General features: G+C 47.0%; 109 protein-coding genes and 1 riboswitch (2 of these 110 cut by a window edge). Of the genes, 58 read left to right on the top strand and 51 right to left on the bottom strand.

All coding sequences use genetic code 11. The features are described 5' to 3' along the window. From trxA to KFF03_RS05475, 3 genes are all read right to left on the bottom strand, one after another. Nucleotides 1-62: the 5' portion of a thioredoxin gene (gene trxA / locus KFF03_RS05485; protein WP_255859516.1), read on the bottom strand. 268 nt of this gene lie to the left of the window's left edge; 62 of the gene's 330 nt are visible here — the first part of the coding sequence; the start codon lies at nt 60-62; the stop codon falls past the left edge of the window. Between the two features lies 1 nt (nt 63). Next, on the bottom strand, nt 64-540 hold the full coding sequence (locus KFF03_RS05480) for an SHOCT domain-containing protein (protein WP_255859515.1): 477 nt from the start codon (nt 538-540) through the stop codon (nt 64-66). Nucleotides 541-626: 86 nt separating this feature from the next. Continuing rightward, nucleotides 627-887, bottom strand: coding sequence for a hypothetical protein (locus KFF03_RS05475; protein WP_255859514.1), 261 nt, complete (start codon nt 885-887; stop codon nt 627-629). A gap of 382 nt (nt 888-1,269) precedes the next feature. Here KFF03_RS05475 and KFF03_RS05470 point away from each other — a divergent pair, with 382 nt between their 5' ends. Next, nucleotides 1,270-2,376, top strand: a complete 1,107-nt coding sequence (locus KFF03_RS05470; RefSeq protein ID WP_255859513.1) for a hypothetical protein — start codon at nt 1,270-1,272, stop codon at nt 2,374-2,376. Between the two features lie 87 nt (nt 2,377-2,463). Here the strand turns inward: KFF03_RS05470 and purL are convergent, their stop codons facing one another. Next, nucleotides 2,464-6,351 (bottom strand): phosphoribosylformylglycinamidine synthase, encoded by a 3,888-nt coding sequence (gene purL, locus KFF03_RS05465; protein ID WP_255859512.1) that lies wholly within the window; start codon nt 6,349-6,351, stop codon nt 2,464-2,466. Between the two features lie 494 nt (nt 6,352-6,845). Here purL and mltF point away from each other — a divergent pair, with 494 nt between their 5' ends. Beyond that, on the top strand, nt 6,846-8,282 hold the full coding sequence (gene mltF, locus KFF03_RS05460) for a membrane-bound lytic murein transglycosylase MltF (RefSeq protein ID WP_255859511.1): 1,437 nt from the start codon (nt 6,846-6,848) through the stop codon (nt 8,280-8,282). Nucleotides 8,283-8,359: 77 nt separating this feature from the next. On the opposite strand, the gene KFF03_RS05455 is transcribed toward mltF, so the two are convergent. Continuing rightward, a complete protein-coding gene (locus KFF03_RS05455) occupies nt 8,360-9,334 on the bottom strand; it encodes an alpha/beta fold hydrolase (protein ID WP_255859510.1) in 975 nt (324 codons plus the stop codon). 61 nt (nt 9,335-9,395) lie between these two features. Next, the gene (gene tadA, locus KFF03_RS05450; RefSeq protein ID WP_255859509.1) at nt 9,396-9,926 is read right to left on the bottom strand and encodes a tRNA adenosine(34) deaminase TadA; all 531 of its coding nucleotides are present in this window, start codon (nt 9,924-9,926) and stop codon (nt 9,396-9,398) included. A gap of 139 nt (nt 9,927-10,065) precedes the next feature. On the opposite strand from tadA, the gene KFF03_RS05445 reads away from it, so the two are divergent. Further along, nucleotides 10,066-10,458, top strand: a complete 393-nt coding sequence (locus tag KFF03_RS05445) for a thioesterase family protein (RefSeq protein WP_255859508.1) — start codon at nt 10,066-10,068, stop codon at nt 10,456-10,458. Nucleotides 10,459-10,503: 45 nt separating this feature from the next. On the opposite strand, the gene KFF03_RS05440 is transcribed toward KFF03_RS05445, so the two are convergent. After that, the gene (locus KFF03_RS05440; protein ID WP_255859507.1) at nt 10,504-10,749 is read right to left on the bottom strand and encodes a hypothetical protein; all 246 of its coding nucleotides are present in this window, start codon (nt 10,747-10,749) and stop codon (nt 10,504-10,506) included. Between the two features lie 184 nt (nt 10,750-10,933). Here KFF03_RS05440 and KFF03_RS05435 point away from each other — a divergent pair, with 184 nt between their 5' ends. Next, nucleotides 10,934-11,482, top strand: a complete 549-nt coding sequence (locus KFF03_RS05435; RefSeq protein ID WP_255859506.1) for a TIGR00730 family Rossman fold protein — start codon at nt 10,934-10,936, stop codon at nt 11,480-11,482. A gap of 187 nt (nt 11,483-11,669) precedes the next feature. Here KFF03_RS05435 and KFF03_RS05430 read toward each other — a convergent pair whose 3' ends face one another. Beyond that, nucleotides 11,670-13,232 (bottom strand): cation:proton antiporter family protein, encoded by a 1,563-nt coding sequence (locus KFF03_RS05430; RefSeq protein ID WP_255859505.1) that lies wholly within the window; start codon nt 13,230-13,232, stop codon nt 11,670-11,672. 76 nt (nt 13,233-13,308) lie between these two features. Here KFF03_RS05430 and KFF03_RS05425 point away from each other — a divergent pair, with 76 nt between their 5' ends. Further along, nucleotides 13,309-13,920 (top strand): DUF924 family protein, encoded by a 612-nt coding sequence (locus KFF03_RS05425; protein WP_255859504.1) that lies wholly within the window; start codon nt 13,309-13,311, stop codon nt 13,918-13,920. A 67-nt stretch (nt 13,921-13,987) separates the two neighbouring features. On the opposite strand, the gene KFF03_RS05420 is transcribed toward KFF03_RS05425, so the two are convergent. Continuing rightward, a complete protein-coding gene (locus KFF03_RS05420; protein WP_255859503.1) occupies nt 13,988-16,108 on the bottom strand; it encodes a TonB-dependent siderophore receptor in 2,121 nt (706 codons plus the stop codon). Between the two features lie 150 nt (nt 16,109-16,258). Continuing rightward, the gene (locus tag KFF03_RS05415; RefSeq protein ID WP_255859502.1) at nt 16,259-17,272 is read right to left on the bottom strand and encodes an AraC family transcriptional regulator; all 1,014 of its coding nucleotides are present in this window, start codon (nt 17,270-17,272) and stop codon (nt 16,259-16,261) included. Nucleotides 17,273-17,371: 99 nt separating this feature from the next. Between KFF03_RS05415 and KFF03_RS05410 the strand changes: the two genes are divergently transcribed. The 4 genes from KFF03_RS05410 to KFF03_RS05395 are packed head-to-tail and all read left to right on the top strand — an operon-like array spanning nt 17,372 to nt 21,576. Further along, a complete protein-coding gene (locus KFF03_RS05410) occupies nt 17,372-19,534 on the top strand; it encodes a TonB-dependent receptor domain-containing protein (RefSeq protein ID WP_255859501.1) in 2,163 nt (720 codons plus the stop codon). A 22-nt stretch (nt 19,535-19,556) separates the two neighbouring features. Continuing rightward, nucleotides 19,557-20,195, top strand: a complete 639-nt coding sequence (locus tag KFF03_RS05405; protein WP_255859500.1) for a PepSY-associated TM helix domain-containing protein — start codon at nt 19,557-19,559, stop codon at nt 20,193-20,195. Between the two features lie 14 nt (nt 20,196-20,209). Then, the gene (locus KFF03_RS05400) at nt 20,210-20,713 is read left to right on the top strand and encodes a DUF2271 domain-containing protein (RefSeq protein WP_255859498.1); all 504 of its coding nucleotides are present in this window, start codon (nt 20,210-20,212) and stop codon (nt 20,711-20,713) included. A gap of 11 nt (nt 20,714-20,724) precedes the next feature. Continuing rightward, nucleotides 20,725-21,576: a DUF4198 domain-containing protein gene (locus KFF03_RS05395; protein ID WP_255859496.1), complete on the top strand. Its 852-nt coding sequence runs from the start codon at nt 20,725-20,727 to the stop codon at nt 21,574-21,576. A 109-nt stretch (nt 21,577-21,685) separates the two neighbouring features. Here the strand turns inward: KFF03_RS05395 and arsH are convergent, their stop codons facing one another. The 4 genes from arsH to KFF03_RS05375 all read right to left on the bottom strand — a co-directional run bounded on the left by arsH (nt 21,686) and on the right by KFF03_RS05375 (nt 24,675). Further along, the gene (arsH, locus tag KFF03_RS05390) at nt 21,686-22,411 is read right to left on the bottom strand and encodes an arsenical resistance protein ArsH (protein ID WP_255859494.1); all 726 of its coding nucleotides are present in this window, start codon (nt 22,409-22,411) and stop codon (nt 21,686-21,688) included. Between the two features lie 172 nt (nt 22,412-22,583). Then, nucleotides 22,584-23,603 (bottom strand): ACR3 family arsenite efflux transporter, encoded by a 1,020-nt coding sequence (gene arsB / locus KFF03_RS05385; protein WP_255859492.1) that lies wholly within the window; start codon nt 23,601-23,603, stop codon nt 22,584-22,586. A gap of 4 nt (nt 23,604-23,607) precedes the next feature. After that, nucleotides 23,608-24,099 carry an arsenate reductase ArsC gene (locus KFF03_RS05380; protein ID WP_255859490.1) on the bottom strand — a complete coding sequence of 164 codons (492 nt, stop codon included), beginning with the start codon at nt 24,097-24,099 and terminating at the stop codon, nt 23,608-23,610. Between the two features lie 231 nt (nt 24,100-24,330). Continuing rightward, nucleotides 24,331-24,675, bottom strand: coding sequence for a metalloregulator ArsR/SmtB family transcription factor (locus KFF03_RS05375; protein WP_255859488.1), 345 nt, complete (start codon nt 24,673-24,675; stop codon nt 24,331-24,333). Nucleotides 24,676-24,841: 166 nt separating this feature from the next. Between KFF03_RS05375 and KFF03_RS05370 the strand changes: the two genes are divergently transcribed. Beyond that, nucleotides 24,842-26,101, top strand: coding sequence for a trans-acting enoyl reductase family protein (locus KFF03_RS05370; RefSeq protein ID WP_255859486.1), 1,260 nt, complete (start codon nt 24,842-24,844; stop codon nt 26,099-26,101). Between the two features lie 42 nt (nt 26,102-26,143). On the opposite strand, the gene KFF03_RS05365 is transcribed toward KFF03_RS05370, so the two are convergent. After that, nucleotides 26,144-26,641 carry a hypothetical protein gene (locus KFF03_RS05365; protein ID WP_255859484.1) on the bottom strand — a complete coding sequence of 166 codons (498 nt, stop codon included), beginning with the start codon at nt 26,639-26,641 and terminating at the stop codon, nt 26,144-26,146. A gap of 364 nt (nt 26,642-27,005) precedes the next feature. Here KFF03_RS05365 and KFF03_RS05360 point away from each other — a divergent pair, with 364 nt between their 5' ends. The 3 genes from KFF03_RS05360 to KFF03_RS05350 all read left to right on the top strand — a co-directional run bounded on the left by KFF03_RS05360 (nt 27,006) and on the right by KFF03_RS05350 (nt 31,618). Next, a complete protein-coding gene (locus KFF03_RS05360) occupies nt 27,006-27,200 on the top strand; it encodes a hypothetical protein (RefSeq protein WP_255859482.1) in 195 nt (64 codons plus the stop codon). Nucleotides 27,201-27,294: 94 nt separating this feature from the next. Beyond that, entirely contained in the window at nt 27,295-30,756 is a 3,462-nt protein-coding gene (mfd, locus tag KFF03_RS05355) for a transcription-repair coupling factor (RefSeq protein ID WP_255859480.1), read from the top strand. Nucleotides 30,757-30,778: 22 nt separating this feature from the next. Further along, nucleotides 30,779-31,618: a CsiV family protein gene (locus tag KFF03_RS05350; RefSeq protein ID WP_255859478.1), complete on the top strand. Its 840-nt coding sequence runs from the start codon at nt 30,779-30,781 to the stop codon at nt 31,616-31,618. Between the two features lie 12 nt (nt 31,619-31,630). On the opposite strand, the gene KFF03_RS05345 is transcribed toward KFF03_RS05350, so the two are convergent. Further along, nucleotides 31,631-32,005, bottom strand: a complete 375-nt coding sequence (locus KFF03_RS05345; protein ID WP_255859477.1) for a putative zinc-binding protein — start codon at nt 32,003-32,005, stop codon at nt 31,631-31,633. Between the two features lie 202 nt (nt 32,006-32,207). On the opposite strand from KFF03_RS05345, the gene nrdG reads away from it, so the two are divergent. Together nrdG and nrdD are read left to right on the top strand one after the other, a co-directional pair. Next, the gene (nrdG, locus tag KFF03_RS05340) at nt 32,208-32,681 is read left to right on the top strand and encodes an anaerobic ribonucleoside-triphosphate reductase activating protein (protein WP_255859475.1); all 474 of its coding nucleotides are present in this window, start codon (nt 32,208-32,210) and stop codon (nt 32,679-32,681) included. Then, entirely contained in the window at nt 32,635-34,536 is a 1,902-nt protein-coding gene (gene nrdD / locus KFF03_RS05335; RefSeq protein ID WP_255859473.1) for an anaerobic ribonucleoside-triphosphate reductase, read from the top strand. The genes nrdG and nrdD overlap by 47 nt, the downstream gene beginning before the upstream one ends. A 25-nt stretch (nt 34,537-34,561) precedes the next feature. On the opposite strand, the gene KFF03_RS05330 is transcribed toward nrdD, so the two are convergent. Both KFF03_RS05330 and KFF03_RS05325 read right to left on the bottom strand, forming a co-directional pair. Next, complete coding sequence (locus tag KFF03_RS05330) at nt 34,562-36,307, bottom strand: bifunctional protein-serine/threonine kinase/phosphatase (RefSeq protein WP_255859471.1); 1,746 nt, start codon at nt 36,305-36,307, stop codon at nt 34,562-34,564. Between the two features lie 180 nt (nt 36,308-36,487). Then, nucleotides 36,488-37,963, bottom strand: coding sequence for a NarK family nitrate/nitrite MFS transporter (locus KFF03_RS05325; protein WP_255859469.1), 1,476 nt, complete (start codon nt 37,961-37,963; stop codon nt 36,488-36,490). A 246-nt stretch (nt 37,964-38,209) separates the two neighbouring features. Here KFF03_RS05325 and KFF03_RS05320 point away from each other — a divergent pair, with 246 nt between their 5' ends. From KFF03_RS05320 to moaB, 6 genes are all read left to right on the top strand, one after another. Next, nucleotides 38,210-39,505: a nitrate/nitrite transporter gene (locus KFF03_RS05320; protein ID WP_255859467.1), complete on the top strand. Its 1,296-nt coding sequence runs from the start codon at nt 38,210-38,212 to the stop codon at nt 39,503-39,505. A 37-nt stretch (nt 39,506-39,542) separates the two neighbouring features. After that, nucleotides 39,543-39,932, top strand: coding sequence for a ribonucleotide reductase subunit alpha (locus tag KFF03_RS05315; protein WP_255859465.1), 390 nt, complete (start codon nt 39,543-39,545; stop codon nt 39,930-39,932). A 246-nt stretch (nt 39,933-40,178) separates the two neighbouring features. Then, a complete protein-coding gene (locus tag KFF03_RS05310) occupies nt 40,179-41,348 on the top strand; it encodes a hypothetical protein (RefSeq protein WP_255859463.1) in 1,170 nt (389 codons plus the stop codon). A 261-nt stretch (nt 41,349-41,609) separates the two neighbouring features. Further along, a riboswitch (molybdenum cofactor riboswitch) is annotated at nt 41,610-41,747 on the top strand. Next, on the top strand, nt 41,736-42,779 hold the full coding sequence (gene moaA / locus KFF03_RS05305) for a GTP 3',8-cyclase MoaA (RefSeq protein ID WP_255859461.1): 1,044 nt from the start codon (nt 41,736-41,738) through the stop codon (nt 42,777-42,779). Its footprint overlaps the riboswitch before it by 12 nt. Before the next feature lie 2 nt (nt 42,780-42,781). Next, complete coding sequence (locus KFF03_RS05300; protein ID WP_255859460.1) at nt 42,782-43,483, top strand: molybdenum cofactor guanylyltransferase; 702 nt, start codon at nt 42,782-42,784, stop codon at nt 43,481-43,483. Nucleotides 43,484-43,501: 18 nt separating this feature from the next. Beyond that, entirely contained in the window at nt 43,502-44,047 is a 546-nt protein-coding gene (gene moaB / locus KFF03_RS05295) for a molybdenum cofactor biosynthesis protein B (RefSeq protein ID WP_255859458.1), read from the top strand. 64 nt (nt 44,048-44,111) lie between these two features. Here moaB and KFF03_RS05290 read toward each other — a convergent pair whose 3' ends face one another. The 4 genes from KFF03_RS05290 to narL all read right to left on the bottom strand — a co-directional run bounded on the left by KFF03_RS05290 (nt 44,112) and on the right by narL (nt 49,236). Further along, a complete protein-coding gene (locus tag KFF03_RS05290; RefSeq protein ID WP_255859456.1) occupies nt 44,112-45,728 on the bottom strand; it encodes a DUF4435 domain-containing protein in 1,617 nt (538 codons plus the stop codon). Nucleotides 45,729-46,262: 534 nt separating this feature from the next. After that, nucleotides 46,263-46,958: a hypothetical protein gene (locus KFF03_RS05285; RefSeq protein ID WP_255859454.1), complete on the bottom strand. Its 696-nt coding sequence runs from the start codon at nt 46,956-46,958 to the stop codon at nt 46,263-46,265. A 354-nt stretch (nt 46,959-47,312) separates the two neighbouring features. Next, nucleotides 47,313-48,557 carry a molybdopterin molybdotransferase MoeA gene (moeA, locus tag KFF03_RS05280; RefSeq protein ID WP_255859452.1) on the bottom strand — a complete coding sequence of 415 codons (1,245 nt, stop codon included), beginning with the start codon at nt 48,555-48,557 and terminating at the stop codon, nt 47,313-47,315. Between the two features lie 28 nt (nt 48,558-48,585). Continuing rightward, a complete protein-coding gene (narL, locus tag KFF03_RS05275) occupies nt 48,586-49,236 on the bottom strand; it encodes a two-component system response regulator NarL (protein ID WP_255859450.1) in 651 nt (216 codons plus the stop codon). 380 nt (nt 49,237-49,616) lie between these two features. Between narL and KFF03_RS05270 the strand changes: the two genes are divergently transcribed. Continuing rightward, complete coding sequence (locus KFF03_RS05270; protein ID WP_255859448.1) at nt 49,617-51,272, top strand: MFS transporter; 1,656 nt, start codon at nt 49,617-49,619, stop codon at nt 51,270-51,272. A 389-nt stretch (nt 51,273-51,661) separates the two neighbouring features. Here KFF03_RS05270 and KFF03_RS05265 read toward each other — a convergent pair whose 3' ends face one another. Next, nucleotides 51,662-52,147 carry a CBS domain-containing protein gene (locus KFF03_RS05265; protein WP_255859446.1) on the bottom strand — a complete coding sequence of 162 codons (486 nt, stop codon included), beginning with the start codon at nt 52,145-52,147 and terminating at the stop codon, nt 51,662-51,664. Nucleotides 52,148-52,240: 93 nt separating this feature from the next. Continuing rightward, entirely contained in the window at nt 52,241-54,091 is a 1,851-nt protein-coding gene (locus KFF03_RS05260) for a HAMP domain-containing protein (protein WP_255859445.1), read from the bottom strand. Between the two features lie 264 nt (nt 54,092-54,355). Here KFF03_RS05260 and KFF03_RS05255 point away from each other — a divergent pair, with 264 nt between their 5' ends. From KFF03_RS05255 to can, 6 genes are all read left to right on the top strand, one after another. Continuing rightward, a complete protein-coding gene (locus KFF03_RS05255) occupies nt 54,356-58,102 on the top strand; it encodes a nitrate reductase subunit alpha (protein WP_255859443.1) in 3,747 nt (1,248 codons plus the stop codon). 21 nt (nt 58,103-58,123) lie between these two features. Further along, complete coding sequence (gene narH / locus KFF03_RS05250; RefSeq protein ID WP_255859441.1) at nt 58,124-59,674, top strand: nitrate reductase subunit beta; 1,551 nt, start codon at nt 58,124-58,126, stop codon at nt 59,672-59,674. A 2-nt stretch (nt 59,675-59,676) separates the two neighbouring features. Beyond that, complete coding sequence (gene narJ, locus KFF03_RS05245; RefSeq protein ID WP_255859439.1) at nt 59,677-60,396, top strand: nitrate reductase molybdenum cofactor assembly chaperone; 720 nt, start codon at nt 59,677-59,679, stop codon at nt 60,394-60,396. Between the two features lie 11 nt (nt 60,397-60,407). Beyond that, nucleotides 60,408-61,100 (top strand): respiratory nitrate reductase subunit gamma, encoded by a 693-nt coding sequence (gene narI, locus KFF03_RS05240; RefSeq protein WP_255859437.1) that lies wholly within the window; start codon nt 60,408-60,410, stop codon nt 61,098-61,100. A 111-nt stretch (nt 61,101-61,211) separates the two neighbouring features. Continuing rightward, nucleotides 61,212-62,051, top strand: coding sequence for a peptidylprolyl isomerase (locus KFF03_RS05235; RefSeq protein ID WP_255859435.1), 840 nt, complete (start codon nt 61,212-61,214; stop codon nt 62,049-62,051). A gap of 60 nt (nt 62,052-62,111) precedes the next feature. Then, entirely contained in the window at nt 62,112-62,747 is a 636-nt protein-coding gene (can, locus tag KFF03_RS05230) for a carbonate dehydratase (protein WP_255859433.1), read from the top strand. Between the two features lie 56 nt (nt 62,748-62,803). Here can and KFF03_RS05225 read toward each other — a convergent pair whose 3' ends face one another. From KFF03_RS05225 to ectA, 3 genes are read right to left on the bottom strand one after another with little or no spacing between them, the layout of a single operon-like run. Continuing rightward, nucleotides 62,804-63,199 (bottom strand): ectoine synthase, encoded by a 396-nt coding sequence (locus KFF03_RS05225; protein ID WP_255859431.1) that lies wholly within the window; start codon nt 63,197-63,199, stop codon nt 62,804-62,806. Between the two features lie 33 nt (nt 63,200-63,232). After that, entirely contained in the window at nt 63,233-64,498 is a 1,266-nt protein-coding gene (ectB, locus tag KFF03_RS05220; protein ID WP_255859429.1) for a diaminobutyrate--2-oxoglutarate transaminase, read from the bottom strand. Between the two features lie 24 nt (nt 64,499-64,522). After that, nucleotides 64,523-65,050, bottom strand: a complete 528-nt coding sequence (ectA, locus tag KFF03_RS05215; protein ID WP_255859427.1) for a diaminobutyrate acetyltransferase — start codon at nt 65,048-65,050, stop codon at nt 64,523-64,525. Nucleotides 65,051-65,469: 419 nt separating this feature from the next. Between ectA and KFF03_RS05210 the strand changes: the two genes are divergently transcribed. Together KFF03_RS05210 and KFF03_RS05205 are read left to right on the top strand one after the other, a co-directional pair. Continuing rightward, nucleotides 65,470-66,591 (top strand): HlyD family secretion protein, encoded by a 1,122-nt coding sequence (locus KFF03_RS05210; RefSeq protein ID WP_255859425.1) that lies wholly within the window; start codon nt 65,470-65,472, stop codon nt 66,589-66,591. Nucleotides 66,592-66,600: 9 nt separating this feature from the next. Continuing rightward, complete coding sequence (locus KFF03_RS05205) at nt 66,601-67,641, top strand: FUSC family protein (protein WP_255859423.1); 1,041 nt, start codon at nt 66,601-66,603, stop codon at nt 67,639-67,641. A gap of 28 nt (nt 67,642-67,669) precedes the next feature. Here the strand turns inward: KFF03_RS05205 and KFF03_RS05200 are convergent, their stop codons facing one another. Beyond that, complete coding sequence (locus tag KFF03_RS05200) at nt 67,670-68,788, bottom strand: hypothetical protein (RefSeq protein ID WP_255859421.1); 1,119 nt, start codon at nt 68,786-68,788, stop codon at nt 67,670-67,672. 123 nt (nt 68,789-68,911) lie between these two features. Between KFF03_RS05200 and KFF03_RS05195 the strand changes: the two genes are divergently transcribed. From KFF03_RS05195 to KFF03_RS05185, 3 genes are all read left to right on the top strand, one after another. Then, nucleotides 68,912-69,385 carry an isoprenylcysteine carboxylmethyltransferase family protein gene (locus tag KFF03_RS05195; RefSeq protein WP_255859419.1) on the top strand — a complete coding sequence of 158 codons (474 nt, stop codon included), beginning with the start codon at nt 68,912-68,914 and terminating at the stop codon, nt 69,383-69,385. A gap of 307 nt (nt 69,386-69,692) precedes the next feature. Further along, nucleotides 69,693-71,870 carry an adenosylcobalamin-dependent ribonucleoside-diphosphate reductase gene (locus KFF03_RS05190; RefSeq protein ID WP_255859417.1) on the top strand — a complete coding sequence of 726 codons (2,178 nt, stop codon included), beginning with the start codon at nt 69,693-69,695 and terminating at the stop codon, nt 71,868-71,870. Nucleotides 71,871-71,895: 25 nt separating this feature from the next. Further along, the gene (locus KFF03_RS05185) at nt 71,896-72,384 is read left to right on the top strand and encodes a hypothetical protein (protein ID WP_255859415.1); all 489 of its coding nucleotides are present in this window, start codon (nt 71,896-71,898) and stop codon (nt 72,382-72,384) included. 71 nt (nt 72,385-72,455) lie between these two features. On the opposite strand, the gene KFF03_RS05180 is transcribed toward KFF03_RS05185, so the two are convergent. The 9 genes from KFF03_RS05180 to KFF03_RS05140 form a co-directional block, all read right to left on the bottom strand. After that, nucleotides 72,456-73,709 (bottom strand): hypothetical protein, encoded by a 1,254-nt coding sequence (locus tag KFF03_RS05180; RefSeq protein WP_255859413.1) that lies wholly within the window; start codon nt 73,707-73,709, stop codon nt 72,456-72,458. A gap of 76 nt (nt 73,710-73,785) precedes the next feature. Continuing rightward, nucleotides 73,786-74,607 (bottom strand): outer membrane lipoprotein-sorting protein, encoded by an 822-nt coding sequence (locus KFF03_RS05175; RefSeq protein WP_255859411.1) that lies wholly within the window; start codon nt 74,605-74,607, stop codon nt 73,786-73,788. A 25-nt stretch (nt 74,608-74,632) separates the two neighbouring features. Then, nucleotides 74,633-76,954: an RND family transporter gene (locus KFF03_RS05170; RefSeq protein ID WP_255859409.1), complete on the bottom strand. Its 2,322-nt coding sequence runs from the start codon at nt 76,952-76,954 to the stop codon at nt 74,633-74,635. Nucleotides 76,955-76,982: 28 nt separating this feature from the next. After that, nucleotides 76,983-77,702: a TetR/AcrR family transcriptional regulator gene (locus tag KFF03_RS05165; RefSeq protein ID WP_255859407.1), complete on the bottom strand. Its 720-nt coding sequence runs from the start codon at nt 77,700-77,702 to the stop codon at nt 76,983-76,985. Between the two features lie 124 nt (nt 77,703-77,826). After that, complete coding sequence (locus tag KFF03_RS05160) at nt 77,827-78,519, bottom strand: hypothetical protein (RefSeq protein WP_255859405.1); 693 nt, start codon at nt 78,517-78,519, stop codon at nt 77,827-77,829. A gap of 48 nt (nt 78,520-78,567) precedes the next feature. Next, the gene (locus KFF03_RS05155; protein ID WP_255859403.1) at nt 78,568-78,927 is read right to left on the bottom strand and encodes a hypothetical protein; all 360 of its coding nucleotides are present in this window, start codon (nt 78,925-78,927) and stop codon (nt 78,568-78,570) included. A gap of 167 nt (nt 78,928-79,094) precedes the next feature. Continuing rightward, nucleotides 79,095-79,766: an SDR family oxidoreductase gene (locus tag KFF03_RS05150; RefSeq protein WP_255859401.1), complete on the bottom strand. Its 672-nt coding sequence runs from the start codon at nt 79,764-79,766 to the stop codon at nt 79,095-79,097. Between the two features lie 79 nt (nt 79,767-79,845). Continuing rightward, nucleotides 79,846-81,075: an oxygenase MpaB family protein gene (locus KFF03_RS05145; protein WP_255859399.1), complete on the bottom strand. Its 1,230-nt coding sequence runs from the start codon at nt 81,073-81,075 to the stop codon at nt 79,846-79,848. Nucleotides 81,076-81,188: 113 nt separating this feature from the next. Continuing rightward, nucleotides 81,189-82,364, bottom strand: coding sequence for a fatty acid desaturase (locus KFF03_RS05140; protein ID WP_255859397.1), 1,176 nt, complete (start codon nt 82,362-82,364; stop codon nt 81,189-81,191). A gap of 316 nt (nt 82,365-82,680) precedes the next feature. On the opposite strand from KFF03_RS05140, the gene KFF03_RS05135 reads away from it, so the two are divergent. The 8 genes from KFF03_RS05135 to KFF03_RS05100 all read left to right on the top strand — a co-directional run bounded on the left by KFF03_RS05135 (nt 82,681) and on the right by KFF03_RS05100 (nt 86,856). Next, nucleotides 82,681-83,256 (top strand): YceI family protein, encoded by a 576-nt coding sequence (locus KFF03_RS05135; protein WP_255859395.1) that lies wholly within the window; start codon nt 82,681-82,683, stop codon nt 83,254-83,256. Nucleotides 83,257-83,518: 262 nt separating this feature from the next. Then, nucleotides 83,519-84,169 (top strand): hypothetical protein, encoded by a 651-nt coding sequence (locus KFF03_RS05130; protein ID WP_255859393.1) that lies wholly within the window; start codon nt 83,519-83,521, stop codon nt 84,167-84,169. Between the two features lie 108 nt (nt 84,170-84,277). Continuing rightward, entirely contained in the window at nt 84,278-84,628 is a 351-nt protein-coding gene (locus KFF03_RS05125) for a hypothetical protein (RefSeq protein ID WP_255859391.1), read from the top strand. After that, complete coding sequence (locus KFF03_RS05120) at nt 84,625-84,987, top strand: hypothetical protein (protein ID WP_255859389.1); 363 nt, start codon at nt 84,625-84,627, stop codon at nt 84,985-84,987. Before KFF03_RS05125 ends, KFF03_RS05120 begins: the two co-directional genes overlap by 4 nt. 60 nt (nt 84,988-85,047) lie before the next feature. Further along, nucleotides 85,048-85,302: a hypothetical protein gene (locus KFF03_RS05115; RefSeq protein WP_255859387.1), complete on the top strand. Its 255-nt coding sequence runs from the start codon at nt 85,048-85,050 to the stop codon at nt 85,300-85,302. Nucleotides 85,303-85,411: 109 nt separating this feature from the next. Then, nucleotides 85,412-85,819, top strand: coding sequence for a hypothetical protein (locus tag KFF03_RS05110; RefSeq protein ID WP_255859385.1), 408 nt, complete (start codon nt 85,412-85,414; stop codon nt 85,817-85,819). Nucleotides 85,820-85,925: 106 nt separating this feature from the next. Continuing rightward, nucleotides 85,926-86,429, top strand: a complete 504-nt coding sequence (locus KFF03_RS05105; RefSeq protein WP_255859383.1) for a hypothetical protein — start codon at nt 85,926-85,928, stop codon at nt 86,427-86,429. A gap of 67 nt (nt 86,430-86,496) precedes the next feature. Further along, nucleotides 86,497-86,856 (top strand): hypothetical protein, encoded by a 360-nt coding sequence (locus tag KFF03_RS05100; protein WP_255859381.1) that lies wholly within the window; start codon nt 86,497-86,499, stop codon nt 86,854-86,856. 67 nt (nt 86,857-86,923) lie between these two features. On the opposite strand, the gene KFF03_RS05095 is transcribed toward KFF03_RS05100, so the two are convergent. The 3 genes from KFF03_RS05095 to KFF03_RS05085 form a co-directional block, all read right to left on the bottom strand. Then, nucleotides 86,924-87,157 (bottom strand): CcdB family protein, encoded by a 234-nt coding sequence (locus KFF03_RS05095; RefSeq protein WP_255860844.1) that lies wholly within the window; start codon nt 87,155-87,157, stop codon nt 86,924-86,926. A gap of 82 nt (nt 87,158-87,239) precedes the next feature. Further along, nucleotides 87,240-87,485, bottom strand: coding sequence for a type II toxin-antitoxin system CcdA family antitoxin (locus KFF03_RS05090; RefSeq protein ID WP_255859379.1), 246 nt, complete (start codon nt 87,483-87,485; stop codon nt 87,240-87,242). A 94-nt stretch (nt 87,486-87,579) separates the two neighbouring features. Then, nucleotides 87,580-88,191, bottom strand: coding sequence for a flavin reductase family protein (locus tag KFF03_RS05085; protein WP_255859377.1), 612 nt, complete (start codon nt 88,189-88,191; stop codon nt 87,580-87,582). 336 nt (nt 88,192-88,527) lie between these two features. On the opposite strand from KFF03_RS05085, the gene KFF03_RS05080 reads away from it, so the two are divergent. The 6 genes from KFF03_RS05080 to KFF03_RS05055 all read left to right on the top strand — a co-directional run bounded on the left by KFF03_RS05080 (nt 88,528) and on the right by KFF03_RS05055 (nt 93,275). Then, the gene (locus KFF03_RS05080) at nt 88,528-89,874 is read left to right on the top strand and encodes an ammonium transporter (RefSeq protein ID WP_255859375.1); all 1,347 of its coding nucleotides are present in this window, start codon (nt 88,528-88,530) and stop codon (nt 89,872-89,874) included. A gap of 52 nt (nt 89,875-89,926) precedes the next feature. After that, nucleotides 89,927-90,097: a hypothetical protein gene (locus tag KFF03_RS05075; protein WP_255859373.1), complete on the top strand. Its 171-nt coding sequence runs from the start codon at nt 89,927-89,929 to the stop codon at nt 90,095-90,097. An 81-nt stretch (nt 90,098-90,178) separates the two neighbouring features. Beyond that, nucleotides 90,179-91,561, top strand: coding sequence for an ethanolamine ammonia-lyase subunit EutB (locus KFF03_RS05070; protein ID WP_255859371.1), 1,383 nt, complete (start codon nt 90,179-90,181; stop codon nt 91,559-91,561). Nucleotides 91,562-91,571: 10 nt separating this feature from the next. Further along, entirely contained in the window at nt 91,572-92,405 is an 834-nt protein-coding gene (eutC, locus tag KFF03_RS05065) for an ethanolamine ammonia-lyase subunit EutC (RefSeq protein ID WP_255859369.1), read from the top strand. A gap of 25 nt (nt 92,406-92,430) precedes the next feature. Beyond that, complete coding sequence (locus KFF03_RS05060; RefSeq protein ID WP_255859367.1) at nt 92,431-92,616, top strand: hypothetical protein; 186 nt, start codon at nt 92,431-92,433, stop codon at nt 92,614-92,616. 284 nt (nt 92,617-92,900) lie between these two features. Next, on the top strand, nt 92,901-93,275 hold the full coding sequence (locus KFF03_RS05055; protein WP_255859365.1) for a hypothetical protein: 375 nt from the start codon (nt 92,901-92,903) through the stop codon (nt 93,273-93,275). Between the two features lie 77 nt (nt 93,276-93,352). Here KFF03_RS05055 and KFF03_RS05050 read toward each other — a convergent pair whose 3' ends face one another. Next, nucleotides 93,353-94,411, bottom strand: a complete 1,059-nt coding sequence (locus tag KFF03_RS05050; protein WP_255859363.1) for an AraC family transcriptional regulator — start codon at nt 94,409-94,411, stop codon at nt 93,353-93,355. A 96-nt stretch (nt 94,412-94,507) separates the two neighbouring features. Between KFF03_RS05050 and KFF03_RS05045 the strand changes: the two genes are divergently transcribed. Beyond that, nucleotides 94,508-95,143 carry a hypothetical protein gene (locus KFF03_RS05045; protein WP_255859361.1) on the top strand — a complete coding sequence of 212 codons (636 nt, stop codon included), beginning with the start codon at nt 94,508-94,510 and terminating at the stop codon, nt 95,141-95,143. A gap of 74 nt (nt 95,144-95,217) precedes the next feature. Further along, a complete protein-coding gene (locus KFF03_RS05040; RefSeq protein WP_255859359.1) occupies nt 95,218-96,183 on the top strand; it encodes a bile acid:sodium symporter family protein in 966 nt (321 codons plus the stop codon). A 20-nt stretch (nt 96,184-96,203) separates the two neighbouring features. Here KFF03_RS05040 and KFF03_RS05035 read toward each other — a convergent pair whose 3' ends face one another. Beyond that, nucleotides 96,204-97,097, bottom strand: a complete 894-nt coding sequence (locus tag KFF03_RS05035; protein WP_255859357.1) for a class I SAM-dependent methyltransferase — start codon at nt 97,095-97,097, stop codon at nt 96,204-96,206. Between the two features lie 380 nt (nt 97,098-97,477). Here KFF03_RS05035 and KFF03_RS05030 point away from each other — a divergent pair, with 380 nt between their 5' ends. Together KFF03_RS05030 and KFF03_RS05025 are read left to right on the top strand one after the other, a co-directional pair. Continuing rightward, the gene (locus KFF03_RS05030; RefSeq protein WP_255859355.1) at nt 97,478-97,687 is read left to right on the top strand and encodes a cold-shock protein; all 210 of its coding nucleotides are present in this window, start codon (nt 97,478-97,480) and stop codon (nt 97,685-97,687) included. A gap of 185 nt (nt 97,688-97,872) precedes the next feature. Next, nucleotides 97,873-98,340, top strand: coding sequence for a DUF1289 domain-containing protein (locus KFF03_RS05025; RefSeq protein ID WP_370647452.1), 468 nt, complete (start codon nt 97,873-97,875; stop codon nt 98,338-98,340). Between the two features lie 71 nt (nt 98,341-98,411). Here KFF03_RS05025 and KFF03_RS05020 read toward each other — a convergent pair whose 3' ends face one another. Together KFF03_RS05020 and KFF03_RS05015 are read right to left on the bottom strand one after the other, a co-directional pair. Then, the gene (locus tag KFF03_RS05020; protein ID WP_255859351.1) at nt 98,412-99,209 is read right to left on the bottom strand and encodes a hydroxypyruvate isomerase family protein; all 798 of its coding nucleotides are present in this window, start codon (nt 99,207-99,209) and stop codon (nt 98,412-98,414) included. Further along, nucleotides 99,206-100,090 carry an NAD(P)-dependent oxidoreductase gene (locus tag KFF03_RS05015; protein WP_255859349.1) on the bottom strand — a complete coding sequence of 295 codons (885 nt, stop codon included), beginning with the start codon at nt 100,088-100,090 and terminating at the stop codon, nt 99,206-99,208. The genes KFF03_RS05020 and KFF03_RS05015 overlap by 4 nt, the downstream gene beginning before the upstream one ends. 161 nt (nt 100,091-100,251) lie before the next feature. Here KFF03_RS05015 and KFF03_RS05010 point away from each other — a divergent pair, with 161 nt between their 5' ends. Beyond that, entirely contained in the window at nt 100,252-101,079 is an 828-nt protein-coding gene (locus KFF03_RS05010) for an HDOD domain-containing protein (protein ID WP_255859347.1), read from the top strand. Nucleotides 101,080-101,158: 79 nt separating this feature from the next. Here KFF03_RS05010 and bfr (KFF03_RS05005) read toward each other — a convergent pair whose 3' ends face one another. The 6 genes from bfr (KFF03_RS05005) to KFF03_RS04980 all read right to left on the bottom strand — a co-directional run bounded on the left by bfr (KFF03_RS05005) (nt 101,159) and on the right by KFF03_RS04980 (nt 106,420). Then, nucleotides 101,159-101,626: a bacterioferritin gene (gene bfr / locus KFF03_RS05005; protein WP_255859345.1), complete on the bottom strand. Its 468-nt coding sequence runs from the start codon at nt 101,624-101,626 to the stop codon at nt 101,159-101,161. A gap of 20 nt (nt 101,627-101,646) precedes the next feature. Beyond that, nucleotides 101,647-102,111 (bottom strand): bacterioferritin, encoded by a 465-nt coding sequence (gene bfr, locus KFF03_RS05000; protein ID WP_255859343.1) that lies wholly within the window; start codon nt 102,109-102,111, stop codon nt 101,647-101,649. A gap of 243 nt (nt 102,112-102,354) precedes the next feature. Then, the gene (locus tag KFF03_RS04995; RefSeq protein ID WP_255859341.1) at nt 102,355-102,828 is read right to left on the bottom strand and encodes a DUF2947 domain-containing protein; all 474 of its coding nucleotides are present in this window, start codon (nt 102,826-102,828) and stop codon (nt 102,355-102,357) included. Nucleotides 102,829-102,918: 90 nt separating this feature from the next. Beyond that, a complete protein-coding gene (locus KFF03_RS04990) occupies nt 102,919-104,196 on the bottom strand; it encodes a sensor domain-containing diguanylate cyclase (RefSeq protein WP_255859339.1) in 1,278 nt (425 codons plus the stop codon). A 231-nt stretch (nt 104,197-104,427) separates the two neighbouring features. Next, a complete protein-coding gene (gene thrC / locus KFF03_RS04985; protein WP_255860842.1) occupies nt 104,428-105,831 on the bottom strand; it encodes a threonine synthase in 1,404 nt (467 codons plus the stop codon). Nucleotides 105,832-105,898: 67 nt separating this feature from the next. Then, nucleotides 105,899-106,420 (bottom strand): DUF3087 family protein, encoded by a 522-nt coding sequence (locus KFF03_RS04980; RefSeq protein ID WP_255859337.1) that lies wholly within the window; start codon nt 106,418-106,420, stop codon nt 105,899-105,901. 416 nt (nt 106,421-106,836) lie between these two features. Between KFF03_RS04980 and KFF03_RS04975 the strand changes: the two genes are divergently transcribed. The 4 genes from KFF03_RS04975 to KFF03_RS04960 are packed head-to-tail and all read left to right on the top strand — an operon-like array spanning nt 106,837 to nt 113,032. Beyond that, nucleotides 106,837-109,038, top strand: a complete 2,202-nt coding sequence (locus KFF03_RS04975; protein ID WP_255859335.1) for an ABC transporter substrate-binding protein — start codon at nt 106,837-106,839, stop codon at nt 109,036-109,038. A 3-nt stretch (nt 109,039-109,041) separates the two neighbouring features. Beyond that, nucleotides 109,042-110,013, top strand: coding sequence for an ABC transporter permease (locus KFF03_RS04970; protein WP_255859333.1), 972 nt, complete (start codon nt 109,042-109,044; stop codon nt 110,011-110,013). Then, entirely contained in the window at nt 110,010-111,434 is a 1,425-nt protein-coding gene (locus KFF03_RS04965; protein ID WP_255859332.1) for an ABC transporter permease, read from the top strand. The genes KFF03_RS04970 and KFF03_RS04965 overlap by 4 nt, the downstream gene beginning before the upstream one ends. A gap of 2 nt (nt 111,435-111,436) precedes the next feature. Next, the gene (locus tag KFF03_RS04960) at nt 111,437-113,032 is read left to right on the top strand and encodes an ABC transporter ATP-binding protein (RefSeq protein WP_255859330.1); all 1,596 of its coding nucleotides are present in this window, start codon (nt 111,437-111,439) and stop codon (nt 113,030-113,032) included. A gap of 72 nt (nt 113,033-113,104) precedes the next feature. Here KFF03_RS04960 and KFF03_RS04955 read toward each other — a convergent pair whose 3' ends face one another. Next, complete coding sequence (locus KFF03_RS04955; RefSeq protein WP_255859328.1) at nt 113,105-114,199, bottom strand: NAD(P)-dependent alcohol dehydrogenase; 1,095 nt, start codon at nt 114,197-114,199, stop codon at nt 113,105-113,107. Between the two features lie 316 nt (nt 114,200-114,515). Here KFF03_RS04955 and KFF03_RS04950 point away from each other — a divergent pair, with 316 nt between their 5' ends. Further along, nucleotides 114,516-115,136 carry a TetR/AcrR family transcriptional regulator gene (locus KFF03_RS04950; RefSeq protein WP_255859326.1) on the top strand — a complete coding sequence of 207 codons (621 nt, stop codon included), beginning with the start codon at nt 114,516-114,518 and terminating at the stop codon, nt 115,134-115,136. A gap of 25 nt (nt 115,137-115,161) precedes the next feature. Next, nucleotides 115,162-115,343: the 5' portion of an NADH:flavin oxidoreductase gene (locus KFF03_RS04945; protein WP_255859324.1), read on the top strand. The gene runs 934 nt beyond the window's last position; the window shows 182 of its 1,116 coding nt (coding positions 1-182); it begins with the start codon at nt 115,162-115,164; the stop codon falls past the right edge of the window.

Raw genomic sequence — 115,343 nt, 5'->3', positions numbered from 1 at the left:
TCAGCCTGACGGATAAAAGCAGCAAAGCTGTTTTCATCCAGAGCAGTGACGTTGTCCAACACCTTACAATTCGTCGAGAATCTGCTGGCGCTTCTGACCATACTCCTCCTGAGTAATCAGACCTTTCTTTTTTAACGAGTTTAAGCGTAATAAGCGTGATTCGATGGAATCTGTCTCTACTTGTGCTGCAGACTCCTGCACCGCTTCATCAACAACCTTCTGAACCGCTTGCTTAGCCAGGCCACAGTGGTAATACGTCGCCGTGATTCTGGTGGTTTTAACGGTTTTAGCACCGGTTAACGATGGCTGGCGATGACTGCTCTGCTCCATAGTCCCCATTAAAAAAGCATCAGCACCCTGTTCTTCTGCCTCTTCCTGATGCCATTCATCGCAGGCTTTTACCGGATCTTTACTGGTGGTTTTACAAACCTCCTCCTTGATCAACTGACAGTTGGCTTCTTCACCCGGTTGAAGAATTTTGATATCCGCCTGAGCGGCCAGAGGCAATAATAACGACGCAAAGATCAGTGGCTTAAACATGGGAGGCTTCCGAATAAAAAGTGCGGGTAAATTATCGGCTGTTTAGGTGAAATACAAGGTATGAAGGGGTGATCAGAGTGTTCCGGCTAAATGTTCTGTTTGCCATCCTGCTGCGCCTTCTTCCTGAAGTCTGCCAATATCGCGTCCTGCGATTTCTCTACCCAACCTTGCTCGGCTACCGATAACTCTGCTGCAATAAGCCGCTGTCGAACCTCTTCTACTTCGCGTGCCTTGCGGATCAGGTCATTAACCACTTCGCTGCGGCTGGAGAATTCTTTGCTGTCGATTTTGTCCTGAATCCAGCGTTCGTTGGGTTCAGAGAGGGATAAACTTGCTCGTGTTACCATGGCTTCACCGTTATCCGGGCTATCGCCCTTGTGATGTAGTATTGATGCGATATTGCATCACAAGCGCATCAGAAACAATACGAGCTGTGGAAAGGTCACTATGCAAGTTAGATAACCGCAGCGTCGCCAGACACTTACTTATCTGCAGTACCGATGCTAGAAGGCGCTTCGCTTGTCCGGCCTAAAGGCTATAAAAACTCGTAGGCTGGGGTGAGTGGAACGAACCCCAGGTTTACAGAGAATCACTACCTCGCCTTCTGCTAGCAGACCGACCTATATACCAAGACAATTTCACTGATAGCAACTCACTAAGCAGATAAGACCCCAATTGACAGAGAAGGCATTAAAAAATAAATTAAGTCCCTATACATGAGGGATCATAATGTCAGAACTAAATGCTGAAATAAAAGTATCTTTTCCTGGGAAGAAGTACTCAGAGGAAGCTTTCAAAACACTCGATCAATTAAAATCCGACTTAGAAAACTCAAAATTTTCCAGCAACAGCTTTACACACCATATTGATAATTTAGAGTTACTAGCTCATAGCTACTACCAAATAGAACACTTATCACTAGATAAAAACAGCATAATAATAGCACTCAGCGGAGAGATATCCGCTTCTTACGAAATATTAGAGAGCATATATAAATACTGTATCGATAATAAAGCTAGGAAGTTTATTTCATATTCACTTAACGACCAAGTAATGGAGTATGATTACCTATGCTATGTAAAGGGGTCTGAAGTTAGCTACTCAGAAGGGATCAATTCACTAATTGATGAGAAGTTGGAGAAAGCTAAAAATAAAGGCAATTTACTAAAGGTGCTAGAAACTCTTGCAACACAGGGAAAACTTAGGGAGGCCAAGTTTGAACTTGACGATATTATTGCTGATTACGTGAAAACATCCGATTTTAAAAGCTGGTATATCGGTATAAAAGAATTGAAATCTCAAAGAAATTCGTCTGGGGATACACTATTAACAGCAATGATAAAGTCTGGCAATGAAAAAGAATCAGTATGGTTGATAGACAATGCTATGCATTTAGACCCCTATATGTGTGATTTAGACGGAAATACACCTCTCGAATTAGCCATTAAAGAAAATCTACAGATGGTCATCGATTGCTATACACCAAGACATGAAAAAGCAATAAACATAGAAAAATCCAAACCAGAACACTTAGTCTATTTTGATAAAGACAAGTCAGAAAAAGAGTTCATTGAGTTACTATTTGATTTTTCAAAATCGAGCAAGCTAACACTATTTGCATCACCATTCACAAGTCACTATAGCCTATCAAACTCCCCCATATTCAACCCAGGAGTAAACCACTTCGACATATATAGAGCATACTATGACAAAGATAGAATTCTCTACAATGTCGGTCATTATCAAAAATGTAAACCTGAGCTCTGCCATACAAAAAAAGAGTTAACTTTTGAAGAGATGCTGAGATATCTCAAAGAATATGCTGACGCACAATAAATAATAAACCCGCTGCCCACCTTGCATCACACAAGACAAACAGCGGGTTTTCTTTTTTCGCCTAAACCAAAACTTTAATAAAAAGCCTTAGTTCTCCTCACACCAAACCCGCGCGTTACGGAACATCCGCATCCAGGCGCCGTCTTCATCCCAGTGATCCGGTGCCCAGCTGTTCTGCACAGCACGGAACACACGCTCTGGGTGTGGCATCATAATAGTCACGCGACCATCGTTCGCGGTCAGGCCAGTAATACCTTGTGGAGAGCCGTTCGGGTTCGCCGGGTATTGCTCGGTGGTTTCGCCGTAGTTATTCACATAACGCAGGGCAATCTGGCCCGCCAGCTCGTCGATATCCGCTTCGTCAGCAAATTCCGCACGGCCTTCACCGTGTGCCACTGCGATTGGCATTTGAGAACCAGCCATACCCGCCAGGAATACCGAATCAGATTCCTGAATTTCTACCATAGAAACACGTGCTTCAAACTGTTCGCTCATGTTGCGAACAAAGTGTGGCCAGTGTTCCGCACCCGGAATCAGTTCGTGCAGGTTCGATAACATCTGACAGCCGTTACACACGCCCAGTGCGAAGGTATCAGCACGCTCGAAGAATGCGGCAAACTGGCTACGCGCCTGTTCGTTAAACAGGATGGATTTCGCCCAACCTTCACCCGCACCTAATACGTCGCCGTAAGAGAAGCCGCCACAAGCCACTAAACCACGGAACTGATCCAGCGTTACCGCACCCGACAGTACGTCGCTCATATGCACGTCGATGGTGGTGAAGCCAGCACGATCAAAAGCGGCGGCCATTTCGATCTGGCCGTTCACACCCTGCTCACGCAGAATCGCGACTTTTGGTGCATTTTCAGAGCCAGCCGCAGGAAGGTCTGAAGTGATGTCTTCATTAATGTCGAAGCTCAGCTCAGCATTTAAGCCAGGATCTTCGGCATCCAGCAGGGTGTCAAATTCTTGCTGAGCGCAGTCTGCGTTATCACGCAGTGCCTGCATTTCGTAGCTGGTTTGCGACCAAGTGCGCTGCCAGTTCACACGAGATTCCGTCAGGAATTCTTCGTCCTGGAAGCTGAAGGTAATCTGATCGTCTTCGTTCAGCGTACCAATCACCTGAGTGCAATCACCCAGACCAGCGGCTTCAAACTGAGCCAGTACTTCTTCCAGGTCGTCACGACGAACCTGAATCACACCACCCAGTTCTTCAGCGAACAGCGCAGCGGCCAATTCGTCTTCAGATTCGGCCAGCAGGTCCATTTTTACGTCCATACCGACGTGACCCGCAAAGGCCATTTCGGTCAGAGTGGCGAATAAACCACCGTCGGAACGGTCGTGGTAAGCCAGCAGTTTGTTGTCAGCGTTTAAGCCCTGCATCACTGCGAAGAAGGCTTTCAGATCTTCAGCATCATCCAGGTCAGCCGGTACGCTACCCACTTCCCCGTAAACCTGTGCCAGACAGGAAGCACCCAGACGGTTCTGGCCGCGACCCAGGTCAATCAGTAATAAATCGGTCTCGCCTTGGTCAGCACGCAGTTGAGGCGTCAGTACTTTGCGCGCGTCGGTCACGGGTGCAAAGCCGGTGATAATCAGCGACATTGGCGCGGTAACGGCTTTATCCTCTTCACCGTCTTGCCAACGAGTCTTCATCGACATGGAGTCTTTACCCACAGGGATGGTTACCTGCAGTTCTGGGCACAGCTCCATACCTACCGCTTTTACTGTTTCGTATAACTTCTGATCTTCACCGTCGTGGCCTGCCGCACACATCCAGTTAGCCGACATTTTCACATCAGCCAGCTTAGCAATTGGCGCAGCGGCTAAGTTAGTAATCGCTTCGGCTACCGCTAAACGACCGGACGCTGGGCTATCCAGCAGAGCCACTGGAGTACGCTCACCCATCGCCATCGCTTCGCCAGCGTAGTTATCGTAAGAAGACGTGGTTACCGCAACGTCAGCCACCGGCACCTGCCAAGGGCCAACAAACTGATCACGTGCCACGGTACCGGTAATGGAACGGTCACCAATGGTGATCAGGAAGCTCTTGGAGGCAACAGTAGGTAATTTCAGAACACGCTCTGCCGCTTCGGCCAGCTTGATGCCAGCGCTTTCGAAGTTCTCTGCCTTCACTTCGCGAGACTTCACATCACGGTGCATACGCGGTGGTTTGCCCAGCAGAACCTGTAATGGCAGGTCGACTGGCTTGTTATCGAAGTGGCTATCGGTAACGGTCAGGTGTTCTTCTTCGGTGGCGTAACCTACAACTGCGTATGGGCAGCGCTCACGCTCACAGATGGCATCGAACGTATCCATATCTTCTTCAGCAACCGCCATGACATAGCGTTCCTGAGATTCATTCGACCAGATCGCCAGCGGGCTCATGCCCGGCTCATCGTTGGGTACGTTACGCAGTTCGAAGTTACCACCACGACCACCGTCGCCAACCAGCTCAGGGAAGGCGTTGGATAAACCACCCGCGCCCACATCGTGAATAAAGGCAATTGGGTTTTCATCACCCAACTGCCAGCAGCGGTCGATCACTTCCTGACAACGACGTTCCATTTCCGGGTTTTCACGCTGAACGGACGCGAAATCTAAGTCGGCATTCGATTGACCGGAAGACATAGAAGATGCCGCACCGCCACCCAGGCCGATTTGCATCGCCGGGCCACCCAGAGCAATCAGGCGAGCGCCAACCGGGATATCACCTTTTTGTACGTGTTCGTCACGGATGTTGCCATAACCACCAGCAATCATAATGGGCTTGTGGTAACCACGCACTTCGCCGTCGTGTTGCAACTCGAAGGTACGGAAGTAACCGTTCAACGCCGGACGACCAAATTCGTTGTTAAAAGCCGCACCTCCGATAGGCCCTTCCAGCATAATATCCAGCGCCGATACGATGCGATCTGGCTTGCCATACTGGCTTTCCCATGGCTGTTCGAAGCCCGGGATTTTTAAGTCGGATACGGTAAAGCCCGTTAAGCCCGCTTTTGGCTTGGAACCACGACCGGTTGCCCCTTCGTCACGGATCTCACCACCAGAACCGGTCGCCGCACCGGAATGAGGGGCAATCGCGGTTGGGTGGTTGTGGGTTTCGACCTTCATCAGGATATGCATATCTTCTTCGTGATATGCGTAGCCTTTGTTTTCAGGGTTCGGGAAGAAACGACCGGCCTTGTGACCAGTGATCACAGAGGCGTTGTCTTTATAAGCCGACAGAATGTTCTCGTTGTAACACTCATAAGTGTTCTTAATCATCTGGAACAGCGACTTGTCCTGATCTTCGCCATCGATGGTCCAGCTGGCGTTAAAGATCTTGTGACGACAGTGCTCAGAGTTCGCCTGGGCGAACATCATCAGTTCCACATCGGTCGGGTTACGGTCGAGAATTTTGTAGTTATCAACCAGGTAATCGATTTCGTCTTCGGCCAGAGCCAAGCCCAGACTCTTATCCGCGGCGACCAGTGCATCGCGACCACCGGCAAGAATATCAACGGTATCCAGTGGTGCCGGTTCTGCGTGGGAGAACAGATTTTCTGCATCGCCGCTATCAGCCAGTACGGTTTCAACCATACGGTCGTGCAAAGCAGCTGCGATGGCTTCACGATCTGCAGCACTTGCGCCTTCTACGTAATAAACGATGCCACGCTCTAAGCGCAGTACTTTATTTAGGCCACAGTTGTGGGCGATATCCGATGCTTTAGAAGACCACGGCGAAATGGTGCCGAAACGTGGTACCACCAGAAACTCTTCGCCACTGCCTTCCTTTACGTCAGCTTTAGGGCCGTATTTCAGCAAGCGGGCCAGAACCTGTAATTCATTGCCATCCAGCTCAGCGCTGGTATCAGCAAAATGCACAAATTCGGCATAAACAGAAGTAACAGCCGGTACAACCGATTGCAGTTTTGACAGGACTTTATTCTGACGGAATTCAGAAAGCGCTGGCGCGCCACGCAGCTCTAGCATTGCGAGGTAACTCCACGAAGAGTGAGGCAAAAACGAAGCGCGAATAATACCGGAGAGGTCTTTGTGGCACCAGATCTGAACCCCGCTTTACCTCAGTAAAAACGAGGGTTTTCCGCCCTTTTGCGACAAGCCCGATCAGAATCGTTCAAAGCACAACCAAAGCTGACCAAGGCGACAATCTTTCAGGTAGTCCCCCAGGTGAGAATATCCGCTTGTGCGATAGGCAACATCGGCCTTAAAAACATATTTTTAATACTAAAGGGGCAATCAGAAGTTCTTTTGTTCCATTTAAGTCAACAAAAGCAGGATGATTTTCCCATTCTTACAAAAACCAATGAATTTCAATGACTTGCGTCACACTCCTTACGTGAACGTACAACCATTTTGCAATATTACACAGTTCATCGGTTGTTTTTTAAGCAACCAACGAGATAGAATGACCCATAAATTCGCAAAACGCACTAATTTAGTGCATTTTTAAAGGTTAAATCGGAATGCCTGGCTCTTTTGGTCTTGTCATAAAGCTCCTGCTCTCTGTTATGTGTGTTTTAGCACTGACGGGCAGCGTGCGTCCGTCAAACCTGCAGGAAACTCTCATGCGTGGCGATATCACCATGGTGAGTCGCAACAGCCCAACCACCTATTATGAAGACAGAAGTGGCGTTACTGGTTATGAGTACGAGCTGGCGAAAAGTTTTGCTGATTATCTGGGTGTGGAATTAAAGGTTGTACTGGCCGATTCTACGGCTGACATTTTTCCAATGCTGGATAAAGGCCAGGCAGCCTTTGCCGCAGCAGGTTTAACCGTAACCTCTGAACGCCAGCGCCGTGCGCATTTTGCTCCTCCTTATCTCACCAGCAGCGGTCAGATCATTTACCGCCGTGGCGGCCTGAAACCCAAAGCCATCGCTGATTTGAGCCAAGGCCAGCTGGTTGTTGCCGCTCAATCCAGTCATTCTCAGCGCTTACGTGCATTACAGGCCAATGAGTTACCAGAACTGACCTGGAGCGAAGGCACGGATTTAGAAGTCAGCGATCTGCTGCAAATGGTGGCAACCGGTAATATTGATTTTACTGTGGTGGACTCAAATGAGTTCCGCATGTTGCAGGCCTACTTCCCTAATCTGGCCATTGCTTTTGATATCACCGAAAAACAGAACGTGGCCTGGGCTTTTGAACATTCCCGGGATAATAGCCTGCACCTGGCTGCAGAAGAGTTTTTTAACCTGCCGCAAACTCAGGCCAAACTATTACGCCTTTCTGAGCGTTTTTATGGTCACCTGGATCAGCTGAACTACGTTGGCGCTAAACGTTTCCTGCGCCAGACGGAAAAGAAACTGGATCGTTACAAAAAAGAATTTATCGAAGCTGGAGAACAGCACCAGTTTGACTGGCGTTTGTTGGCAGCCATGGGGTACCAGGAAAGCCACTGGAACCCACGCGCTAAAAGCTTTACTGGCGTTCGCGGTTTAATGATGCTGACGCGTAACACCGCTAAAGAATTAGGCATTGAGAATCGTCTGGACCCAAAACAAAGCATTGAAGGCGGTAGCCGTTACCTGGCCAAATTACGTAAGCGTTTAGGTAGCGAAGTTCAGGAGCCAGATCGTACCTGGATGGCGATGGCTGCTTACAACGTAGGCTATGGTCACCTGAGAGATGCCCGTAAACTGACCCAGAAAATGGGCGGCGACCCGAATTTATGGCATGACGTAATGGAAACATTACCGTTATTGAGCCTGAAACGTTATTACCGTGAAACCACCCATGGTTATGCGCGCGGGCAGGAGCCCGTGGACTATGTGCAGAACATCCGCCGTTATTACGATGTTCTGGTGTGGCAAGATGAACAGCACCCTGTTTTCCCGCAGGAAGAAGAATCTTTGATGGTATCTTCTTCAGCCGTAACGGTGATTCCTCCACTCCTTTAATTAAGATGAAGTGGGTTTCGGGCTCTGAGTAAGCACTCAGAGCCCTTTTTTATTGCTGGTATTCAAACCTGTTCGTATTACTCAGCACCGGCCAGGTGGACGGATCGACTTTCTACTTCACCGATAAATTCCAATACCACTTCAGCACTTTCCTGTGGAATTTCTAACATTGGCGCATGACCAACTTCCGGGAAGATCACACTGCGACTATCCGGCAGATATTGTTCAAAAACTTCCACACTGCTGACATCCAACACCCGGTCTTCTTCACCCCAGACAATCAGCACAGGCTCTTTAATTTGTTGCAGCATTTTCAGGTTGTCATCACTGTGCTTGGCTTCTTCTGCAACAGCCTGGATATCGGCAAAAATTTTGTGATTAATGTCATTACGCAATTGCGCACGACGGGATAACACGTTGGTTGCCGGCCAAGGTAAAAACGGCTGTTGTTCCATGGCAAATTCACTCAGGTGAATAAAATCTTCTTTGCTGTTCACAATCAGTGGGTTTTTACCGCCATTATCAATAATGGTCTGAAATTCCGATTTATTCGGTGGTAAAACACCGGCGGCATCAACCAGCGTAATGGAACGAACCCGGTCAGGACGAGCATAGCTATACATCAGTGCAATTCCACCGCCCATGGAGTTACCCACGATATGCAGATTGTTCAGCGACAACGCTTCAACAAACTCGTTCAGCCAAACGGCTTGTTGAGCAAAGTCGTAGGTATAACCCGGGTTAAAACTGGTTTCACCATGGCCGGGAAGGTCTGGCGCAATCACACGGTAATCATCAAAAAGGCGAGCAAATCGTAACCAGTTATCTTTATCCACAGCAAAGCCATGTAATAACAACACAACCGGCTTTTGCTTGGTTTCAGAATCCAGATAAACCCAATCATGATCAGCAACACTCAGAGTTTTCAGTGTCAGATCAGACATGGATCGTTCAGCTTTCAGGCCAAAATTAAATAAAGAATCCTGGGTGCTGGCACAACCTGTTAAACACAATAAAGCCAGGATCAACGGCAAACGGAGCAGTTTGAGCATGGTGAGTAACCTTAAAAGAATCATTGTTATTATTTGGCGCCACACTCAGGTGCATTAGGTATTACTCTCTGGCAGGCGCAGTCTTTTGTTTCAGGCGTTTTTTGGCCGCACGACGCTGGGCAAAAAACTCCGACATAATAGCCGAACATTCCTGCGCCAGTACACCGCCAGATCTCTCAATCGTATGGTTAAAAAATGGCTGATCTAATAACTCGATAGCGCTTTCAACGGCACCCGCTTTGGGTTCTGTCGTGCCATACACCAACCGCTGAATACGGCTGTGAACCAACAACCCGGAGCACATCGTGCATGGCTCCACCGTAACGTATAAGGTTGCGCCGGTTAAACGGTAATTACCGATATTTCGGGCCGCATCCCGTAACGCCACCATTTCCGCATGGGCACTGGGGTCAAGAGAGGTGATGGGTTGATTAAAACCACAGCCAATAATTTTACCATCAAGTACAACAACAGCACCGACCGGTACCTCCCCGGCTTCAAACGCCAACTGCGCTTGCTCCAGCGCGGCTTGCATAAAGGCCTGATCTTCAGATTTTGTCGTTGGCTTTAGCGGTTCGTTTTTTTCAGACAAGGAATTATCTTCCGGTTATTACGATACGATCATAATAAACCAGGTAATAACGAACCAACATCCACTATTGGCCATTAGTCCCCTCTGAGCCAGAGCCATTCGTTGCTAAGATGCGCCCTCGATTTTGAGGACAAAGATTATGTGGACATTAACTGTACAGCCACGCTTCAACGAAACTGACGCGCTGGGCCATATCAATAACACCACACTACCGATCTGGTTTGAGCAGGCACGTACACCAATTTTCCGTTATTTTACGCCAGACCTGGACCCAGCCAACTGGCATCTGATTATTGCAAAAATTGATGTCGAGTTTCTGGCTGAGTTGTATCTGCAACATGAGGTTGAGATTCGTACCTATTTCAGCAAGATCGGTAATTCTTCAATGACCATTGTGCATGAAGCCTGGCAGCAGGGAAAAATGTGCGCCAAAGGGCACGCCATCCTGGTGCATTTCGATCATGAGAATAAAGGCTCGAAGCCTATTCCCGATAATATCCGGGCTGAATTATTGCCACACTTGGTGGAATAAAATGAGGGCTCCCCGCAAACAATAGCGGGGAGTCGTTATCGCATCTCAGTGCTCCAGAATATCCCGCTTAAAATCCCCTTTAAAATGCGGAATTTCATGTAAATCCCGCTCACCTTCCATACTGAAATACATGGCGCTGTCTTCCGGCGGGAATATTTTCACATTACTCTGGCTACTGATCGCACGATCGCCGTGCATCATATCTTTCAGCATTAAATAAATTTCTTCGTAGCTGTCACCTTTCAGCTCGACTTCTACTTCGGTCATAAAACGAAATGACATTTTAGCCATGATCGAACTCCTCAACGGCATACCGTTTTTCAGTCAGGATTTAACGCCCCGTTTTTCGATGCTAGAGCAGCACGTATATAACTGCCGCTAAAATCGTTGTTTTAGCATGACTCAAACTAATAACTTCGCCATAAATACTCAGCTGATATAAGCTGAGCCAAAAAGTGCGAGAGAGATGACAGCAATGACACAAAAGACCCCAAAGCGAGTCGCTATTTATTGTGGCGCTAAACACGGCAATAACCCGGCTTTTGAGGAAGGCGCTAAAGCACTGGCCAGCTGGTTGGCGCAACAAGGCATTGCGGTAGTTTATGGCGGCGGTCGTAATGGCCTGATGGGCGTGATTGCCGATGCCGCGCTGGAAGCCGGTGGCGAAGTGATTGGTGTGATGCCCGATAATATGTACATCCGCGAGACTGCACATCAAGGCCTGACTCGTCTGGAGCACGCCGACAGCATGCACGACCGCAAAGCGCGTATGGCAGATCTGGCCGATGCTTTTATTGCCCTGCCGGGCGGCATTGGCACACTGGATGAGTTAATTGAAATCTGGTGCTGGTCGGGGATTGGTGATCACGATAAGCCGGTGATCTGCTTTGATATCAATGAGTTCTGGCAGCCGTTTTTTGATCTATTACAGCATGTGCAGGAAACGGGGTTTTCACATCACCAGAAGCCGATGTTGCGGGTGAAAAATACCGATGAGTTGGCAGCCTTGTTTGCTTTGAAATAAATATATAAAGAATAAAAAGTTCAGAATAAGTAGTGATCGGTTGCAGTGATTGTTTTTCGAAGCAGGCACAGGATGTGCCGGTAGGATCGAAGGCACAGGATGTGCCGGTAGGATCGAATGCACAGGGATGTGCCTCCGATCCGGCAAGAGAAAAATAATCATTGCAGCTGATCTGTGGTTCCAGCCTTCAATCAACCACCAACAAATGTCGGCTTTCAGCAGCAAAGCCGGAACCCACTTCGGCGTAGTAGTTAAACACCACATCCACACCCAACGACAATAACTGCTCACGTTCGTCTTCATAACGCGCAACGGTGGCGACTTTACCCTGATAATTCGCCAGCTTCAGCATTTCCAGCGTACTGAGAATTTCCTGCTGCGACGGCAGTGCCAACATCACCAAACGGATATTCTGAGTACACACCCGTTGCCAGAATTCCATATCATCGGAATCACCTAACACTATCGAGAATCCCTGATCTTTGAGTTTTTGCACCCGCTCAGGGTCAGATTCAATGCCCCAAACCTTGTCGCCGAACTCAGGTTGCAGTGCCGCATAAGCCCCTTTGCCCACACGCCCCATTCCCAACACCAGCACTTCTGCCCCTTCAGGGCGATCAAAGCTTTGGTGCGCACCTTTACGTTCAAAGCGGTTAATCAGGCGATGATAGATGGCGTAATAATGGTGCGCTTTGCGGTACATAAAGCTGGAAAGAATAAAAGAGATCGACATCACCAAGGCAATAATCACCAGCCAATCCTGAGACATCCAGCCATTTTCCACACTCAAACTCGCCACGATTAAGCCGAATTCTGAGAAGTTCGTTAAGGCCAATGCCGACAAAAATGCAGAGCGCCCGGATACCCGGAACATCAACAGCAGGAAGAAGAACAATAAAAACTTCACCACCAGCAGCAGCATCAGAATAGCGCCCGTCAACGCCATATCCAGCGTAGGTAATGCGGTAAAGCCAATCGATAAAAAGAAGCCAATCAGGAATAAATCTTTGAAGCTCATCAGCGATTTGTACAGCTCTGCGGCCTTATGATGCGACGCCAGCAACATACCGATAACCAGCGCGCCCAAATCACCTTTCATATCCACCAGGTAGAATAACTCTGCCCCCCCAAGGGCCAGAAAAAAGCCCAATAACGACAGAATTTCACCATGACCGGCACGACTCAGCATCAGGTTGAGAACTGGCTTCAGTAACCACAAACACAATAACGCAAAGGCCCAGACAGAAGGCAGTTTGCCGGTCGACACCACCAGAAAAACCACCGCAACAATATCCTGAATAATCAGAATACCCAGTGCCAGTTTGCCATGACGAACCTTCAGCTCCGACGCTTCTTCCAGCATTTTGACGACACATACGGTAGAAGAAAAACTCAGTGAAAAGCCAATCAATGCCTGGGTATGCAGCGGCACATCAAAATAATGACTGATTCCCAACCAACCCGACACCGCCAGGATCGCGACGATAACTCCAACCCATAAGCCCGTATGCATGGCCGAACTGGCCCAGACTTCCGGTTTGATTAAGGCTTTAAAATTGATTTTCAGGCCAATGGTAAACAACATCAGAGTGATGCCCATTTCGGCCAAGGTATCGAGGCTGTCCGCTGGTTTCACGCCAGCGGCATGCAAACCAAAACCCGCCGCCAGATAACCCACTAACGGCGGCATACCTAACTGTTTCACCAGAAATCCACACAGGAAGGCAACAAGAATCCAGATAAAGTCCATAACGATCAGATAACACAGTATTTAATGACAGATGGACGTATAGTATCCCAGCAACCCGATCAACGGCAGAGAAGAAATGGATAAAGACAATATTCTCAACTTCTGGTTTGATGCAGCGCAAGGCGAGCAGCCGCTAAGCGATCTTGAAATTAACCAGCAACAAGCGGCTTTGTGGTGGAAAAAAGACCCGCATACCGATACCAGCATTCGTCAGCGTTTTGAGCCAACCCTCAAAGCACTGCTACGCGGAGAGCACAATCACTGGTTGCAGGATGCCCACGGGCGCTTAGCTGCGATCATTGTTCTGGATCAGTTCAGTCGCAATATGTACCGCAACAGCGCGTTATCGTTTACTCAGGATAGTCTGGCACTGCATTGGTGCCTTGAAGGACTGCGCCTTGATCATGATAAACAACTGCGTCCTATCGAGCGGGTATTCTTCTACATGCCACTGGAGCACGCAGAAAGCCCACAAATGCAGGCGTTATGCCTGAATAAATTTCAGCAGCTTAAAGCCGATTCACCGGATTCTTTTCAGGAAACTGCCGAAAATTTTGTGCAGTTTGCGCAAAAGCATAAAGTGATTATTGATCGTTTTGGGCATTTTCCCCACCGCAATGACATCCTTGGCCGGGACAGCAGTGATGAAGAACTGGAGTTTTTGAAACAACCGGGGTCTGGGTTTTAGCTAGGACCTGTTATTTTTATAGCCAATGCCATCTCAAGCCGCTTCACACGGCCTGAGATGATTTTTATCAAAAGTAGAAACGCGCGGACAAAGATACCTTTCTTGGATCGCCCGGATAGATTCGGGTGTCGTTGCTGCCACCATTGAAAAATTCTGTGTTACCAACGTTATCAATGTTTAACGCATATTTTGCGTTTTCAACTTCATAATAAAAAGCCATGTCGAGCACATTGTACGAAGGTAATTCAACACGCTTTTTACTTTCTTCATCAGTAAAGCGCTTATCTTCATATTTCCAACCAATGCTGGCACCTACCAACCCGCCTAACACCAGTTGTGGGTGGTTATAACGTGAAATGAGCGAAGCCGTATTTTGCGGAGCAAAGCCCGGTGGGTTGCCCAAAGTATCATCTCGTTTTTCTTCAGCTTTGCTGATTTCTGCATCCGTGTAGGTATAACCCAGTTGGAACTGCAGCGTATCTGTTGGCTGTGCCTGAAGGTTTAACTCAACACCTTCACTGCTGATTTCACCAATCAGTTCATCTTCACCAGAAGATCCTTCTTCCGCGATATTGCCCTTAACCACATCAAAGTACGCCAGGTTCATATTCAACCGGCCATCGTGACGACCAAATTTAATACCCGCTTCCCATTGCTCACCGGTTTCCGGATCAAGCTGGTCGCCGTTGACGTCAAAGCTCGGAATAGCTTGCGGATTAAACGATTCGGCATAACTGGTATATACCGATACTTCTGGAGTAATACTGTAGACGACACCAGCATTATAAGTAGAGTCAGACACTGTTTCGTTTTCGCTACGCTCATCGTCTTTATCTTTGAAACTCTCTTCGTAATCACCACTCTGCTGGTCATAACGAGCGCCCAACAATACCGTCCATTGTTCATTAATCGCCATGCGGTCCAGCGCGTACACACCCACAGTATTTAAATCCCACTGTCGGAAGCTGCCTGGGTCATCCTCCAGCGCTGCACCGGTATAGTTTGGATTTTGAAGAGAAACTTCAGCACCTTTGGTATCAAAGGCAAGACGATCATATTGGCGATATTCATAACCCCCATTCAGGCCCACCAATACTTGATGTTGAATAACGCTACCAAATTGATATTCCAGATTGGCGTCAAGGAAATGATATTGGCGTTCGTTGTATTGATGACGATTACGGCGCGTCAGTGTTTGTTCTGCGTCATTTACTTTGTTGTTTTCATACAAATCACGCTCATCTTCGTGCCAGATACTGCGCCATTTAATATTCGTAGCCAGGCTGTCAGAAATATCGTTACGATAAGCGATGGCTACGCCATAACCTTCATCATTATCAAAATCACCTTTTTCCTGATAGTAGGTTTCTATATCAGCAACGCTATCGATATCGTTGTTGATGGTAAATAGACCATTATCAGCACTGCGATTCTGTTTGGTGTATTCCAATTGTATATCTAGGCGCGATTGAGCATCTGGCAACCATGAAACACTTGGGTACAGATATTGAGTATCTGTATCGACATCATCACGGAAGGAGTCACTGGCTTCGGCCCCAGCAATTAACCGATATAACACGCTGCCGTCGGCATTCAGCGCGCCGGTGGAATCAATTGAGCCTTCAATGCCATTTTGACCCTGATCGGTATAGCGCTGAACGGTAACATCCACACTGGTGTTTTGTTCTGCTTGCGGTTTTTTAGTAACAATATTCACCAAGCCCGCAGGATCCATCCAGCCATACAATACTGAGGCCGGGCCTTTTAAAATTTCTACCCGCTCAATATTGGCTGTCACCGGAGAACCAAAACGTGACGCCAAGCCAGGCAGCCCGTCTACCTGAATATTCTGTAAATCCGCCGAATGACCACGGATCGTAAATGAATTAGCGCCAGTGCCGCTACGTGAAAAACCCGGAACGTAAGCATAAGCATCTTCCAGCGTATTTGCTTTCAGATCTTCCAGAATAACGCTGTTAATAATGGTGGTCGAAAATGGCGTTTTCAGGTCATCCGACTCCATTTTTAACGCCGTGCGATTCGATTTTTCAAAATACGGTTGCTGTTCACCAACCACCTGAACTGTATCTAACTCTGTAGCATTATCTGGTTGGTTTTCCGCCTGAACTAACGCGGTTGGTAATATCGCGCTGCCCAACAGTAGCAGGTAAGAATAAGACAGTTTCATCTGCGCTCCGTTATGTGAGAAATATAGCAGCGGCAGAAAATAATGCAATTGATAATCATTATCAAATAATAAAAGGAAAAAGGTATTCAACCGATCAGCTTTTAGACAGCTACATACATGAATAAGAATAAGCAGCCAGGCCCAACGTTATCAGCCCCGATGGCGTTTCACATATTCAGATGGTGCCAGGCCAAATTCTTTGCTGAATGCGGTGATAAAATTAGAGCTGTGATTATAGCCGGCTGCGTAAGCCGCCTCGCCAATCGTGACGCCATCGTGGATCAGAGCTTTACGACCCTTATCCAGTAAGCGTTTACGAATGTATTGATTCACTGTCATGTTAAACGCAGATTTAAAACGCTTCTGCAACGTACTCACACTGATATGACATTGCGCAGCGATCTCTTCCAGAGTAAGGCCTTCATCTGTGTGTTCATCGATCTGGTTCTTCAGCTGGTCAGCATTCATCGTCACCGGAACAGATACGTTATCTGATGAAGCAGGGGTCGCCGTTCTTTGCTGTAATAGCTGCTCAGTGAGCTCAGCGGCCAACAGAGTTAATCGGCTTTCCAGTCTTAGTCGCTGTGACATGGAATCCGGCTGTTCCATGGTCATCAGTTCATCAGCAAAAGCTTTGATGGTATCACTGGCCTGCCAACGCTCTAACACACCATGGCCCGAAAATAATGTTTCTACGGCCTGCTGCTGCGCTTTATTAATAGCACGATGATTAAACCACTGGCGATCGAAGGTGATATTAATTTTTTTGACTCGCTGCCCTGGATTAAGATGCCGGGTAAATAATTCCTTATGCCCAACCGTTAACACCGCACATTGCAACATCTGATGATTATCATTGGTATCGTAGCGAATCTGATGCTGATCACAGCCTAATGAAAAACTCAGATCGGCAAGATAAATCAAATTAATGCTGATACAGGGTGCTATTTCCACACTGCTGCTGGCACGTTGCGATTCCACGCTATCAACCAAGTGAACCGCCAGGCCATCACTCAGCTGGCAATGCCAGAAACGTCCCAACATCAGTTCCTGATCATCACTGGCCTGTAAGTGCTGCATATCCGAAGCCTGAGTCATTTCCCGAATATCAGCTGCCTGAATAGAGCCACTTAGGGTATCTGGATACAAAGTACGATTTTTCATAATAAAACGATTCCCCCGCATAACGATGACACCGGAACGGATATTTACTTACGGTTAAAATAGGAATCATTATCACTTAGAAAAAGAGAAGGAACAACCATGCCATTCCTGAACCGAACAGGCTATCTGCTTTGCAGCTTGTCATTAACCGCATTAACCAGCGCAAGCGTCTATGCCAGTGACAGCAAGGCCAGTGCCATTACAGCTAATAAACATACGGTCGCTGCAACCACATCTTCTCAGGATGAAACCGTTGAATTAGAAAAAGTTCAGGTTTGGGGCACAGAAGTAACCGCTTCCTCTGTGTCACTCGACAGCGATAGTCTGGCTATTCGCCAGGCAGATCATATCTCCGATTTATTGCGTACTCTACCCGGGGTCGACGTAGGCGGTGCTCACTCCCTGAATCAACGCATTACCATTCGAAGCATGGACGATAAAGACCTCGATATCCGTATCGACGGTGCCAATCAGAATACCTATATGTACCACCATATGGGTAACCTGCAAATTCATGCTGATATTCTGGAGTCGGTGGATATTGAAGTGGGTAAAAACTCCATCATTAATGGTGGTCTGGGTGGTACCGTACGTTTTCGTACCAAATCGGCCGAACAATTGTTAAACCCAGGTGAACAGTTTGGCGGGCGCGTTCAGGCGGGTTACAACAGTAACTCTGGCAGTAATATTGCCGCATCCGGTTATGGCAAACTTGGCGATGAGGTTGATGTTTTGCTGTATCACAACCGGGTCGATCGCGATAATTACAAAGTGGGCGGCGGCAAAATTAAAGATGCTAATGGTGATGAGGTTCCGGGCACCGATGGCAAAGTCGAAGGCTTAGAAGGCACTCAGGACGATACACTGGTGAAATTCGGCTGGAATGTATCCGACAATCAGCGCCTTACACTGGGTTATGAACGTTATGAAGATGACGGTGATTACAGCTACCGCCCGGACATGGGATTAGCGACAGACCTGGCCATTGCCGAAAGCCTGGATGCGCCACTCACCTGGCCCACCACCTTTGGCCGCGACACCATCACGTTAAACTATGATGCCAGTTTTGATAGCTCGACAGTAAGTGCCAGTATCTACGACAATACCAGTGATCTGGAACGTGACGAAACTGCCTGGAAAGACAGCACCGCGGTGATTCGTGGTCGCCCGGCAGCAGATAACGCTGGCACCATCGAAGGCGAGGCACATATCCGCGGTGCCAATGTATTAGCCGCAACCAGCATTGCGGCTCACACCCTGGCGTATGGACTGGAATACACACAATACAACACCGATTATCAGGCAGATTACCTGAGTGGTGTTAGCCAAAGCAGCGATGAAAAATCCACCGCCAAAGCAATTTATCTGCAAGATCGCTGGCAGGTTCTGCAGCCATTAGCCATCACGGCGGGCATTCGCTACGACAGTGTCGATCTAGATACCAACACCGTTGACGATAACTTCAGCGACAGTACGTTTGGTTTAGGGCTGGAGTATCAGCTCAGCGATAGTATCAGTACACGTCTGAGTCAGACACAGTTATTTAAAGCTCCGGAAGTCGCCGAAGTCTTTATTGGCGCCGGTATTAACGACACTGAAAATCCAGACCTTAAAGCAGAGACCGGAACCAACACAGAAGCGAACCTGCAATACAGCGATGAGCTCCTGGCCGGAACCACCTTTAATGCGGGTGCGACTTTATTCCAGACCGAAATCAAAGACTATATCTACGATTACGCAGCCCGCTCTTTTAAAGATAACGTCGGTGACATGACCATCCAGGGTTCTGAGGTTTATGTCGGCTTAACCGCACAACAGTTATCGGCCTTATTAACCTTCTCTCGTGCGGCCAGTGATTTAGACGCAACCAACGAATACGAGGCACTGGACGGCGCACGCATTGACCGCCAGCAAGGTAATACTCTGAGCCTGAATCTGGATTACGATATTCCGGCACTGAATCTGGCATTGCATTGGGATGTACTGAATGTAGACGACCTGGACGCAGGTACCGACCTGGATGGCGCAACCGCCGATAATGCCAAAGACGGCTATCAGGTGCACAATGTCTCCGCTCGCTGGACACCATCCGAGGTAGATGGCCTGTCGATCACCGTCGGTGTGGATAATGTATTTGATGAGTTTTACGCTTCCCAATCCAGCCGTACCGGCACATCAGTTCACCCGTTATTCGGAGATCTGTATCTGCTGGACTACGAGCCAGGGCGTAATATTAAACTGACGGTGGCGTATGACTTCTGAGTCATAAATTAATATTCAATTTATGTCATCCACCTCAAAACCCTGGAGTAAAACACCGGCAGCCAGGCGCGTATTTTCAACCGCGCGCTGGCTGCATGTGTATATTTCCAGTTTATTATTATTACTACTGATTTTTTTCAGCGTCACTGGCATCACGCTCAATCATAGCGAATGGTTTTCCGGCGGCGCTGAGGAAAAAACCCAGGAACTTAAACTTCCACAAGCACTGCAGATAATCCTGGCAGAAGATCTGAATGCAGGCCTGACACCATTGCAGCAATGGCTAAAGCAGCAAACAGGGTTACAGCAACCTAACCAAACTGAACTTGACTATGACGCTGGTGAGATATATTTCGATTATTCCCTGCCCGCCGGTTACGCCTATATCAGTGTTATTGCTGAGGATGGCCTGGTCATTATTGAAAGCCGCAAAGGCAATTTGGTTGGCCTGTTAAACGACCTGCATAAAGGTCGTCACAGCGGTATTGCCTGGTCCTGGCTGATTGATATCAGTGCAGTATTAATGCTTCTGTTTGGCGTTAGTGGGTTAATTATTCTGCTGCAAAACAAAAAATACCGAAAATCCGGTTTAACTGCCGTCGTTATCGGCACGATTTTGCCACTATTTATTTACCTGTTCTGGGTTCCCCAGACTCCCTGACGATTCCATTGCTTATGTTTAAACATTTAATTTTTTTACTCGTTTTATTTATATCAATCCCCAGCCTGGCATCGGATACCAGCTATCAGCTGCAAATTCAGCTGACCATTCCCAAGCTGGAGGTTGACCCTTATCACAAGCCGTTTATTGCCATTTGGTTAGAAACGCCAAAACGCAAAGGTAAACAAACTCTGGCGGTCTGGTACGACGATGAAGAGTGGTTAAAAGATTTACGCCAGTGGTGGCGCAAGCTGGGTCGTAGAGATTCACTCCAGGGCAACGCCAAAGAATTTGATGGTGCCAGTGGTGCAACCCGACGCCCGGGAAGCTACACGCTTAATTACACCACCCAAGCATTAACACCTGGTGATTATGTTTTACATATTGAGGCGTCGCGTGAATCTGGTGGCCGTGAGCACCTGAAACAAGCCATTTATCTCGGCAAAGAGCAACAAACATTTACGCTCAGTGGCCAGCACGAACTGGGCGACATCACCATCACAGTATTATCTCAATAAGGAATTGACCCATGATGTTAGCAAAACATATTGCGGCTTTATCGCTGCTGCTGTTCAGCCAGATGGCCATCAGCCATGACCGTTATTTATTGCCTAGCCATACCATGTTATCGGGTACAGAGGCGGAATCTGTTTCTTTGATTTCCAGTATCAGCAATGATCCATTTCACCCCGATATGCCACTGGGTGATAATGGCAACGGCCAAGCACCTAAGCAGATGACAGCGTTGTTTAACATTTTACAATCCGTTGTGATTGGTCCGGATGGCAAGGAAGTAACTGGCCCTGAGTGGATGGCATTTGCCCGCTCATCATCTGCTAGCTATGAACTTGATCAACCGGGAACCTATCGTTTTATTTTATCGCAGCCCCAGACACCAATGACTACCTTTAAAACGGCGGATGGTAAACCGGGGCGGATTTTCGGGCCAAAACCCGCGATTCCTGAAGGTGCCAGCGATATTGTGCGCCGGGTTATTACCTCCCAAACCGAAACCTTTATCAGCAAACAAAACATCAATAACGCCTCCTTCACACCACGGGGGAAATACCTGGAGTTAAGTGGCGAAACTCATCCGAATGATTTATTTGCCGACGAAGACGTTAACTTCTCGCTGACACTGAATGGCAAAGCCGTACCTGCCGGTACTAAGGTGATGATCACTGAAGGAGGTACCCGCTATCGCAATCAGCGCAACGAAATTCAGACGGCTACCAATAATCGGGGAGAATTTTCTTTCCGCTTTCCAAAAGCTGGAATGTATTTATTAAAAGCGACGTTGGATGTACCAGGAGACAATAAAAGTCATATTGATATGTATCACCATTATTTGTTTGTCACTCTGGAAGTATTTCCTCAGTAATCTTTGCTGTTATTGTGGAGTTCAAACACGATAAGTTTTTAAACGCTGGCCAATATCAACCACAGGTCACATTCGGCTGTTTTAAACCTATCGTGTTCTTTTTTATCACTTAAATCGAGCGTTGATTAACGCGTTTCATCAGTTCTTCGGCGCTTTCTTTGCGCTCAGAATAACGATCCACCAGATAATCACTGCGGTCGCGCACCAAATAAGTGAACTTCATCAGCTCTTCCAGCACATCCACAATACGATCGTAATAACCGGAAGGTTTCATACGATCGTTATCATCAAATTCCGCCCAAGCTTTAGCCACAGAAGACTGGTTTGGAATGGTTAACATCCGCATCCAGCGGCCTAATACCCGCAACTGATTCACCACATTAAACGATTGCGAACCGCCACACACCTGCATCACTGCTAAGGTTTTTCCCTGAGTCGGGCGTACAGCGCCCAGCGATAGCGGAATCCAGTCAATCTGCGATTTCATAATGCCCGTCATGGCACCATGACGCTCCGGTGAACACCACACCATGCCCTCGCTCCACTGCACTAGGTCGCGTAGCTCCTGCACTTTTTCATGCTCAGCATCCGCGTCATCTGGCAGTGGCAAACCCGATGGATTAAAGATACGGGTTTCTGCACCCATTTTTTCTAAGATACGGGCGCTCTCCTCCACCACCAAACGTGAAAAAGAACGTTCTCGCAGGGAACCGTATAACAATAATATACGGGGTTTATGTTCGCTCACGGAATCCGCGAATACATTGTCTGGTGTTGGAACCTGAAAACAGTCTTCGACTAAGTTGGCTGGTTCTTGGTTATTTAAATCTGTCATCACTATTTCTTCATCAAATTCGGCATTAGATAAGCAGCTTGGTTGAACTTTCAATAGCAGCAACACGGATGTTGCGTGCCCATCACAGGCGCAGGGACGCGCCTTGTGATGGGTGCGGCTGAAAGATCAATAAGCTACTTATCGTCTTGATCTAGTCAGTTTTGAATAATCCTTAACTGGCAAACCAACCACGAGTTCGGTTAGCAAACCATACCAGCGATAACATCACCGGGACTTCCACCAGCACACCCACCACGGTTGCCAAAGCGGCACCAGAGTGCAAACCAAATAAAGAAATGGCGACGGCAACGGCCAGTTCAAAAAAGTTACTGGTGCCAATCATACAAGCCGGTGCTGCAATGTTATGAGCCAGCTTCATTTTCAACGCGGCAAAATAGGCAATAAAGAAAATGCCGTAGGTTTGAATCATCAACGGAATGGCAATTAACACAATATCCTGTGGTTTTTCGACAATGGTCGGCGCCTGCAAACCAAACAGAATAACCACCGTGCTGATTAAGCCGATGATCGACCAGGGTTTTAGCTTGCTGGTAAATTTTTCAATCGCATGTGCTTCATGTTTGCTTTCTAACAATTTGCGCGTTATAGCACCGGCAACCAGTGGTAGCACAACGTACAATACAACGGATAACAGCAAGGTTTCCCAAGGTACTTCTACATCGGTAACACCCAACAAAAACGCGGTAATGGGTGCAAAAGCGAAGATCATAATAATGTCGTTAACCGACACCTGAACCAAGGTGTAGTTAGCATCGCCCTTAGTCAGCTGACTCCAAACAAAGACCATAGCCGTACAAGGCGCAACGCCTAATAAAATCATACCAGCGATGTATTCACTGGCCGTTTGTGGGTCAACCCAATCGGCAAATAAACCATGAAAAAATAGCCAGCCAATCGCTGCCATCGAGAAAGGTTTAATCAGCCAATTAACCACCAGTGTCAGTACCAGCCCCTGTGGCTTTTTACCCACATCTTTAATCGCTGAAAAATCCACCTGTACCATCATTGGGTAAATCATCAGCCAGATTAATACCGCAACAACCAGGTTAACGTGTGCAAATTCATAACCGGCAATGGCTGCAAATAATTCAGGAACAACCAGGCCAGCAATCACACCACCGATGATACCGGCAGCAATCCATACAGATAAATAACGTTCAAAAATACCCATAGTATTAGCCCACTTCGCTCAAATCGGTTAATAACTGACGCAGTTGTGCATCATCTTTAATATCAGCGGTTAATAACGCCTGAATTCGTTTTGTCAGCGTTGCAGATACCTTTGCAAACAGTGCAGCTTGCTCTGCTTTATCTTCTAACTTGGAAGGGTCTGGCAAACCCCAGTGTGCTTTGATGCCTTTGCCAAACCAGACCGGGCAGGTTTCGCCCGCTGCGCTATCACATACCGTAATCGCAATCACTGGATCATCATCGCTATCAGAAAAATAGGCTTCAAATTCATCCCAGCTCTGGCTTTGCAAACCCTCAGTTCTGATTCCCTGTTGCTGCAGAAAATTTAATGTACCGGGGTACACCACCTCTGCTGGCTGGCTGCCCGCACTGCGGACTTGCCAACCGGAGTTTTCTTTCTCTATCACGTGTCGGGTAATGGCTTCTGCCAAAATGCTACGGCAGCGATTATGGGTGCAGATAAATAATAATTTCATTTTTACTCTTTACGATAAATTTGGAAGACGTTAAGAGTTCTGGTTGGCTTGTTTTTCAAAAGCAGCGATATGGATATCGCGTGCGCGTCGCAGGCACAGGGACAAAATTGCTGGATGCAAATTTTGCACAGCTAAGCTGCCCGTAGGGCGAGGCACATGGATGTGTCAAGTGACCTGCCTTGCGACGTGTGCGGCTGAAAAATAATCCAAGCGGAACGTATTAATTAATCTTTAACAGCAATCAGTTTCTTCCGCACGCTGCGGACTAACCTTACATAAACGTTGGTTAATATCAGCAAGAAAGCTGGCATTGTGTTTCAGCGTATGTGCAATCAGCTCTTGCGCCCAACCACACAACTGGGGATGTAAGGAGTAATGCACCCACTGGCCGCGCTTTTCCCCTACCACCAGCTCACATTCACGTAACTGGGCCAAATGACGAGAAACCTTGGGTTGGCTTAACTCTAATGCTTCCGTCAGCTCACACACGCACAATTCGCCATGCTGTTGCAGCAATAACAACAGAGACAGACGCGTCTCATCACTCATACACTTAAACAGAACTTGTGGTTGCACTGCTTTTCTCAACGATCAAACCATAACATATGGAAAATAATATATATGCTTTTTCATATATTCAACATCAATAATCACGGCAAACGGCATCATTGACCCTTAATCATGAGCAAAAACACTGCTAACTTGCCTCTATTGCAATAAAAACAACCTGATGGATATGGCTATGCCTGCAAAAAAGTTTGATCTGATTGTGTTTGGTGCCAGCAGCTTTGTTGGTGAAATTCTGACTCGTTACCTGGCAGAAACCTTTGGTGTGGATGGTGACCTGCATTGGGCTATTGCCGGGCGCAGCGAACGTAAACTTCAAACTGTTCGCGGCACCCTGGCGCCCATTTTGGGCGACAAAGCCAAAGATGTTCAGATTTTACTGGCCGATGCGGCCGATGAAACACAGCTGCAAGAGCTGACGTCCAAAACGAAAGTAGTTGTTTCAACCGTTGGCCCTTATGCACTCTATGGCGAGCCACTGGTTAAAGTGTGTGCCGAAAATGGCGTGGATTATTGTGACCTGACCGGAGAAGCCCAGTGGATTAAACGTATGCTGGCGAAGTATGAAAACACCGCTCAGGAATCCGGCGCACGCATTGTCCATTGCTGTGGATTCGACTCTGTACCATCGGATATGGGGGTTTATTTCCTGCAACAACAAGCTGAGCAAGAATTTGGCGAGATGGCATCACGTATCAAAATGCGGGTTAAAGCGGCAAAAGGCGGCATGTCTGGAGGCACCGTAGCCAGCATTATCAACCTGACCAAAGAAGCCATTGCTAATCCCGGGTTACGTAAAGAACTGGCCAACCCATTTTCTATTTGCCCTGCAGATGCTGGCTTTAAAACCCGCCAGCCCAATATCAAAAGCTCGGTATTTGATGCTGATTTTAACGCCTGGAGTGCACCATTTATTATGGCTGCCATCAATACCCGGGTGGTGCACCGCTCCAATGCCTTGCGCGACAAAGCCTACGGCGAATCCTTTATTTATGATGAAGCCATGCTCATGGGCAAAGGTGTCAAAGGCCGTATGAGCGCCATGGCTCTGGTTGCCGGATTAGGTGCCTTTATGCTGGGTGCGGTTGCTAAACCCACTCGCTGGTTACTGGAAAATTATGTCTTACCCAAGCCAGGTGAAGGGCCTACACCACAACAACAGCTGGACGGTTTCTACGATATTCGCTTCAAAGGTTTTACTGACGATGGTCGTTCGATCACGACCAAGGTAACCGGCGATCGCGATCCGGGCTACGGCTCTACCGCTAAGATTTTAGGTCAGGCAGCTGCCAGCCTGGCGTTGGACTTCCATAACGGAACGCGCAAAAAAGGGAAAAAAGGTGGTTTCTGGACCCCCGCCTCAATCTTCGACGAGCGTTATATTCAGCGCTTACGTGACCACGCCGGATTAGAATTTGAAGTGGTCGAAAAATAACACTCCATTGAGGGAATCCCCTCCCTCCCATACAGGCCAGTATTATTGCTGGCCTTGTAAGGTTCGCGGCCAATCCACCAGAAAACCCTGTGCACTTTGTTTGACAAACACAGTTATTTCTCTGGTGGTTTCATCAGGCAGCAAAAATTCCAACTCAACTCCATCATCAACCACATCGATCACCTCAAACTGGCCAAAAGCAGGGTTTGTTTCTGTGCTATCTGCCATCGTGAGGATCAAATCCGGTGTTGAAGTGTAAGTCGCTGCCTGTTGAAAATCACCTCGAGACAAGGCGCGGTAAAAATTCACGGCCGCCTCTGCTTTCCACTGCTCGAAACGATTACCCGGAATAAACTGACCAAGCGGTTTGTCCTCATGACGATCTGACGCTAATGAAGCGACTTCTGAACGAAGAACCGGGGGAGGATTGCTGGCAGAACCAGTATCAGACTCAGAATTCACATCGGCAGCGGGGGATCCCACCGAGGTATCAAAGCACGCAACCAATAGCATGGCCGACAATATCGCTATCCATTTCATTATTATTATCCAGATTCCCTGAAAACAGCACTTTGCTGACAAAAAACATTTCAGGCTGAATATTAGCTCAAATATGAACGAAGAACAGCAGAAATTGGATGATAGGCATCATTTTCTGAACAATTGCTCAGCGCCATAAAAATAAAAGTGCCTGAAAACCAACGGATTATTTCGTCATCAATTTGTTCTTTTTATAGAAACACACGAACAAAACTTAACAAAATCAGTACGTTATAGGCGATTTATCGTCACATTCGCGCCATATTCAGAAATTATAAATAGAGTACTTTTAAATTCCTGACTGTTGAGCTAGGTTATTAACACTCTCATGGTTTTCAGAACAAAAATACATAAGAAGTTGGTTATGTCGTACAAACTTCACAAGCTGGTTGCACCGGTCATCACCGCCGGGCTTATTATGATGGTGTGCTGCGCATCACTGGCCGCCTATTCGGGGCTATTGCCTTCTCCGCAAGTACGCCATATCGAGGTCAGTTTTGATGAAGTGATGACCTCTCCAACCTTTCCCACAACATCCTGCGGCTTTCCACCAGAGTAAGACGTTGAATCGTTAATCACATCACTCAACTTTCCGGCCCTGATTCGTTAAACTGACGCGCTATTTTAGTCGCCTTAGTTGATGGAGCCAGTGCATGGTCAGCCCGCTACACCCAGATTGCCCGAGTAAAGCCGCGGAACGTCGCTTTTGGGGAGACCTGCACGGTGCCAGTCAGGCATTGGCGATTGCCAGCGCGGCGAGCCAGCAACAAGGTCTGACTCTGGTTGTCACCCGTGATCCAAACACCGCTCTGCGTCTGGAAGAAGAGATTCGCTTCTTTGCCAGCGAACTGCCGGTATTACACTTCCCGGATTGGGAAATCCTGCCCTACGATGTATTTTCTCCACACCAGGATATTGTCTCCCAACGTATTGCGACCCTGAGCCAGCTGAGCGATTTAAAACAAGGGGTTCTGATCCTGCCAATCAGCACCCTGCTGCATCGTTTACCGCCAGCCAACTTTTATCAGGGTCAGAGTTTTGCGCTAGATGTCGGAGCCAATTTTGATGTCGACGCCACCCGCCTGAAACTGGAAGCAGCCGGTTACCATTGTGTGGATACTGTGTATGAACACGGCGAGTTTGCCGTACGTGGTTCGATTATGGACATCTTCCCCATGGGTCAGGAGATGCCGTTCCGTATCGAATTATTCGATGATGAAATTGAAACCCTGCGTACCTTTGAGCCGGATAGCCAGCGTACCGTCGATAAAGTGGATTCCATCCGTATTTTGCCCGCGCGCGAATTTCCACTAAACACCACGGCCATTCGTACCTTTAAAGGCCGCTGGTACGACTTCTTTGAACAAGATGGCAAACAGTGCCCGATTTATACCGATATTGCTGACGGTATTGCGCCGGCCGGTATCGAATATTATCTTCCGCTGTTTTTTGAAGACGATTTAGGTAACTTCTTTGATCACCTGCCAAAAAATACCCTGGTGATTCACGACAGCGAATTAGAAGCCTCGGTTGAACATTTCCGCAAAGACGTTGAAGAACGTTACGAAAGCCGTCGTTACGATATTCAGCGCCCGATTCTGGCACCCAGCCATTTATTCCTGGCAGCCGATCAGTTATTCAGCCGTTTAAACGAGTTCCCACGTGCCCAATGGCACGATAAAGACTTACCCAGTCGTGCCGGTGCCACCGCATATGCCGCCGAAAAAATGGTAGATATCAGTGTTGACTCCCGTTTGGAGCAACCCTCTCAACGCCTGGAAATGTGGTTGAAAGAAAACGCGGCAGATCAGGGTGGTAATCAGCGGGTTTTATTCTGTGCAGAATCTGCCGGTCGCCGTGAAGCATTAAAAGATTTATTACGCCGCATTGAAATTCGTCCACGGGAAATCGAGAGTTGGGATGACTTTGCAACCGGTAGCGATGCTCTCGGTATTATTATCGGCCCGATTGAGCACAGTGTTCAGCTGACCGAAGATCAGCTGGTGATCATCACTGAAAACGAATTATTCGGCCAACGCATTCAGCAGCGCCGTCGCCGCGCTAAAAAAACCACCGATGCGGATTTAATGATCCGTGATTTATCCGAGTTACAACCGGGTTCGCCGGTGGTGCATTTGGATCACGGTGTGGGCCGTTATTTAGGATTGGAAACGTTAGAGGCCGGAGGTCAGACCAACGAGTTTTTAATGCTGGAATACGCCACCGGTTCAAAATTATACGTGCCGGTTTTATCGCTGCATTTAATTTCCCGTTATGGCGGCGGTGATGAAAGCACCGCACCGCTGAATAAACTCGGCAGTGAAAAATGGGCCGCAGCCAAACGCAAAGCGGCCGAAAAAATCCGCGATACTGCGGCTGAGCTACTGGATATTTACGCTCGCCGTGAAGCGAAAAAAGGTTTTGCTTTCGATAAGCCCGACGATGATTACCGCCGTTTTGCCGCGGGTTTCCCATTTGAAGAAACACCCGATCAGCAAGCAGCCATTGAAGCTGTGATTGGTGATATGACCGGCAAACGCCCAATGGACCGCCTGGTGTGTGGTGACGTTGGTTTTGGTAAAACCGAAGTGGCCATGCGTGCCGCCTTTATGGCCGTGCAAAGCGGTAAACAGGTGGCGGTATTAGTACCGACGACCCTGCTGGCGCAACAGCACTACCAGAACTTCGCCGACCGGTTTGCCGAATGGCCGGTCAAAGTCGATGTGTTATCACGGTTTAAATCCGCCAAAGAAACCCAGGCCTCGTTGGATAAAATGCTCGAAGGCCAAACGGATATTGTTGTGGGTACTCACAAACTGCTGCAAAAAGATGTGAAGTTCGACCAGCTCGGGTTATTAATTATCGATGAAGAACACCGCTTTGGTGTGACTCAAAAAGAGCGCATAAAATCCCTGCGTGCCAACGTTGATATCCTGACGTTAACCGCCACGCCAATTCCACGAACGTTAAATATGGCAATGGCGAGCATTCGTGATTTATCCATTATTGCCACACCGCCGGCTAAACGTTTAAGTGTGAAAACCTTTGTTCGCCAGCACGACGACGCCACCATTAAAGAAGCGATTTTGCGGGAAATCCTGCGTGGTGGTCAGGTGTATTACCTGCATAACGAAGTGAAAAGCATTGAAAAAGTGGCACGTGAATTAAGCGAAGCCATTCCCGAAGCACGGGTCACCTTTGCCCATGGCCAAATGAGTGAGCGTGAATTAGAAGGCGTGATGGGCGACTTCTATCACAAACGTGCCAACGTGCTGGTGTGTACCACCATTGTGGAAACCGGTATCGATATTCCATCAGCCAACACCATGATTATCGAACGCGCGGATAAATTCGGCTTAGCGCAGCTGCACCAGCTGCGGGGTCGTGTTGGTCGTTCGCATCACCAGGCGTATGCCTATTTATTAACACCGCCGCCAAAAACCATGACCAAAGATGCGGAGAAACGTTTGGAAGCGATTTCCTCTGCGCAAGATCTTGGCGCTGGCTTTATGCTGGCCACCCACGATTTGGAGATTCGTGGTGCCGGTGAATTATTAGGCGACGAACAAAGTGGCCAGATCGAAACCATTGGTTTCACCCTGTATATGGAAATGCTGGAGCAAGCGGTTAACGCGATTAAGTCCGGCAAACAACCGGGTGACGATCTGGTACTGAATCAGGGCACGGAAGTGAACCTGCACGTTCCGGCGTTAATTCCGGCGGATTATCTGCCCGATGTAAATGGTCGTTTAACCCTGTATAAACGCATCGCCAGCGCCCGTGATGAAGCGGGATTAAAAGACTTACAAATTGAAATGATCGACCGTTTTGGTTTATTACCGGATGCAGTGAAAAACCTGTTCCGCCAGACTGCGCTGAAGCTCAAATTAACACCACTGGGTATCGCCAAACTGGATGCCAGTGACGAAGCCGGTCGTATCGAATTTGCCGCTGAAACTCAGATTGACCCTTTCACTCTGGTGAAGCTGGTGCAAACCAAACCCAACAGCTATAAACTCGAAGGCGGCCACACACTGCGCTTCTTCTTTAATATGCGCAGCATGGATCAACGTTTTAACGTGATCGAACAAGTCGTTTCGCAACTCCAACAATAAACAGACAAAAGGACCCGAACGCGTGAGTTTGTTTTCCTCTTTACGCCGTACCGCTACAGGCTTCTCTCTATTGCTGTTATCTGCGGCCCTGCTTCCTGCTACTGCACAAGCAAACCCCTGGTATCGTGTCGAAGTCATGCTGGTTGCCTATCAGGATGAAGAAACCATCGATAACGAACTCTGGCCCGATGCCATTGATGCTCAGCCTGTTTCAGCTGAGGTGTATCAGCAATATGAAGAAACAGAAAACCAATACAACTGGTGGGCGGAAGCCAATAGCACTGAAGAGCAAAAGTTATTAGCAGAGTTCGACTTTTCTCAGGTACCTTCTGCCAGTTTGCCAACGGCATTAACTCCGTTGGAGCACAAATTATTTGCAGATAAAGCCGCAAAAATTAATCGTCGCAATGATATGGAAGTGATCTGGCATCAAGCCTGGATTGAACCCATTCAGGACGAGAAAAATGCCATTCAGCACCCGATTGAGGTTGAATTATCCGGTCCATTCACCATTGAATTGCGCGGTACATTACAACTACACGTCAGCCGCTATCTACACATTAATACCGACCTGAAAATGCAACATTATCAGCTGGAAGAAACACCAGAACTGGCGAATTTAAGTTTACCGTCGTCGCAGTCAGAAACGGCTGATTATCGCGCAGATTTATACGCACAAGAACAGCTGTCTTTAAGTGAACAACAGGTTGTACCGATTCGCTCAGCGCATATCCAGCAAAGCCGCCGGATGCGTAGTAACGAGCTGCATTATGTGGATCACCCAATGTTGGGCGTGGTGGTGAAAGTTATTCCGGTTGAGACGGAAGAAGACGTTGCGCCAACGGAAGAAGGTAAAAACTAATACGGATTTCAGTCAATCTGCCCGGGTTAAATCCTCCATCAGGTGTTGTTTAACGATTGCCAGATCTTTCTTGTCAAAATCCATATGGTAGCGTTTGCGAATGCCAAACTCACTCAGGGTGTAATGCAGATCTGCTTGCAGACAACGCTGTTTCAGACAGTTTTTAACACAGTGTAACTGGCAGCCGTCCAGCGCAATAATACGGCGGCCGCTGCGAGCTTTTTTAACCAGCGGTTCAACACCACCACCGATACCTGCAATACAGGACATCTCAGCCAGCTGCTCACGATCAAGATCGATCGCCAACTGATTGGCTAACTGTGCAATGTTGGAACATCCGGAACAAGAATACACCAGGGGTTTTTCAGTCGCTTGCGGGTCGGCCATCGTTACTTCTGCCTCAGCTAATTATTTGACAATGTCTCTTTTAAATTAATAACACATCACTTCCCTGACGACTTTACCTCTGAAGAGCTACCGCCTTTCCTCCTTCGCAATACCTCCTCACCTGCCTTTCACTTAGTTTCGATTCAGGAAACACTATATGTAGACCAACAAGAGCAAAACAACACAACATATAGAAATAAAAATGAAATCAGAGTTAAGAACAGGGACTCCTTATGTGGTTTTCCAGGAATGCCCCGGAGAGATTGCACTGGCGTTTACTTGTTATGGCTGCCCACTTGCCTGTGACGGTTGCCATAGCCCGGAACTCTGGTGCGCCAGCAATGGCAAACCATTATCAGACCAAACCTTCGAAACCTGGCTTAATAGCTATCAGGGGCTGATTACCGCAGTGGTGTTTATGGGTGGTGAATGGGCGGTGTTTAATCTGCAACAGAAATTAAAAATTGCCCGACGTTATCGGATGAAAACCTGCCTGTATTCCGGCTTAAATCATATTTCCCACCATCTGCGCCCTTATCTGGATTTCGTCAAACTGGGCCCCTGGGTCAGCATTCGCGGTGGGTTAGATCATCCACAAACCAATCAGCGTTATTACCAGTTACACAACGGTGAAATCAGCGCTGACCTTACCTATTTGTTTCAGCAGACCGATTAATTTCAACATCACAGCCATTAAAACCCCAAGGAGATCCGCCATGTTGCGCCTTACCCCACATCAGGTTCAGGAAAAACTGCAGTTTATCGATGACTATGTGCACGCCAGTAATGCGGCCCAGGGATCGAAGTTTGATGCCAATGCCAACGTTACCCATAAAAACATTGCCACACTCGAAGCAGAATTAATGAAAGACGCGGTGATTCAGGTAAACCGCGCGAAAGTAAAAGAGAAAATCACGCAGCTATACGGTGCACAACTGGCCACAGAGTATGAACGCCAGATCAATGACCACGAAATTTATATCCACGACGAAACCAGTTTAAAACCCTACTGCGCTTCTATCACCATGTATCCGTTTTTATTACATGGCTTAACCAAGCTGGGTGGAGAATCCAAAGCACCTCAACACCTGGAATCGTTTTGTGGTTCATTTGTTAATCTGGTATTTGCCGTCAGTGCCCAATTTGCCGGAGCCATCGCCACCGTCGAATTCCTCACTTATTTCGATCATTTTGCCGCGCGTGATTATGGTGATGAGTATCTGGAAACTAACACCGAATGTATTGCCAATCATCTGCAACATGTGGTGTACGCGTTAAATCAGCCCGCAGCGGCCCGGGGTTATCAAAGTGTATTCTGGAATATCTCAATTTATGATCAGTATTATTTTGACTCCATGTTTGCCGACTTTGTGTTTCCCCATGAAAACGAACAAGGAGAACTGCAAAGGCCGGATTGGCCGCGGGTTGAAAAACTGCAGCGTTTCTTTATGAACTGGTTTAATGAAGAGCGTAAAAAAGCCATTCTCACGTTCCCGGTTGTTACCGCAGCCATGTTAACGGATAACGGTGACTGCAAAGATCCTGAGTTTGCTCAGTTCTGCTCTGAACAGCTAGCACAAGGAAACTCCTTCTTCAGCTACCTGTCCGATAATCCTGATTCGCTGGCGTCCTGCTGTCGTTTGCGCAATGAGATTACTGACAATACCTTTTCTTACACCTTAGGTGCCGGCGGCGTCAGCACTGGCTCTATTAATGTGATCACCCTGAATATGAACCGTTTAGAGCAGGATGGCCGTGATTTAAACAGCGAAGTAGAAAAAATTCATCAATACCAGCTGGCTTATCGCATGCTAATGGAAGACTACCGCGATCACGGCATGCTGCCGGTGTATGACAATGGCCTGATTGATCTGAGTAAGCAGTTTTTAACCATTGGTATCAACGGCATGGCAGAAGCCGCGGAGAGTCAGGGGGTCGTGGTTGGTAATAACCCGGAATATAAAGCCTTTGTACGCCAACGCTTACAGGTGATTTATCAGGCAAACCAGAAAGCCAAAAAAGAAACCGGAGTATTATTTAATACCGAATTTGTACCCGCCGAAAACCTTGGGGTTAAAAATGCGAAATGGGACAAAAAAGACGGCTATCAGGTTAACCGGGATTGCTACAACTCGTATTTTTATCTGGTAGAGGATAGCAGCTGTAATCCACTCGATAAATTTATGCTGCACGGTGGTGATATGGTCGAATATCTCGATGGTGGTTCAGCACTGCACCTCAATCTGGACGAAGCCTTATCCGCCAAACAATATCGTCAGTTATATAAAGTCGCGGCACAAACCGGTTGCCAGTATTTCTGCATTAATGTCCGTATCACGGTTTGCAATGACTGTGATCACATCGACAAGCGTACACGATATTGCTGTAGCCACTGCGGCAGTGACAATGTCGACCATGCCACCCGGGTGATTGGTTATCTTAAGCGGGTATCGGCCTTTAGCCAGGCACGACAACAGGAGCACGATATTCGTTTTTATAAGCGGCAATCCGCTGAACAGGCTGTACTTTAGTCCGGGAAGCTGTTCCCGGCTGTTATTAATCGGCCGAGAACAGCACCACCATCAGCAATAACATCAGAATCCAGAAGGCTGACATGGCCTGCCAGAATAAGAGCGGGCTTTTGGTCATTTCAATTTTGGGGTCATCGCGCAGAAAATCGGCATTAGGATTCTTCAGATCCCGAATAAAGTCTGCAATGGATAAATAACGTGCTTCCAGGTCAAGTTTCACACCTTTTTCCAAAGCACGATCAAACCACACCGGGATAATGTGGTTATATTGTGTGGCACTGTGATAACGCAGCCGGTCATAATCCACCGCGGTGCGACATTCTTCCACGCCTTCACCATACGGCAGTTGGCTGGTAAATAGCTCATAAGTAATGGTCGCCAACGCGTATAAATCGCCCTGGGTCGCACTGTTCTTTCCTAACAAATAATTAGGATCGGCATAACTGGCGGTGCCTAAAACACCCTCGTGACGAATCGGAGTAAACACCTCCGCCAGACTCGCTACATACACCGAACCAAAATCGACAATTTTTATCTGGTTATCGCCATTAATCATAATATTGGCCGGGCGCAGATCCTGATGCACGGTATCGTTGCGATGTAACGCAGATAGCCCAAGAGCGATTTGTTCAACAATATTAATGGCAATCGCCGGATCTGGCTGGGGATGATCGGCAATCCACTTTTCCAGCGTCACTCCTTCTACCAGCTCCAGCAGGTAATACAGAAACTTTTTTTCCCGTTGAATCTGTTTTACTTCCACCAGATACGGGCTGGAAATACGTTTCCCCACCCACTCTTCCTGAATAAAGCGGTCGATATAATGATTATCACCGTCGTAGTTCAGCGATGGCGTTTTCATCACCATCACCTCACCGGATTCTGAGTCGCGTACCTTATATAACTGGCTGCGGCTACTGGCATAAATTTCACCCAGCACTTCAAAGCCATCCAGCTTCATACCCGGCTCTAACGCCGGTGGGAATGGTAATCGGGTCAGCCGGGCGTTGTAATCATCGATGTTTTCTTCATCCAGTGTATTAATCACCCCTACCGTTGCACTGATATTGTCATCACTGCCGTTTTCCAGCGCTTTTTTCACCAGATTCGCCGCCCGTGTCGAGGCTCCTCCTGGCTGGGACAGCAGGCTGACCAGCTCGTTGTCATCCATAAAACTGTGCAGGCCATCGCTGGAACAAAGCAGAATGTCATTCTCTTCCAGCGGAAACTGGTTATATTCCAGATGCAGCTGGCTATCCATGCCCACCGCCCGGGATAAAAATTCTTCGCCTTTTCTCAGGGTAACAGAGTGGTCTTCAGTCAACTGCTTAAGTTCGCCGTTGCGCAGCAGATAGACCCGGCTATCACCCACATGAAACACATGAGCCGTGCGCGACTTAATCACCACCGCACATAAGGTACATAAAAAGCCTTTGCCTTCGACTTTGTATTTCAGGCTTTTGCGAAACAAGCGGAGATTAATGGCAGAAACGATGTTTTCTGCACTGTAGCCAACACTCCAGGTATCCGGAGTGTTGTAATAATCTTCAATAAAGTTATTAACCGTACTTTCACTGGCTTCCTGGCCAGCTTCCGCGGTACTGACACCATCGGCCACTAATAAACACACACCTTTGTGTTTCAGTTGATGGTCATTATCGGGAACACATAAACCTACGGCATCTTCATTCAGGGGCTTTACCCCTTTATCGGTTGCAGCACCACAATTAACTTCAAGATTATGGCTGGTGTTTTCCATGGTTTTTTCCATATTGAGCCCCTCGACCTGAAACATTGATTAATCTTCTGAAACCGAAAAATCAGCAAAGCATTATTTTTCAGCCGCCGGATCGGACAGCACATCCCTGTGCTGGCGATCCTATCGCAACGTCCTGTTGCTGCTTTGAAAAACAATCGCTTTACTGATTTTTTCAACTTCTAAAATGATTAATTAACCAATATCAATTACATGCACAGTGCCGTCTTCGGCAACCTCTGTCATCTGCCCTTTTGGTTCATCCAGGAACATGGCTGCGAAGAAAATCACGCCTGCAGCGCCAGCAATAACCAGGAAGAAGGTGCTGTAATCAACAAAGCTTAATACCGTCAGGAACGTTACCGCACCCACATTACCGTAAGCACCTGCCATACCAGCAATCTGACCCGTCATACGACGTTTCACCAGAGGCACGATGGCAAATACCGCACCTTCACCGGCCTGCACAAAGAAGCTACAGCACATGGTGGCGATAACTGCCGCCGGGATCCACCATTCGCTGTTAATTTGTGACAGCACCAGATAACCAATGGCCAAACCACCAATCAGGAACATCAGCGATTTACGACGACCAAAATTATCAGAGAACCAACCACCGGTTGGACGCGCCACCAGATTCATAAAGGCGAAACCTGACGCTAATAAACCGGCTTTAACCGGGTCCAGACCGTCGAAGGTTTCCAGGAAGAACAATGGCAGCATCGAAACCACCGCCAGCTCAGAGCCAAAAGTCACGAAATAAGATAAATCCAGAATCGCAACCTGCTTAAAGTTGTATTTATCCGACTCAGGCACACCCGCTTTTAAGTGTTCATGATTAACGTGCCAGATCGAACGGGTTTGTACTGCAAACAGCGCGACCAGTACGCCCCACAGAATATACATAGTGCTGGTGTCAAACAGGCTGACACCCGATGGCGACAGTTTCCACGCCAGTACACCCAGAGCAACATACATAGGAACGTTCATCAGCAGGTAGAAGTACAGGTCTTTCATACTGGTTACTTCTAAACCACCGGATTTTTTCGGCTTAAAGTAAGTCGAACCTTTAGGAGTATTACGAGCGAGTCTGTAATAAATCGCACCATAAACACCAGCAATCACACCAATGCTCATTAATGCATAACGCCAGCCGTCATCACCACCGTATAACAACGCAATGGTTGGTAACGTCATCGCACCGGCAGCAGAACCAAAATTACCCCAACCACCGTAGATGCCTTCAGCAACACCGACTTGTTTCGCCGGGAACCATTCGCCCACCATGCGGATACCAATGACAAAACCCGCACCCACAAAGCCTAACAGGAAGCGGAATAACGCCAGCTGTTCATAAGTATCTGCCAACGCAAATCCAAAGCTGATCACCGAAGAGATCATCAATAAACAGGAATACACAATCCGAGGACCGTATTTATCCACCAGAATACCAATCACGATACGTGCGGGAATCGTCAGAGCGACGTTTAAAATTAACAGAGCCTTAACCTGCTGACTGCTCAGGTCAAACGCTTCTTTGATAAACGCCATTAACGGCGCATGGCTGAACCAGAGTACAAAGGTTAAGAAGAAAGCAAACCAGGTGATATGCAAGGTTTTGATTTTGGGGTCGCTGAATCTTAAAACATTCAGACTGGTGTTCTCACTCATAATTAGTCCTCACACTATGATCTCGAGAAATTTTCAGAGCCTAGTTAACGCCCGTGAGACCATGGTGTGCTTGACATGAATCAAGCAAAAAAATCATCTACTCCTTGTGCCTTGTCTCAGCAAAAACAGCTACCCCCAAGGGGGTATTCCACTGCAGGCAGGTTATTGAATTAATATAAATAACTTTTTAATGGTGGGTATTCCCGACCAGATCCAGTTTTATTTTCACAGCAACCGGGGGGCGTAATGACGGCTAACGCAAAACAAGCACTGATAATGGCAACCCTGGCTTTTGCAGCAAACTTCTCGGTCTGGACATTATTTGCAGTGCTTGGAGTTCACCTGGCACCCACCCTGGATATCAACAGCACCCAGTATGGGCTATTGGTCAGCTCACCGATTATTACCGGTGCTTTGCTGCGCCTGCCCGCGGGAATTTTATGTCAGTATTTTTCGCCTAAAAAACTGTTTGTCATTCAAATGGCTTGTTTGATTCCACCGCTGATGATGCTGAATCATATCCACAGCTTTCAGGACTACATCATTACCGGCCTGTTATTAGGCGTATCTGGCGCATCCTTCACGATAGGTATCAGTTACGTATCGACCTGGTTTGAAAGCAAACAACTGGGTACGGCCATGGGAATCTTCGGTGCTGGCAACTCCGGTGCAGCAATCACACTGTTATTAACACCACTGGTTATCGAGCACCTGGGCCTGGAAATGGTTGGCCCGGTATTTTCTCTCGGCACCATTTTTATGATCTTATTGTTTATCTGGTTAGCTCCATCCACTGAAAAAAGTGCACCGTCGCTACAGCAGCACCACAGCCAGGTTCCCATTTCAGAACATCTGAAACCACTCAAATCCGCCAATGTCTGGATATTGGGCCTGTATTATTATTTTGTGTTCGGCTCTTTTCTGGCGTTGTTGTTGTGGTTACCACAATATTATATCGACGTTTATCAACTCTCTTTATCCGAGGCAATGGCCTGGACACTGGTATTTGCAACAACCTCCAGTTTAATCCGTGCGATTGGTGGCTGGTACGCTGATCAATACGGCGGCCGCAGCGTGAACTGGAGTGTGTTCTGGATTTGCATTGTCTGCCTGTTTTTCCTCAGCTACCCACCCACCACCATGGTTATTCACGGTGTTGAGAAAGATGTACCGGTATCGTTTCAGATCAATCTGTGGTTTTTCAACCTGCTGATTCTGGTCGTTGGTTTGGCTCAGGGCTTTGGTCGGGCATCCGTTTATAAAATCATTAACGATTATTACCCCTATCAAATGGGCAGCGTTGGCGGTGCTGTTGCCATGATCGGCGCAATGGGGGGTTTTACTCTACCCATTCTTTTTGGCCTGGCAATCGACATTGGCGGCGTACATACCGCCTGCTTTATGTTGCTGTACGGGCTATGTGCCGCCTGCATGATTGTGATGTATTTTGCAATGAAGTCCGAAAAGTACAAACACCGGATGGCAGACGCATTGAACAACGACTTTCTGCTTCAGGTACGAAAAAGTAATTTAATTAAGTAGTAACAGCCGGAATTTAATTCCGTATGGAGGTATTCCTATGAAATCAGTATTTAACGACTTATTAGAGATGACCAAAAAGCAGCCAGAGCCACAACGCCTGCTGTTTTTATTTGCCCAGACAGATGACACCAAAGGCAAAATCAAAAAGCACCAGCGCGGCAGCATCAGTCCTGTAATGTGTGTTGATAAATTGCCTGAAGAGTTAAGTGATTTTGCCAGCCTGAAAAAAGAAGCCGATAGTGTGAGCAAAGATTGGGAGTTTATGTTTATTGCCGGGTTAAGTGGGGCTGATGGCAAAGCACCAAGCAGCAACGATGCAGAACCTTATCTGAATAAAATGACAAACGATTTAGCCAATGGTCAGGATTTAAGCCGTTACGTGGTCATTAATCGTGATGAGCAACCCATCGAGATCGCTCCGTTCTAATACCCTATAAATTCGACACACGTAACCTCCCTGCTTTTAAATGGGGAGGTATTCAGCTGAAATCTCCCCGTATTTACCTCCCAGAATCGTTAATTATTAAAATCTTTATCACTTAGGTTTATTGCTGTCGCTTGTCTACTACCCCTGAATTAGTAGCTGTTATCGTTCCTTGATTTCAGTCAAATTTTTATTCAACTTCCGTCTTAGTCTTGTTGCCAACCAGTTAACCCATAGAAGGCAATTGTAATGAAAAAAAGCATTCTGGCATCCGTGATTTTATCGTCTTCATTCGCAGCTGTTCCGTCCGTTCAGGCAGACGCATTAACCGATGCAATAAAATCGGGAACAACCAATATCAGCCTGCGTTACCGTAACGAAAATGTTGATCAGGACGTTGCTACCAATAAAACCGCAACGGCTAATACCGTACGCACGCGATTGACCTATCAATCTGCCGAATTATCCGGTTTCAGCATCCTTGCTGAAGTAGACAGTGTTGCCGCCCTGACCGACGTTGATTACAACGACCTGACCAATGGCAAAACCGATGAACGTGTTATTGCCGATCCGGAATATACCGATGCCAACCAGTTTTATCTGCAATACAAATACACAGATACCACGGTAAAAGTTGGTAACCAGCGTATTAACCTGGATAACCAGCGTCACATTGGTAGTGTTGGCTTCCGCCAGAACGAAGCAACGTTTGATGCCATCACCGTTACTAATACCTCGCTGGCGAATACCAAAATATTCCTCGCTGCAATTAACAATCGTCACACCATCACCGGTGCGGATACGCTGGAAGATAATATTCTTGCCAATATTAACTACAAACTCGACGACAGCCTCAGCCTGAGTGGTTACGCTTACCTGCTGAATAATATTGGCAACGATGATTTTGAAACCTACGGCGCACGTGCCAGCGGCGCGTTGAACATGGCATTGTACGAAGTAGAATACGCCAGCCAGAACCGTGACAACGGCGACAATGATTACGACACCTACTATTACAACCTCGCTGCCGGGGTAAAAATTAACGGTGTCACGGTTAAACTGGGGCAGGAATTATTAGCCAGTGACGATGGCGACGCCGCATTTGCAACACCACTGGGTACCAATCACAAGTTTAATGGCTGGACCGATATCTTTCTTGGTGGCGCCGGCAATGACGGCCTTCAGGATACCTACCTGAACGTTGTAGCCAACGTTGCCGGGTTAAAACTGGTTGGCCAGTACCATGATTTTTCTGGTGACGACAGCGGCGATGATCTGGGCTCAGAATACGGTTTTGTAGTTGCGAAAAAACTGGATAACTATGGCCTTAGTTTAAAAGCCTCACAATACGATGCCAGCGACGATTCCGGCAGACCAGATACCACTAAAATCTGGTTAACAGCCACCGCCAAGTTCTGATCTCCCATCAGAAACTCCCTGTAATTTCAGGCGGGAGCCTCCGATTACAGGATCTGATTGTATGCTGAAACCTTCCTCAGCACCTCTCACCTTTGAGGGTTTGGGCCGGAATTGTCTCCGGTCCTTTTTTTATTTTCCGGATTGCTTCCAGAAGACTGACATAAATCAAAACTACCCCGTTAGAGGTAGCCGTTTTACCCCCTCTCAGCAATTGGACTGGCAACCGCCTTCCCTACAATAGAAAGACGAATCTACGTTAAAAAACACAGTAAACGCCGAGCTTTTTTTCCTAACGTCCTACTCGCCTGAGGTGCTCAGGAAAATGGAAACTAAGCCGATGGGTCAGCCGGGAAACCGCCTGGCCTCCCGGGTTTGGAAAGGTGTTCCATGAAAAGTTCTGATTATGCACTGGGTGAAGCCAGCAGCAATCACATCACCAACACACAAGTGTCGGGAAATAAGTTCCACGATGGCTTTCAGCGCCAGTTCAGTTATCTGCGCCTGTCGATTACCGATGTGTGTAATTACCGCTGTAATTATTGCCTGCCAGAGGGTTATCAGTGTGACGAACAATATGACAACCTTACTCTGGAAGAAATCCAGACACTGGCTCAGGTGTTTGCTCAACATGGCACCCGTAAAATTCGCATCACCGGTGGAGAACCGGTTATCCGTAAAGACCTGACGGATATTATTCGTGTGGTGAAATCCACGCCTGGTATTGAAGACGTCGCATTAACCACCAACGGCTATAAACTGGAAGACAAGGTTGAATCCTGGTTTGATGCCGGGCTGGATGGCTTAAACCTAAGTATCGACAGCCTTGATCCACGGGTATTTCAAACCATCACCGGCCACAATCGTTTAAAAGACATTCTGCGTGGTTTAGACAAAGCGATTTGCCTGGGATTTAAACGCATCAAGGTAAATGCGGTGTTATTAAAGTCTTATAACCTGCAAGAGTTCGATACCTTTCTGCACTGGCTGCAACATATGCCCATCAGCCTGCGCTTTATTGAATTGATGCAAACCGGTGATAACGGTGACTATTTTCGACAAAACCACGTCAGTGGTGAAACAATTAAACAACGGTTGTTAGCTCAGGGCTGGCAATTAAAAAAGAAAGGGCCACTGGCCGGGCCTGCGCAGGAATTTGAGCATCCGGATTACCTCGGTTCCATGGGCCTGATTATGCCGTACAGCAAAGACTTCTGTGACAGCTGTAACCGTTTGCGCATTTCGTCTTCCGGTAAATTACATACCTGCTTGTTTGGTGACGGTGGCTACGATTTACGCAGCCTGATCCGTAATAACCACCAGGCTGACATCGCACATGAAATTCAGCAACAACTGCTGGATAAAAAAGCCAGCCATTATCTGCAACAGGGGTATTCTGGCTCTACCCGCCACCTGGCCATGCTGGGAGGCTGACAGTGGTTAACTGGATTGATACGTCTGACATACGTGCGTTATTACTGGCCGGTGGCCAGTCCAGCCGTATGGGTACAGACAAAGCCTTGTTAGCGCGTCAGCAGCACGCTCAACCGCAGCACATTAAACAACAGCCACAGCAATGCCAAACCCAGCTGAGTTATATGCTGGAGTTATTATCCAAGCTGGGTTTAAAAGAAGTCCTGTTAAGCCGCAACCCTCATCAACAGGATGAACAATGGCATAATTCTGCATTGCCACGTATATCCGATAACTTCAACAACTGTGGGCCATTAGCAGGTATTGAAGCGGCGGTTCGTTATAGCCTGCAACAGTCAGATCCGGGTAAAGCATTATTAATTGTGCCGATTGATTTACCGCTGCTGACGGAACGCACGTTGCGATATTTATTGTCTCAGGGGCAAGTGGGAAACCGTGCCTGTTATTTCCGCAATCATTTTCTACCGTTGTTTTTGCCACTTAACCCGTCACACCATCAGCTGATGCTCGAACGGTTACAACAGGCGCACAACAGCGGTAAACCACGCGGGCTGTCGATTAAAGCACTGTGCCAGCAGATCAATGCTGATGCCTTAATTGCACCCCACAGCCAATCATTGACGAATGCCAACACACCACAGCAATGGCAACAGGCTGGTTTTCACTTACGTCCAAATTTAACGCTGGCGAACAAAGCCAGCTGACGTTTTATCGAGGTTTTTATGGGTCATAAAATTACAACTGAATTTGAACCGCTGCATCTGGCGGTGTTAACCGTGTCTGATACCCGCACGCTGGATAATGACACCAGTGGCCAGTTACTGGTGGATAATTTACTGGAAGAAGGCCACCAACTGGCTGACCGCAAAATAGTGATCGACGATATTTATCAGATCCGTGCGATATTATCGAACTGGATTGCCGACGGCGATGTACAAGGCGTATTAATTACCGGCGGCACCGGTTTTACTCAGCGTGATTCTACGCCGGAAGCGGTGCGCCCGTTATTGGATAAAGAAGTGGATGGTTTTGGCGAGTTATTCCGCCAGATCTCGTATGAGCAGATTGGCACCTCTACCATTCAGAGCCGTGCGATTGCAGGCTTAGCGAATGGTGTGATTATTTTCTGTATGCCGGGTTCGACCAATGCTTGCCATACTGCCTGGGAGTCGATTATTCGGCCACAGCTGGATGCACGCCAGGGGCCGTGTAATTTTGTGAATGAACTGAAGCGTTCGGTGACACCGGCTTGCTCTAGTCGGGGGTGATGGTTAGTGCCCTAGCTCTGCGCAATTTGAGCTGCAGAGCTGGGTGGTGGTTCTGAGTGCCTTGTTATGCCAGATTGCTTGGAAAATTACCGAAATAAGGCCTGATCGCTTGAGAAATATCTTCAGCCCTTTGACCACAAGCCAACCTAACAACTAGCTCTGCTAAGCTACCGCCAGTAAGACCTAGGTGCTTACTGATTTGGCTAGACATAGATTTTCGGTTGTACACTCTCAACAACTCTAAATAGTCTTTATTTTCCACAATCGTTTCAAGAAGAGTCCTTGACTCATTATAGATAGAACTGACATCTATATTATCTACTAGATCGGATAAAGCTGAATCTAGGCCAGCCTCACCTTTTGCCTTTTCGTCAAATAGATTAAGTTTATACTTAATTTCTGCTGCAGCTCGAAGAGATATTTGAGTCTCTAGTTCAGACTGCATTTTAGAAAAAATAAATTTCGAGACATTATTAAAATCTTCGCTGGGATCTCTAGCTAACTGAGAGCTAACAACTTCTAACACTTCAGGCACACAAAAAAGATTCTCAACTTCAGCCACTTTGAGAGCATAGATTCCAGATTGCTCTAGCGATTGCAGTTCTTCTTGCACTCTACGGTCCCGATCTATTATTCCGGTGACAGATAAGTGGTGAAGTTGATTACTAGACTGGAGAGCTTTCACTGCTTGGATAACCTGAGTGCAAGATCCACTTGGGATTACAAGGTGATTAGGCAAAACAGCACGATAGAGAGATGTATCATAACTACCATTTTCCCCTTCAACAAAAACTACTGGCTTCCTACTCCCCAGAACTTCCACTAACAACGTCTCTGGTAGACCAGAGACCTCTTCAACAGCCTCCCAAACCCACTTTTTACCATCATAAGCTTTTAGCCAAATCTTTTTAGATTCATGAAGCGATACCGCAAAATCAACATCGTGAGTCATGTAAACAAACAAGCAATCTGGTCTTAAGCTTTCGATTTCTCGCCATAGTGGAGCTTGTACAGATTTATGTAGATGGATTTCTGGCTCATCTACAACAATGATTCCATCGTTAGGCGCAGCTAAACACTGACCAACAAGATAGAAGATCACCCTCTCACCATCACTCATTTCAGATGAGTTATATATCTTAGATGAGCCATCCTTAACCCTTGTTTGAATTCTAAGACCTCCTAGAACCAATTCTCTATGAGGAAGAATTTTCTCCCAAACTTGCTTAACTAAATCTAACTTAGTGGTCGGCGGGATAACTTTTTCATTGGAGGTTTTAGACGCGGCTAGATACTTTGCACTCTCTTCGGTGTGATCCGAAAAAAGGTAGACCATCAGCTTCTGATAGTCATTTAGTAGCGATATTGCCGGCTTGCTATGCCATTTATGGCCTTGCTTATAATTCCACATTTGTTCTTCAGGGGCTTCTGCGTAGCCACAAAGAAGGTCTTTTTCTGCTCTCTCTATTGACGTTGGGGTCGTATTATCAGGCATCGTAAGTGATTTTTGTGCCGAGATACGATGAACATTGTTCTTTTGCGGAGACTCCATTTCTATCCATGTACCAAGTCGGGTTTTTCCTGAGCCATTGGCGCCAATAAATAGAAGACTTCGGTTAGTTACGATCTCTTGATGAGAGCCATCTGAGTTCGGCAACTTTAAAGAATACGTTTTATCCATGAATAACTCTTATCAATTTCTGGTGGCATAACGCCCAGTTCAACGAGTGTAACGAGTCCGATGCAATTGCTTGTTAAATGCTTTCACATCATCCTCATATTTCTGTATTTGTAGATCTAATATCTTATCTTGCTTGGGCTGAATTTTAGTGTGCCAGTGGTAGAAACCATAGAACGTGAAACCACCGCCAAAGAAGAAAAAGCAAAAAAATAAATACTAAGCTCAAGATCTTTATTGGACCTGTCGATTTCTGATTTTTTCTCATACAAGAACAATTCGAGATTTTCATCTTAGTTTAAATATTTTTTAGCATTAATAGTTTCCATTGGTATATAACGTTCAAATGCCATAGTGTTGTAATGCTCATGGCGTATGAAAAACATAATTGCTGTCGTAAGCGATATCACTAAACCTAATAGAGCATAGAACTTGTATATATTGTCTGTTGGTAATGGGATCTTAGATTGCACTCGAATCTCCTTGTACATTTAACGTCCCAGACGCGATAGCGGCGACAACATGTGCTTTTTAGGGCTAGATTTTACGGACGCGAACATTTCTTTTACCTTTTTTAGATTCCTTCCAAATTTCAACCCTATACTGGTCAGGCCGAATAATTGGGGTTTTCGGTTTTGGGCTGCTCGGTTTTCTATCGCCTTCCTTTTCCTGAGGGTCTGGTTGAAATTCCATCTCTTCGATAGGGAGCTTCATTTGAGAAGGCGTATCCTCTAGCGAGCCTCGCAACTCTTCCATAAATCCGGGAACTTCCTCAACATCTTCACCCAATACCTTTTCAGCTAACGTCATTGCCTCATCAACTGATATTGAGCCATTCCCAACCCTAACAAAAAGAGATTCAAGCTTGGCAAGAGCCTCCCCACGTTTGCGAACTTTAGGTTTTTCAATAGAATCAGGGAATGGAGCTGCTGCCCTATCTCCGAGGTAATTTCCAATAGCACTAACATCAGAGTATAAATTTTTAACCCCGGAAGATATTGAGCCGTAAGAGGCAAGAAAGCCACATAGAGCGGTGGCGCTAACAAGAATTTTGCTCTTAGCGCTAATAGAGCCCTCTTGAACATCAAGCGCTAAGTAATAATCAGGAAGCTTTAAGACATTACTAACATAATCTTCCCACTCATCGAATAACTCAGTCGAATATGACTCAAACTCTTCCACAGGAAGGCTTGTAACGTTTAAGTAAAAGTCCGTTGTTCCTATATTAATCATAATCCATTATTCGATTGTGGCTGAGCCCTAGCATTTTAATAGTACGCCCTTGCTTGATCACCTACCTTGCAAGCTACAACATCTTGCAAGGTTGAAGAGACTCTTCTCACACTCGGATATAAAACTGATTTCGATTGAAACCTTCCTGGCAGAATATTCCCTTCGCAGGCGGGCACAGCCACAAACTCTGACGCGCCCTATAACCTACATTTTTATCTGTTACGAAAAATATCACCAACAATCACATCAAACAAGGTCGCCAGATACAAAAAAGCCATTGCGCCGTGCTTTGTCCCGAGTAGCACACCACAATGGCTTTTTACTGTTGTTAGTATTTAACGGCTGATTAACGAATCAGCTCACAATGCTATCAAACGGCTCCACAATCACAGTCTCGCCCACCTCAACCGTGCCGCGCTGCTGCTCAAGAATGATGTAGCAGTTGGCCATATTCATAGAGGTCAACATACCGGAGCCCTGGCTACCAGTAGTCACCACCGTCATATTGCCCTGCTCGTCGGTTTGATAAACCCCACGCTGAAAGTCCGTCCGGCCCGGTGCTTTTTTAATACTGCAGCCTGCCTTGGCTGCAATACGCAGCGGTTTAACTGCATCCTGGCCACTGATCTTGGTCAGCATTGGTACCGCCAGTTGATGCATGGTCACCAGCGCGGATACCGGGTTGCCCGGCAAGCCGATAAAGACACTGTTGGGTAAAAAGCCAAAGGCAAACGGTTTACCCGGTTTTATCGCCAATTTCCAAAAGGCAATTTCACCCAACTCATCCAATACGTCTTTGACAAAATCGGCTTCACCAACTGAAACGCCACCGGAGGTAATCACCACGTCGGCCACTTCATCCGCCTGACGGAACGCAGAGCGCAGTGTTTCCAGATCATCCGCCAAAATGCCGAAGTTGGTAATTTCTGTGTTCAGCTTTTCCAACACCGCGGAAATGGTGTAACCGTTACTTTCGTAGAACTGGCCCGGCCCTAACGCTTCGCCTGGCTTTTTCAGCTCGTCACCGGTCGACAATACCGCTACCCGCAAACGCCGTTTAACGTTAATGTCGCTGATGCCCAGGCTGGCCAATAAGCCGAGATCAGCAGCACGCAGTTTTCGGCCTGGCTCAAATACCGTTTGCCCGGTAGCAATATCTTCACCCGCCGTACGAACATGGCTGCCAGTCGATACTGCGCGCTGTAACGTGATCAGGGCGTTATTCTGATCATCCCGGCTGACCTGCTCTTGCATAATCACACTGTCAGCACCCGCCGGGATCTCAGCGCCCGTCATTATGCGTACACACTCGCCCGGGCCCACTTCGCCATCAAATGGGTGACCCGCAAAGGATTTTCCAATCAGGGTTAACTGAGCGCCTTCCTGGCCATCAGCACTGCGCAGGGCATAACCGTCCATTGCCGAGTTATCGGCCGGTGGAACATTTAACTGGCTGGTGACGGGTTGGGCAATCACCCGCCCAAGAGCCTGCTCAAGGCTGATTGTTTCGGTTTCGGTAACCGGCTTCAGGTTGGCTAATAATTGCTCCAATGCCTGATCCAGAGGCGTCAGGCCGGGAGCGCTACAGCAGTCATTCATACAAACGGTCACTCATTCAAGACGGTTGTTATTTACCTACCTGCTTCTGATTAACGACCCACACGGCGGCTTCAACACGGCTGCGCAGGTTCATTTTTTTCAGCAGATGTTTTACGTGTACTTTAACGGTTCCGTCGCTGATATTCAGCTCACGGGCAATCAGTTTATTGCTCATGCCTTTGGCGATTAATTGCAGGATTTCCTGCTCGCGGGTGGTCAGGGTATCGTACAGGTTGGAATCGTTTTTCTGTGGGTGGCGTAATGCCGTGGCCAGCACTTCAGTCAGGCGATCGCTGATCACCATTTTGCCAAGCACTGCCTGTTTAATTTTTTCGACCACATCTTCTGGTTCCATATCTTTCAGCAGATAACCATCAGCACCACCGGTAATCGCTGCGACCACATCTTCATCCTGATCGGAAACGGAATATACTACGATGCGTGATGCCAGAGATTGTTCCCGAATTTTCGCCAGGGTTTCGATGCCATTCATATCCGGCATATTTAAATCAAGAATAATCAGGTCTGGTTCGTGTTCCAGTGCTAATGGAATCGCTTCAATACCACTACGGGCTTCGGCAACGAGTAATAACTCGTCTTCCATTTCAAGCAGTTGGCGTAACCCTTTTCGTAGCAATGGATGGTCATCAACAATCATCACTGTTGCTTGTTCTGACATAGTCTGCCCCCTGTAAATCTGTCGCGACTGGTTTTGTGTTTGCCTATCCTATGGCGACTCTTATGCTGCTGGTAAGACGTGTTTCATCCACCCTTGATGTGCATCAAGTATTACATAAACCACCAGTATGCTGGATTTACCCTAAGTAGCAACTTAGGTATCCCTTTTGGGGTATTTTCTTTTAATTACCTACTTCTCATAGGGGAAAAAAATCCGGTTTTTTCGTATTTTTTAATCCACTGAGTTATTGCAGACGATTATTTAAGGTTTTTTTCTCTTTATCTCCACAATTCTTCTACCTCTTGTGAATTATTGCTGGCTCAGACACGGCTTCGCATAGTGGCAAACACAGTTTCATAAAAGGCAATGAGGAGAAATTCATGTCTGACTCTCTCAACAACGCAGGAGTTGCCCCAACCCAGGGAGCAAAGTCCGGCGATATAAGCCAATGGGATCCGGAGGACAAAAGCTTCTGGGAATCCACCGGAAAAAGTGTTGCTACCCGCAACCTGTGGATTTCGATTCCGAGCTTGTTGTGTGGCTTCGCCGTGTGGCTATATTGGGGCATTATTACGGTTCAGATGCTGAACCTTGGTTTTCCGTTTGAAAAATCTGAGCTGTTTACATTAATGGCTATCGCGGGCTTAACCGGCGCGACCTTACGTATTCCCAGCAGTTTCTTTATTCGTCCGTTTGGCGGGCGCAACGTTATTTTCTTTACCACCGCGCTATTGATGATTCCGGCGGTTGGTACCGGTATTGCGCTGCAAGATCAGAATACGCCGCTGTGGGTGTTCCAGCTACTGGCGTTACTGTCGGGTTTTGGTGGCGGTAACTTTGCCTCTTCCATGAGTAATATCAACTTCTTCTTCCCCAAAGAGAAGCAGGGTTTAGCCTTGGGTTTAAACGCCGGTTTAGGTAACTTTGGTGTGACTACCATGCAGATTCTGGTGCCGTTATTTATGACTTTTGCTGCCTTTGGTGGCGACCCGATGATTCTGCAAAACACCTCAGGTACGCTGATTGGTAAAATTCCTGCAGGCTCTGAAACCTATATTCACAACGCCGGTTTTGTCTGGTTATTGGCGTTAATTCCGCTGGCGGTGGCTGGCTGGTTTGGCATGAATAATATCCGTGCGCCACACGTTTCTCCTGAAATTCCTTCTCCGATTGGTGCATTTGCTGGTATCAGCGGCATGTTACTGGTGGGCTTCCTGACGGCCACCTTTGGTCTGTGGTTGTTATTGCCTGAAAAAGTGAATGGCTCTGGTTTCGGCATACCCAAAGAAATCGTGCTGGTGATTGTGGTGGTTTCTACCGTATTCCTGCTGAAACGTATTCCGGGTGCCATTGGCCAGACGCTGGATCGCCAATATCAGATTTTTAATAACAAACACACCTGGGTAATGAGTGTGATCTACACCATGACCTTTGGTTCTTTTATCGGTTTTGCGGCTTCTTTCCCACTGTCGATTAAAGTGATCTTCGGTTACCAGCATCTGATGGTTGACGGAGTAATGACTCACGATACCGCTAACCCGAATGGCCCAAGTGCGCTGATGTATGCCTGGATGGGCCCGTTTATTGGTGCTCTGATTCGACCTCTGGGCGGCTGGATCTCTGATAAAGTGGGTGGTGCTCTGGTAACACAAGTCTGTTCGGTTGTGATGGTGGGTAGTGCTTTGGGTGTGGCTTACTACATGCAGCTGGCTTACCAGTCTGCCAACCCGGAACAATACTTTGTGCCTTTCTTCCTGCTGTTCCTGACGCTGTTCGCAGCCACTGGTATTGGTAACGGTTCGACTTTCCGTACCATTGCGATGGTATTTAACAAAGAACAGGCGGGGCCGGTTCTGGGTTGGACGTCTGCCATCGCTGCTTACGGTGCCTTCTACATTCCAAAAGTGCTGGGTGAGCAGATTAAGGCAACCACGCCTGAAGTGGCACTGATTGGCTTCGCTGTATTCTATGGGGTGTGTATCTTTATTAACTGGTGGTTCTACCTGCGTAAGAGTGGCGAATTCTACAATCCGTAGATAACCTTTCACTCTCGCTTATGAACTAAAAAACCCGCTTCGGCGGGTTTTTTGGTTTATTTCAACGGTACGTCTGGCTCCCACGCTCTGCGTGGTAGTCATGTCTGAATTGAGAAAACCCGAAGGTTAAAGCCTGGTGGTTTAGCTACCACGCGGAGCGTGGGAGCTAGAAAGAAATTTAGCTTGTCTGACTCCCACGCTCTGCGTGGAGTCTTGTCTGATTGAGAAAATCCGAAGGTTAAAGCCTGGTGATTTAGCTACCACGCGGAGCGTGGGAGCTAGAAAGCGGAGCGTGGGAGCTAGAAAGCGGAGCGTGGGAGCCAGAGAAGCGGACATAAAAAAGCCCCGTTTAAACGGGGCTACTCACAACCTGGCTGACGTTTCAGATGTCAGGCATCCACCAGGGCCTGTAAAATATTCGACGTTGATAACACACCCACCATCACATTTTCCCGGGTAACAAATACACGGTGAATTTTACTTTTCAGCATCAGTTTAATAACGTCATTCACCTCGGCTGTTTCTTCAACCTTAATCACATGTGGCGTCATTACCTGATTAACGGTGCAGTTTTCATCGGCTTTTTTTGCCAATGCTTCAACATCCGATTCGCTGTACTTCATACCAGAAAATTCGATATAAACATCCCGAACCATTTCTTTCTTTTGCTGCTGGCTCTGACTATCAAAGTGAATGATATCCGAGCTACTGACGACCCCCACCAGGGAGTGATCACTGGAGATGACCGGCACACCGGATATACGGTGTTTGACTAAAAAATCCGATAAGCGTTTAACAGACCATCCTTCGTAGGCGGTTAACACCTCGGTGGTCATAATATCTTTTGCGGTTAAATGACTCAGACTATCAACCATAACCTACTCCTTAATGAGTTTTTTATATTTTAAAATCGACAATAAAATTATTTAATGTCGATATAAAAATGATACAAAATAATCCATAAACTCTTACCGGCTTAACGCAACATTTGAATGAATAGATTCTGGCGAAAAGACAAAGGTGACAATTGTTCCTCGCTCACCAACACGTTCCATGCTAATGCTGCCCACTAATAATTTAGCCCGCTCTTTCATAATATCCAAACCATAATGATTTATTTTTTCCGGGCCATCGGGAATACCAACACCATCGTCTTCAACCGATACAGTGACCTGATTATTATTCTGAGTCAGTGCCACCCGAACATTTTTTCCTTTGGAGTGATGCAATGAATTTTGCAGTGCTTCTTTGGCAATTTGTAACAAGTGAATTTCTTCGTTAGGCGTGAACAATATTGATTCAACCTGATAATCCAGAGTAATGTTCATATTCGTCCGATCACTTAACTGGCTAATCGCATCTTCAAGTGCTCCTTTTAAGCCACGACCGCCAACCTGCAAGCGAAAGGTTGATAATAGCTCCCGTAACTGGCGATACGCAGAACCTAAGCCATCACGCACTTCATCAATCAGATCCTGAAAAATCGCACTATCGGCTTGTTTATCATGAGCTTTTTGCATACGCGATACCTGAATTTTCAGATACGACAAAGACTGCGCTAACGAATCGTGTAATTCCCGGGCAATAACAGTACGTTCATTTAACAGCGCAACCCGGCGGTCCTGGTGTACCTGGTTTTTCAGACTCAGACCAACGGCAATCTGATCAGCAACCGCCTGAATTAACTGGTTTTGCCAGGCTTCTAAACCGTTTTTGTATTTCATCCGCGCCACCAGCACACCGTAGTTATGCTCTTCCCGTTCAAGCGCAAAACGAACGGTGTAACAGCCCAGATCATTCGATACCAGGGTGCCGGAATGAGATAAACAGCCATCACAATTGCCTGTATAACAATTAGGGCGGTTACTGACTTCATCCACTTCCAGTAAATGAATATAAGGTGAATCAGCATCTTGTTTAGTGATACACAAATCCATATCGCCAATACCGGTAAGATTAGAAAGTTCGTCAAGAATCGGCTGAAAATCAAGATCTTCTTCGGTGGTGTTATTCGATAAACGTGAGGTGTTTAATAACAATTGCAGCGAGTCATTTGAACGTTTTAGCTGCATGGTTTTGCGGTTAACACGACCTTCCAGGTCGGCATACATCTCAGATAAGGAGTCGCTCATGGAATTAAATGCCTGAGCTAACAAGCCTAATTCGTCTTTATTATCTAACTCAACTCGCGACGTTAAATCGCCATCCCGTACCCGTCGCGCCATGGCCGTCAGTTGTGTCAGCGGTTTCTCAATATGACTGTGAATGGAGGTCATGGCGACATATACAAGAATCAGTGTGCTGAATAATGCAATGATCTGAATAATACGTAATAACTCAATTTTGGATTCTGCCGCTTGCTGATATTGCAGCACCAGAAAATCAATTTTATCAACAAAAGAGTTAACGGTATCAAACAGCTGAATTTTGGCTTGCGGGGTAAAGTTATATTGTTCCAAGGCCGGTTTTACTTCTGCTTTCCAACTCACCACCACGGTTTTATACGATTGTGCCAATACCGAATCCGGCGATACCAGATCACTGGATATTAATACCGGGTCATTCAGGATGGCTTCAAACTGCTCAAAAACCGCCTGCTGCTCCGCGATTCCGGCAGTATCTTCTGTTACTAATAATGTCGACAACATCAAATAGCTTTGTTTACGCAGCGACCCGGAAATATTAATGGCGGCAGCATCTTTGTCGGCAATTTCAGAAATAACAAATGAACTGAACATGCTGAGAACGGCCATGACCGTCATTGCCATCAGCAGTGATCCGATACGAAAAACAATGGAATTTCGGATTTTTGAAAGCATAAGAAAAACCTGCCAGATAACTCTGAAAAACATTGTATCTGCAATGCTATCCGAATAGAGCTACCCCCTCCAGAACATAGGTAATAAGTCAGCTACCTCTTTGTGGGTAGATCGCATCCCTCTAACGCAGTGATAAATCCACCATGTTGACGCACATCAAATTCACTCCTCTTTCGGGGCTCTATTTTGGTTGCACAAATCAAATAAAGCACCGTGTTATTTGCTCGCTATTCCAACCGGGTAGCTGCTTGTAGGAGAACCAATATGAGTCAATTTCTGGATCGGCTTCAGTTTTTTAAACGGAAGCAGGGGGACTTTGCCAACGGTCATGGCACCCTGACCAATGAAGACCGCCAATGGGAAGACGGTTATCGTCGTCGCTGGCAACACGATAAAGTTGTGCGTTCCACCCATGGCGTAAACTGCACCGGCTCCTGTAGCTGGAAGGTGTACGTTAAAGACGGTCTGATTACCTGGGAAACCCAGCAGACCGATTACCCACGTACCCGCCCTGATCTGCCGAACCACGAACCGCGTGGTTGTCCTCGTGGTGCCAGTTATTCCTGGTACGTTTACAGCGCTAACCGCCTGAAATATCCAAAGGTTCGTAAAGCCTTAATCAAACTGTGGCGCGAAGCAAAACAGTCTCACACTGATCCGGTAGCTGCCTGGAAGTCGATTGTTTCTGATCCGTTTAAAGCTCAGTCCTACAAGCAACAACGTGGCATGGGTGGTTTTGTTCGCTCAGACTGGAATGAAGTGAATGAAATCATCGCTGCCGCTAACGTTTACACTGCCAAAGAATTCGGCCCTGACCGTATCACTGGCTTCTCGCCTATTCCGGCAATGTCGATGGTGTCTTACGCTGCAGGCGCGCGTTACCTGTCGCTGATTGGCGGTAACTGCTTAAGCTTCTACGACTGGTACTGTGATTTACCACCCGCCTCACCACAAATCTGGGGCGAACAAACAGACGTTCCGGAATCCGCTGACTGGTACAACTCCAACTACCTGATCGTTTGGGGTTCTAACGTTCCGCAAACCCGTACACCGGACGCTCACTTCTTAACCGAAGCGCGTTACAAAGGGACTAAAACCTGTGTTGTTACGTCGGATTATTCTGAATGTTCCAAGTTTGGTGATACCTGGTTAGCACCGAAGCAAGGTACTGACGCTGCGTTAGCGATGGCCTTTGGTCACGTCATTCTGAAAGAATTCCACATCGAAAACCAAAGCGAATATTTCACTAAATATGTTCGTGAAAAAACCGACTTCCCGAATTTAGTAATGCTGGAAAAAGACAGTGACGATCCTCAAGGCAACAAATACCGCCAGGGTCGTTTCTTACGTGCAGCGGATCTGGTTGACGGCCTGGGTGAAGAAAATAACCCGGAATGGAAAACCATCGCCATTAACGAAAATAACGGTGAGCTGATTTCTCCAAACGGTTCTATCGGTTATCGCTGGGGTGAAAAAGGTAAGTGGAATACGCTGCAAAAAGACGGTAAGTCTGGCGACGAAGTTAAACTGACCTTAAGCCTGAAAGAAAGCAGTGACGAAATTGTTGCCGTTAACTTCCCTTACTTCGCGACTGCAGCCAACGAGCACGAACATAAATACTACGACCACACTGAACACGACGAAGTATTGCCACGCAATATTCCGGTGAAAAAAGTTCAGCTGGCCAACGGTGAAACCGCCTTAGTCGCTACCGTATTCGATTTAACCGTTGCTAACTATGGTGTGGATGCTGGCCACGGTGGTGACAACGTTGCTAAATCTTATGAAGACAACGTACCGTACACTCCGGCATGGCAAGAGCGAGTTACCGGCTGTAAACCCGCTGACGTTATTCGTGTAGCGCGTGAATTTGCCCGCACCGCGGACAAAACTCATGGTCGTTCGATGATTATTATCGGTGCGGCCATGAACCACTGGTACCACATGGATATGAACTACCGCGGCGTGATTAACATGCTGATGATGTGTGGTTGTATCGGTCAGTCCGGCGGTGGCTGGGCGCACTATGTCGGCCAGGAAAAATTACGCCCACAAACCGGTTGGCAACCTCTGGCGTTTGCGCTGGACTGGAACAAGCCACCACGCCATATGAACGGTACGTCGTTCTTCTACAACCACGCCAACCAGTGGCGCTACGAAAAACTGCGCATGGAAGAAGTGATTGAGCCACAGGCCAATAAAGAAAAATGGTCTGGTTCTATCATTGATTACAACTCCCGTGCCGAACGTATGGGTTGGTTACCATCAGCACCTCAGCTGGGCATGAACCCACTGAATCTGTGTAAAGATGCGGAAGCCGCTGGTATGTCTGCCAAAGACTACTGTGTGCAACAGCTGAAATCCGGTGAGCTGCAGTTTGCGAACCAGGACCCTGATAACCCACAAAACTTCCCACGTAACATGTTTATCTGGCGTTCGAACCTGCTGGGTTCTTCCGGTAAAGGCCACGAATACATGCTGCGTCACCTGTTAGGCACCAAACACGGCCTGATGGGTAAAGACCTCGGTGAAGAAGGTGGCGTCAAACCAGAAGACGTTAAATTTAACGATGCGCCAGCTGAAGGTAAGCTGGATCTGCTGGTAACGCTGGACTTCCGTATGTCCACTACCTGTCTGTACTCGGATATCGTTCTGCCGACGGCAACCTGGTACGAAAAAGACGATATGAATACCTCGGATATGCATCCGTTTATTCACCCACTATCAAAAGCGGCTGACCCGGCCTGGGAAGCACGTTCTGACTGGGACATCTTTAAAGGTATCGCCAAGAAGTTCTCCGAAACCTGCGAAGGCCATTTAGGTCAGGAAAAAGATCTGGTGACTCTGCCTACCCTGCACGACACTCCCGCCGAACTGGCCATGCCATACGGTGAAGTGAAGTCCTGGTGGAAAGGCGAATGTGATCTGATTCCGGGCAAAACGGCTCCGAATATGATCGAAGTGACCCGCGACTACCCGGCCACTTACGAGCGTTTCACCTCGATTGGCCCATTGCTGGATCAACAAGGTAACGGCGGTAAAGGCATCAGCTGGAATACCGACGATGAAATCGCCCTGTTAGGTGAGCTGAACTACAAAAAACTGGAAGGTCCGGCGAAAGATCGTCCGAATCTGGATACGGCGATCGATGCCGCTGAAATGATTCTGACCCTGGCGCCAGAAACCAACGGTAACGTTGCGGTGAAAGCCTGGGAAGCATTAGGCGAATTCACCGGTCTGGATCACACCCACCTGGCGAAGCCGAAGCAGGAAGAAAAAATCCGCTTCCGCGATATTCAGGCACAGCCACGTAAGATTATTTCTTCTCCAACCTGGTCAGGCCTGGAAGACGAACACGTGTCTTACAACGCCGGTTACACCAACGTGCATGAAGATATTCCATGGAGAACGCTCACAGGACGTCAGCAGTTTTATATGGACCATGAGTGGATGCGTGACTTTGGTGAAAACCATGTGTCGTACAAGCCACCCATTAACTTAAAAACCGTGCAGCCAATTATGGATAAAAAGCCAAACGGTAATAAGGAAATTGCACTGAACTGGATTACTCCGCACCAGAAATGGGGTATCCACTCAACCTACTCCGACAACCTGTTAATGCTGACTCTGTCGCGTGGTGGCCCGATTGTATGGATCAGTGAGATCGATGCGAAAAAAGCCGACATCGAAGATAACGACTGGATCGAAGTATTTAACGTTAACGGTGCTATTGCTGCCCGTGCGGTTGTATCGCAACGTCTGCCGGAAGGTATGAGCATGATGTACCACGCCCAGGAACGTATCGTAAACGTGCCGGGGGCGGAAACCACTCAGACCCGTGGCGGTATTCATAACTCTGTAACCCGGGCCGTGATGAAGCCTACCCATATGATTGGTGGTTACGCACAACAATCCTACGGCTTTAACTACTACGGCACTGTGGGTTGTAACCGTGATGAGTTCGTCGTCGTTCGTAAGATGAACAAAGTCGACTGGCTGGATGGCGAATAAGGTTTAGGTGAGGAGATTATTATGAAAATTCGCGCTCAAATAGGCATGGTCCTCAACCTGGATAAATGTATCGGTTGTCATACCTGTTCTATCACTTGTAAAAACGTATGGACCTCCCGCGAGGGGGTCGAATACGCCTGGTTCAACAACGTTGAAACCAAACCCGGTATTGGTTTCCCGAAAGAATGGGAAAACCAACAAAAATGGAAAGGCGGCTGGGAAGTTAAAGGCGGTAAATTAACCCCTAAAATTGGTGGTAAACGTTCTATCTTAGCGAATATTTTTGCTAACCCGGATCTGCCGGAAATCGATGACTACTACGAGCCATTCGATTTTGATTACCAGCATCTGCACTCCGCTGGCGAAAGCAAACACCAGCCGGTTGCTCGTCCACGCTCACTGATTACCGGTAAGCGCATGGAAAAAATTAACTGGGGTCCGAACTGGGAAGAAATTCTGGGTACTGAGTTCAGCAAACGTAAAGCGGATAAAAACTTCGATAATGTACAAACCGACATGTTAGGTCAGTTTGAAAATACATTTATGATGTATCTGCCACGTTTGTGTGAACACTGCTTAAACCCAGCGTGTGTTGCATCCTGCCCAAGTGGTGCCATCTACAAACGTGAAGAAGACGGTATCGTACTGATCGACCAGGACAAATGTCGTGGCTGGCGTATGTGCGTATCGGCTTGTCCGTACAAAAAGATTTATTACAACTGGAAAACCGGCAAATCAGAAAAATGTATTTTCTGTTACCCACGTATCGAAGCCGGTCAACCAACCATTTGTTCTGAAACCTGTGTGGGCCGTATCCGTTATTTAGGTGTACTGCTGTACGACGCAGACAAAATTGAAGAAGTGGCCAAAACCGCTAACGATAAAGACCTGTACGAAGCTCAGTGCAACATGTTCCTCGATCCAAACGATGAAAATGTGATCGCTGCGGCTCGTAAAGAAGGTATTCCACAAACCTGGCTGGATGCAGCACAACAATCGCCGGTTTATAAAATGGCGATGGACTGGCAGATCGCTCTGCCACTGCACCCGGAATACCGTACCCTGCCAATGGTTTGGTACATCCCACCACTGAGCCCGATTCAGTCTGCGGTAGAAGCAGGTTCTGTTGGCATGAACGGTGAAATTCCGGATCTGAAATCACTGCGTATTCCGCTGAAATACCTGGCTAACCTGCTGACTGCCGGTGATGAAGCACCTGTGATTCGTGCACTGGAACGTATGATTGCGATGCGTGCCTACAAACGCTCACAAAACGTTGATCAGGTAGAAGACCTGGAAGTGCTGAAGCAAACCGGTATCACTCAACGTCAGGTTGAAGAAATGTACCGTTATATGGCGCTGGCCAACTACGAAGATCGTTTTGTTGTGCCAAGCAGCCATAAAGCTTATGCCGAAGAAACCTTTGGTTCGGCTTACGACACCCGTAACGGTTGTGGCTTCAGCTTCGGTAACGGCTGCTCCGACGGTAACGACGACCTGAACCTGTTTGGTGCGAAAAAACAAACCAGTAAAGTGGTTAAGCCTGCAGTCTTTGACCCACAGGGAGAATAAAAATGAAAATTTTTAAATTAATTTCCCTGTTGCTTGACTATCCGGAAACCGAAATTGGTGATGATCGTGCTGCAATTTTCGAACTGATTCAGGCTGATGACGATATCAGCGCAGAAACCAAAATCGAGATGATCGATTTTGTTGAGCAGCGTGCATCAATGGATCTGCTCGACTGGCAATCGGATTACGATGCGTTATTTGAACGTGGTCGTAATTTATCCCTGCTGTTGTTTGAACACGTTCACGGCGAAAGCCGTGACCGTGGCCAGGCCATGGTGGATTTAATGGAACAATATAAACAGGCCGGATTAGAAATCGGAGCGAAAGAACTGCCCGACTACTTACCGCTGTTTTTAGAGTTTTTATCCACCCAGGATCGCGAAGATGCTCGTGCCTGGTTGCAGGATGTCAGTCATATTCTGGCCACCCTTCAATCGCGCCTGGAACAACGCGATGAAGGTTACGCTTCTTTATTAGCTGCCCTGCTGGAAATCAGCCAGGCAGAACTGGACCTGAATGAAATTCGTGAAAATATCGCCAAAGAAGAACGTGACGATACCAACGAAGCGATTGATAAAGTCTGGGAAGAAGAAATGGTGACCTTCTCCGGTGGACCGGATCAGACTAACTGCCCAAGCAGTGTATCCCGCCCGAGTGAGCAACAAAGCCGTGTTAACGAAATGCCGGTAAATATTATTCAACCGACTGCACAAGCGCGATAAAGGAGTCAATCATGAACTACTTAAATGACCTATTGTTTGGCATCTACCCTTACATCGCGCTGGCCGTGTTTGTATTAGGTAGTTTGATTCGTTACGACCGTGACCAGTACACCTGGAAAACCGGTTCCTCACAGATGCTGGAAAGCAAGATGTTGCGCAAAGGCAGCATGCCCTTCCACGTCGGTATTATTATGGTATTAGCCGGTCACTTTGTGGGCCTGTTAACCCCACACCAGGTATGGGACGTGTTAGGTATTACTGCCAGCATGAAACAAGTGTTCGCGATGGCGATGGGTGGTTTCTTTGGTTTAATCTGTTTTTACGGTTTAACCATTTTAATTATCCGTCGTTTCACCAACGAACGTGTTAAGGCTTCCAGCTCGAGTATGGATAACGCCATCCTGCTGCTGTTATACGCTCAGTTAATTCTGGGTCTGGCCAGTATCTTTGTTTCTGCCGGTCACTTAGACGGTGCTGAAATGTTAATGCTGATGAGCTGGGCACAGAATATGGTGACTTTCCAGGTTGCAGATGCTGCTGCGGCTATCGCCAACGTACACTGGATTTACAAGTTACACGTATTCCTGGGTATGACGTTATTCCTGGTATTCCCATTCAGCCGTCTGGTTCATGTATGGAGCGTGCCACTGAAATATTTCCGTCGTAATTACCAGATTGTTCGTACCAAACAATCCAACTCTTAATCAGTTTAAAAACTGAATCTTATTGCCGATTACCCGGCATCCATAAAAGGTGGTCAGCTACAAAGGTAGCGACCACCCACTATTAAAAAAAGCAGTACTGAGAGGTTTACCATGCAGATGATCGAAATTCCTACCGTTAATCTGGATGATAACAATCAGCCAGAAGAGCCAAATACCATCCCCGACATTCTGGTGAATGGCACAGCCATTAGCGAAGCCCAGATACTGGCAGAAATGCAATACCACCCAGCCGATAATCAACGTGATGCCACCATTGCTGCCGCCGAAGCGCTAGTTATTATTGAGCTGATAAAACAGCGCTGTGAACAACTGGGTATAAAAACCGACGATGGCTCTGAGTTAACTGACGACCAGATGTTAGCCGAGCTGATGCAACGCGAAGTTCAGGTTCCGGCCATCAGTGATGAAGAATGCCAGCGTTATTTTACTGCCAACCCGGATAAGTTTATTACCTCGCCGATTCTTGAAGTCGACCATATTCTGTTGGCCGCTGACAAAGAAGATCTGGATCAGCGCGCTGAAGCGAAAGAACTGGCGGATGGCCTGCTGGAGCAAATTCAGCAACAACCGCAACTGTTCAGCGACTTTGCCATGCGCCACTCTATGTGCCCATCCAAAGAACAAGGTGGTTCCTTAGGCCAGATCAGCAAAGGCCAGACCGTACCTGAGTTTGAGAAAGTATTATTCCTGGCAGAAGAAGGTTTATTAAACCGTCCGGTAGAAACCCGTTATGGCTACCATATCGCCCGTATTAACCGCCGCATCGAAGGCCAGCTATTGGAATTTGATCAGGTGGAAGAAAAAATCAAAACCTACCTGAATGAAAAAGTACACCGTAAGGCCCTGGCACAATATATCGAGTTATTAATCTCAGATGCTGAGATCGAAGGTTTTGAGTTCCAGGTCAGTGATTCGCCCCTGGTTCAGTGAGAGCTCAATAAAAGTTCAATAAGAACTCAACAGAAAGTTCAGTAAAGAAGGTCGGAAAAGATGACTATTGAAAATTTATTAGAGAAAAATCGTCGTTGGTCAGAAAACCAGACCTATATCGATCCGGATTTCTTTCAACGCCTGAGCCTGCAACAAACGCCGGAATATTTATGGATTGGTTGCTCCGATTCACGGGTACCCGCTAATCAGGTGGTGGGCTTAGATCCCGGTGAATTATTTGTCCACCGTAATATCGCCAATGTGGTATTACACACCGACTTTAACTGTTTATCGGTATTGCAGTTTGCGGTCGATGTATTAAAAGTGCGCCACGTGATTGTTTGTGGCCACTATGGCTGCGGCGGTGTAAAAGCCGCGTTAGGCAATACCGAATTTGGGTTGGTGGATAACTGGTTACGCCATATTAAAGATGTGTATTACCAGCATCAGGATGAAGTCAACGCCATTAAATCCGAAGAAGCCCGCATTGATCGTTTGTGTGAGTTAAACGTGATGGAACAGGTAAACAATCTGGCGAAAACCAAAATTGTGCAACACGCCTGGGATCGTGGTCAGGAGTTAGCCATTCATGGCCTGATTTATTCAATCAAAGACGGGTTATTACAGGAGCTGAACGTTAACGCCCGGACTCCTGAGTTTATTGATCCGATTTTCCGGATGCAGTCTGACAACTGATTAGTAAGTTGAGGCCAGAATTCTCTCTGGCCCTTTTTTATTCCGCTATAACCTGATTAATCAATCGTTTCCGCTTCCAGAGCATACACGCCATTTTCATCGTGCACTTCTTTGCCATTCAGCGGTGGGTTGAAGACACAGGCCATCTGCATATCTTCCGTTGCACGCAGCAGGTGCTTATCATGTTTATCCAGAATATACAGAGTGCCCGGCTCAATTTTGTATATTTTTCCATCGTCACAGGTTTCAACTTCGCCAAAACCACTGATGCAATAAACCGATTCCAGATGATTCTGATACCAGATCGGGGTTTCAGTCCCGGCAAATATTGTCGTGATATGAAAAGAGAACCCCATATTGTCGTCTTTTAACAACATACGAACGGATTCCCAGGTGCCACCATTGATGGCACGGTTCGAGTTTTTACACTCATCTAAAGTGCGAACAATCACAATAAACCTCAAAAACTACAATAACAGCGCCAATTAGCTGGCTTTGGATATATTTTCGGATAACGCATCGGCAATACAGTCTGACAAGATATCCAATCCCTGATCCAGTACCGTATTTTCAATCGTCAGAGGTGCAAGTACCTTCACCACCTGCCCCTGGGAACCACTGGTTTCGATCACCAGGTTGCGTTTAAACGCCAGTTCAGTCACCGCATCGGCTAATTCACCCGATTTAAATTCCAGTCCCTGCATAATGCCTTTGCCTTTGTGCTTCAGCTGGCCACCATGCTTCGCCTGAATTTCTTTTAAACGGGCCTTCAGGTGTGCGGCTTTTTTCTGCACACACGCAGAGAACTGGTCGTCTGCCCAGTAGTGTTCTAATGCCTGGCGGGCGGTGATAAAGGCATGGTTATTACCACGAAAAGTGCCGTTATGTTCACCCGGTTTCCAGCTGTCGAGCTGCTCTTTCAACAACACAATCGCCATTGGCAAACCATAACCACCCAAGGATTTCGACAAAGTAATTACGTCCGGCTCAATGCCGAATTCTTCAAAACTGAAAAAGGTACCGCTGCGGCCACAACCGGCCTGAATATCATCAACAATCAGCACTATATCGTAACGCCGACAAATTTCCTGCAAGCGCACCATCCAGGCTTTACTGGCAACGTTTAAACCGCCTTCCCCCTGGATACACTCAACAATAACACCCGCTGGATGGCCCAAGCCCGAAGACTGATCTTCCAGTGCTTTTTCGAAATATTCCAGCGTATCAAAGTCACCCAGATACCCGTCGTATGGCATAAACTGCACGCCCGGTAGTGGCATGCCCACCGACTCTTTATATTTCTGGTTAGCGGTCACCGCTACCGACCCCTGAGTGACACCGTGAAAACCATTCGTAAACGAAACAATGGTATGACGGCCGGTATTTTTGCGGGCAATTTTTAATGCCGCTTCCACCGCATTGGTGCCGGTAGGGCCGGTAAACTGAACGCGATAGTCCATCTTGCGTGGCTTTAAAATCCGGCTTTGGAACGATTCCAGAAACGCCTGTTTAGCATTGGTGTGCATATCCAAGCCGTGGGTCATGCCGTCTGAGTTGATGTAATCCACCAGCGCTTGCTTAAACTTTGGATTATTGTGGCCATAATTTAATGTTCCGGCCCCACCGAGAAAGTCGATGTACTCTTTCCCTTCGCTGTCCGTTAATAAGGCATTTTGTGCCTTGGTAAATACCACCGGAAAAGCACGGCAATAACCACGAACGTTTGATTCAAGCTGATCAAAAATTTCCATATTAAACCTCTTCGTGAGAGTGTTTTATAAACGAGTAAAAGGACCAATAACCACCAGCTCTTCGCTGTCATGCTTGCCAGCAAAATGTTGGTGTTTATCGAATAAGACGTTATGACTGAGCGGTGCCTTGAGGTTCAGGGCGAAACGCTTAAAGGTATTCCACGATGCTTTGTTATCCGGCGTGATGGTGGTGTGCAGATACGTCACATCCGCTACACGCTTAACCAGGTTTTCCAGCATCTGACTGGCCAACCCTTTGCCACGCTGGCTGGCATCGACAGCCACCTGCCAGACAAACAAGGTATTCGGCTGCTGCGGCAATCGATAGCCGGAAATAAACCCCACCATCTGCCCTTTTGCCTCAGCGACGATACTGGTGTCACTGAAATGACTGCACTGCAACAGATTGCAATACAGTGAGTTTTCATCCAGAGGCTGACAACGGCTAACCAACTCAAACACAACATTGCCATCAGTGGCTTGTGGGGTGCGGAAGGTATATGCAGGAGAAATATCAGAGAGTTCTGACAAACAATCGGAAGCTGGGCTCACAGAGTCCATGTAGAGCAGAGCAACGCTTACCGGCACGGGCCGTTACGTCCTCAGTTTTGTTTAGTGTTCTAAATATAATAACAAGCCAATATTTATTTACAACCCTAAACATTTATCAATAACAATTCTGACAAACATCCAGAAAACCATTGTTGAATGGGCATTCAATCCATTTAACTTAGTTAGTACACTAAGATAACGACTCTTCCAAAAACCCATCAAATTCATTTGTACTGTATTAGTTTGATCTCTAATTAAAAAACAATGAGAGCTGCTGCGCTACTTTGCTCGTCATTGGGCAAGCCTTCGTTGCAAATACACAATAAAGTGTTGCGCCATTTGGCCCTTTCGGCCAGGCAGTTTTTGTGAAATTTAAGCTACAATAACGATTAATAATTATTATTGTTGAATTAGACTATATGAACAGCCAAAGCCACCTCGATCATCAGAATGAAGAATCATCCGCTGGCAACTCAAATCTGAGCGCTAAGAAGTTATCTCTGACTATTTTTTCATTATTTTTACTGGTGCTGTTCTGGCATGTTGTAACCGATCGTCTGGCACCGTCGTCTTCGCGGGGAGCCGTTAAAGCTTACGTCACTCAGCTGTCACCTAAAGTTGCCGGCCAGGTGACTCAGGTGTTTGTACACGATGGCGAAATGGTTTCTCCCGGCCAACCGTTGTTTGCACTGGATGATCGGGTTTATCAGCTGGCGGTTAAACAGGCTGAGAATCAGCTGGCCAGTGCGATTAAATCTACCAAAGCCAACTCAGCCGCCATTTTATCGTCTCAGGCATCGGTTAACGAAGCGCTGGTGAATCTTGAAAACATTAAAACCTCCACCAGCCGTACCCTGGCACTGGCTCGCCGTAACTTATTATCATCTTCCCGGGCTGACGATGCCAAAGCAGAACTAAAAGCCGCGCAGGCTTCTTATGAAAAAGCCAAAGCGTCTTTGGAGAGTGCCATTCTGGCCTTAGGAGCCGATGACGATCGCAACCTGGAAGTACAAGCCTCACGCCTGGCCCTGGAAAAAGCTCAACTGGATCTGGAATACGCTACGGTTACCGCACCAACACAAGGAGTGATCACCAACCTCAGCCTGGCAATTGGCCAGTACGTTGCCCCTAAAAACCCGGCATTAACTTTTATTGATTCCCGCGGTGCCTGGATATCCGTTGATTTACGTGAAAACCAGCTGGGCAACGTGAGTGTTGGTGACCAGGTGGATGTTGCTTATGACGCGGTGCCTGGTGAAATTTTTAAAGGTGAAGTGAAAGCCATTGCCTGGGGCATTGACCCTGGTCGCAGCAGCGCTAATGGATTACAGAAAAATCCATCCTTTACCCAGTGGTTTGAACCCGCGCGAAAAATTCCGGTGCATATTGAATTAACGGGTGGCATGGAACAATGGCCAGAAGCCGCCAAAGCCGGCGGCAAAGTGAATGCATTAATTTATGCCAAGGGAGATTCCAATATCGTTGCCTGGATCTCCGGCATTATTTTCTACATTCAATCGTATATCTCTTATTTATATTAAGAACACACGATGTATATTGCCCCACGCCCGAAAGCCAACGACGACCCTTATTTTGCCTTACGGCTGGCACTGGCCAGCAGTTTGGCACTGATGGTTGGTTTATTGATTGATTCCAACATGTTACTGATGATGCCCGTACTGATCATCAGTTTAATGGGCGGCATGAGAAAAGCCTTTGACGTCAACAAAGCTGTCTCAAGCCCGATTTTAGTGATTGTGCTGATTTCTGCTTTTTATTGGCTGTTATCCTATTTACACGTCAGGCCGATACTGACCTTACTGGTGGTGTTTTATATTGCCGCACTGGCGTATTACATCACTTTAAAAAATGGCAGCCCCCTGGGCATGATTATTCTGATTGCCATTGTCATGATGTCGGTATCCGGAGCAAAATCGACACTGGCACTGGCCTTTGTACACACTGCCATGATCGAAGCTGCCATCACCACCTTTATATTAATTCCATTGCTGTATTGGATATTGCCCACTCGGGCAACAGAACCCCTGCCTGAAGAGTATCAGCCGGATTCCCATGGTTATTTACTGGAACGTGCCGTTTTACGAGCGGCGGTATTAATGGCATTGCTGGGGTGGATGTATACCCTGCTGGATCAGTCCAATATTACCCTGGTGATTACCGCGGTATTTACCCTGATGTTTCCGTGTAAAGAACACCAGTTTGAAGAAGCCCGGGAACGCAGTTATGCCACAATAGTTGGTGGTGGGTTTGCGTTGGTGATTCTTACCACATTTGGTTTTGTTGGGCATTTGTCGGTATTGTTCTTTATGACGTTAATCGCTGGCATCTTTTTAGCTAACCAAATGATTAGCGGCAAAAATCCACCCATGGTATACCAGTTTACTTTATCGGTGATGATGACTTTGATCTGTGGTTCATTAAATGACCAATCTCCTGTCTACCTTACTATCCTGCGAATTTTACTGACCATTATCGGAACATTAGGCGCGGTATTTTTATATGCAACACTGGAAAGATTACTGATTAAAGATGTGGAAATTACCGCACACCAAGCCAAAAACCCGGACTAGCTCAATCCTTCAGTCCTGATCAAAATGGCTAACCATCAAGCTGCAAATCAAACCATTTGAGATCAAACGCTACCCCATTTAATAACGCCTGAACCTGATGACGCCCCGAATAATGTTTTCGTGTTGTCATATTTCTCAAAGAGACTTTTTTACTGAAGCTCATGGTTTCCTGAGGTTGTAGTTCAACGGTTTTTAATTTGAACACCTTCGGATTTGTTTGTCCGTTAGCCTTCACATAATGAATCGCAAAATCCACCAATAACGCCTGCTGTTCTGGTTTGTTATTCGTTACCGAAAAGCTGATTTGCAGTGAATCACCTTGCTGTGCATGTTGAGGGGTCACATCCATGTCTGAAAGCGTTATATCGATATCAGAACCATAACCCAACACGGCTAACGCCTTTGGCTCCCCACGTTTAATAGCAGAACGGAGAGCATGGTTCACCAGCCAGCGGCGATTGCTGTCAGCACCCTGTAACCAGGTGGTACAGGTATGGCATAACACGTCCAGGTTATCTTTGCCGATATCATTCAGATTATTGGCCACTGAACGGCGCACGTATAAAGACTCATCATCTTTCAGCTGCTCAAGTAACGGCAGTATCGCCAAAGGGTCTTGTTTAAACGGTTTCAGTGCTATCCCCCAGGGCAAACGAGGGCGAGTACCCTCCGAGATCAGGCGACGAACATGCTCGCTTGGGTCATTAAGCCACTGTGTTAATTGTTTGAGGGTTCTTTCAGCATCCCGCAAGATAAAAGGACGAATACAAAATTCAGCCGTAAAACGCTGGGTCAGCTCATACATAGCAGCCATTGACTCGTCAAAATAATCGAGGCCGAACTCGGCGATATAAAAGCTGTGTGGCAGATAATAAAACGAAGACATTCCAAAGCTGCGGGTATCGGTCAGCTTTTCTCCCATAGAGCGCACCAGGATATCCATTGCTTCTGCATAATCATCCGGCAGAAAATCTTTCAGCGTGACGGCAATGTGTTTCCCGCGCGGCATCAGCTCTAATGTGTCATAGCCCGGCAAGGCCTGTGCAATAAATCCATCAGCATCAAACGGCGGGCTGACGGCGGCAATTTGTTGCGCCAGCCAATGAATAACTTCTGGGCCGTACTGATCCTTAAGCGCTTGTGCCATTATTGGTATCCGGAATGAATAAACATAACCTTTTATCAAGCCCGCCTGGTTTACTCAAGTGCCTTCTGGTGCCAACGGATCAATCTGGTTACACTGGTTTATCAACCTATTAAAAGGCCTGTTATGTCATTTCTGGAAACACGCATACCACCTCCCGTTGTCATGCTGTTTTTTGCTACCGTCATTTGGTGGCAAGCCGACCTGACGCAAATTCCATTAATTCCGGGATATCACTCATTGTTTTGGCCTGCAGTGTTAGTCTTTGGCACTGGTGCTTTATTTGATCTGATCAGCCTGAAACACTTTCTGAAAGCAAAAACCACCATCAACCCACTCTCACCAGAAAAAGCATCGCAACTTGTATCAACGGGTATTTATGCATTTACCCGTAATCCAATGTACGTTGGACTATTATTATGGCTGCTGGCCATATGCCTGTATCTGAATACATTGTTTGGATTATTAGCTCCCTTAGGTTTTGTTGCCTATATCAATCGCTTCCAGATTCAGCCCGAAGAAAAATACTTACAACAATTATTTGGTGAATCATACCTGAGCTATAAGCAACAGGTTCCGCGATGGCTTATTATTAAATAATGATTATTGCGCCAACAAATTGACTGAGCGGCGGGTTATTGCCGGAACCTTGCCGTTTACCTAATGATAAAGTCTGTGCATTGTTAACATTTCATAACCCGACTTCTGACAAATCCATCAGTTTTTATAACCATTCTTATTTCAATCACACGATTTATAGCAGGATGAATACCTCAGTCCATTCAAAAGCAGCAATACACATTTAAACAATCAATAAGTTATCAATTCTGATAAATATTTAATTGGCATTCATAATGCTCAAAGCCTGTTATCCGGAATTCCCCGGTATCTATAACAGGAGTTTGTTATGAGTGACCAAACGTTAATTAATTCACCAACACCTGCTGTAATCCAAAAAAATAATAATGCAGTAAATCATCAGGTTCCCTTTCAGGATGCATCCATCGATATCTGGGAACAAAAGTATTGCCTTAAAGACAGCCATGGCATTGCTGTGGAGTTTTCCATCCAGGACACCTTTGAGCGGGTTGCCCAAGCCATTGCTGCTGTCGAAAAAACACCGGAGTTACAACAGCACTGGTTAAATAAATTTCGTTGGGCGCTGGAAAATGGCGCAGTGCCAGCCGGGCGAATTATTGCCAATGCGGGAGTCACCCAACATAAAGCAGCCACGTCAACCGTCAACACCACGGTATCAGATCAGTTAGAAGACTCGATGGATCAGGTGTTGTCTAAAGTACAGGAAGCCGGACTGACGCTAAAATCCGGTGCTGGCATTGGTTACGAGTTTTCGACGTTACGTCCACAAGGTAACTTTGTGCATGGCAGTGGTGCCGAATCGGCCGGCCCTCTGGCGATTATGGATATCTTCGATAAAGTCTGTGCCAATGTTTCCTGCGCCGGCGGTAAGCGGGGTGCCCAGATGGCAACGCTGGATGTCAGCCACCCGGATGTACTCGGGTTTATCAAAGCAAAACGCGAAGATGGCCGCTTACGTCACTTTAACTTATCACTGCTAATTACTGACGAATTTATGAACGCGGTAGCCAGTGATTCAGAATGGCCACTGGTTTTTCCGATCAGTCAGCAAGAGCAGGAAAACTCTCCGCTTGATCTTAACGATCCACAGCAGATTGTGTGGAAATACTGGCCGGTTGAAGACGATTATTTTTATAACGAATATGGCGAGGTTGCCTGTCGTATTTACCGTACTATTTCGGCAAAAACATTGTGGAATGTGATTATGACGTCCACTTACGATTATGCCGAGCCCGGTTTTATTCTGATTGACCGCGTCAACGACATGAATAACAACTGGTTTTGTGAAAATATCCGTGCCACCAATTCCTGTGGTGAACAGCCTCTGCCTTCTTATGGTGGCTGCTTATTAGGGTCAGTGAATTTAACACGGTTTGTTGAGCAGCCTTTTACCTCACAAGCAACGTTTAACTGGCAGGCCTTTAAAGAAGTCGTCAGTGTATTCACACGTATGCTGGATAATGTGGTTGAAATTAACGGCTTACCTTTATCCGCTCAGGAGCATGAACTATTACGCAAGCGCCGCCATGGCATGGGTTACCTGGGTTTAGGTTCAGCGATTACCATGTTGGGAATGAAATATGGCGATGCGGAGTCGCAAGGTTTTACTGAAGAAGTCACCCGCCAGATGGCTTTGATTGGCTGGCAACAAGCGCTGGAGCTGGCAAAAGAAAAAGGGGCTGCTCCGCTAATGAACGAAACCTTCACACTGACCCCTGAGCACTTTGCTCAACGAGCCGAGTTAAAAAAAGACGGCTATCAGGTAGGTGATACCTTGTCTGGCAAAGTGTTGCACAGCAAATACAGCCGCTATATGCAGCGCATTCGTGAACAGGCACCCGAACTGGTAGACGAACTGGCAAAAGTCGGGGCACGCTTTACTCACCATATGTCCATTGCTCCAACCGGAACCATCAGTCTGTCTTTGGGCAATAACGTCAGCAATGGCATCGAACCCAGCTTTGCTCATCATTACGCCCGCAATATTATTAAACCGGGCCGTAAGACCAAAGAAAAAGTCGATGTTTTTTCGTATGAACTACTGGCCTATCGTGCACTGGTGAATCCACAAGCCATGCCTTATGACGAGCAGCATCCATTACCTGAATATTTTATTACCTCCGACAGTGTTACCCCCAAACAACACGTCAATATTCAGGCCGCCGCTCAGAAGTGGGTGGATTCAGCCATTTCCAAAACCGCCAACGTGCCTACGGATTTTCCTTTTGAAGAATTTAAAGGCATTTATCGTTATGCCTATGAACAAGGCCTGAAAGGCTGCACCACCTTCCGCTTTAACCCTGAAGTATTTCAGGGCGTTTTAGTGAAAGAAGAAGACCTGGAAAACACACTGTATCGCTTCACACTGGATAATGGGGAAGTTATCGAAGTTAAGGGCAACGATATGGTTGAGTACGAAGGCGAAACCCACAGTGCAGCGAATTTATTTGATGCATTAAAAGAAGGTTATTACGGCAAGCTGTAATTTACCCGATACCTTAAGGAGAAGAATGATGACGATTAAAATTAATAATGGCATTGTGAAGTTTGAGCTGGTGAACCCGGAAAAAGAAGCAAGACCTGAAGAAAGAAAAACATCTGACAAAGAAACAACACTTAAAAAAGAAACATCACCGGAAGTTAACACGCACCAGGAAATGCCAGCACGTCCTGCCGTATTAAGCGGAAAAACCTATGAAATTCATAACCAGCAACAGACTGTTTTTATCACCATTAACGATCAGTTGATGGCCGACGATCAGCAACGTCCTTATGAAATCCTGATCAATACCAGCCAGGCACAGGGTTATAGCGGATTAACGGCCATTGCCCGACTGAGCAGCCGATTATTACAACAGGGCGTTGCGCTGGCGGATATTGCCGATCAACTGGGTGATATCTTTGATCCAACCGGTGGTTTTACGGAAGCGTCTGGTGAGGCTCACAGTTCACTGGTTGCGGCTATTGCTCAGCGCTTAAAGCAGCATCAGGCTGAGTAGTATTTTTAGCCAAAGCAGTAACTTCAGAGCAAATAAAATCCCCACGATATCGTGGGGATTTTATTTAAAGATCAGTAGTAGTAATAGAGAGAAACCTGTACATAATCGTCCTGAATAAAACGGTAACTCAGGTTTTCTGGTGTTGCTGAATGAAACAACAGACCTTCAATATTCAATTTGATGCTATCTCCCAACCGGGTTTCTGCTTCCAGCAATAAGCTGCGAGTCGCCTGGTCGTCCAGATCCTGGCTCATACCAAACAACACTTCCGTTGATTCAGCATCATTCAGTGTTAACCGCCCTCCCATAAATACATCATTCTGGCCCAACACCAGAGTGGCATCATCACGGGAGTCGTACTGATATTCCGCCAAAGCCCCAAGGTCCCAACCACTTTCTGCCAGATCATAAAAGGTGTATTCAAAACCTCCGGTTAAAGCGGTAAAACTTTCGGCTTCAACCCCGAGATTGCCGTAGTCTGATTCAATTTTATCTTCATCAAAGCTGCGATAAATGGTTTCCAGTTTCCATAACCAGGAATCCAGCGTGGCCTGTAAATCAAACCCCACCTGATCAATCAGCACATATAAAGGCGCCAGACTGTCAGGTTGGAATGTTTCATCAAACTGGGGCACAAACAAAGGATCACGGCTGGTGCCTTTAAAATAAGACAAGCCTAAGTCGTAATCGCCTAAGGTATGAGCCCAGCGAAGAGCAACATCAATATGCTGAGCTTCGTCATCCGACTGATACAAGGCATCGTCAGCATCAATGTCCAGAGGCAGACGAAAACGTCCGTCTTCTCCGGCAAAGGTACGCTCACGAAAGCCGGGCAGGATAAACGCATCAATCAGGCCCCAATCCCGTATCAGCGACATTTTTATCATCGGCTGTCCCAGCTTTTCTTCACCATCCGGCGCTTCGACAAAATCGGTCTGATTGACGATATCCACCAGGTGCTGAGATTCGGTCACGCCCCAGAATACTTTGCTGATACCGGCTTTTAATTCCCAGTCATCACCATACGTCAGCCAGGAGGCTTCGCGGATATCGGCATGGCTGCGTTCATCGTCTTCGTTATCCAGTCGCCCAAAAGCTTTAAATACCAGCTGGTGTTTACCGTCTTCGGTCTCCCAGGCAAATTCCGGCTCCGCACTGATGCTGAACTGATGCCGTGCCTGTTCAACGTCGCTGGTATTGTATTGCCCGGCATTGGGAAACTCGCGCCACTCAGCGCCTACATTACCGCTGATATCCACGGCCATCGCGGTACTGGCTGTTGATGACAGAATAAACCAGACCGCCAGTTTATTAGTTAACGTCATTCTGGGACCTCATTCGTCTAAACTTGCTGCTCTAACCTTGATATAACTTTTTATAAAACCGGTGCTGAAAAACTGATTAACGCGCACGTTTCAGCGTGGCTTTATTAAAGTCGGAGTCTTTCAGGCCTGTTTTAAATTCCAGACTCAGGGTTTTTAAGTCGGTGCTCTTTTTGGTCTGGTGATTCACCATCAGCATCGTTAACGGACGCCAGTATTGATCCAGGTATTGCTGATAATCGGCAAAGGTCAGGGTTTTTAATAACGATTTTTTGCGATCATAAAATTCCACTTTCTGAGCACGAAACTCTGTTTTATCCAGCCATACAATCTGGCGGGTGTAACCGGAATATTTATCCGTTGGAATCTGCTCAACCTTGTAACAATCCAGTCCGTTGACGGATTCTTCACCCAATAACGTAAACTGATATTTTTCCAGTTCAAAGGAACTGAGATCTTCATAGGAAAATTCGCTGCCCATAAACGGGCCGGATTTATTGCGTGAGGCAATCCGTTTTACCCGCTTTAATGCTGGCAGGTACAACCATTGGTCATCCGCTTTATTCACATGAGAAAAACTCAGAAACGCAGTGCCTTTCACGTCGCGCGGCTGATCAAAAATGGTGAGACCTTTATCTCCATCGTTCTGCACTTCCAGGCTTTTCATCCGCATCTCACGGACACTTTCTTCACCCTGAGCATTGCGCAACGTCATGATGACGCTGGACTGAGAATCCTGCCAGCCAGAGTCCCGCTGTTTGCGCTCAGCGGCTACCGCATAGCCCTGCTCTTGTGGTGACTTACCTTCCAGTTCAAGAGCCTGCAGCCAGGATGTGCTAAGCAGTAACGATACGCTGAGCAGTGGCAATACGGCACTGGCCAATGGTTTAATCAGTTTCATAGTGAGTACCCTGTTTATTATTAATTTATGAATGAGAAACAGCTTTATCGCTGCTTTGTCCGGCAGACAGTTCACGCTTATCCGCCACCAATAAAAAAGCTGGCAGGAATAAAAAGTCTACCAACAGCGCAATAAAGATAATCAGTGCGGTGGCCAGCCCCATATCCGCATTCATACGGAAAGCCGACAACGTCAACAACGAGAAGCCTACACACAGCACCAACGTGGTGATAACAAGCGCACGCCCAACGCTGGAAAAGGCATAACGAACGGCGGCTTCAGTATCCATCCCCTCGACCCGGGCACGTTGGTATTTCGATAAAAAGTGCACGGTATCATCAACGATGATGCCCAGTGTCATGGATACCACAATGGATAAACCCAGGTTGATCTCACCTGAAATTAACGCCCAGATACCAAACCCAACCGCAGCAGGCATAATATTCGGAATCAGGCTGATCACCCCCAAACGCAGGGATTTAAGAGCAACCACCAATAAGCCTGAAATCAGAAACATTGCCACCACCATGCTGATTAACATGCTATCCATATTGGTTTCGCCAATATGCGAAAACATCAGCGTTGGGCTGGAGCCCGCCAGGCGGTATTGCGGTGCACGTTGTGCAAACCATTCCAGTGCCCGTTGTTCTAATGCAACGTATTCTTTACTACCCAGATTTTTTAGTGTGCTAACCACCTGAGTCGATGATTTATCAATATTCAGCTGATTGTTTAAATCCAGGCCATAAGGCAACGACATCTCGTACATCAGCAGATATTGCGCCGTTAACTCTCGTTCTCCGGGCAGTTGATAGTAGGATTCATCATCCGCATTCATGCTTTTATTCAAGCGTTTGATGGTATCGGAGATGGTTGCCACATGGTCCACTTCCGGCTGCTGACGTAACCATTGACTGAAGTCTTCGACCACCTGTAAAAATTCGGGGTTGCTGATACCATTACTTTCATCACTGTAAAGCGCCCAGTTGATCAGTGACATACCCGAGATCAGTTCTTCCTGCTTATCCACTGACTGGCGGAATTCTGTCGAGGTATCAAAATATTTTGTGGCTTCATCATTAATCTGGTTTTGTGGTATCAGAGCGGCAAAACCGAGCATGATAATTCCGGTTACCGGCAACAACACTTTGTGATGTGTGACGACCCAATCGGAAAAGCGCTCCATACCTCCCTGGTGTTCTGGCGCTACGGTCACACGCATCGGCAAGACCCGCAATAACGCTGGCATAATCGTCACGGAAAAAACAAATGCCAGCATCACACCAATCGCACATAACTCACCAAAGTCAGCCAATACCGGAGATTCTGAAAACATCAGGGTAATAAAACCGATTGCGGTGGTAGCACTGGTGATAAAAACCGGCATCAAATTCAGCTCCATGGCAAATGCCACGGCTTCTTGCTGTGACTTTCCCTGGCGCATTGCAAACTGGGTGGACGCAACAATATGTACACAGTCCGCCACCGCCAGTGTCATCACCACAATGGGCACATTAATGGTACCAGTGGATAGAAAATAACCTAACCAACCGCCCAGCCCCATGGTCGCAACAATGGTTAGAATAATGACCGTCAGTGTGGCCAGCATCGCTAAAACACTGCGTAACAAAATGGCCAACATCAGAATAATGGCCAGAAACATCAAAGGAATCAGCGTCGACATATCCTTCTGACCTTCCGTGGCGAAACTGTAATTCATCAGGATAACGCCGGTATGATAGAAGTCTGCGGTTTGGTATTGCTCAGCAAAACGATTGGTCAGCTGCTTGGCAAACTCCGTAATTTCGACCACTTCCTGGGTATTATTTTCTTTATCCGGTAGCTGCACGGTAATGTTAACAACCGCAACACGGCCATCTGCCGATACCAGGCGATTAACTAAATGTGGCTCTGACGTTGAAACGTCTTGTGCGCGCTGAATTAATGGCTGATCAATCATATCCAGCTCAAGAATCAGATCTTCAACGATCAAATCGTCTTCTTCAGCCCAGGTATGCTGATAGTTGGTGATCGAGTCGACACGACTGGAATAAGGGGTTTGCCAGGCTTCGTCCGTCAGCTCTTTAATTTGCGCCATCATAGCTGGCGTAAATACCGATCCGTCTTTAGGAACCACAATAATTGAGACATTATCGTTTTTATTAAATAACCGCTGCATTTCTTCAAAGGCAACCAGCTGGGGAAATTCTTTTTCAAAAAAGACTTTATAGTCCCCGCGGAAATATAAATTTTTCCCACCAATCGCTGCGCCAATCCCTAATACCAACACCAATAAAATGGTGATCCAGGGGTGACGTATAACAGAGTTCAACCAGATGTGCTTCATGCATGTACCTCCCTTAATGATTTAACAATCAGATATTATTTTTATGATGATGTTGAAAATGATCGGCAATACGTTGCCAGCTGGCAGCATAATCCCAATCGGACGACAACGGCTGCCAGCCAATACCATCCAGCAACAGGTTGATATTGTTCAGCAATAAAAACTCATGATCTAAACGTGAAACCGCGGTGGCATCAGACGCCGAACTGGCGAGTGCCAGGCTGCCAAAAGACATTGCCCAGTTTGCAAATGTCAGGGTCTCAACGCCGAGATCATCGCGCTGAATTTCTCCGGCCTTAAACGCCTGATGAAACATAGAGTCACTGAACGCATTAATTTTCTGTTCCAATTCATCCAGCTGACAAATGCGTGATTCGGATGTTTTTTCACGGACGCCGGGCGCTTTACCGGTTAATACCACCTGAAACAAGGTTGGATGAATTCTGGAATAAAGCTGGTAACAATAGTGAATGGCCAGGGCTTTTTCCCGACCAGAGCCCTGAAAAGCATAAGCCTGCTCAAACAGCTTTAACATCGAGGTCACAGCACGACAGCACAACGCACTGAGGCAATCTTCCTTACTGCAAAAATGGTTGTAAATGGTGCCTTTGGAATAAGCCGAGCGGCTGGTGAGCTTCTCCAGCGTGAGTGAGCCGGGTCCTTGCTCGGCGATAATAGCAATCGCCAGATCCACCAGCTCCTCTTCTCTGGCGAATCGTTTTTGTTCTGCTTTGCTTAACTCGGTCATGCTGGCTTCCATTACAAACGGATCGAATGACACAAAAACAGCACAAGAAAAATGCAAACAAGTGACGATCCGTCATTTTTGACGAATCGTCAGACTAGAGCAAAAAACAGTCAATGGGAAGTGTTTATTTCACCACCGGATAAGCCAGCTCTCCCCAACTCTCATCTGCCGCTGACAACATGATATCAATGATGATCGGCATCAACGTCATTAACAGCGCAGCGCCATCTTCGACCTGCTCACGGTTAACCTGACTCTGATAAGTCGCGCCACCACCAACCACCTGATGATGCAACACCTGCAGACGATCGAGCACGATGCCCAATAGCTCAGGCACTTTTTGACGGCTCAGATAATTCAGTGCGTCTACCGATGAGCGATCAAACATGGCTTTCCAGTCATCATTACCTTCTCGTAATGATTGCCAGAAAGGAGCGTACACATAAGGGTTTTTAATCAGCGCTTTTACCGGGCCAGAATACTGATGCCACAGGCAGTGATAAATTTTCTGATCCTGATCGTGTGCCACCAGCTGTCGAATAAACTGCCGGAAAACAGCTTGATCAGCCAAAGAAGCCGGATCATCAGTTGCAGTAGTCACAGAGGTTACAGAGCCTGCAGCAGACACACTGCAAGCCGCAAAACTGATCCAGGCAGAAATAAACTGCATGTCAGCATCAAGTGTTTGCTTTTCGGCGGCTTGCAGCCAGCTTAAAGCCCGATGTAAACGAGTGGAGTGCAGCTCATTAAACAGATCACGCTGATGACGTAATCGTTGTTTCAGCGCGGCAAACGACAGTTCGCCTGATTCATCCATAGTCACACTCCTATTTCAAACCCCAGCCTATTTCAAACCTCGGCCAGCTTAAGCACAGCAGCCTGAATGGTCATCAAAATCGATCGCCATATAAATTGAAGCGCGCGGGAATTGGGCCGGGTAAGCAATATAATAATGAGTGTTTTCTTCAATCGGCCACCAGCAAGCAGCCGCACGCGGAACATCATCCAGATTCACACGCTCGACACAATATTGCAGCTGCATGGCTTCCGTCTCAGGGAAACTCTGCGCAAAATATTCAGGAAAACCTTCCTGAGCTGTGTCTAATTTATCTTCAATTTGCAACGCCTGAAGTTTTTTCTTCCAGCTTTCGTCCTGGCTGACATCCACCAGAAAATCACCTAAATAATTGGTGTGACGCTTTTTAATAACTCGTTGGTTAGCCATATCTAAATCTGCACTTTTATTAAATGTTATCTTATTCAGCGCAATACGATGGTGTTTTAGCCGCCGTCCCGAAGGCACGTCCATGTGCCTGCCGGACTACCGCAACATCCTGTTGCTGCTTAAAAACACCATCGCATTCCACTGTTACTATTTCGATTAAATTGATTTTACCAGGGCAATTGCTGGCCATTGGAATGCCAGAATCCACCTGTATTTTCCAACGACAGCTCATCAATACGCTGAGCCAGCCCTTCTGCTGCTTGCTCCGGGGTGATATCGCCATTAAAGCCAACCATACGGGTCTGTACAAACCCCGGATGTAACTGAGCAACAGCAATACCTCGTGGTTTTAAATCCATCGCCAGGCTTTTACCCACCGCATTTAAAGCTGCCTTAGATGCTCGGTAGCCGTAATAGGCGCCAGAAGTATTATCTTCTAACGACCCCATGCGACTGGTGATATTGGCAATTTTGCTGCCCTCACCCATTAACGGTAATAAAGCATGAGCAATCATCAGTGGTGCGATGGTATTCACTTCAAACTGCTGACGAATACTGTCAGCATCCATGTTATCGAGGGTCTCATTCTGAAAGATGCCAGCATTGTTAATCAGCACATCGATTTTGCCTTCCACCAGCTCGGCCAGAATGGTCTGCAAGCCTTCTGGTACCTGTTCATTGGTTACATCAATGCCACTGATGGTTTGATCGGCGATATCTTCAATTTCATCACCCGCTTCACGGCAGATGGCCGTTACCAGGTCGCCACGAGCGGCATACAGCTTAGCCAGCTCCAGGCCAATACCCCGGTTAGCACCGGTAATCACTACATTTGCCATGTTTTTCTCCGCTTAGAGGGTCATTTATCAAAGGCGCTTCGGAATAATTCAGTGCCCAGGCTTCATAGTATATAGGGTTTTATTTCGCCATCGTTTGTTTATCTTTAAAGTCCACTTCTCTGCCCTGCAAACGACTGGAGACAATATAGTGCTGCCCTGCCCGGCCAAAGCGCTGCAGTTTTTTATCAAGCACAGGGCAGAAACGACTGACCAGATCAGTAACAAACACAAACGGCGCCTGTAATGCCGGCAATATTTTTAATCCGTAGGTGCTGGGTAACTGCAAGGCTTTACGAATATCGCCCGGAATAAAAAAGCCGGAATACACACGATGCAGCCAATACACAAATGTCTGATACCAGCCGCTGCCCGGCACTTCACGAAAAGCTTTCAGATAAGATGCCGCCAGTTCCAGACTGTCTTCATCCGGGTTAATACGGCTGGAAAGCGCGACCATATAAAGCCAATCAACCGCTTCGGCTTTGGTTTGTGGCAACATCTCATCATTATCCCCCATCAGGTAACCCGCATAACGCCATAAATGTAATACGGCTTCAATGTCGTCATCCGGAAAACGCCAGCCTAACATCTTGCATCCCAGAACCATCAACATCGAAAAGGCCACATTGGTGGCTAAGGCGTCTCCCTGATTAATCGGCAATCCCCATTCAGCCGAATTCCAATCCGGGTGCTGCAATAAACGACGGCGAACCAGTGCATGCATAACACGCACACGAATCGCCGAGTTGTACCCTTTTGCGTGTACCTCAAGACCACCTGGCGTGGTGACGTCGTACCAGAATGAGGTGGTTTCCGACACCCGATCAAACGAGCTGTTACCATTTAACGCCCCGGTAAAGGCTAACGGCTTGGCGATATCCGAATTGGCATAACCGCCTAATAATGCCAGATCTCCTAGCGCATACATGGCATGACGACCCAGGCGATGAATCACTCGGCAGCCACGCTGGAGTTTGTGCCGGTCTAACCAGTCGGGTTGTTGCTCAGCCCGCTGTAGCAGTGCAATAAATTCGGGGACTTCATCCCCCGGCAAGGACTCATGGCCTTGCTCTAAACCCTGTGACAACCATTGCATGCCACGCGCAGCTTTGTGTTTTACAAACAGCTCATCAGCAACGGCATCCCCCGTTTCATCACACTGCAGATACGACTGCGCAAACCGTTGCACCAAGTCATCATCCGGGTTGGGCGTATGGCCAAACAGCAGCTTAAAACCCCAGCGAATTTTAGTCGCACGCCAGGTGTTCTTTTGTTGTTGGTAAACAAATCGCGTCGGGATCTCAGGCATCAGTCATGCTCAGATACAAATAAGTCACAATAAAAAAGCCGCACAGGGTGCGGCTTAATCATCAGTAGCAGGCGATAACCCTGACGTTACAGGGGCCAGGCCTTAAAAATGCTTTAAGAAGCAAATTGCGCGGTCATCAGTTTGAGGCGCTGCTGCTGCATTTTCAACGAATATTCCAGCTCTTTATAACGGGTACGCAGAGCCGCTTTTTCCCATTTCTCAGCCAATGAGCGTTTGGTTTCTGCATACTTAACGGTCTGTAATTCAGTCCATTCATTCAGCATCACCTTAAACTCATCGTATTCTTTCTCCAGCATCGCTGCCCACTGCTCCAGTTTTGCTGGATCTTTGCTTTGAGCGTTCGCCAGTTTTTCCTGAGCACGCTGGAATTGCATCTTCAGCTGTGCACGTTTGATTTTAATATCCGGAACCACTTTCAAATCCCACGTCAGGCCAACCCATGAACAGGCTTTGATAAACCACTTGGTTGGGTCCCAGTGGAACCAGCGAATGCCATTGCGGTAATCGTTCTGAAAAATATGGTGGTAGTTGTGATAACCCTCACCGTGGGTCAGGAAGGCAAAAAACGCATTATCACGGGCGGTGTTTTTATCCGTATAAGGCTGTGAACCCCACTTGTGTGCAATGGAGTTAATAAAGAAAGTAATGTGGTGTGCCACCACAATACGCAAGAAGCCCGCTAACAGCAGCATGCCCCAGATGTTGTCAAACAGGATGCCCAACAACAGCGGTACACCAATGTTCATGCCCAATGCAATTGGCGCGTAATATTTGTGCTGCCACATCACAATCGGGTCTTTCATCAGGTTTTTAACGTTATCAAAGTTCACTTCGCCACTTTTGTATTTGCGCAGCATCCAACCCATGTGAGAGAACCATAAGCCACGCTTGGCGGAATAAGGGTCAAGCTCCACATCATCACAGTAGCGGTGATGAACACGGTGGCCCGAACTCCACGACAAAATACTGTTTTGGAATGCCATGGCTCCCCACAAGGCGTACCAGATACGTAAGCTCCAGTGCGCCTGATAAGCATTGTGAGACCACAAGCGATGATAACCCCCCGTGATTGCCATGCCGGTCATCCAGGTAATGACCACACAGGCCACCCAGGCCGAAGTTTCATACCCGTATGCGATACCATACCAGGGCACCAGCGTCAGTGAGACCAGCGTGGTCACACTGAACATAATCACAGGCACCCAGTTCAATGGTGGCTTTTCAGATTCAATATCGCGTTTTTGTGTGGCGTTATTATCGTTGTTCATCGATGTTCTCAAGTAGCGGTAACAAAGCGTGTGCGCATCATACCCGATTATGTCCTGTTCGGCATGAGCCAGGTCATTATCAACCGGCGCCTCTGGCCAGTTTTTGCACAAGTTGTTTCAGGTTAGGCCAGTTTGATGACAGAACGAAGTGCAACAGACGACGCAGTAACTGACTTTCTATAATCCTTTCCATTAAGGAATAATTCACCATCTTTATAGGAAACAATCGTTTTTTGCCTTTTTATTCATTCCGGAAGGGAACTTGTGGCCACAAAGTGGTCTGAACAAAAAAACACCAACAACCAAGGATATGACGATGCGCCTGATACTCCTGTTTTTACCGCTGCTGGCGGTATATTCGACCGCACATGCCGACTGGCAACTGAATAATGCCCGCTCAGAGCTCAGCTTTGTGGCAACCAAGGATGCACGCGTCGCCGACAACCACTACTTCACTCGCTTATCAGGCTCCGTCAGCAGCTCCGGAGAAGCCGAACTGCTGATTGATACCGCCTCGGTAGAGACAAACATCGCCATTCGTGATCGTCGTTTGCGCAATATTTTGTTTCGTATCGCTGAATACCCGCAAGCCAAGGTGAACCTTTCCGTTCGCGCCGGGCTGCTCAAACCTCAGCCTGCTGGCAGCGTTCAATACACCAACGTTAATGCGCAATTATTTATGGTGGGTGCGACTCAGCTTCAGACCGCCCGCCTGGCGATCTATCACCTGGCGGATGGCGCGGTTGAGGTCAGCACCATTGAGCCAGTTCTGGTCGACAGCGAAGACTTTGGCTTATTACCCGCCGTTAACCAGCTGCGTGAAATGGCTGGTCTAAAAAGCCTGACCATCAAAGTGCCTGTCTCCTTCCGGCTTGTGTTTGAACCGCTGTAAATAAAGAACGGTTGGTGTTTGAGCCGGAGCCACTATAGAGGCTCCGGCTCTGTTCGTTCTTGCCCGCTCTCCCTATTGGTGATAATTTCAACACCACTGCAATCGAAATAGTGTGCGCGCACGCTTTTCTGGAAGGGAATTATCTTGCTAAGGAAGGTTTCAAAATGAAGTCCGTTAGTTACAGCCATAAGCTCGAAAAGTTCTCGCAAATATATCAGGCACGTGCACGAATAAACTGTTAGGCATAATCAGAGAGATTAGCATGGAAATACCATCAACAATTTACATAGGCGCAGGAGCCATTATTGCAGCGATAATTACAGGGGTAATCTCATTCATCAATTTGATAGGCGCCAAAGATCAAAAAACATCAGAGTTTAGGCAGCAATGGATTGATGAACTCAGATCGGATGTGTCGGAATATCTAGCTCGCGTAATGTCGATTTCAACAAAAGCCGAACTTTATAAACAAATTCACGCCGGGAAGCCTCTTACAGCCAAGATTCTTAGCAGTTTCTCATCTGAGATATCTGATGATCTTTCTAAGTCATCTCGGCTATACCATTCAATAGAGCTACGATTAAATAAAGTTGATGATAAAGAACTCCTGTCAAAGCTCTCTTCCATTGAAAGTCTTTTCGACAATACAATTAAAAATCTTTCAGATGTCAAAAAAGTTGACTCATTAATAAAGGCAACAATTTCTGATACTCAGGACCTTTTAAAAAAGGAATGGAAAAGAGTAAAAAGAGGAGAGCCTTCTTTCTATATTACGAAGTATGCTTCTGCCGTAATATTAATAGTTTCTATTGTTGGGCTTTGGGCAATATCTAATAGTTACATAACGGTATCTATTAATAGCCTAACAAATCAATCAAGTACGCCCGCTGAAAAACGCGGCCCGGACGGCTAATGCCGCCGCTTATTCAGGCGTTATGTGTATGAGAGTATTCTGTAGTTGGAAGTAATAATTTTCGTAGGAATCGTAGCTTTATTAGCGTGTCTTTCGGCAGGCCCGTGTTTGCTTGTCTGGTCATTGTCAGCTAAGTGTCTTCCTGAAAAGTATTACCTTCCACCTATCAAAATGACGTCTGTATGCGTGGTTCTATCTTTAGTTACTGCATACGCCATTAATTTTGAGCTTGAGGGCGGCGGCATATCCATTCTCATGGCAATCCTATTCCTATCAACTATTTGGTCGGTTATTTTGTTGCCAACATCTTTGGTATTTAAATTTATTATTGAACGGTTTTTCCATGAAAAAACACATAACAAGCCGCTCAAATACGTTCCGACCACAAAAAGCGTGGCCTCCACCGGACTCGCTAACGCTCGCCGTTTAGCGGGGCGTTATATGGCAAGTGAGCGATGAAAAGACTGTTTACTATCTTTACCGGCTTTGTACTGGTCTTACTTACAGCCTATACGTATTGGTTTCACTCGGAAGCTGCTTGCGATAAAAGAGAAGGTTTATGGGCAGTAAATGGCTCTTATTGTATTGAAAGAGATTGCTATGAATCAGGCACTTGTGGAAAGAGATCTAATCCTGCACACGAATGCTCAGAAGTAGAAGTTGGAGCGACTATTTCAGAAGTATATTTTAAGCTAGGCCAGCCAAATAAGATGGCGAATGATGTTTATTTCTGGCCTGCATACAAGGTGGGCTCTGGAGAAGTACGTGGGGAAATTATTAATGGCATATTGCAGTCTTTGGAATGCAGCGCCATATAACAATGCGCTCAAACTTAGGACGCAGTAAACTGCGCCGCTTAGCATGAGCGTTAAATTGATATGGTCATATTTGTAGCAACCCGAGAGGGTTTTAAAGAACTCGAATCAGTTATCCTTACAGGCGAACACGCTGTGTGGATTGGAGCAGATGTGCTTTCTGATAAAGAGTTAGAGTCAGTTCGAGACGCAGGAGTTTACGTCACGAATTTCTTATATGTGGTAGATCTAAACAATAAAGATGTCGTGGATGCAGCCTTAGAAGATATAGCGCTACATCACCCTGATGAAAGAGTGTGGCTAGAATGGTTGCCTTAAAATTTAACAAGTGCATGTTGCCTCAGCCACTGCGTGGCTTGGACGGTTTTTCCGCTCGTTCCTCGCTACAAAACCGCCACAAATGCAGGCGTTAAGTGTAAGGCAGATAATGAACTTCGAAGCGCACTATGAAAGAGAAGGTACTACTGGCTGGCCCATAAAGTCATGGGAAGATGCCAATAAACTTTTGAGCTATCAAAAGGCTGAAGGCCCTTCATTTACAGTTTTTACCATCAAGAATGGAAGTTATGTCCAGTGTGCTGGGGGCAAAAAGCGCCTCGTCGTAGAGGCCCGAGTATTTGAAAGCAGTGGAGGCTACAAACATTACCGCTTTGGCAAAGGTCAGTCTGTAGGTGATGATGAGGTCGTTGAGTGCAATTGCGGACCAATTACAACCGACGCATCTCAAGTTCTAACAATGAAAGACGCACGCCTGATCATCAGGCACTTTGTAGAAAACAATGGCGAAATAATTAGTAAGTACTATGCAAATGATATTACCCATAATTTCGCGTAAACACTTAACAAGGCCAGGCACAATCGCCCCTTCGGGGCTGGACCTCCGAACTGCGTGCTCCGGCCTGTGCTGGCGGCGTTAAGTTTCACGAAGCATTGGAGCTACGATGAAGATCTTGAAGGTCATATATCTTATTGCATCAGGGCTATCCTTCCTTCTTGTGTGCGGTTTGACTTTGGCACTCACCTATTCTTTTAGTCCGCTTAGCGCACCTAGCAGTCGAGATTCTGTATTTGTATTAAACCATGGGAATATAGTAACTGAGCAAGATTACAGCCTGATCTATAGCCAGCAATCTCTCCCAGTTTTTAATGGTGATCACTTAGATTACTATTGCATTCAAATAGAGAAGTTTGAATTTCAGCGCCCGACGGAGGGTGAGTGGGTATATGGTCTAGAAGATAACCACATATTCAGTCAGGCTAGAGAGTTAGCCGCGCAATCAGGAAAAATTGATAAGTGTTTTAGTGGTGAATCAAACCCTGAATCAAATGATGTTGCCGCTAAGATATGGTCAGTTGATACAACTAGAAAGCACGTTGAAGGGGCTGTTGTAATTATGTATCACAAAATAACCAAACGTGTTCTGTACGTCACATTTCAAACTTAACAAAGCCTGCCAGTATGGACGTGCTAACGCACGCCCATACTGGCAGGCGTTAGAGGGAAACTGAGATTTGAGTGAATACCAAATAACAACTATTCGGCAAATTTGGATTGTACTGCCGTTTTTGCTCTTTGTGAGCGGCACCTATTGGCATTCATCGCAATCTTTAATTAAGTCAGCGCATGGCATCCTTATTCTGCTGGCTTTTGGTTATGCGGTATGGGTAAGTGAACTTACAGAGTTTGGCCCGCCTTTTAAATATTATGCGCCAATGTATGTTTTGCTTATTGCAGGTTTAGTCTCAATGGCCTTTTCATTTAAGACATTTATTGGCAAAAAATGGGTGCATCTCGTTCATGGGCTTACATTGTTGTCAGCCTTCCTTGTTTGGTTCGTTGGCTCAATGGCTATAGCACATGACTGGATTTAAGACCTCTAACAAGGCGTTGTTGTCGCCTTCGGCTAGGACGCGCTAAAGCGTGCCCCAAAACTTTGCGTTAAATACCAGTAATAGCAAAATCAATCGATGCAACAATCTCATCTCTAAAGTGACCCAAAGAACCAATTGGGTCTTTAAGTTGAGACGATGGCATAGAAGCAATTTGTGGTGTTAGCAGTAAAAGTTTTTCACCTTCATATTCGATATCTGGTGTTAACCCCTGCATCTGTTCATTTTTGAAATGACTCAGCCTGCCAAGAGGTATGACCATTCGCGTTGCTAGATCAGAAATAAGCTCATGTTGGATATCAACAATATAAGGGCAGGCTTTTGCATATGACGGCTAGGTTTTTTATTGACGTCAAATTGAGTCATCAAAAAGACCTGAACTCATCACTAAAACAGCCATTTTCTTCAACAAAATCATTATATGCTTTTATGGCATTTTTATTTTCGCTGGCCCAATTTTTCGACTCGTTATCAGCAAGCTTCTCTTTGAGACACTGTTCCAGCGTGGCTGACAAGTTAATGTTTAACGCCTTACTTTTAATTAGTAAGTCACTGTTCAGGCTAAGGTTTGTTGCCTTTTTGGGTGCATTTATGTCGTATAGAGATTGCATTTTTACATCCTCAAGATAATACAAAACACACTATGCGCATCAGAATGCGCACTGTAAAGAGAGCCATTTAACAAGCGCCTGCCACTACTATCCCCTACTGCGGACGCGGCAAAGAAAACAAATCTCCCAGAGCTGCATATTCAGTTCCGCCTAAACGGGCAACCGGGTCGAGCTGTTCAGCCGACACCGTCAATCGGCCATTAACCTCTTGAGCAACGGTATCATCTAACCAGGCACGCTCAATCTCCAGGAATACAATATGTTGTGGTGCCGGCCCCAGTTCCACCACTTGCTGCAGGCGACACTCAAACGCCACCGGTGCGCCCTCTATCCGGCCGATATTATGTTCACCAAACGTTTCTACCTTAAGCCCCAGTTTTTCCACCTCGCTTTCATCGTCTGCCAAGGTAGCCGCACTGCTGTTTAGCGCCTCTAACTGTGCCATCGAAGCGATATGCAACACACAGCGCTGACTGCGTTGTAAGTTGGCAAAGGTATCTTTGCTTTGTTCGGCGGATTTATTGCCAATCGACACCACCATGGTGGGCGGATTGGAACAAACCGGAGCAAAAAACGAAAAGGGAGCTAGATTTTTTTTACCGTTTTCCTGCTCGGTCATGATCCACGCAACCGGGCGCGGCAGCACCGTCTGTACCAGGCAGTGATAAATCTGAGTCGGGGTCATATCAGAAAAGTCGAGATTCATATCAGCGTTCTTTTTTTGGTTATTTAATGCTGCTCTTTTTAACACTTTTAGCGCACAAAAAATTCATGGCGCACTGAAATTTGCCACAATCCAGTTACACAAAGTTACAGTTTGAATGCCTAATATCGCTCTCATGTTCCAAAGAACAATAACAATATCGACATTCCTATAAATTAAATCCCCCATTTTTACCGGGTTGCCAGCAATATTGAATAACCATTCAAGACAAACATAAATGTAACACTTTGTATCCAATGTTTGGCATTGCCTCTGCAACAGTGGTTCTGGAAGAAAGTACTTTTGAACACTTAAAAGCAAAATCCAGGAGAACTGTCTATGACGCCTACAGAGATGGAAGCGCTGAAAAGCGCTTTTGAAATGCACCAGGCGATGAATATCGAGGTGTTTTACTGGTGGTGTACCGCCATCATGTTTTTGATTCATGCTGGCTTTTTAGCCTATGAAATTGGTGCTTCGCGGGTAAAAAACGCGTTGGCATCCGGCATGAAAAATATTCTGACGTTATCGGTCATTATTCCCACCTTTTATTTCTTCGGTTGGTGGATTTATAACGCCTTCCCGAACGGCTTTATTCCGGTAGAAGCCAGTGCAGCCTTGCCCTGGTCTACCAGTATGGGGCCAGATGCCAAAGACATGGGCACGGGTATTTTCTGGGCGGCGTTTGCGCTGTTTGGTGCAACCACAGGCTCCATTATGTCGGGTGCCGTGATTGAACGTATTCGCTTAAGTGCCTACCTGATTCTGACCATTGCCGTTGGTTCTGTGCTGTGGATTCTCGCCGCTGCCTGGGGCTGGCACCCAGACGGTTGGTTAACCGGTGTATTGGGTTACCACGATGTGGGGGCATCCGGTGTGGTTCACGCAGTTGCAGGTTTCTTCTCTCTCGGTGTGTTAATGAATCTGGGGCCACGTATTGGTAAATACGTTGATGGCAAAGCCATGGCCATTGTGCCGCACAGCATGCCGATGGCATTGATTGGCCTGATGCTGATTATCGTTGGTTTCTTCGGCTTCCTGGGTGGTTGCATCATCTTTAACGGCGGTGAAACCGGCTGGACCACGATTTACAACAACCCAACCAACCTGTCGGCCTTTGCCTTTAATACCTTAATGGGTTTTGCCGGTGGTGTGATTGGTGCTTACCTCACTTCGCGTGAACCCTTTATGACCATGTCGGGTGGCCTGGCAGGCATTATCACCATTGCAGCGGGTCTGGATCTGTATTACCCGGGCCTGACCTTTATGCTGGCGGTATTTGGTGGCGCGACTATGCCTCTGTTTGGCAAATTCCTGGAAAGCAAAGGCATTGATGATGCCGTAGGCGCCGTTGCCGTACACGGCTGGTGTGGTGTGCTGGGCGTGGTATTTGTTGGTTTGTTTGCCTCGGGTTACCCGAACGTGATCGAAGGTGCACCTGAGATTAACTTCACCGGCCAGCTGGTGAGCGCTGCGATTATGGTGGCACTGGGCTTTATCCCGGGTTACCTGATTTCTTTCGCGCTGAAGAAAATGGACATGTTGCGTGTACCACCAGAGGTTGAAGCGAAAGGTCTGGATCTGGTTGAAATTCCAGCCGTGCCTTACCCGGAAACCGTACCAGCACAAGACATTATATCTGGTACCACGCCAGCGACTGAAAACCTGACCCCAGCCGCTAACTGAGTTTATCCATCACAATAAGATGCCCGCTGATTCAGCGGGCCAGGAGAGTAATATGAATTCATCACCATTAACCAGCTGGGAAGGTGTCAGCGCGTATTTCACCTTTGCTGACAACCCGGTTGTTATTGGCGCGCTGTGCATTGGCGCCATTGCTGTGTTCTGTGGCTTTATGGGGGCCATTATTAAGCACGAAAACGACAGTTTTGATCAGCATAAAGACTGATTAAATCGGTTACCCATCGGAGCCTCAAGGCCGCATCCCTGAGGCTCTGTTACCTGACCTTTCACACGAAAATAAAACACCATGAGTTATCAGATTGCACTGGGACAACAGCAGTATCACTTTGCCGATTTAAAAACCCTGATGGCCAAAGCCACACCCTTACGTTCGGGCGATTGTCTCGCAGGGGTTGCTGCCACGGATGAACAGGAGCGTATTGCCGCCCAATTAACCCTGGCACAAGTCCCTTTAAAAACGTTTTTACAGGAAACCGTGATTCCCTATGAAGACGATGAAGTAACCCGGTTAATTATTGACGAGCACGATGCAGAAGCGTTTGCCATCATCAGCCATTTAACCGTGGGCGATTTTCGTAACTGGCTATTGAGCGAACAAGCCGATACTCAAACACTGCAACATTTGTCTCCCGGCTTAACGCCAGAAATGGTCGCTGCCGTCAGTAAAATTATGCGCATTCAGGATTTAATTCTGGTTGCCAGAAAGTGCGAAGTGGTCACGCAGTTTCGCAATACGATTGGTTTAAAAGGCCATTTATCCACACGCCTGCAACCGAACCATCCAACCGACGACCCGGCCGGAGTTGCCGCATCAGTGCTGGATGGTTTGTTATACGCCAATGGCGATGCCGTGATTGGTATTAATCCGGCCAGCGACAATATTGAAACCGTTTGTACGCTGATGACCATGCTGGACGATGTCATTCAGCATTATGAAATTCCCACCCAAAGCTGCGTATTAACACACGTAACCACCCATATTGAAGCCATTAACCGTGGCGCACCGGTGGATTTAATTTTTCAGTCAATTGCCGGTACCCAGGGCGCTAATGAATCCTTTGGCGTCAGTCTGGATATTCTGCAACAAGCCTATGATGCCGGAAACAGCTTACAGCGTGGCAGCGTGGGTAATAATTTTATGTATTTTGAAACCGGCCAGGGAAGCGCCCTGTCGGCCAATGCGCATCATGGTGTCGATCAACAAACCTGCGAAGCCAGAGCTTATGCCGTGGCCCGACAATTTAATCCTCTGCTGGTGAATACCGTTGTCGGATTTATTGGCCCAGAATATTTATACAACGGCAAACAAATTATCCGCGCCGGATTAGAGGATCATTTTTGTGGCAAATTATTAGGCCTGCCGATGGGCTGTGATATTTGTTACACCAACCACGCCGAAGCGGATCAGGATGATATGGATATGCTACTGACTCAATTCGCTGCGGCGGGAGGCACCTTTATTATGGGCATCCCCGGCTCTGACGACATTATGCTGAATTATCAGACCACCTCATTCCACGATGCGTTATACGCCCGTGAGGTTTTAGGATTAAAACCGGCACCGGAATTTGATGCCTGGCTGAAAAAAATTGGTATTTTTGATCAGTACAATCAGCTGGCGTATCAAAACAAAAAAGTCCCTGCCGCATTCCAGCATGTATTAAGGTAAGGAGAATAAAATGCACAACGATTTTATTCACGAAAACCCCTGGCAAGCACTGAAGCGCTACACCGATGCCCGTATTGGTTTAGGCCGGGCTGGCGTGAGTTTAACCACAGAAACACATCTGCAATTTCAGCTGGCCCATGCCAAAGCACGCGATGCGGTTCATTTACCACTGGATTTTGCGCAACTGAGCCAATCATTACGTGAGATGCTTGGCACTGAAGTATTATTAAAAGTACCGCTATTTCAGGTCAAAAGTCAGGCGCAAAACCGGGCCATGTATTTACAACGTCCGGATTTGGGTCGTTTGCTGGAAAGCAAAGACCAATTAACCCTACAACAATGGCGTCGCGATAATCCGGCAGAGTTTGATGTCGCCTTTGTTATTGCTGATGGTCTGTCATCCGCTGCGGTCGCACACCATGCTGCTCCGATGCTGCAAAGTATCACCTCAGCACTGGCCGGCACCGCATTAACAACCGGGCCAGTTGTAATGGCAGAGCAAGGTCGGGTGGCGATTGGTGATCCGATTGGCGAAGCGTTAAAAGCGCGTTTGTTGGTGATGTTAATTGGCGAACGTCCCGGGTTAAGCTCACCCGATTCACTCGGCTGTTATTTCACTTACCAACCTCAGAGTGGCAAAAATGATGCACACCGTAATTGTATATCCAATATTCGCCACGAAGGTTTGAGCTATGAAGAAGCGACGCACAAATTATTGTATTTAATGCTGGAAGCTGACAAACGTCAGTTATCGGGGGTGAGTTTAAAAGACGAATCGGATAACGGCACCTCTGCGTTATCGTCCAGCCCAACCAATTTATTATTAGAAAGCGGCATTCAATGAATCCGTGTCGCTGGATGGAGTTTGTATGAAAAATATATCTGTTGTACTCAAGCGTACCTTGTTTTATCCGTTATTTTTAATGTTATCCAGCGGCTTTTTTCTGTTGGATTGGCGCGGTTTTGTGCCGTTAGGGGTTGCCGTTTCGATTGCACTGGCCGTGCATCTTGCTGTAAACGGTTATGATGTTTGGAAGGCCAAAAAGGCATCTTAGCCGGATTTAAGGTGCTTTCTACAAGCCTTATGCCAGGGCCAGGAATTTACTCTTGCCCGCTTTCACCGTTGATGATAGTTTCAACACCATCATAATTATTGGCTTATGGATATGGCTTACCAAATAGTAGGCATACCGTGGCCGAAATGGTGTGCGCACGCTTTTCTGGAAGGGGTTATCTTGCTAAGGAAGGTTTCAGGGTGAAATCGATTGATTGCAGCCGTAAGCTCTAAAATACTCGTTAAGATATCAGGCGCGCACACGAATAAACTGTTAGCAGTCATATGAATCTAAGAGTTTCACTAAAAATCATAGCACTTATTGTTTTTATACCTATATTAGCGCTGACTTCTTTGGTCGCGCTAAATAAGTTTGAGTATAAAAGAATCAAGGAAATGTGTTTCTCTATCAAAATAGGAGATTCATATCCTGAAGCAATGGTAAAGATCTCAGAATACAATTTTGTTGATCCGGTTGAGTGGACAGGCGATATTCTAAAGCGGCTTGAGATAGAGGGTGGTCTTACACATATTGAGAGCTTGCTGGTCGACCGAACAATATCGTGTTCAATTGAGCACAAAGATAACGTGGTAGTTGATGTTTCTAGTGGTAGTCACTTTGGAGCTTGGCTTCGTGACGGAGCATGGTTCAGTGAGTAAGCTGCTAACAAGGCAATGGTTCGGAATTTTAAAAGCTCCGGCTTCGCCTCCACTTTTAAAATCCGCACATTGCGGCGTTAAACCTTGCATTTACGAACGCTGCCCGGCGTATTGCCCGTCCAGCGTTTGTAAGCGGCGTTAAACGCGCTGAGGTGCTGATAACCCAGGCGGTCAGCCACTTCTGCCAACGGCAAATCCGTTTGCTGGAGGTAATAATTCGCCCGCTGCTGGCGAGTGGTTTCGAGGATCTTCTGGTAACTGGTATCTTCCTGTTGCAAACGCCGCCTCAGCGTACGTTCACTGATATTAAAGAACTCGGCTACTGCCTGTTGATCCGGCTCTCCATCCGGTAAAGCAATCATCAGCCACTCCATAACTTTGGCCGCCAGTGTTTTTTGTTGCAGCGTTGCACTGAGTGATTGTGCTTCCCGCAACATCACCTGATGAATAAACGGATCGGATTGGTTGATGGTGAGTGACAATAAAGCGCGAGGAAAACGCACCATTGCCTGCGTTTGATTAAAACGCACATCAGCACCAAAGACGGTATGCCAAAGGGCGATATTACCGGGCTGGCGATGGGTAAAACACACGGTATTCAGTACGTGGTTATTGCCCGTCAGCATTCTCGCCAACGTGACCCAACTGGCCAAAAACAGATTTTCCAACAGATTCATCAGTTGTGGCGGTGGCCACTGATCCGCCTGAGCTGACATGGTCCAGCTCACCGTAACCTCGTCCTGTTCAGCCTGAATCCGGGTTCGTCCGCAGGTCATCACCAGTGCTTCATATTTAGGAATCAACGCCAATGCGTCGTTTAAACAACCGCTGTTAGCCGCGGCATACCCCAGGGCATTAAAACTGGAAACCGCCAACTGGCAGCCTAACTGCACTCCCAGGTTTTCATCGGCTTGTGGTTGCAGCAATAGCTGATTCAGAAACTCAAGAAAAGCAGACAGCGGCAGCCGCCCGGCCGGGTTATCACACAGGTTGTGCTCAATCCCGGCGGCATCCAGACAAACGTGTGGATTAATATCACTGTCGGTTAACGCTGCGACGATGCCCGCTAACAGCGAAGCCGACACGGTATCGGTGTCGGCTGAAGAGGGAAAATCAGCAAGATGACCTGATTGCATAAAAGGTTGGCCTGTAGGCGTTCATCGGGATGGCGACTCTGCCATTATTCTAACGCGTCAATAACATTTTTTAATATAACAATAAGAGTACATTTTATGATTGCTGAATCCGCCCAGCAGGCCCAAAGCATCCTGCGTGATCCCTCCACCTTTTCCTGGTACATCATCCCACTGCTGCTGATTGTGCTGTATACCTATTTTATGGAAGCCGACAAAGGTAACTGGAGCCGCGTTCTGGCGGGTCTGGCTTTCTGGGGGATGGATTGGTTTAACGAAATCTGGAATGGCCTGGTTTTTCATTTTTCTCAGTTTGCACCGGTCTGGTCTGCACCGGGTGGCAATACGGCTTATCTGATACTGGTTGGTTTAAATATCGAAATCAGCTTTATGTTTGCCATCACCGGGATTGCGGCAACACTGGCGATGCCACGCGATAAAAATCTGAAGATTTTGGGTATCAACAATCGCCTGTTATTTGCCATTGTGATGTCGTTTTTCTCCGTGTGTGTTGAAATCATGCTGAATAAAGCCGGTGCACTGATCTGGGAGTGGCCATTCTGGAATGCTGAGTTCCCTTACCTGATTTTCCTGTTTGGCTACATGCCGTTTTATCTGGTGTGTTATTGGGTATTCGATATGGAATCCCGCAAAAAACAAATCATCACGGTTGGCTCAATTCTGGGCTTTGATCTGGCGGCCCTGTTAACCCTGGGATCACTGGGCTGGATCTGAACCAACAAACCCGCTATAACGCCAACAGTGTTTCAGGGCCTGTTAACAGGCTTTAGTGTTATAGCGGGGACTTTATGCTTTCGATCAATCGCTTTTTTCCAATTCTGGCCATCGCCGTCAGTGTGTTGGCCTGGTATGAACCGCAGCCGTTAATCGCCTGGAAATCTGCCACTGTGCCGCTGTTGATGGTGATTATGTTTTGTATGGGCCTCACCTTACGTCCCGCCGACTTCCAGCGTGTGCTGAATAAACCCAAGCCGATTGCAACCGGTGTGATGTTGCAGTTTTTATTAATGCCATTAACCGCCTGGGCGCTGGCCCGTGTACTGGGTTTATCGGATGAATTAACCATTGGTCTGATTTTAGTGGGCGCCTGTGCCGGGGGAACCGCCTCCAATGTGATGACTTACCTGGCCGGTGGTGATGTGGCGTTATCGGTGAGCATGACACTGATGTCGACTTTATGGAGCGTGGTCTTAACGCCGTATTTGGTGTGGTTCTATTCCGGTGCGGAAATTAATGTTGATATTCAGGCGATGATTTTCAGCATTGCCAAAATTGTGATCACTCCGATCCTGCTGGGTTTATTAGCCAATCATTATATTCCGGAATTAGGAAAACGTCTGAATCAATATCTGCCTGACCTGGCCAGTGCTGTCATTCTGATTGTGGTGGCTATTATTGTGGCCCTCAACGCCGATGAAATTGCCACACTCGGTATGACTGCGGCACTGGCGGTGATGCTGCATAACCTCATCGGGCTGGCAGGCGGTTATTGGATTGCCCGCTGGAATGGCCACACTGAAGTCGAAGCACGCACCATCGCCATTGAAGTGGGTATGCAGAACTCAGGATTGGGGGTGGCGCTGGCGTTAAAATTTTATGGCCCGGTTGCCGCCTTGCCCGGTGCACTGTTCAGCATCTGGCACAATATCAGTGGCTCGGTACTGGCAGCATTCTGGAAATGGAAAATCCAACAAAACATCAAACAAATACACAAACAGAAAAGTGCTGCCGTAACGACTTACACCCCGGATTAAGGGGTGTGAGTAACAGTGGTTTAAGTACGAGGTGTGTAGGTAAACAGCAGAGCCTTTAATCCTTTGCCCGGTTGGGCTTCAACAAACACCTCCGGGTTATCGAGACGTTTTACAAACTGGCTATCCGGACAATGTTCTGCCATTTGAGCTTTAAGAAATTCGTCATCCAGATCCGGTGCATTAAGGCACATTAATAATTCAGCTCCCGGATTAGCCAGCTGTGGGATACGACGAATAATTTTCTGATAGTCGCGCTCAATATTGACGCTGCCCTTTTGAAAGGTTGGCGGATCACAAACAATCACATCGTATGGCCCGTGTTTTTTCAAACGGCCAAACGATTTAAAAATATCCACACCTTCAAAAATCACTCGATCTAAATCCTGACTATTTAGTCGATGATTTTCCCGCCCTTGTGATAACGAGGCTTTGCTCATATCAACGTTGACGATTTTTTTTGCGCCACCGGCGTGTGCCGCAACCGAAAACGCACAGGTATAAGCAAACAGGTTCAATACGGATTTGCCAGCACAGCATTCGCGCAACCAACGACGGCCATTCGCCATATCGAGAAAAATCCCGGTATTCTGTTGTTTGCCCAACGTCAGCCAATAATCAATACCCTGTTCCTGTAACGTCTGTTTTTCCAGCGCTTCACCGCGTAACCAGATAAATGGGCCATCCCGTAAATACCGTTGCTGCGCAACCACCTGGCGGGCCTGTGGTAACTGCTGCTGGATATGATTGGCCAGTTGCTCTAGCCAGGTCATATCAACGGAGCGGTACAAAGTGATTAGTACCAACGGCTCATACCAATCAATATTCACATGTTCGTAGCCGGGGTGCGCATGACCACGGCCATGAAACAGTCGTTGTGCATCATTATTTTGTGGCCAGCGAATCGCTTCGAGCACGGCAAAATCTCCCAATATTCAGATTGGCGCGATTTTCCGCTAATTTGCACTCAAAAGTAATAGGAATGAAACAAACACTCCTTTCAGCCCCCATCTACAAGCTTTAGTTAGGCCGAATACGACCGATTGCAAAAAATATGTGAAAAATAGTAGCGATAAATACCAATTGACACTTGGTAGGTCTGAGTAACTGAGCTACTATGGCACTGCTTAGGGAATGATCCCGGGCATGATTGGCGAGTGCTCCATATTTTGAAGGATATGCTAGATACTGGTCGATAGTAGGCAAGACTCAATGTTCGTCAGCTTCGTTCTGTCAGCAAGGTCGGCCAAATGAAACATGCAAGCCAGATATATGGCATAACCGTTAGGAAAGAAACATGGCAGAATTAGTTCAAGGCACCGTTAAGTGGTTCAACGATGAAAAAGGCTTCGGTTTTATCGAACAGGAAGCTGGTAAAGACGTATTTGTTCACTTCAGTGCTATCAACGGCAATGGCCGTCGTACTCTGGCTGAAGGCCAGAAAGTAACTATGGAAGTGACTCAGGGCCAGAAAGGTCCACAGGCTGAAAACGTAACGCCTGAATAAGACTTCCAGCCAGCAGCCTCTGCTGCTGGCTACCCCCTCCCAAACTAATCCCTCATTCTTTATCTTTTTTAATCTCTTCTCGTTAACGATCTCGTACACTCGTATTTTCCGGTAAAGCTGTTACTCTGGTAGCTATCTGTTGATTATTTGTGCAGCCAGCTCGGCCAACCCAGATTTGTACCGTTATGATTGATCAGAAAGAGATGTTTGACATTGCAAACCCTTGCCGTGGGATCTGTGAAGTCAACAATAAAGGATACTGCAAAGGCTGTTTGCGCAAACGCGAAGAGCGCTTTCACTGGAATGAATTCACCCCCTTCCAGAAACAATTGATTGTTAACCTGTGTGGGCGTCGTCGTGCCAAAGCCATTGCCGCTAAACAGCAGGCCGAATGGCAGGCCAAATATGGTATGGCAGAGCACGGTATTGAAGAACAGACTATCGATATTCCGCAGCTTGATATGTTTGTTGAAGCCGATTCTCAACAGGATATTCAGTCGGCAGAGCAAGATGTACAGCAAAAGCAGGAAGCACAGCAACAGCAGAATATAGAGCCCCCGAACGTAAAACCGCAGTCAGAGACTCCTACACCTCAAAATCAGCCTCAACTTCAACACCAACCTCAGCCGACTGATCAGTTCGATTTATTCTAACAAGCTACTGAAAATGCCGTTATGGCAACGCAAATAGTTTTTCAGCGGCAGTGAGTTCAACTGCTGTGAGTTCAACTACACTGCGCAATGGCGCTGGCCAATTTATTTTTCCACTTAAGCGTTGCTGAAGTCGCCTTGCTGGGCTTGTATTCAGCACCAATCCAGCCCTGATAACCTGACGTTTCAATCGTCCGGAATATTTCATCAAAATCCAGTAACCCGCTGCCGGGTTCATGGCGATCTGGTGTATCAGCAAATTGAATATGCCCGATCAAATCAGAGTGGCGGGTAATTGTCTGGCATACGTTCTCACCCATCAACGCCATATGATAAATATCGTATTGCGCCTTGATGCTCTCTCCCATCTCCAGCTCATGAATAATATCGAACATCATCGCGCTGGAGCTGATCAGAAACCCCGGCATATCACGGGTATTAATGGCTTCAAAGGTAGTGGTGATGCCAAATGGCGATAAGGCTTTGGCCGTGGTCATCAGGTTCTTTTTGAACGTATCCAGATAAAATACACGCTGATTTTCATCAGGACAGCGGCCAGGCAATACGTTCACGCAAGAAACGTTAAGGCCACGGGCATACGCTAAACATTCAACCAGGGCAGCAGCATATTCCGCCTCCTTACCAGGAACAGCTGCTAAACCGCGCCCTCCCTGCATCAGATCCCCGGCCGGAACATTGATTAACACGCACTGCTGGCCATTATCTAACAGCGCTTGCTGAATAGCAGAGATTGGCGTGTCGTAAGGAAACTGGATTTCAACCGCCAGAAAGCCATCTTCACGAGCCGCCTTAAAACGCTCGATGAAAGGACGCTCGGTGTACATCAGGGATAAGTTAGCGGTGAGTTTCAATCCTTTGTCTCCGTATACATCTGCACCAGTGTGCAGGGGTCTTTTTCCAGATTTCCCTGACTGCCATGTAGCCGCATCAGTTCCGCACCCAGGCCAGCCATTGGTACAGCGCTGCTAGTGGTTTTCGCCAATGCATTGGCCATATCGAGGTCTTTTAACAGCGTTTTAACATGCCACTTTACTTCGTCAAAGTCACCTGCTGCCATGCGAGGCCCGGTTAATTGCAGCGGAATAGAATCAGCAAAGCCGCCTTTTAAAGCCTGTGGTATTTGTGTGGCATCCACCCCTGCTTTATTGGCCATGGCCATCACTTCTGCCATCACCAGGACATTACAGCTAACCAGCATCTGATTACAGATTTTAGTCACCTGGCCTGAGCCAACATCCCCCATCCGGGTAACACGCTGGCTTAGTGGCTCTAACAGTGGACGAATCGCATCAATATCTTGCTCTGATCCACCGGCCATAATCGCTAAGGTGCCTTGTTCGGCCCCCGCGACACCGCCGGACACCGGCGCATCAATCCAGCGCAGTCCGCTTTGCTGCTGCAAACGGACTGCCATCTCACGAGTGCGCTGCGGATCAATACTGGAAAAATCGATCAGAACCTGTTGTGGATTGCCATGCTCAGCAACCCCACCTTGAGCAAATACAACCGCTTCAACCGCATCACTGTCGGTAACACACACCATCACCACATCGACACGATTCATCAAGTCTGCAATGGTGGCACAAACATCGGCACCGGCTTGTTGCAGTGGTGCTGTTTTTTCCGGATTACGATTCCACACAGCAACCGAAAAACCGGCCTCTAACAAGCGCCTGCTCATCGGAACGCCCATCAGCCCCATGCCAATAAATCCAATTGTTATGTCTGCCATCACCGGTAGTCCACTGCTTGATTATTTTCAAGCGGATCATAACAAATACTCATTAGTAACTGGCAAAAAATATAGTCCCAGATAAAAGCAAAGAGATTTTTTACCGCTTTTAAAATCCTGTCCTATGCTTATTAACAGACAAACCAAAGGAAGTAATTATTATGAACATGGCTACCATTTTTGCTGAATCTCAACAGCTGCCTCATATTCCGCGTGTTGTTCAGGAACTGATCGAAAGTTTCAAAGATGAAGATATTGATGCAGATAAAATCAGCGAAAAAGTTGCAATGGACCAGGCTCTCACAGCCAAAGTTTTACGCCTGGCAAACTCTGCTCATTATGGTGTTCCACGTACCGTTGCCAATACCAATGATGCCGTTATGTTATTGGGGTTCAGTACCTTGCGTACCATGGTATTAGCCTCTGGTGTAACAGGTGCGTTTAAAGCCCCGGAAGGGTTTGATCAGAATGCCTTCTGGAAACATGCCTTTGCAACAGCAGCGTTATCGAAATGGATTGCCACATACATTCCGGGATGTGATAAAGAAACCGCCTTCACCTGTGGCATGCTGCATTCGGTTGGCAGCTTGCTGATGCGTATGGTTATTCCACAGGAAGTTGCCAGCATCGATGAAGCCGCCGCCATGGGTGGTAAACGTTTTGAACTGGAAAACGGGCAATTAGGCTTCAACTACGCTGAAGTGGGTGCCGAGTTAGCCAAACGCTGGAAATTCCCGGAAGAGATGCAACTGGCAATCGCTGGGCAGAATGGACCGGATGCGGGGGCTGAATATTCACCGTATGCAGGCGTTCTTTATATCGCCAAATATCTGAAAAAAGCACACGATGAAGACTGGTCTGAAGAGCAAATTGTCGAGCAATTCCCTAAAGCAGTTGCTGACACGATTGGTATGGATTCGGGTAAAGCCTATGCCGAAGTTTCAGAAACATCCGACCTGACATCAGGACTGGATAGCTTGCTGGATTAAGCAAAATCAGCTCCAGCATTAAGCATAAAAAAGGCGCTGAAATCAGCGCCTTTTTTATTTGATGTCATTTAAAGAAAAATTACATCTGAGATTGCAGGTAGTTCTGCAAGCCAATTTTATCAATCAGACCTAACTGCTGTTCCAGCCAGTGTGTGTGATCGTTTTCGGTATCATCCAGTAATACCTGCAACATATCACGGGTCTGGAAGTCACGAACCTGCTCACACAGAGCCATCACTTCGCGCAAATCTTCTACCACTTTGTATTCCAGGTTCAGGTCACTCTGCAGCATAGCCGGAACATCTTTACCAATGTTCAGCGGTGCACGCGTTACCATATCTGGCGTGCCACCCAAAAACAGAATACGCTCAATCAGTTTTGAAGCATGACCTTTCTCATCTTCAAATTCATGATCAATACGTTCAAATAATTTACTCAGACCCCAATCTTCATACATACGGGAATGAATAAAATACTGATCCATTGCACTGAGCTCACCAGCCAGCAGATCATTCAGCTTATCAATTACCTGTTGATTACCACGCATAAAATCTACTCCTGTTACCCTTACATCATGGATTGTAAATAGTTTTCAATACCAACCTGGCTGATCAGCTGTTGCTGAGTTTCTAACCAGTCCAGATATTCTTCTTCGTACTCTTCAATGCTCAGCAATAAATCGCGAGTCACATAATCTTTCACAGACTCACAATAAACCACGGCCTCTTTGAGCACGACCAGTTGTTCTTCAATCTGATCCAAATCGCACTGCAGCATTTCTTCAGTGGTTTCACCAATACGCAGCCGATTAAGACGTTGCAAATTAGGAAGACCTTCCAGAAATAAGATACGTTCAATTAACTTATCAGCCTGTTTCATGTCTTTAATCGACTTTTTGTAGGCTTTTTCATCCAGAGCATTCAGGCCCCAGTTTTTGAACATACGTGCATGCAGGAAATACTGATTAATTGACGTCAATTCAATGCTCAGTATCTGATTAAGATACTCATTTACTTTCGCATCACCTTTCATCAATTGTCCTCCCGTTTATTAGTTACAAGCCTAGTTTATAAAGGCTTTTTTCAATGCGCAAGCTTATTGAGAAGACAATAAATTGAATACAAAAAAGGGGCATTCTCATTTACAAAACAAAGACAAAACGGGCTAATAATGAGAACGAATGATATTAATGATGACAATCGTCAAATAAAAATATCTCCCGAATATAATTGAGAAATATTTTTATTATAAGTTGTATAAAATATCGCTATTAAGCTACGGCTTTATACCAACTTCAAATGAGCCATCGGAGTCAAACCGAACAACTTGCTGACGCTTTTTACCCAATAAGAATACAGCATCATCATAAAACAAAAAATTCTTCCAGTATTTCTGAAACATCAGCCAGGTTGTTTGAATCACGTTGTGCATGTCGTAGCAAAAATACACCACGGTATTGTTATCCCAGGCACAATGCTCCTGAATCAACTCCGGCAACTGATTGTCATCCGATTCCCAGAGTATTTGCCACTGCCCTTTATCGAGCCAGACGCCATTATGTGACGGCCAGTCGTCACCGAGAAAATGACTGGCATGCGTCGCCTCTTTACTCAGATACTGACGCCAGAGCTGCTGAGCAGACTGTGTACTCAACGGTAAAATAGCTTCCAGGTCATCACTCGCAACCGGCATTTCACGATGGCGGAATATCCAGCCTTGTTTGTATTGATCTAATGGAACGTAATTCATATCACCCTCTTTAAAGTGAAAGAGTAACATTGCTCAGGCTTGTTCACACCCTGAGATCACGCTTTATGAGTGGATTACAAAAACCAGCGGTCAAAAGGCAACGCAGCGATTCTTACCCAGGGATTTAGCACGATAAAGCGCCGTATCGGCTTCCTGCACCAGTTGCTTAATGCTGTGACTATCGGCTGTTAAAACGGCCAGACCAATACTGACGGTGACCGATATTGCTTGATCCGATTGATATAATACCTGCTTAGATAGCTGATCACGTAACTCTTCACACAACAGCAAAGCATCCTGGCGCTGGGTATGTGGCATCACCAATAAGAATTCTTCACCACCCCAGCGCATCAGAATATCCGTACCCCGCAAACGCTGTGAAAAGCAGTTTGCAGCCATTTTCAGCACTTTATCACCCGTCTGATGGCCGTATTGATCATTAATAGCTTTAAAATAATCGAGATCTAACAGCGCCACGGATAATCCGGTTACATGACGTTTTGCCAATCGCACTTGTTGTTCAAACGCAGAATAACCGGCACGACGGTTCATCAAACCGGTGAGCTCATCAACCGTCGCCAGATCCCTTAATCGATCTTCAAGGCGTTTTTGCTGATCAATATTACGCAACATCCCCACAACACGCAGTGGGTTTCCTTGCGAATCTTTTTGGCAGACCTGGCCGCTATCACTCATCCACAAATAATCACCATTGCGATTGGCTAAACGGTAAGTAGCTTCATAACGCTCGGACTTTCCTTGCAAATGGTCATCCAATAACTGCAGTACCTGTTCACAGTCATCGGGATGCACATTATCTTTCCAGGTCTCAAATACCGGTGGCATCTCATAAGGGCCATAACCCAGCATACGTTTCATTCCCGGGCTGAAAAACACTTCACCGGTTTCAGCATTCCAGTCCCACATGCCATCCATCGCTTCATTTAACGCAAAGGCCAGCAAAGGCTCACGATTTCTCAGGTCTTCTTCCATCGCCTGACGGCTGGTCATATCCCGGGCTGTTGATAACAGATATTCCTTGCCTTCCCAACAAACCAACTGACTCATGACTTCAACGGGAAACTCACTGCCATCTTTGCGGACGTGCCTTCCCCAAAATATAAAAGGAGGTTCAGTCCTTACTGCCTCGATAATTTTGTGCCAATGCTCAATATTAAAAACATCGCGCTGCAGCCCTAACACACCTAACTCACACACTTCTTCAGGTGTCATTTGCAGGCGATCTGCACCATTACGATTAACATGAAGAATAGAAGCGTCATGGATATCAACAAGATACACCGCATCGACTAAATCATCATATGCACGAAAATGTGTTGCGGCGACCCGATCGAATTCATTTGTCATTTAAACAACCTGAAATTGTGCTCAGTCAGTGGCATCGCTGGCCACCCAAACTGAGGCTAACTTATGGTTATAAGCATAGACCAAAGATAAGCTAACCTCTTGTTTTAACAGAAGTCTATCGATATTACGGACAATCACTTATCAACAAACGTAAAAAAAGCCACTATTGAGACCAATAGTGGCTTTCGATCATGACAAATACGCTATCAAATATGAGATAGCGATTGTGTTTTAGTCTTTAAATGTATTCTTTGCGATAAAGGCCTGTACTTCTTTTAAGTTAGCCGGTAACACATCAACACGCTCTTCACGCTCCATCAAATCGGTCAGGTGATGCGGCAGTGCTGGTACATCAAAACCTGCACGCTTCACCGCTTCTTCGAATTTCACCGGATGTGCAGTACCCAAGGTAATCATCGGAATACGGGCATTACGACGACACTCACGAGCGGCTTTCACACCAATGGCCGTGTGTGGATCCAACAGATAGCCGGTTTCTTCGTACACGTCTTTCATCGTGTCGATGGTGGTATCTTCGTCGACTGCGTAGCTGTCGAACACTTCACGCGCTTTCGCCAGCTTCTTTTCATCCAGTGACACAATATCTTCTTTAGCGTTCATACGTGCCATCAGATCGGCCAGCGCAGCGCCATCCTGATCATACAGATCGAACAACAGACGCTCGAAGTTACTGGAGACAGCAATATCCATAGACGGCGTAATGGTGTGCTTCAGTGGGCGAACTTCGTACTGGTTTTTGCTCATAAAGCGATGCAGTACGTCGTTGCTGTTGGTGGCCACAATCAGCTGTTCGATTGGCAGGCCCATTTTCTTCGCCATGTAACCGGCAAAAATATCACCGAAGTTACCGGTTGGTACCGAGTACGCCATCGGGCGAACCGGGCCACCCAGATTCAGAGCAGAATAGAAGTAATAAACGATCTGGGCCATGATGCGCGCCCAGTTAATGCTGTTTACCGCCACTAACTTACGCTCACCGCGCAGAAACTGCTGATCACCAAAGCTGGCTTTCACCATATCCTGTGCCTGGTCGAAGTTACCTTCCATAGCGATGTTATGGATGTTATCGCCTTTAACCGTGGTCATCTGACGACGCTGTACTTCAGAGACTTTACCGTGCGGGTGCAGGATAAAGATGTCGACGTTACGACAGGCTTTGGTGCCTTCAATCGCAGCGGAGCCCGTATCACCAGAGGTAGCGCCCATGATCACGACTTTTTCGTGACGACGTTCCAGCACATAGTCCAGCAGACGACCCAGCAGTTGCAGAGCGAAATCTTTAAACGCCAGTGTTGGGCCCTGGAACAGTTCCAGCACGTATTCGTTGTGATCGATCTGTTGCAGCGGTGCTACTGCCTTATGACCAAAACCTGAGTACACCTCTTCCAGCATGGTTTTGAGTGCATCAGAATCCACGCAGCCTTCAACGAATGGGTACACAACTTTGTGCGCCAGCTCGGTGTAGGAAAGATCCTGCCAAGAAGCGATTTCTTCTTGAGAGAAGGTCGGTACTTCTTTTGGCACGTACAGGCCGCCATCAGCCGCCAGGCCAGTTAACAGCACTTCTTCAAAGGTCAGTTCCGGGGCATTACCGCGGGTGGATATGTACTTCATCATGGTCATCAGGCCAGTAATTTAGTCAGTCATTGGAAAATTGGGGCGTATTCTACATGGACGGCGGCTATAAAGCATCCACCAGCTCAGGTCGATAATCATCTGTTGAGATCGCTTTGCCCAGGGTTTCGAGGCGCTGATCAAATTCCTCAATCTGAGTATTCAGATCATCCAGCGTCAGGGTGTTATCTTCCAGCTGATATAAATGCTTAGAACCATGCAAACTGAAGTAACGCACAATCAGAGCCCGGCTCAGCAACTCGCTATCGTCATCGGCGGTTAACCCCGCTTCCAGCTTTTTACTGGCGCGATAAATACGATTCAGCTCTTGCTTCAGCTTCCAGACATAACGGATTTCCATCATGTAGGTTTTTTCTTTCACAATATTAAAGCCAATCGCCGCCACAATAACGGCGGTAATCACTCCGGCCAGATTGTAAATAAAGTTGGATTCATCCCCTGCGCCAAACAGACTGATGTACAGGCTGGAGGAGCCAATTCCCACTACAAACAGGCCAGCCACCAGCACCGCCTGAAAGCGGTTAAGCCGTTGTTTATACAAAGTTTTGTCAATCTGCTTCAGTTCCACGGGAATTTCCTGTTCAGTTCTACTCTAATCTAAGGGCCTGTTAACACTATTTCGATCACGCTGTTATGCTCTGAAAATTTTTCAATCAAGGCGCGAAGAGTGATGTTTAACGAGTTAAATGAATGATGAGCAACACAGAGTGAAGAATTTTCAGCCATAACCCACAGGGCTGGCGTCAGTTTTTCCTTGAGTTGTGTTATTCGTTACTTATTTAACTCGTTAAACGACGCTCCTCATGCCTTGCCCATGAAAAAACTGACTGCCAGCAGCAAAGATCTAAATAGTGTTAACAGGCCCTAGTTTACCACTGACAAGTGTTGTGGATATGGTAATCTGCTGTCTCAGGTAAACGTTTAAATAACAAGCACACGTTTTATTGTGCCTAAAAAATAACCGGCAAACCCGGAATCATACTCATGACATTGGCCAGACGACTTTCAGCATTGATGCTGTACGCCACCAGCTTACTGGTATTAGCGGCATGCTCGGATTCTTCCATTTGGAATAACCCCCACCCTGAGAACCCGGATAACGAGGTGATTCTGTACTCCAGTTTTTCAGAACGTCCCAAACACCTCGATCCGGCACGTTCTTACAGCTCAGACGAATCCATGTTTATCGATCAGATTTATGAGCCACCACTGCAATATCATTATCTGAAGCGCCCGTATGAGTTAATTCCACTAACACTGACACAAATGCCAAGCATCACTTATTTGGATGCGGATCAGCAGGTGTTGCCGGTAGATTCTGAGAACCCGGCTTTTAGTGTGTATACCTTTGATATTCAACCAGGGATTTTATATCAGCCCCACCCGGCCTTTGCCCGTGATGACAATAATCAACCGGTTTATAACTTCACCTCAGAAGAGGACACCGCTGCCTTCTCATCGCTGAAAGATTTCACTCAGACCGGTACTCAGGAATTGATTGCCGACGATTATATTTATCAGATTAATCGCCTGGCGGACCCAAAACGACTGGCTCCCCTGCGTGGTTTATTAAGCCAGTATATTGTTGGCATGAGCGATGCCACCGCCGCCATTACTCAAGCCCGCAAAACCTTCAAAGAACAAAATAAGCCAGACAATAGCTGGCTGGATTTACGCCAGTTCACAATGGCCGGTGTTAAGAAAATTAACGATCATCGCTTCAGCATCACCTTAAAAGGCAAATACCCACAGTTTAAATACTGGCTGGCGTTCCACTTTTTTGCACCGGTGCCCTGGCAGGTTGATCGTTTTTATCATCAGCCCGGATTACCGCAAAAAAATATCACACTGGACTGGCACCCGGTGGGCACTGGCGCCTTTATGATGACGGAGAACAACCCTAACTCTGAAATTATTCTGGCGAAAAACCCGAACTACCGGGGTGAATTGTATCCCTCCGAAGGCGAACCCGGTGATGCAGAAAAAGGCTTGCTCGACGATGCTGGCAAAACCATGCCTTTTATTGATAAAGCCATCTTTCGTTTAGAAAAAGAAGCCATCCCGGTGTGGACCAAGTTTTTGCAAGGCTATTACGACCGCTCTGGCATCAGCAGCGACAGTTTTGATCAGGCTGTACAGGTTGGCGGTGCCGGCATTGCGTTATCGGATGATATGAAAGCCAAAGGCATTACCCTGAATAAAGCGGTACAACCGGCCACTTATTATCTTGGTTTTAATATGCTTGACCCGGTTGTCGGTGGCTACAGTGAAAGCCAACAAAAACTGCGTCAGGCCATTGCCATCGCCTATCAGGAAGAAGAATACATTGGTATTTTTCTTAACGGCCGTGGCGAACCGGCCATGAGCCCGATTCCTCCCGGTATTTTTGGTTATCAATCCGGGCCGGACGGAATTAACAAGCAAGTATATGACTGGGGAGCTGATAGCTCTGCCGTACGCAAACCCATTGAGGTGGCGAAACAGTTATTGGCCGAAGCTGGCTACCCGGATGGCCGCCATGCTCAAACCGGCGAACCTCTGGTGCTGAATTTAGACACCACAGGTTCCAGTGACCAGGCACGTATGACCTGGATTCAGAAACAATTTAAAAAACTGAATCTGCAACTCAATATCCGCTCCACCGATTACAATCGGTTTAAAGACAAAATGGAAAATGGCAATGCTCAAATGTATTTCTGGGGCTGGCTGGCGGATTACCCGGATCCGGAAAATTTCCTGTTTTTATTGTATGGCCCCAATGCTCAGATTGATTCTAAATCCGGGGTCAATTCCGCTAACTATAAAAACCCGGAATACGATGCCTTATTTGAAGAAATGCAATTGATGGAAGACTCCCCGCAGCGTTTAGCCGTGATTGAAAAAATGAAAGCCATCCTGCGTCAGGATACGCCGTGGGCCAGCGGCTTCCATGTTCACTCCTATGCCCTGAGTAATGCCTGGGTTAAAAACACCAAGCCCCACGGCATTTCTAAACTCACCTTTAAATATCGCCGTATTGATACTGAACTGCGGGCGCAAAAACAACAGGAATGGAACCAGCCCGTGTTATGGCCGCTGTGGACGTTACTGATCATTATTGTTGCATTGGCGATTCCGGGGTATCGCGGTTTTAAACGCCGTCAGACGCGTACCATTGAGCAAGTTCAAAACCGAGCGGAGAACTAATTCATGCTGAACTATATTATTCGCCGCCTGTTGTATGCACTGCCCATTCTGTTGGGTGTGAATATCATCACTTTTGCGCTGTTTTTTGTGGTGAACACCCCGGATCAGATGGCCCGGGTTCACTTGGGTGATAAACACGTCACCGAAGAAGCCATCCAAAACTGGAAAGAACAACGGGGTTATCACAAACCTCTGTTTATTAATTCCGACAGCGACAGTCCACTGACCGACACCATCTTTTTTGATAAATCCATCCGGCTGTTGGCGTTTGATTTTGGCAAATCGGACGAAGGCCGATCCATTGGTGCCGATATTCAGGAGCGTATGTGGCCATCGCTGGCGGTGCAGCTTCCAACCTTTATTATTGGGGTATCGCTGAATATTCTGCTGGCACTGATTATTGTCATGTTCCGTGCCACCGCATTTGATATTGCTGCGGTGACGCTCTGCGTCGTGATGCTATCGATTTCGGGCGTGTTTTATATTATCGGCGGCCAATATTTGTTCGCTAAAATCTGGAGCCTGGTGCCGATCTCGGGGTATTTACCCGGCCCGGATGGCCTGAAGTTTTTAATTCTGCCAATTATTATTGGTGTGATTGGCGGTATTGGTGCCGGTACGCGGTTATACCGCACGGTATTTTTAGAAGAAGCCACCCGCGATTATATTCGCACCGCACGTGCCAAAGGGGTGTCGGAATTTAATGTGCTGCTTAAGCATTTGTTGCCTAACGGTATGATTCCGATTCTGACCAGTGTAGTGGTGGTGATTCCATCGCTGTTTATTGGCAGCCTGCTGATGGAGTCCTTCTTTGGCATTCCCGGTTTAGGCAGCTACACCCTGGATGCCATTCAGGCGCAGGACTTTGCAATTGTGCGCTCCATGGTGTTTTTAGGTTCAGTGCTGTACATCATTGGCCTGTTATTAACCGATATGTCCTACACCTTTGTTGACCCAAGAGTGCGTCTGTCATGATTAAGCCGGTACTCCTGTGGAGTGATGTTCTTATTTTCTTATTGGTGGCAGCACTGTCGTTATTTGTGTTGCAACTGCGTAATAACCCGCAGGCGAAAAAGCGCTGGGCGACGGTATTTCACTCAAAGGTGGGGCTATCCAGTTTTATTGTAATCCTGTTTTATGTCTCCATCGCCCTGCTCGATTCATTGCATTTCCGCGAAGCTCTGCCAGCGGTCGATACAGAAGCAGGTAATGAAACAGCAATAGCAGAACAAGTGGTCGCTTACGATAATCAGGTTAAATCCGTACTGGATTTAGTGCTGGCTGATGTGGAGAAAAATCACGAAAAAACCTACTCCGCTCCTTTTGCGATTTATTCCTTTTCCAAAGAGAACATCACCCTCAACGATGGCAGCGTAATTCGTGATTATCCGCGTTTACAACAAGCTGGCAGCCACCTGCAGGATGAAGATGAATTATTAGCCGATATTATCGCCCGCAGTGCTGATGCCATTGCCATGGGTCTACTGATTGCGGTGGTGATTATTGGCCTGCACTGGTTAGTCACCCGTAATAAGCCCTCTCAGGTTCCCTGGAAAGCCGCTTACTGGACCATTGCGCTTATTTGTATTGTTACCAGCTGGCTGCTGGAACTCGGCAGTGTCTATCATATTTTTGGCACCGACAAAGTAGGTCAGGATGTGTTGGTACAAAGTGTCAAAGCCGTTCGTACTGGTGTGTTAATTGGCACACTGGCAACCCTGCTGACCTTGCCAATCGCCATTATTCTCGGCATCAGCGCTGGTTATTTTAAAGGCTGGGTTGATGACGTGGTGCAATACACCTATATCACCCTGAGTTCTATTCCCGGTATTTTATTGATTGCTGCGTCTGTGCTGTTAATTGATGTGTATATCGAAACCCATGCCGATGAATTTAATCTGACGGCTATCCGTGCTGATTTTAAATTCCTCGCCTTGTGCGCCATTTTAGGTTTAACCAGCTGGACTGGCTTATGCCGTTTATTACGTGCCGAAACCTTAAAGATTTCGCAGCTGGATTATGTACAGGCAGCCCACGCTTTTGGTGTGTCCCACTCTCGTGTGATTGGCAAACATATTCTGCCGAATGTGACTCATATAATTTTAATTGCGCTGGTGCTGGACTTCAGTGGTTTCGTATTGGCTGAAGCCGTGTTGTCGTATATTGGAGTGGGCGTTGATGCCAGCATGAGCAGCTGGGGCAATATGATTAATGCTGCCCGTTCTGAATTATCCCGTGACCCGGTGGTTTGGTGGTCAGTATCATCGGCGTTTGTGTTTATGTTCAGCCTGGTTCTGGCAGCTAATTTATTCTCGGATCAAGTGCGTAACGCCTTTGATCCACGCTTAGCCAGCAGCACTTCAGAGCCCGCTCATGCCGATCAGGGAGATAAATAATCATGGCTGTATTAACCGTTGAAAATTTATCCATCTCTCTGGAAAGCCAACCTGAAAGAAAGCTGGTTGATAACATCAGCTTTACCATTCAGCAGGGAGAGATCTTTGCGTTAGTGGGCGAATCCGGCTCTGGCAAATCACTGACGTCACTGGCGATTATGCGTTTGTTAGACGATGCGCTAACCATCAGTGGTGGTCGTATTTTATTACGGGATGACAATCTATTTTCTCATACCGAATTACATATGAACCGCATTCGCGGGCGTAAGATTGCAATGATTTTTCAGGAGCCACAAAGCTCGTTAAATCCGGTACAAACCATCGCTCAACAATTACGTGAAGTGGTTGAACTGCATCAGGCCGTGGCAAGCACGGATATTCAGGCCCACTTAATTGAGCTACTGCACGAAGTGGGGATTCCTGAGCCGGAGAAACGGCTGAACTGGTATCCACATCAGTTATCCGGCGGCCAAAAGCAACGTGTGATGATTGCTATGGCGCTGGCGTGTGAACCCGAATTATTAATTGCTGATGAGCCCACTACTGCGCTGGACGTGACGATTCAGAAGCAGGTGCTGGAACTCCTTAACAGTCTGCGTAAAAAGCGCAATTTAAGTGTACTGCTGATTACTCATGATATGGGTGTGGTATATGAAATGGCCGACCGGGTGGCAGTGATGCAACACGGTGTGATTCTGGAACAGACTGACAGTCAGTCGTTTTTCTCTGATCCACAACATGAATACAGCCGCCGGTTAATTCATTCCTTGCCAAAACAAAATGATTTTTTGACAAACGAAGAGACCTCGGCAGAATTATTAAAGATCGACAATTTAAAAGTCTGGTTTCCGCAGAAAAAAGGTCTGCTGCAACGAACCGTTGGCCACACCAAAGCGGTAAATGATATCAGCTTGTCGATTAACGCTGGGGAAACTCTGGCCTTAGTAGGCGAGTCTGGTTGCGGTAAAACCACCACGGGCAAAGCCATTCTGCGTTTAAATCCGATTTATGGCGGCGAGTTATATTTCCGCGGCCAGCGCATTGATCAGCTGTCTCATAAACACTTTATGCCACTGCGGAAAGACATTCAGGTGATCTTTCAGGACCCCTTCTCATCAATGAATCCACGCATGAGTATTCGTGAAATTATTGAAGAAGGCATGGTGTCATTAGGGGTTGAGAATAACGCTCAGGTTCGCGAACAAACCATGCGCGAGCTGCTGGTAAAAGTGGGCATGCTGCCAGAACATCTGGATCGTTATCCACATGAATTTTCCGGCGGCCAGCGCCAGCGTATTGCCATTGCCCGGGCACTGGCGGTTAACCCGAAACTGATTATTTGTGACGAACCAACCTCAGCATTGGACGTATCTATTCGTGGTCAGGTGTTAGAACTGTTGCGCGAATTACAACAGGAGTTAGGGGTTTCTTATCTGTTTATTACCCACGACTTATCGATTATTCCGCACCTGGCTCATAAGGTTGCGGTAATGAAAGGTGGGCAAATTGTTGAGCAAGGGGAAACCGAGCAGGTGATGCGAGCTCCGCAGCATGAGTACACCAAAGAGCTGCTGGCGGCAGCGCCGCGAGTTGGTTAGCTTTTCAGCGCATTAAAAACGGCCTATCCAGGCCGTTTTTCATTAAGGCTTATGTTTAGCTCTGATTAAATATTAAGGCGTAACTGCAATTTTCAGTACCCCGTCACGCTGGTTTGCAAACAAGTCGTACGCTTCTACGATATTTTCCAGCTTATATTGATGCGTTACCAGAGGATCAAGGTTAATCCGGCCAGAGTTAATAATACTCATCAGGCGACGCATTCGTTCCTTACCACCCGGACATAGCGCAGTATTAATTTTATGGTCCCCTAAGCCAGCGGCAAAGGCAGACAGTGGTATTGTCAGATCTTCGGAATATACCCCTAAGCTGGAAAGCGTCCCCCCTGGCTTCAGTACCCGCAACCCCTGTTCAAAGGTCGACTGCAACCCAAGTGCTTCAATACTGGCATCTACCCCCCGGCCACACGTCAGCTTCATGATTTCATCCACAACATCAACATCATTAAAGTTCAGCGTGACATCCGCGCCGAGCTGCTTAGCAATCTCGAGACGTTGGTTATTGCCATCAATGGCAATAATGACACTCGCTCCGCGCAGCTTTGCACCTGCCGTTGCGCACAAACCAATAGGCCCTTGTGCAAACACCGCAACGGTATCACCAATTTTAATGTTTGCATTTTCAGCGCCAGCAAAACCCGTCGACATAATATCTGGGCACATCAATACCTGTTCATCGCTCAGGCCATCAGGAATGGGGGCCAGATTGGCCTGGGCATCCGGAACCAACACGTACTCGGCCTGAGTACCATCAATAATATTGCCAAACCGCCAACCTGCAGTGGCTTTGTAGCCATGCTGATGACAATTGCAGCTTTCGTCATGTAAGTAGGCACCATCTTGTGATGGCAGGCCATCCTGACAAGCATAAGAAGTGAAGCTGGGGCAAATGGCTCCGGCAATAACACGTTGACCTTCGCAATAACCTTGCACATTGCTACCCAGCTTTTCGATGACCCCCACCGGCTCATGACCAACCGTCAGCCCTTGTTTCACCGGGTATTCGCCCTTGAGGATATGAACATCAGTACCACAAATAGTTGTAGTGCTGATTTTTATCAGGGCATCGTTTGGCCCGATTTCAGGAATCGCTTTATCGATAATTTCAATTCGGTTGGGCTCTATAAAAGCCGCTGCTTTCATCATCATCTTCCAGTCCTCTATCCGTTATCAGCATGGAACTTTTGTATTCTCAACACCTACTTCTACTGTATTTAAATTCTTTATTGTGAGTACAGATCAGATACGCCATTTACAGCGCTATTCAGGTAACAACCGGCTTTACATCAACAATTGCTTGAATAACCTCCCTGTTCACAACAACCTGGCATCAACCTGCAACAACTCAAAGCCCATGAAAAACTGAACTTCACCTTGAATTTGTCACTTTTGACACGTTTCAAGCCTACCTACCAGTAGGTAGGCTAATGACTATTCGATAGTGATCAGGAATACAGCTAAGGCTATGTCCGCAAACCACGCGACTCACATCAACACTAATCCCGGCACGAGCCGCAAACAGCAGATACTTGAACTGTCTGCCGATTTGTTACGCGAGAAAGGGTTCAGTGGTTTCAGTTATCAGGACCTGGCCAAAGCCTTAGGCATTAACAAAGCCAGCGTGCATCACCACTTTGCACAAAAGGTGGACTTAGGCCTGGCACTCTGTGACTGGACCGAACAATGGTTGCAACAAGGCTTCGATCATTTTGATGCGAATAATGATTCGGCACTTGCACGCCTGAAGCATTATCTCGCAACTGCCGCTCGCCATACCTTTAATGAACACAAGCTGTGTCCGGTAAGCGCCCTGAGCAGTGAATTAGTACGGTTACCCCAAGCCATGCAACAACGCCTGGCTGAGCTGGCCGAATACGAGTTGAACTGGATTGAAAAAATCATCAGTGACGCTCAGAAAAACAATGAATTGAACACCCTGGCGTCGCCAAAAGAAATGGCACAGTTGTTTATCCACAGCTGCAAAGGCGCCTTGTATTACGGCCGACTGCAACCTTCCGTTGCCGCTGGCCAACACTATTTTCAACACAATATGGAGCTGTTGCTGAATCAGTGGCGCAGCCAATAAATTGTATTAAGGAAAGGAAACAACGATGACACACAATCCAGCCTTATTTCAGCCGATTAACCTTGGCACTCTATCACTGAAAAACCGCATCGTGATGGCGCCCATGACCCGTACTTACTCACCGGGCAATGTTCCGAATGACATGGTGGCTCAATATTATGAACGCCGTGCTGAGAATGAAGTAGGCCTGATCATTACCGAAGGTAC

It is taken from the genome of Bacterioplanoides sp. SCSIO 12839, from assembly GCF_024397975.1.
GTDB lineage: Bacteria > Pseudomonadota > Gammaproteobacteria > Pseudomonadales > Oceanobacteraceae > Bacterioplanoides.
This window is presented reverse-complemented; position numbering and strand designations above follow the sequence as displayed.

Coding starts and splice junctions, on each gene's coding strand:
- KFF03_RS05480 (WP_255859515.1), bottom strand. CDS start 540: ATGTTTAAGCCACTGATCTTTGCGTCGTTATTATTGCCTCTGGCCGCT.
- KFF03_RS05475 (WP_255859514.1), bottom strand. CDS start 887: ATGGTAACACGAGCAAGTTTATCCCTCTCTGAACCCAACGAACGCTGG.
- KFF03_RS05470 (WP_255859513.1), top strand. CDS start 1,270: ATGTCAGAACTAAATGCTGAAATAAAAGTATCTTTTCCTGGGAAGAAG.
- purL (WP_255859512.1), bottom strand. CDS start 6,351: ATGCTAGAGCTGCGTGGCGCGCCAGCGCTTTCTGAATTCCGTCAGAAT.
- mltF (WP_255859511.1), top strand. CDS start 6,846: ATGCCTGGCTCTTTTGGTCTTGTCATAAAGCTCCTGCTCTCTGTTATG.
- KFF03_RS05455 (WP_255859510.1), bottom strand. CDS start 9,334: ATGCTCAAACTGCTCCGTTTGCCGTTGATCCTGGCTTTATTGTGTTTA.
- KFF03_RS05445 (WP_255859508.1), top strand. CDS start 10,066: ATGTGGACATTAACTGTACAGCCACGCTTCAACGAAACTGACGCGCTG.
- KFF03_RS05440 (WP_255859507.1), bottom strand. CDS start 10,749: ATGGCTAAAATGTCATTTCGTTTTATGACCGAAGTAGAAGTCGAGCTG.
- KFF03_RS05435 (WP_255859506.1), top strand. CDS start 10,934: ATGACACAAAAGACCCCAAAGCGAGTCGCTATTTATTGTGGCGCTAAA.
- KFF03_RS05430 (WP_255859505.1), bottom strand. CDS start 13,232: ATGGACTTTATCTGGATTCTTGTTGCCTTCCTGTGTGGATTTCTGGTG.
- KFF03_RS05425 (WP_255859504.1), top strand. CDS start 13,309: ATGGATAAAGACAATATTCTCAACTTCTGGTTTGATGCAGCGCAAGGC.
- KFF03_RS05420 (WP_255859503.1), bottom strand. CDS start 16,108: ATGAAACTGTCTTATTCTTACCTGCTACTGTTGGGCAGCGCGATATTA.
- KFF03_RS05415 (WP_255859502.1), bottom strand. CDS start 17,272: ATGAAAAATCGTACTTTGTATCCAGATACCCTAAGTGGCTCTATTCAG.
- KFF03_RS05410 (WP_255859501.1), top strand. CDS start 17,372: ATGCCATTCCTGAACCGAACAGGCTATCTGCTTTGCAGCTTGTCATTA.
- KFF03_RS05405 (WP_255859500.1), top strand. CDS start 19,557: ATGTCATCCACCTCAAAACCCTGGAGTAAAACACCGGCAGCCAGGCGC.
- KFF03_RS05400 (WP_255859498.1), top strand. CDS start 20,210: ATGTTTAAACATTTAATTTTTTTACTCGTTTTATTTATATCAATCCCC.
- KFF03_RS05395 (WP_255859496.1), top strand. CDS start 20,725: ATGATGTTAGCAAAACATATTGCGGCTTTATCGCTGCTGCTGTTCAGC.
- arsH (WP_255859494.1), bottom strand. CDS start 22,411: ATGACAGATTTAAATAACCAAGAACCAGCCAACTTAGTCGAAGACTGT.
- arsB (WP_255859492.1), bottom strand. CDS start 23,603: ATGGGTATTTTTGAACGTTATTTATCTGTATGGATTGCTGCCGGTATC.
- KFF03_RS05380 (WP_255859490.1), bottom strand. CDS start 24,099: ATGAAATTATTATTTATCTGCACCCATAATCGCTGCCGTAGCATTTTG.
- KFF03_RS05370 (WP_255859486.1), top strand. CDS start 24,842: ATGCCTGCAAAAAAGTTTGATCTGATTGTGTTTGGTGCCAGCAGCTTT.
- KFF03_RS05365 (WP_255859484.1), bottom strand. CDS start 26,641: ATGAAATGGATAGCGATATTGTCGGCCATGCTATTGGTTGCGTGCTTT.
- KFF03_RS05360 (WP_255859482.1), top strand. CDS start 27,006: ATGTCGTACAAACTTCACAAGCTGGTTGCACCGGTCATCACCGCCGGG.
- mfd (WP_255859480.1), top strand. CDS start 27,295: ATGGTCAGCCCGCTACACCCAGATTGCCCGAGTAAAGCCGCGGAACGT.
- KFF03_RS05345 (WP_255859477.1), bottom strand. CDS start 32,005: ATGGCCGACCCGCAAGCGACTGAAAAACCCCTGGTGTATTCTTGTTCC.
- nrdG (WP_255859475.1), top strand. CDS start 32,208: ATGAAATCAGAGTTAAGAACAGGGACTCCTTATGTGGTTTTCCAGGAA.
- KFF03_RS05330 (WP_255859471.1), bottom strand. CDS start 36,307: ATGGAAAAAACCATGGAAAACACCAGCCATAATCTTGAAGTTAATTGT.
- KFF03_RS05325 (WP_255859469.1), bottom strand. CDS start 37,963: ATGAGTGAGAACACCAGTCTGAATGTTTTAAGATTCAGCGACCCCAAA.
- KFF03_RS05320 (WP_255859467.1), top strand. CDS start 38,210: ATGACGGCTAACGCAAAACAAGCACTGATAATGGCAACCCTGGCTTTT.
- KFF03_RS05315 (WP_255859465.1), top strand. CDS start 39,543: ATGAAATCAGTATTTAACGACTTATTAGAGATGACCAAAAAGCAGCCA.
- KFF03_RS05310 (WP_255859463.1), top strand. CDS start 40,179: ATGAAAAAAAGCATTCTGGCATCCGTGATTTTATCGTCTTCATTCGCA.
- moaA (WP_255859461.1), top strand. CDS start 41,736: ATGAAAAGTTCTGATTATGCACTGGGTGAAGCCAGCAGCAATCACATC.
- moaB (WP_255859458.1), top strand. CDS start 43,502: ATGGGTCATAAAATTACAACTGAATTTGAACCGCTGCATCTGGCGGTG.
- KFF03_RS05290 (WP_255859456.1), bottom strand. CDS start 45,728: ATGGATAAAACGTATTCTTTAAAGTTGCCGAACTCAGATGGCTCTCAT.
- KFF03_RS05285 (WP_255859454.1), bottom strand. CDS start 46,958: ATGATTAATATAGGAACAACGGACTTTTACTTAAACGTTACAAGCCTT.
- moeA (WP_255859452.1), bottom strand. CDS start 48,557: ATGAATGACTGCTGTAGCGCTCCCGGCCTGACGCCTCTGGATCAGGCA.
- narL (WP_255859450.1), bottom strand. CDS start 49,236: ATGTCAGAACAAGCAACAGTGATGATTGTTGATGACCATCCATTGCTA.
- KFF03_RS05270 (WP_255859448.1), top strand. CDS start 49,617: ATGTCTGACTCTCTCAACAACGCAGGAGTTGCCCCAACCCAGGGAGCA.
- KFF03_RS05265 (WP_255859446.1), bottom strand. CDS start 52,147: ATGGTTGATAGTCTGAGTCATTTAACCGCAAAAGATATTATGACCACC.
- KFF03_RS05260 (WP_255859445.1), bottom strand. CDS start 54,091: ATGCTTTCAAAAATCCGAAATTCCATTGTTTTTCGTATCGGATCACTG.
- KFF03_RS05255 (WP_255859443.1), top strand. CDS start 54,356: ATGAGTCAATTTCTGGATCGGCTTCAGTTTTTTAAACGGAAGCAGGGG.
- narH (WP_255859441.1), top strand. CDS start 58,124: ATGAAAATTCGCGCTCAAATAGGCATGGTCCTCAACCTGGATAAATGT.
- narJ (WP_255859439.1), top strand. CDS start 59,677: ATGAAAATTTTTAAATTAATTTCCCTGTTGCTTGACTATCCGGAAACC.
- narI (WP_255859437.1), top strand. CDS start 60,408: ATGAACTACTTAAATGACCTATTGTTTGGCATCTACCCTTACATCGCG.
- KFF03_RS05235 (WP_255859435.1), top strand. CDS start 61,212: ATGCAGATGATCGAAATTCCTACCGTTAATCTGGATGATAACAATCAG.
- can (WP_255859433.1), top strand. CDS start 62,112: ATGACTATTGAAAATTTATTAGAGAAAAATCGTCGTTGGTCAGAAAAC.
- ectB (WP_255859429.1), bottom strand. CDS start 64,498: ATGGAAATTTTTGATCAGCTTGAATCAAACGTTCGTGGTTATTGCCGT.
- KFF03_RS05210 (WP_255859425.1), top strand. CDS start 65,470: ATGAACAGCCAAAGCCACCTCGATCATCAGAATGAAGAATCATCCGCT.
- KFF03_RS05205 (WP_255859423.1), top strand. CDS start 66,601: ATGTATATTGCCCCACGCCCGAAAGCCAACGACGACCCTTATTTTGCC.
- KFF03_RS05200 (WP_255859421.1), bottom strand. CDS start 68,788: ATGGCACAAGCGCTTAAGGATCAGTACGGCCCAGAAGTTATTCATTGG.
- KFF03_RS05195 (WP_255859419.1), top strand. CDS start 68,912: ATGTCATTTCTGGAAACACGCATACCACCTCCCGTTGTCATGCTGTTT.
- KFF03_RS05190 (WP_255859417.1), top strand. CDS start 69,693: ATGAGTGACCAAACGTTAATTAATTCACCAACACCTGCTGTAATCCAA.
- KFF03_RS05185 (WP_255859415.1), top strand. CDS start 71,896: ATGATGACGATTAAAATTAATAATGGCATTGTGAAGTTTGAGCTGGTG.
- KFF03_RS05180 (WP_255859413.1), bottom strand. CDS start 73,709: ATGACGTTAACTAATAAACTGGCGGTCTGGTTTATTCTGTCATCAACA.
- KFF03_RS05175 (WP_255859411.1), bottom strand. CDS start 74,607: ATGAAACTGATTAAACCATTGGCCAGTGCCGTATTGCCACTGCTCAGC.
- KFF03_RS05170 (WP_255859409.1), bottom strand. CDS start 76,954: ATGAAGCACATCTGGTTGAACTCTGTTATACGTCACCCCTGGATCACC.
- KFF03_RS05165 (WP_255859407.1), bottom strand. CDS start 77,702: ATGACCGAGTTAAGCAAAGCAGAACAAAAACGATTCGCCAGAGAAGAG.
- KFF03_RS05160 (WP_255859405.1), bottom strand. CDS start 78,519: ATGGATGAATCAGGCGAACTGTCGTTTGCCGCGCTGAAACAACGATTA.
- KFF03_RS05155 (WP_255859403.1), bottom strand. CDS start 78,927: ATGGCTAACCAACGAGTTATTAAAAAGCGTCACACCAATTATTTAGGT.
- KFF03_RS05150 (WP_255859401.1), bottom strand. CDS start 79,766: ATGGCAAATGTAGTGATTACCGGTGCTAACCGGGGTATTGGCCTGGAG.
- KFF03_RS05145 (WP_255859399.1), bottom strand. CDS start 81,075: ATGCCTGAGATCCCGACGCGATTTGTTTACCAACAACAAAAGAACACC.
- KFF03_RS05140 (WP_255859397.1), bottom strand. CDS start 82,364: ATGAACAACGATAATAACGCCACACAAAAACGCGATATTGAATCTGAA.
- KFF03_RS05135 (WP_255859395.1), top strand. CDS start 82,681: ATGCGCCTGATACTCCTGTTTTTACCGCTGCTGGCGGTATATTCGACC.
- KFF03_RS05130 (WP_255859393.1), top strand. CDS start 83,519: ATGGAAATACCATCAACAATTTACATAGGCGCAGGAGCCATTATTGCA.
- KFF03_RS05120 (WP_255859389.1), top strand. CDS start 84,625: ATGAAAAGACTGTTTACTATCTTTACCGGCTTTGTACTGGTCTTACTT.
- KFF03_RS05115 (WP_255859387.1), top strand. CDS start 85,048: ATGGTCATATTTGTAGCAACCCGAGAGGGTTTTAAAGAACTCGAATCA.
- KFF03_RS05110 (WP_255859385.1), top strand. CDS start 85,412: ATGAACTTCGAAGCGCACTATGAAAGAGAAGGTACTACTGGCTGGCCC.
- KFF03_RS05105 (WP_255859383.1), top strand. CDS start 85,926: ATGAAGATCTTGAAGGTCATATATCTTATTGCATCAGGGCTATCCTTC.
- KFF03_RS05090 (WP_255859379.1), bottom strand. CDS start 87,485: ATGCAATCTCTATACGACATAAATGCACCCAAAAAGGCAACAAACCTT.
- KFF03_RS05085 (WP_255859377.1), bottom strand. CDS start 88,191: ATGAATCTCGACTTTTCTGATATGACCCCGACTCAGATTTATCACTGC.
- KFF03_RS05080 (WP_255859375.1), top strand. CDS start 88,528: ATGACGCCTACAGAGATGGAAGCGCTGAAAAGCGCTTTTGAAATGCAC.
- KFF03_RS05075 (WP_255859373.1), top strand. CDS start 89,927: ATGAATTCATCACCATTAACCAGCTGGGAAGGTGTCAGCGCGTATTTC.
- KFF03_RS05070 (WP_255859371.1), top strand. CDS start 90,179: ATGAGTTATCAGATTGCACTGGGACAACAGCAGTATCACTTTGCCGAT.
- eutC (WP_255859369.1), top strand. CDS start 91,572: ATGCACAACGATTTTATTCACGAAAACCCCTGGCAAGCACTGAAGCGC.
- KFF03_RS05060 (WP_255859367.1), top strand. CDS start 92,431: ATGAAAAATATATCTGTTGTACTCAAGCGTACCTTGTTTTATCCGTTA.
- KFF03_RS05055 (WP_255859365.1), top strand. CDS start 92,901: ATGAATCTAAGAGTTTCACTAAAAATCATAGCACTTATTGTTTTTATA.
- KFF03_RS05050 (WP_255859363.1), bottom strand. CDS start 94,411: ATGCAATCAGGTCATCTTGCTGATTTTCCCTCTTCAGCCGACACCGAT.
- KFF03_RS05045 (WP_255859361.1), top strand. CDS start 94,508: ATGATTGCTGAATCCGCCCAGCAGGCCCAAAGCATCCTGCGTGATCCC.
- KFF03_RS05040 (WP_255859359.1), top strand. CDS start 95,218: ATGCTTTCGATCAATCGCTTTTTTCCAATTCTGGCCATCGCCGTCAGT.
- KFF03_RS05030 (WP_255859355.1), top strand. CDS start 97,478: ATGGCAGAATTAGTTCAAGGCACCGTTAAGTGGTTCAACGATGAAAAA.
- KFF03_RS05025 (WP_370647452.1), top strand. CDS start 97,873: ATGATTGATCAGAAAGAGATGTTTGACATTGCAAACCCTTGCCGTGGG.
- KFF03_RS05015 (WP_255859349.1), bottom strand. CDS start 100,090: ATGGCAGACATAACAATTGGATTTATTGGCATGGGGCTGATGGGCGTT.
- KFF03_RS05010 (WP_255859347.1), top strand. CDS start 100,252: ATGAACATGGCTACCATTTTTGCTGAATCTCAACAGCTGCCTCATATT.
- bfr (WP_255859345.1), bottom strand. CDS start 101,626: ATGCGTGGTAATCAACAGGTAATTGATAAGCTGAATGATCTGCTGGCT.
- bfr (WP_255859343.1), bottom strand. CDS start 102,111: ATGAAAGGTGATGCGAAAGTAAATGAGTATCTTAATCAGATACTGAGC.
- KFF03_RS04995 (WP_255859341.1), bottom strand. CDS start 102,828: ATGAATTACGTTCCATTAGATCAATACAAACAAGGCTGGATATTCCGC.
- KFF03_RS04990 (WP_255859339.1), bottom strand. CDS start 104,196: ATGACAAATGAATTCGATCGGGTCGCCGCAACACATTTTCGTGCATAT.
- thrC (WP_255860842.1), bottom strand. CDS start 105,831: ATGAAGTACATATCCACCCGCGGTAATGCCCCGGAACTGACCTTTGAA.
- KFF03_RS04975 (WP_255859335.1), top strand. CDS start 106,837: ATGACATTGGCCAGACGACTTTCAGCATTGATGCTGTACGCCACCAGC.
- KFF03_RS04970 (WP_255859333.1), top strand. CDS start 109,042: ATGCTGAACTATATTATTCGCCGCCTGTTGTATGCACTGCCCATTCTG.
- KFF03_RS04965 (WP_255859332.1), top strand. CDS start 110,010: ATGATTAAGCCGGTACTCCTGTGGAGTGATGTTCTTATTTTCTTATTG.
- KFF03_RS04960 (WP_255859330.1), top strand. CDS start 111,437: ATGGCTGTATTAACCGTTGAAAATTTATCCATCTCTCTGGAAAGCCAA.
- KFF03_RS04955 (WP_255859328.1), bottom strand. CDS start 114,199: ATGATGATGAAAGCAGCGGCTTTTATAGAGCCCAACCGAATTGAAATT.
- KFF03_RS04950 (WP_255859326.1), top strand. CDS start 114,516: ATGTCCGCAAACCACGCGACTCACATCAACACTAATCCCGGCACGAGC.